General features: G+C 68.3%; 120 protein-coding genes, 5 pseudogenes and 2 riboswitches (2 of these 127 cut by a window edge). Of the genes and pseudogenes, 68 read left to right on the forward strand and 57 right to left on the reverse strand.

The annotated features are described in order from the left end of the window. From rpsK to rplQ, 4 genes are all read left to right on the forward strand, one after another. Positions 1-374 carry the 3' portion of a 30S ribosomal protein S11 gene (rpsK, locus tag FHU39_RS21445; RefSeq protein WP_183322780.1) on the forward strand. The gene continues 31 nt to the left of window position 1, outside the view, so only the last 374 of its 405 coding nucleotides appear in the window; the start codon falls outside the window, past its left edge; its stop codon occupies positions 372-374. A 32-nt stretch (positions 375-406) separates the two neighbouring features. Continuing rightward, positions 407-1015: a 30S ribosomal protein S4 gene (gene rpsD, locus FHU39_RS21450; RefSeq protein WP_183322781.1), complete on the forward strand. Its 609-nt coding sequence runs from the start codon at positions 407-409 to the stop codon at positions 1013-1015. 142 nt (positions 1016-1157) lie between these two features. After that, positions 1158-2177: a DNA-directed RNA polymerase subunit alpha gene (locus FHU39_RS21455; protein WP_183322782.1), complete on the forward strand. Its 1020-nt coding sequence runs from the start codon at positions 1158-1160 to the stop codon at positions 2175-2177. Between the two features lie 67 nt (positions 2178-2244). Continuing rightward, positions 2245-3012, forward strand: coding sequence for a 50S ribosomal protein L17, sunset domain variant (gene rplQ / locus FHU39_RS21460; RefSeq protein ID WP_183322783.1), 768 nt, complete (start codon positions 2245-2247; stop codon positions 3010-3012). A gap of 499 nt (positions 3013-3511) precedes the next feature. Here rplQ and FHU39_RS21465 read toward each other — a convergent pair whose 3' ends face one another. Further along, positions 3512-4672: an MFS transporter gene (locus FHU39_RS21465; RefSeq protein WP_343066054.1), complete on the reverse strand. Its 1161-nt coding sequence runs from the start codon at positions 4670-4672 to the stop codon at positions 3512-3514. 82 nt (positions 4673-4754) lie between these two features. Between FHU39_RS21465 and FHU39_RS21470 the strand changes: the two genes are divergently transcribed. Next, positions 4755-5591, forward strand: a complete 837-nt coding sequence (locus FHU39_RS21470) for a tRNA pseudouridine synthase A (protein ID WP_183322785.1) — start codon at positions 4755-4757, stop codon at positions 5589-5591. Positions 5592-5744: 153 nt separating this feature from the next. Here FHU39_RS21470 and FHU39_RS21475 read toward each other — a convergent pair whose 3' ends face one another. Further along, positions 5745-6722, reverse strand: coding sequence for an alpha/beta hydrolase (locus FHU39_RS21475; protein ID WP_183322786.1), 978 nt, complete (start codon positions 6720-6722; stop codon positions 5745-5747). A 127-nt stretch (positions 6723-6849) separates the two neighbouring features. Between FHU39_RS21475 and FHU39_RS21480 the strand changes: the two genes are divergently transcribed. After that, entirely contained in the window at positions 6850-8220 is a 1371-nt protein-coding gene (locus tag FHU39_RS21480; protein ID WP_221185794.1) for a WS/DGAT/MGAT family O-acyltransferase, read from the forward strand. Positions 8221-8251: 31 nt separating this feature from the next. Then, a complete protein-coding gene (locus tag FHU39_RS21485; protein ID WP_183322788.1) occupies positions 8252-8767 on the forward strand; it encodes an NUDIX hydrolase in 516 nt (171 codons plus the stop codon). Here the strand turns inward: FHU39_RS21485 and FHU39_RS21490 are convergent. The 3 genes from FHU39_RS21490 to FHU39_RS21500 are packed head-to-tail and all read right to left on the reverse strand — an operon-like array spanning position 8739 to position 11024. Next, entirely contained in the window at positions 8739-9611 is an 873-nt protein-coding gene (locus FHU39_RS21490; RefSeq protein WP_183322789.1) for a 5-oxoprolinase subunit C family protein, read from the reverse strand. The genes FHU39_RS21485 and FHU39_RS21490 overlap by 29 nt on opposite strands. Further along, on the reverse strand, positions 9608-10267 hold the full coding sequence (locus tag FHU39_RS21495) for a 5-oxoprolinase subunit B family protein (protein WP_221185795.1): 660 nt from the start codon (positions 10265-10267) through the stop codon (positions 9608-9610). The genes FHU39_RS21490 and FHU39_RS21495 overlap by 4 nt, the downstream gene beginning before the upstream one ends. Continuing rightward, on the reverse strand, positions 10260-11024 hold the full coding sequence (locus tag FHU39_RS21500; protein WP_183322790.1) for a 5-oxoprolinase subunit PxpA: 765 nt from the start codon (positions 11022-11024) through the stop codon (positions 10260-10262). The genes FHU39_RS21495 and FHU39_RS21500 overlap by 8 nt, the downstream gene beginning before the upstream one ends. 129 nt (positions 11025-11153) lie before the next feature. Here FHU39_RS21500 and FHU39_RS21505 point away from each other — a divergent pair, with 129 nt between their 5' ends. Next, entirely contained in the window at positions 11154-12854 is a 1701-nt protein-coding gene (locus tag FHU39_RS21505; protein ID WP_343066077.1) for an ABC-F family ATP-binding cassette domain-containing protein, read from the forward strand. 51 nt (positions 12855-12905) lie between these two features. Beyond that, on the forward strand, positions 12906-13427 hold the full coding sequence (locus FHU39_RS21510) for a cupin domain-containing protein (protein WP_183322792.1): 522 nt from the start codon (positions 12906-12908) through the stop codon (positions 13425-13427). Between the two features lie 12 nt (positions 13428-13439). Here FHU39_RS21510 and FHU39_RS21515 read toward each other — a convergent pair whose 3' ends face one another. Beyond that, entirely contained in the window at positions 13440-14003 is a 564-nt protein-coding gene (locus FHU39_RS21515) for a winged helix-turn-helix domain-containing protein (protein ID WP_183322793.1), read from the reverse strand. 216 nt (positions 14004-14219) lie between these two features. Here FHU39_RS21515 and rplM point away from each other — a divergent pair, with 216 nt between their 5' ends. The 3 genes from rplM (at position 14220) to glmM (ending at position 16983) form a co-directional block, all read left to right on the forward strand. Next, a complete protein-coding gene (gene rplM / locus FHU39_RS21520) occupies positions 14220-14669 on the forward strand; it encodes a 50S ribosomal protein L13 (RefSeq protein WP_183322794.1) in 450 nt (149 codons plus the stop codon). Between the two features lie 32 nt (positions 14670-14701). After that, the gene (rpsI, locus tag FHU39_RS21525) at positions 14702-15205 is read left to right on the forward strand and encodes a 30S ribosomal protein S9 (RefSeq protein ID WP_123271387.1); all 504 of its coding nucleotides are present in this window, start codon (positions 14702-14704) and stop codon (positions 15203-15205) included. 422 nt (positions 15206-15627) lie between these two features. After that, entirely contained in the window at positions 15628-16983 is a 1356-nt protein-coding gene (glmM, locus tag FHU39_RS21530; protein WP_183322795.1) for a phosphoglucosamine mutase, read from the forward strand. 81 nt (positions 16984-17064) lie between these two features. On the opposite strand, the gene FHU39_RS21535 is transcribed toward glmM, so the two are convergent. Then, entirely contained in the window at positions 17065-17607 is a 543-nt protein-coding gene (locus tag FHU39_RS21535) for an NAD(P)H-dependent oxidoreductase (protein WP_183322796.1), read from the reverse strand. Between the two features lie 110 nt (positions 17608-17717). On the opposite strand from FHU39_RS21535, the gene FHU39_RS21540 reads away from it, so the two are divergent. Then, complete coding sequence (locus tag FHU39_RS21540) at positions 17718-18317, forward strand: TetR/AcrR family transcriptional regulator (protein ID WP_183322797.1); 600 nt, start codon at positions 17718-17720, stop codon at positions 18315-18317. Between the two features lie 31 nt (positions 18318-18348). Here the strand turns inward: FHU39_RS21540 and FHU39_RS21545 are convergent, their stop codons facing one another. The 6 genes and pseudogenes from FHU39_RS21545 to FHU39_RS21565 form a co-directional block, all read right to left on the reverse strand. Beyond that, positions 18349-18843 (reverse strand): flavin reductase family protein, encoded by a 495-nt coding sequence (locus FHU39_RS21545; protein WP_183322798.1) that lies wholly within the window; start codon positions 18841-18843, stop codon positions 18349-18351. Beyond that, entirely contained in the window at positions 18840-19973 is a 1134-nt protein-coding gene (locus FHU39_RS21550; RefSeq protein ID WP_183322799.1) for an LLM class flavin-dependent oxidoreductase, read from the reverse strand. The genes FHU39_RS21545 and FHU39_RS21550 overlap by 4 nt, the downstream gene beginning before the upstream one ends. Next, positions 19970-20845, reverse strand: a complete 876-nt coding sequence (locus tag FHU39_RS25135; protein ID WP_425484810.1) for an LLM class flavin-dependent oxidoreductase — start codon at positions 20843-20845, stop codon at positions 19970-19972. The genes FHU39_RS21550 and FHU39_RS25135 overlap by 4 nt, the downstream gene beginning before the upstream one ends. 47 nt (positions 20846-20892) lie before the next feature. Next, positions 20893-21342, reverse strand: a pseudogene (locus FHU39_RS25140) (LLM class flavin-dependent oxidoreductase); the annotation flags it as partial. Between the two features lie 19 nt (positions 21343-21361). Further along, entirely contained in the window at positions 21362-22540 is a 1179-nt protein-coding gene (locus FHU39_RS21560) for an LLM class flavin-dependent oxidoreductase (protein ID WP_221185797.1), read from the reverse strand. 69 nt (positions 22541-22609) lie between these two features. Beyond that, positions 22610-22720: riboswitch (SAM riboswitch) on the reverse strand. 105 nt (positions 22721-22825) lie between these two features. Beyond that, positions 22826-23314 carry an Rrf2 family transcriptional regulator gene (locus FHU39_RS21565; protein ID WP_221185798.1) on the reverse strand — a complete coding sequence of 163 codons (489 nt, stop codon included), beginning with the start codon at positions 23312-23314 and terminating at the stop codon, positions 22826-22828. Positions 23315-23418: 104 nt separating this feature from the next. Then, positions 23419-23536: riboswitch (SAM riboswitch) on the forward strand. Positions 23537-23631: 95 nt separating this feature from the next. On the opposite strand from FHU39_RS21565, the gene FHU39_RS21570 reads away from it, so the two are divergent. The 6 genes from FHU39_RS21570 to FHU39_RS21595 all read left to right on the forward strand — a co-directional run bounded on the left by FHU39_RS21570 (position 23632) and on the right by FHU39_RS21595 (position 28937). Then, positions 23632-24618 carry an amino acid ABC transporter permease gene (locus tag FHU39_RS21570; RefSeq protein ID WP_183322801.1) on the forward strand — a complete coding sequence of 329 codons (987 nt, stop codon included), beginning with the start codon at positions 23632-23634 and terminating at the stop codon, positions 24616-24618. Then, positions 24615-25391 carry an amino acid ABC transporter ATP-binding protein gene (locus FHU39_RS21575; RefSeq protein WP_183322802.1) on the forward strand — a complete coding sequence of 259 codons (777 nt, stop codon included), beginning with the start codon at positions 24615-24617 and terminating at the stop codon, positions 25389-25391. The genes FHU39_RS21570 and FHU39_RS21575 overlap by 4 nt, the downstream gene beginning before the upstream one ends. 24 nt (positions 25392-25415) lie before the next feature. Next, positions 25416-26390, forward strand: coding sequence for a transporter substrate-binding domain-containing protein (locus FHU39_RS21580; protein WP_183322803.1), 975 nt, complete (start codon positions 25416-25418; stop codon positions 26388-26390). Between the two features lie 19 nt (positions 26391-26409). After that, a complete protein-coding gene (locus FHU39_RS21585) occupies positions 26410-27258 on the forward strand; it encodes a DUF1684 domain-containing protein (protein ID WP_183322804.1) in 849 nt (282 codons plus the stop codon). Continuing rightward, complete coding sequence (locus FHU39_RS21590; RefSeq protein ID WP_183322805.1) at positions 27255-28367, forward strand: LLM class flavin-dependent oxidoreductase; 1113 nt, start codon at positions 27255-27257, stop codon at positions 28365-28367. Before FHU39_RS21585 ends, FHU39_RS21590 begins: the two co-directional genes overlap by 4 nt. A gap of 144 nt (positions 28368-28511) precedes the next feature. Continuing rightward, the gene (locus FHU39_RS21595; protein WP_183322806.1) at positions 28512-28937 is read left to right on the forward strand and encodes an organic hydroperoxide resistance protein; all 426 of its coding nucleotides are present in this window, start codon (positions 28512-28514) and stop codon (positions 28935-28937) included. 144 nt (positions 28938-29081) lie between these two features. Here the strand turns inward: FHU39_RS21595 and FHU39_RS21600 are convergent, their stop codons facing one another. The 3 genes and pseudogenes from FHU39_RS21600 to FHU39_RS21610 all read right to left on the reverse strand — a co-directional run bounded on the left by FHU39_RS21600 (position 29082) and on the right by FHU39_RS21610 (position 32227). Next, a complete protein-coding gene (locus FHU39_RS21600) occupies positions 29082-29906 on the reverse strand; it encodes an MOSC domain-containing protein (RefSeq protein WP_246336821.1) in 825 nt (274 codons plus the stop codon). 1 nt (position 29907) lies between these two features. Next, entirely contained in the window at positions 29908-30552 is a 645-nt protein-coding gene (locus tag FHU39_RS21605; RefSeq protein ID WP_343066058.1) for a carbonic anhydrase, read from the reverse strand. Beyond that, a pseudogene (locus tag FHU39_RS21610) lies at positions 30549-32227 on the reverse strand (fumarate hydratase). The gene FHU39_RS21605 and the pseudogene FHU39_RS21610 overlap by 4 nt, the downstream one beginning before the upstream one ends. Positions 32228-32438: 211 nt before the next feature. Here FHU39_RS21610 and FHU39_RS21615 point away from each other — a divergent pair. The 6 genes from FHU39_RS21615 to FHU39_RS21640 all read left to right on the forward strand — a co-directional run bounded on the left by FHU39_RS21615 (position 32439) and on the right by FHU39_RS21640 (position 39269). Then, positions 32439-33782 (forward strand): extracellular solute-binding protein, encoded by a 1344-nt coding sequence (locus FHU39_RS21615; RefSeq protein WP_183322808.1) that lies wholly within the window; start codon positions 32439-32441, stop codon positions 33780-33782. Then, positions 33779-34735 carry a carbohydrate ABC transporter permease gene (locus FHU39_RS21620; protein WP_183322809.1) on the forward strand — a complete coding sequence of 319 codons (957 nt, stop codon included), beginning with the start codon at positions 33779-33781 and terminating at the stop codon, positions 34733-34735. Before FHU39_RS21615 ends, FHU39_RS21620 begins: the two co-directional genes overlap by 4 nt. A gap of 15 nt (positions 34736-34750) precedes the next feature. Next, complete coding sequence (locus tag FHU39_RS21625; RefSeq protein WP_183322953.1) at positions 34751-35599, forward strand: carbohydrate ABC transporter permease; 849 nt, start codon at positions 34751-34753, stop codon at positions 35597-35599. A gap of 22 nt (positions 35600-35621) precedes the next feature. Next, positions 35622-36884 (forward strand): ABC transporter ATP-binding protein, encoded by a 1263-nt coding sequence (locus tag FHU39_RS21630; protein ID WP_183322810.1) that lies wholly within the window; start codon positions 35622-35624, stop codon positions 36882-36884. Between the two features lie 318 nt (positions 36885-37202). Beyond that, positions 37203-38438 (forward strand): IS110 family RNA-guided transposase, encoded by a 1236-nt coding sequence (locus tag FHU39_RS21635; RefSeq protein ID WP_183319556.1) that lies wholly within the window; start codon positions 37203-37205, stop codon positions 38436-38438. 132 nt (positions 38439-38570) lie between these two features. Next, positions 38571-39269, forward strand: coding sequence for an SDR family oxidoreductase (locus tag FHU39_RS21640; RefSeq protein WP_183322811.1), 699 nt, complete (start codon positions 38571-38573; stop codon positions 39267-39269). Positions 39270-39274: 5 nt separating this feature from the next. On the opposite strand, the gene FHU39_RS21645 is transcribed toward FHU39_RS21640, so the two are convergent. Together FHU39_RS21645 and glpX are read right to left on the reverse strand one after the other, a co-directional pair. After that, positions 39275-40192: a carbohydrate kinase family protein gene (locus tag FHU39_RS21645; protein WP_183322812.1), complete on the reverse strand. Its 918-nt coding sequence runs from the start codon at positions 40190-40192 to the stop codon at positions 39275-39277. Positions 40193-40212: 20 nt separating this feature from the next. Further along, positions 40213-41220, reverse strand: a complete 1008-nt coding sequence (gene glpX, locus FHU39_RS21650) for a class II fructose-bisphosphatase (protein WP_183322813.1) — start codon at positions 41218-41220, stop codon at positions 40213-40215. A gap of 107 nt (positions 41221-41327) precedes the next feature. On the opposite strand from glpX, the gene FHU39_RS21655 reads away from it, so the two are divergent. After that, positions 41328-41963: a DUF4245 family protein gene (locus FHU39_RS21655; protein WP_183322814.1), complete on the forward strand. Its 636-nt coding sequence runs from the start codon at positions 41328-41330 to the stop codon at positions 41961-41963. On the opposite strand, the gene FHU39_RS21660 is transcribed toward FHU39_RS21655, so the two are convergent. After that, the gene (locus FHU39_RS21660) at positions 41960-42205 is read right to left on the reverse strand and encodes an exodeoxyribonuclease VII small subunit (protein WP_183322815.1); all 246 of its coding nucleotides are present in this window, start codon (positions 42203-42205) and stop codon (positions 41960-41962) included. The two genes, FHU39_RS21655 and FHU39_RS21660, sit on opposite strands and share 4 nt — an antisense overlap. A 20-nt stretch (positions 42206-42225) precedes the next feature. Beyond that, positions 42226-43455, reverse strand: coding sequence for an exodeoxyribonuclease VII large subunit (xseA, locus tag FHU39_RS21665; RefSeq protein ID WP_183322816.1), 1230 nt, complete (start codon positions 43453-43455; stop codon positions 42226-42228). Between the two features lie 54 nt (positions 43456-43509). Between xseA and FHU39_RS21670 the strand changes: the two genes are divergently transcribed. Next, on the forward strand, positions 43510-44766 hold the full coding sequence (locus tag FHU39_RS21670; protein WP_183322817.1) for an alpha/beta fold hydrolase: 1257 nt from the start codon (positions 43510-43512) through the stop codon (positions 44764-44766). A gap of 51 nt (positions 44767-44817) precedes the next feature. After that, on the forward strand, positions 44818-45870 hold the full coding sequence (locus tag FHU39_RS21675; RefSeq protein ID WP_183322818.1) for a 4-hydroxy-3-methylbut-2-enyl diphosphate reductase: 1053 nt from the start codon (positions 44818-44820) through the stop codon (positions 45868-45870). Between the two features lie 5 nt (positions 45871-45875). Here the strand turns inward: FHU39_RS21675 and FHU39_RS21680 are convergent, their stop codons facing one another. Together FHU39_RS21680 and FHU39_RS21685 are read right to left on the reverse strand one after the other, a co-directional pair. Then, complete coding sequence (locus FHU39_RS21680; RefSeq protein ID WP_183322819.1) at positions 45876-47078, reverse strand: DNA recombination protein RmuC; 1203 nt, start codon at positions 47076-47078, stop codon at positions 45876-45878. A gap of 48 nt (positions 47079-47126) precedes the next feature. Continuing rightward, a complete protein-coding gene (locus FHU39_RS21685; protein WP_183322820.1) occupies positions 47127-47906 on the reverse strand; it encodes an alpha/beta hydrolase in 780 nt (259 codons plus the stop codon). An 80-nt stretch (positions 47907-47986) separates the two neighbouring features. Between FHU39_RS21685 and FHU39_RS21690 the strand changes: the two genes are divergently transcribed. The 12 genes and pseudogenes from FHU39_RS21690 to FHU39_RS21745 all read left to right on the forward strand — a co-directional run bounded on the left by FHU39_RS21690 (position 47987) and on the right by FHU39_RS21745 (position 53563). Beyond that, positions 47987-48592 (forward strand): TetR family transcriptional regulator, encoded by a 606-nt coding sequence (locus tag FHU39_RS21690; RefSeq protein ID WP_221185799.1) that lies wholly within the window; start codon positions 47987-47989, stop codon positions 48590-48592. Positions 48593-48604: 12 nt separating this feature from the next. Next, positions 48605-49678 (forward strand): redox-regulated ATPase YchF, encoded by a 1074-nt coding sequence (gene ychF, locus FHU39_RS21695; RefSeq protein ID WP_183322821.1) that lies wholly within the window; start codon positions 48605-48607, stop codon positions 49676-49678. Between the two features lie 33 nt (positions 49679-49711). Then, positions 49712-49993, forward strand: a complete 282-nt coding sequence (locus FHU39_RS21700) for a type II toxin-antitoxin system RelE/ParE family toxin (RefSeq protein ID WP_183322822.1) — start codon at positions 49712-49714, stop codon at positions 49991-49993. A gap of 8 nt (positions 49994-50001) precedes the next feature. Beyond that, entirely contained in the window at positions 50002-50301 is a 300-nt protein-coding gene (locus FHU39_RS21705) for a HigA family addiction module antitoxin (protein WP_183322823.1), read from the forward strand. After that, entirely contained in the window at positions 50298-50687 is a 390-nt protein-coding gene (locus tag FHU39_RS21710; protein WP_183322824.1) for a VOC family protein, read from the forward strand. The genes FHU39_RS21705 and FHU39_RS21710 overlap by 4 nt, the downstream gene beginning before the upstream one ends. A gap of 456 nt (positions 50688-51143) precedes the next feature. Further along, positions 51144-51416: pseudogene (locus FHU39_RS24465) on the forward strand (Abi family protein); the annotation flags it as partial. Positions 51417-51688: 272 nt separating this feature from the next. Continuing rightward, positions 51689-51931 (forward strand): type II toxin-antitoxin system Phd/YefM family antitoxin, encoded by a 243-nt coding sequence (locus FHU39_RS21720; RefSeq protein ID WP_183322825.1) that lies wholly within the window; start codon positions 51689-51691, stop codon positions 51929-51931. Then, positions 51928-52185, forward strand: coding sequence for a type II toxin-antitoxin system RelE/ParE family toxin (locus tag FHU39_RS21725; protein WP_183322826.1), 258 nt, complete (start codon positions 51928-51930; stop codon positions 52183-52185). Before FHU39_RS21720 ends, FHU39_RS21725 begins: the two co-directional genes overlap by 4 nt. An 85-nt stretch (positions 52186-52270) precedes the next feature. Then, positions 52271-52552 (forward strand): type II toxin-antitoxin system RelE/ParE family toxin, encoded by a 282-nt coding sequence (locus FHU39_RS21730; protein ID WP_183322827.1) that lies wholly within the window; start codon positions 52271-52273, stop codon positions 52550-52552. Beyond that, positions 52527-52848: pseudogene (locus FHU39_RS21735) on the forward strand (HigA family addiction module antitoxin). The gene FHU39_RS21730 and the pseudogene FHU39_RS21735 overlap by 26 nt, the downstream one beginning before the upstream one ends. Before the next feature lie 62 nt (positions 52849-52910). After that, a complete protein-coding gene (locus FHU39_RS21740) occupies positions 52911-53150 on the forward strand; it encodes a type II toxin-antitoxin system Phd/YefM family antitoxin (protein WP_183322828.1) in 240 nt (79 codons plus the stop codon). Continuing rightward, positions 53147-53563, forward strand: coding sequence for a PIN domain-containing protein (locus tag FHU39_RS21745; RefSeq protein WP_183322829.1), 417 nt, complete (start codon positions 53147-53149; stop codon positions 53561-53563). Before FHU39_RS21740 ends, FHU39_RS21745 begins: the two co-directional genes overlap by 4 nt. 84 nt (positions 53564-53647) lie before the next feature. On the opposite strand, the gene FHU39_RS21750 is transcribed toward FHU39_RS21745, so the two are convergent. Both FHU39_RS21750 and arfB read right to left on the reverse strand, forming a co-directional pair. Continuing rightward, a complete protein-coding gene (locus FHU39_RS21750; protein WP_183322830.1) occupies positions 53648-54241 on the reverse strand; it encodes a cysteine hydrolase family protein in 594 nt (197 codons plus the stop codon). Positions 54242-54359: 118 nt separating this feature from the next. Then, positions 54360-54800 (reverse strand): alternative ribosome rescue aminoacyl-tRNA hydrolase ArfB, encoded by a 441-nt coding sequence (gene arfB, locus FHU39_RS21755; RefSeq protein WP_183322831.1) that lies wholly within the window; start codon positions 54798-54800, stop codon positions 54360-54362. A gap of 161 nt (positions 54801-54961) precedes the next feature. Between arfB and FHU39_RS21760 the strand changes: the two genes are divergently transcribed. Continuing rightward, entirely contained in the window at positions 54962-55606 is a 645-nt protein-coding gene (locus FHU39_RS21760; RefSeq protein WP_183322832.1) for a dihydrofolate reductase family protein, read from the forward strand. Between the two features lie 50 nt (positions 55607-55656). Then, positions 55657-56031: a hypothetical protein gene (locus FHU39_RS21765; RefSeq protein WP_183322833.1), complete on the forward strand. Its 375-nt coding sequence runs from the start codon at positions 55657-55659 to the stop codon at positions 56029-56031. Positions 56032-56132: 101 nt separating this feature from the next. Here the strand turns inward: FHU39_RS21765 and FHU39_RS21770 are convergent, their stop codons facing one another. Next, positions 56133-56594, reverse strand: a complete 462-nt coding sequence (locus FHU39_RS21770) for a MarR family winged helix-turn-helix transcriptional regulator (RefSeq protein WP_183322834.1) — start codon at positions 56592-56594, stop codon at positions 56133-56135. A 55-nt stretch (positions 56595-56649) separates the two neighbouring features. Here FHU39_RS21770 and FHU39_RS21775 point away from each other — a divergent pair, with 55 nt between their 5' ends. After that, positions 56650-57573, forward strand: a complete 924-nt coding sequence (locus tag FHU39_RS21775) for a DMT family transporter (RefSeq protein ID WP_183322835.1) — start codon at positions 56650-56652, stop codon at positions 57571-57573. Here FHU39_RS21775 and FHU39_RS21780 read toward each other — a convergent pair whose 3' ends face one another. The 4 genes from FHU39_RS21780 to FHU39_RS21795 all read right to left on the reverse strand — a co-directional run bounded on the left by FHU39_RS21780 (position 57574) and on the right by FHU39_RS21795 (position 60300). After that, positions 57574-58533 (reverse strand): EamA family transporter, encoded by a 960-nt coding sequence (locus FHU39_RS21780; RefSeq protein WP_183322836.1) that lies wholly within the window; start codon positions 58531-58533, stop codon positions 57574-57576. Continuing rightward, on the reverse strand, positions 58530-59105 hold the full coding sequence (locus tag FHU39_RS21785) for a TetR/AcrR family transcriptional regulator (protein ID WP_183322837.1): 576 nt from the start codon (positions 59103-59105) through the stop codon (positions 58530-58532). Before FHU39_RS21785 ends, FHU39_RS21780 begins: the two co-directional genes overlap by 4 nt. 63 nt (positions 59106-59168) lie before the next feature. Then, positions 59169-59585 (reverse strand): VOC family protein, encoded by a 417-nt coding sequence (locus tag FHU39_RS21790; protein ID WP_183322838.1) that lies wholly within the window; start codon positions 59583-59585, stop codon positions 59169-59171. A gap of 7 nt (positions 59586-59592) precedes the next feature. Continuing rightward, positions 59593-60300, reverse strand: a complete 708-nt coding sequence (locus FHU39_RS21795; RefSeq protein ID WP_221185801.1) for a TetR/AcrR family transcriptional regulator — start codon at positions 60298-60300, stop codon at positions 59593-59595. Between the two features lie 108 nt (positions 60301-60408). Between FHU39_RS21795 and FHU39_RS21800 the strand changes: the two genes are divergently transcribed. The 3 genes and pseudogenes from FHU39_RS21800 to FHU39_RS21805 all read left to right on the forward strand — a co-directional run bounded on the left by FHU39_RS21800 (position 60409) and on the right by FHU39_RS21805 (position 61967). After that, on the forward strand, positions 60409-61287 hold the full coding sequence (locus tag FHU39_RS21800; RefSeq protein WP_183322840.1) for an aldo/keto reductase: 879 nt from the start codon (positions 60409-60411) through the stop codon (positions 61285-61287). Positions 61288-61417: 130 nt separating this feature from the next. Further along, positions 61418-61477, forward strand: a pseudogene (locus FHU39_RS25270) (hypothetical protein); the annotation flags it as partial. Positions 61478-61487: 10 nt separating this feature from the next. After that, a complete protein-coding gene (locus tag FHU39_RS21805; protein ID WP_221185802.1) occupies positions 61488-61967 on the forward strand; it encodes a zinc-binding dehydrogenase in 480 nt (159 codons plus the stop codon). Positions 61968-62000: 33 nt separating this feature from the next. Here FHU39_RS21805 and FHU39_RS21810 read toward each other — a convergent pair whose 3' ends face one another. Both FHU39_RS21810 and FHU39_RS21815 read right to left on the reverse strand, forming a co-directional pair. Beyond that, a complete protein-coding gene (locus tag FHU39_RS21810) occupies positions 62001-62582 on the reverse strand; it encodes a nitroreductase family protein (protein ID WP_343066061.1) in 582 nt (193 codons plus the stop codon). Continuing rightward, a complete protein-coding gene (locus tag FHU39_RS21815; RefSeq protein ID WP_343066062.1) occupies positions 62579-63265 on the reverse strand; it encodes a class I SAM-dependent methyltransferase in 687 nt (228 codons plus the stop codon). The genes FHU39_RS21810 and FHU39_RS21815 overlap by 4 nt, the downstream gene beginning before the upstream one ends. A 126-nt stretch (positions 63266-63391) precedes the next feature. Between FHU39_RS21815 and FHU39_RS21820 the strand changes: the two genes are divergently transcribed. Beyond that, positions 63392-63754 carry a DoxX family membrane protein gene (locus tag FHU39_RS21820; RefSeq protein ID WP_183322843.1) on the forward strand — a complete coding sequence of 121 codons (363 nt, stop codon included), beginning with the start codon at positions 63392-63394 and terminating at the stop codon, positions 63752-63754. Positions 63755-63878: 124 nt separating this feature from the next. Here the strand turns inward: FHU39_RS21820 and FHU39_RS21825 are convergent, their stop codons facing one another. Further along, the gene (locus tag FHU39_RS21825; RefSeq protein ID WP_246336823.1) at positions 63879-64376 is read right to left on the reverse strand and encodes a MaoC/PaaZ C-terminal domain-containing protein; all 498 of its coding nucleotides are present in this window, start codon (positions 64374-64376) and stop codon (positions 63879-63881) included. Between the two features lie 80 nt (positions 64377-64456). On the opposite strand from FHU39_RS21825, the gene FHU39_RS21830 reads away from it, so the two are divergent. Both FHU39_RS21830 and FHU39_RS21835 read left to right on the forward strand, forming a co-directional pair. Beyond that, positions 64457-64930 carry a GNAT family N-acetyltransferase gene (locus FHU39_RS21830; RefSeq protein ID WP_183322844.1) on the forward strand — a complete coding sequence of 158 codons (474 nt, stop codon included), beginning with the start codon at positions 64457-64459 and terminating at the stop codon, positions 64928-64930. Between the two features lie 117 nt (positions 64931-65047). Beyond that, positions 65048-65959 carry an IS982 family transposase gene (locus tag FHU39_RS21835; RefSeq protein WP_183320450.1) on the forward strand — a complete coding sequence of 304 codons (912 nt, stop codon included), beginning with the start codon at positions 65048-65050 and terminating at the stop codon, positions 65957-65959. 17 nt (positions 65960-65976) lie between these two features. Here the strand turns inward: FHU39_RS21835 and FHU39_RS21840 are convergent, their stop codons facing one another. The 4 genes from FHU39_RS21840 to FHU39_RS21855 form a co-directional block, all read right to left on the reverse strand. Beyond that, entirely contained in the window at positions 65977-66690 is a 714-nt protein-coding gene (locus FHU39_RS21840; protein WP_183322845.1) for a hypothetical protein, read from the reverse strand. Continuing rightward, on the reverse strand, positions 66687-67646 hold the full coding sequence (locus FHU39_RS21845; RefSeq protein ID WP_183322846.1) for a hypothetical protein: 960 nt from the start codon (positions 67644-67646) through the stop codon (positions 66687-66689). Before FHU39_RS21845 ends, FHU39_RS21840 begins: the two co-directional genes overlap by 4 nt. A 118-nt stretch (positions 67647-67764) precedes the next feature. Then, positions 67765-68259 carry an NUDIX hydrolase gene (locus FHU39_RS21850; protein ID WP_183322847.1) on the reverse strand — a complete coding sequence of 165 codons (495 nt, stop codon included), beginning with the start codon at positions 68257-68259 and terminating at the stop codon, positions 67765-67767. An 86-nt stretch (positions 68260-68345) separates the two neighbouring features. Next, positions 68346-68879 (reverse strand): hypothetical protein, encoded by a 534-nt coding sequence (locus FHU39_RS21855; protein ID WP_183322848.1) that lies wholly within the window; start codon positions 68877-68879, stop codon positions 68346-68348. 92 nt (positions 68880-68971) lie between these two features. On the opposite strand from FHU39_RS21855, the gene FHU39_RS21860 reads away from it, so the two are divergent. Then, positions 68972-69856, forward strand: a complete 885-nt coding sequence (locus tag FHU39_RS21860; RefSeq protein WP_183322849.1) for a heavy metal-binding domain-containing protein — start codon at positions 68972-68974, stop codon at positions 69854-69856. A 32-nt stretch (positions 69857-69888) separates the two neighbouring features. Continuing rightward, the gene (locus FHU39_RS21865; protein WP_183322850.1) at positions 69889-70362 is read left to right on the forward strand and encodes a hypothetical protein; all 474 of its coding nucleotides are present in this window, start codon (positions 69889-69891) and stop codon (positions 70360-70362) included. A 15-nt stretch (positions 70363-70377) separates the two neighbouring features. Here FHU39_RS21865 and FHU39_RS21870 read toward each other — a convergent pair whose 3' ends face one another. Both FHU39_RS21870 and FHU39_RS21875 read right to left on the reverse strand, forming a co-directional pair. Then, positions 70378-70887 (reverse strand): hemerythrin domain-containing protein, encoded by a 510-nt coding sequence (locus tag FHU39_RS21870; RefSeq protein ID WP_183322851.1) that lies wholly within the window; start codon positions 70885-70887, stop codon positions 70378-70380. A 27-nt stretch (positions 70888-70914) separates the two neighbouring features. Next, positions 70915-71385, reverse strand: coding sequence for a hypothetical protein (locus FHU39_RS21875; RefSeq protein WP_183322852.1), 471 nt, complete (start codon positions 71383-71385; stop codon positions 70915-70917). A gap of 846 nt (positions 71386-72231) precedes the next feature. On the opposite strand from FHU39_RS21875, the gene FHU39_RS21880 reads away from it, so the two are divergent. Then, complete coding sequence (locus tag FHU39_RS21880) at positions 72232-73626, forward strand: DUF222 domain-containing protein (protein ID WP_183322853.1); 1395 nt, start codon at positions 72232-72234, stop codon at positions 73624-73626. A gap of 573 nt (positions 73627-74199) precedes the next feature. Here the strand turns inward: FHU39_RS21880 and FHU39_RS21885 are convergent. Next, the gene (locus FHU39_RS21885) at positions 74200-74685 is read right to left on the reverse strand and encodes a hypothetical protein (RefSeq protein WP_183322854.1); all 486 of its coding nucleotides are present in this window, start codon (positions 74683-74685) and stop codon (positions 74200-74202) included. Positions 74686-74763: 78 nt separating this feature from the next. Then, positions 74764-75723, reverse strand: a complete 960-nt coding sequence (locus FHU39_RS21890; protein WP_183322855.1) for a ribokinase — start codon at positions 75721-75723, stop codon at positions 74764-74766. 90 nt (positions 75724-75813) lie between these two features. On the opposite strand from FHU39_RS21890, the gene FHU39_RS21895 reads away from it, so the two are divergent. Beyond that, positions 75814-76683, forward strand: coding sequence for an oxidoreductase (locus FHU39_RS21895; protein WP_183322856.1), 870 nt, complete (start codon positions 75814-75816; stop codon positions 76681-76683). Positions 76684-76693: 10 nt separating this feature from the next. Here FHU39_RS21895 and FHU39_RS21900 read toward each other — a convergent pair whose 3' ends face one another. From FHU39_RS21900 to FHU39_RS21910, 3 genes are read right to left on the reverse strand one after another with little or no spacing between them, the layout of a single operon-like run. Further along, positions 76694-77206, reverse strand: coding sequence for a GNAT family N-acetyltransferase (locus FHU39_RS21900; protein ID WP_183322857.1), 513 nt, complete (start codon positions 77204-77206; stop codon positions 76694-76696). Then, positions 77206-77694, reverse strand: coding sequence for a glutathione peroxidase (locus tag FHU39_RS21905; protein ID WP_183322858.1), 489 nt, complete (start codon positions 77692-77694; stop codon positions 77206-77208). Before FHU39_RS21905 ends, FHU39_RS21900 begins: the two co-directional genes overlap by 1 nt. Beyond that, positions 77691-79091, reverse strand: coding sequence for an MFS transporter (locus FHU39_RS21910; protein ID WP_221185803.1), 1401 nt, complete (start codon positions 79089-79091; stop codon positions 77691-77693). The genes FHU39_RS21905 and FHU39_RS21910 overlap by 4 nt, the downstream gene beginning before the upstream one ends. A 276-nt stretch (positions 79092-79367) precedes the next feature. On the opposite strand from FHU39_RS21910, the gene FHU39_RS21915 reads away from it, so the two are divergent. After that, positions 79368-80363, forward strand: a complete 996-nt coding sequence (locus tag FHU39_RS21915; RefSeq protein ID WP_183322859.1) for an Lrp/AsnC family transcriptional regulator — start codon at positions 79368-79370, stop codon at positions 80361-80363. A gap of 6 nt (positions 80364-80369) precedes the next feature. On the opposite strand, the gene FHU39_RS21920 is transcribed toward FHU39_RS21915, so the two are convergent. From FHU39_RS21920 to FHU39_RS21935, 4 genes are read right to left on the reverse strand one after another with little or no spacing between them, the layout of a single operon-like run. Beyond that, complete coding sequence (locus FHU39_RS21920) at positions 80370-81086, reverse strand: VIT1/CCC1 transporter family protein (RefSeq protein ID WP_183322860.1); 717 nt, start codon at positions 81084-81086, stop codon at positions 80370-80372. Further along, positions 81083-81388 (reverse strand): 4a-hydroxytetrahydrobiopterin dehydratase, encoded by a 306-nt coding sequence (locus FHU39_RS21925; protein WP_183322861.1) that lies wholly within the window; start codon positions 81386-81388, stop codon positions 81083-81085. Before FHU39_RS21925 ends, FHU39_RS21920 begins: the two co-directional genes overlap by 4 nt. 40 nt (positions 81389-81428) lie before the next feature. Continuing rightward, positions 81429-82073 (reverse strand): response regulator, encoded by a 645-nt coding sequence (locus FHU39_RS21930; RefSeq protein ID WP_183322862.1) that lies wholly within the window; start codon positions 82071-82073, stop codon positions 81429-81431. Next, positions 82064-83287: a sensor histidine kinase gene (locus FHU39_RS21935; RefSeq protein ID WP_221185804.1), complete on the reverse strand. Its 1224-nt coding sequence runs from the start codon at positions 83285-83287 to the stop codon at positions 82064-82066. Before FHU39_RS21935 ends, FHU39_RS21930 begins: the two co-directional genes overlap by 10 nt. Positions 83288-83482: 195 nt before the next feature. On the opposite strand from FHU39_RS21935, the gene FHU39_RS21940 reads away from it, so the two are divergent. After that, entirely contained in the window at positions 83483-85648 is a 2166-nt protein-coding gene (locus tag FHU39_RS21940) for an MMPL family transporter (protein WP_183322864.1), read from the forward strand. Between the two features lie 163 nt (positions 85649-85811). On the opposite strand, the gene FHU39_RS21945 is transcribed toward FHU39_RS21940, so the two are convergent. The 6 genes from FHU39_RS21945 to soxR form a co-directional block, all read right to left on the reverse strand. After that, positions 85812-86978, reverse strand: coding sequence for an ABC transporter ATP-binding protein (locus tag FHU39_RS21945; protein ID WP_343066065.1), 1167 nt, complete (start codon positions 86976-86978; stop codon positions 85812-85814). After that, positions 86975-88003, reverse strand: a complete 1029-nt coding sequence (locus FHU39_RS21950) for an ABC transporter ATP-binding protein (protein WP_183322865.1) — start codon at positions 88001-88003, stop codon at positions 86975-86977. Before FHU39_RS21950 ends, FHU39_RS21945 begins: the two co-directional genes overlap by 4 nt. Positions 88004-88008: 5 nt before the next feature. Then, positions 88009-88977: an ABC transporter permease gene (locus FHU39_RS21955; protein ID WP_183322866.1), complete on the reverse strand. Its 969-nt coding sequence runs from the start codon at positions 88975-88977 to the stop codon at positions 88009-88011. A gap of 5 nt (positions 88978-88982) precedes the next feature. Beyond that, on the reverse strand, positions 88983-89993 hold the full coding sequence (locus FHU39_RS21960) for an ABC transporter permease subunit (protein ID WP_183322867.1): 1011 nt from the start codon (positions 89991-89993) through the stop codon (positions 88983-88985). A 75-nt stretch (positions 89994-90068) separates the two neighbouring features. Continuing rightward, positions 90069-91739, reverse strand: a complete 1671-nt coding sequence (locus FHU39_RS21965; protein ID WP_183322868.1) for an ABC transporter substrate-binding protein — start codon at positions 91737-91739, stop codon at positions 90069-90071. Between the two features lie 114 nt (positions 91740-91853). Continuing rightward, positions 91854-92327, reverse strand: coding sequence for a redox-sensitive transcriptional activator SoxR (gene soxR, locus FHU39_RS21970; protein WP_183322869.1), 474 nt, complete (start codon positions 92325-92327; stop codon positions 91854-91856). Positions 92328-92550: 223 nt separating this feature from the next. Between soxR and FHU39_RS21975 the strand changes: the two genes are divergently transcribed. The 7 genes from FHU39_RS21975 to FHU39_RS22005 all read left to right on the forward strand — a co-directional run bounded on the left by FHU39_RS21975 (position 92551) and on the right by FHU39_RS22005 (position 100666). Continuing rightward, on the forward strand, positions 92551-93276 hold the full coding sequence (locus FHU39_RS21975; RefSeq protein WP_183322870.1) for an SDR family NAD(P)-dependent oxidoreductase: 726 nt from the start codon (positions 92551-92553) through the stop codon (positions 93274-93276). Next, positions 93273-94328, forward strand: a complete 1056-nt coding sequence (locus FHU39_RS21980; RefSeq protein ID WP_183322871.1) for an S-adenosylmethionine:tRNA ribosyltransferase-isomerase — start codon at positions 93273-93275, stop codon at positions 94326-94328. The genes FHU39_RS21975 and FHU39_RS21980 overlap by 4 nt, the downstream gene beginning before the upstream one ends. 169 nt (positions 94329-94497) lie before the next feature. Further along, entirely contained in the window at positions 94498-96399 is a 1902-nt protein-coding gene (gene typA, locus FHU39_RS21985) for a translational GTPase TypA (protein ID WP_183322872.1), read from the forward strand. A gap of 2 nt (positions 96400-96401) precedes the next feature. After that, positions 96402-97268, forward strand: a complete 867-nt coding sequence (gene mshB / locus FHU39_RS21990; RefSeq protein ID WP_183322873.1) for an N-acetyl-1-D-myo-inositol-2-amino-2-deoxy-alpha-D-glucopyranoside deacetylase — start codon at positions 96402-96404, stop codon at positions 97266-97268. Then, a complete protein-coding gene (locus tag FHU39_RS21995) occupies positions 97265-97786 on the forward strand; it encodes a flavin reductase family protein (protein WP_246336825.1) in 522 nt (173 codons plus the stop codon). Before mshB ends, FHU39_RS21995 begins: the two co-directional genes overlap by 4 nt. Beyond that, positions 97783-99525 (forward strand): VanW family protein, encoded by a 1743-nt coding sequence (locus FHU39_RS22000; RefSeq protein WP_183322874.1) that lies wholly within the window; start codon positions 97783-97785, stop codon positions 99523-99525. Before FHU39_RS21995 ends, FHU39_RS22000 begins: the two co-directional genes overlap by 4 nt. 178 nt (positions 99526-99703) lie before the next feature. After that, the gene (locus tag FHU39_RS22005) at positions 99704-100666 is read left to right on the forward strand and encodes a hypothetical protein (protein ID WP_183322875.1); all 963 of its coding nucleotides are present in this window, start codon (positions 99704-99706) and stop codon (positions 100664-100666) included. Positions 100667-100758: 92 nt separating this feature from the next. Here the strand turns inward: FHU39_RS22005 and FHU39_RS25145 are convergent, their stop codons facing one another. Together FHU39_RS25145 and FHU39_RS22015 are read right to left on the reverse strand one after the other, a co-directional pair. Then, the gene (locus FHU39_RS25145; protein WP_183322876.1) at positions 100759-101568 is read right to left on the reverse strand and encodes a GNAT family N-acetyltransferase; all 810 of its coding nucleotides are present in this window, start codon (positions 101566-101568) and stop codon (positions 100759-100761) included. After that, on the reverse strand, positions 101565-101852 hold the full coding sequence (locus FHU39_RS22015; protein ID WP_246336826.1) for a putative acetyltransferase: 288 nt from the start codon (positions 101850-101852) through the stop codon (positions 101565-101567). Before FHU39_RS22015 ends, FHU39_RS25145 begins: the two co-directional genes overlap by 4 nt. A gap of 76 nt (positions 101853-101928) precedes the next feature. Here FHU39_RS22015 and fdxA point away from each other — a divergent pair, with 76 nt between their 5' ends. From fdxA to FHU39_RS22030, 3 genes are all read left to right on the forward strand, one after another. Beyond that, the gene (gene fdxA, locus FHU39_RS22020) at positions 101929-102258 is read left to right on the forward strand and encodes a ferredoxin (protein ID WP_183322877.1); all 330 of its coding nucleotides are present in this window, start codon (positions 101929-101931) and stop codon (positions 102256-102258) included. Positions 102259-102279: 21 nt separating this feature from the next. Then, on the forward strand, positions 102280-103386 hold the full coding sequence (dapC, locus tag FHU39_RS22025; RefSeq protein ID WP_183322878.1) for a succinyldiaminopimelate transaminase: 1107 nt from the start codon (positions 102280-102282) through the stop codon (positions 103384-103386). 99 nt (positions 103387-103485) lie between these two features. Continuing rightward, entirely contained in the window at positions 103486-104778 is a 1293-nt protein-coding gene (locus tag FHU39_RS22030; protein WP_183322879.1) for a citrate synthase, read from the forward strand. 76 nt (positions 104779-104854) lie between these two features. Here the strand turns inward: FHU39_RS22030 and FHU39_RS22035 are convergent, their stop codons facing one another. Continuing rightward, positions 104855-105949: a hypothetical protein gene (locus tag FHU39_RS22035; protein ID WP_183322880.1), complete on the reverse strand. Its 1095-nt coding sequence runs from the start codon at positions 105947-105949 to the stop codon at positions 104855-104857. A gap of 36 nt (positions 105950-105985) precedes the next feature. After that, positions 105986-106924, reverse strand: coding sequence for a 2,3,4,5-tetrahydropyridine-2,6-dicarboxylate N-succinyltransferase (gene dapD / locus FHU39_RS22040; protein WP_183322881.1), 939 nt, complete (start codon positions 106922-106924; stop codon positions 105986-105988). Between the two features lie 76 nt (positions 106925-107000). On the opposite strand from dapD, the gene dapE reads away from it, so the two are divergent. The 3 genes from dapE to FHU39_RS22055 form a co-directional block, all read left to right on the forward strand. Then, positions 107001-108086, forward strand: coding sequence for a succinyl-diaminopimelate desuccinylase (gene dapE / locus FHU39_RS22045; protein WP_425484823.1), 1086 nt, complete (start codon positions 107001-107003; stop codon positions 108084-108086). Between the two features lie 99 nt (positions 108087-108185). Next, positions 108186-108941, forward strand: coding sequence for an LOG family protein (locus FHU39_RS22050; protein ID WP_343066066.1), 756 nt, complete (start codon positions 108186-108188; stop codon positions 108939-108941). A gap of 492 nt (positions 108942-109433) precedes the next feature. Then, positions 109434-109506 carry the start of a DivIVA domain-containing protein gene (locus FHU39_RS22055; RefSeq protein WP_183322883.1) on the forward strand. It continues 233 nt past the right edge of the window, so 73 of the gene's 306 nt are visible here — the first part of the coding sequence; it begins with the start codon at positions 109434-109436; the stop codon falls past the right edge of the window.

Raw genomic sequence — 109506 nt, forward strand, 5'->3', positions numbered from 1 at the left:
CCAAGAAGGTGCGCCGCAAGGAGAAGAAGAACGTCGCTGCGGGCCACGCCTACATCCGCAGCACCTTCAACAACACGATCGTCTCGATCACCGACCCGACCGGTGCGGTGATCTCGTGGGCGTCCGCCGGCCAGGTCGGCTTCAAGGGCTCGCGCAAGTCGACCCCGTATGCCGCGCAGATGGCCGCCGAGGCCGCCGCGCGTCGTGCGATGGACCACGGCATGCGCAAGGTCGACGTCTTCGTCAAGGGTCCGGGTTCGGGCCGCGAGACCGCCATCCGTTCGTTGGCCGCTGCCGGCCTGGAGGTCGGCACCATCGCCGACGTCACCCCGCAGCCGCACAACGGTGTCCGCCAGCCCAAGCGTCGTAGCTGAGCGACCAAGACCTTCTGAAGGAGATTTGACTCATGGCCCGTTACACCGGCCCGATCACCAAGAAGTCGCGTCGTCTCAAGACCGACCTCGTCGGTGGCGACAAGAACTTCGAGATGCGCCCCTTCCCGCCCGGCCAGCACGGCCGCGGCCGGGTGCAGGAGAAGGAATACCTCACCCAGCTGCAGGAGAAGCAGAAGGCTCGCTTCACCTACGGCGTCATGGAGAAGCAGTTCGTCCGCTACTACAAGGAAGCCGCGCGTCGTCCCGGCAAGACCGGCGAGAACCTGCTGGTCATCCTCGAGACGCGGCTGGACAGCGTCGTCTACCGCGCCGGCCTGGCCCGCACCCGCCGTGCGGCCCGCCAGATGGTGACCCACGGTCACTTCGAGGTCAACGGCAAGCGCGTCGACGTCCCGTCATACCGGGTCGAGCAGTACGACATCATCACCGTCCGCCAGCAGTCCCGGGAGAAGTTCCCGGTGCAGCTGGCCCGCGAGACCTTCGGTGACCGGCAGCCGCCGGCCTGGATGCACGTCGTCCCCGGCACGCTGCAGATCCTGATCCACTCGCTGCCGACGCGTGAGCAGATCGACATCGCGCTCACCGAGCAGCTCATCGTGGAGCTCTACTCCAAGAACTGAGCCACCTCGCCGACCGAGCAGCTCCTGGCTGCTCGGTCGGCGCTGTCGGCATACAACTCAATAACGCCAGGCGAATACAGAGTCGCCTGGCGGATTCACAGGGCCTCATATAGCGGTGGTCCTGAGGAAAGGAAAACAACCAGTGCTTATCGCACAGCGCCCCTCCCTGAGCGAAGAGGTCGTCTCCGACAACCGCTCGCGTTTCGTCATCGAGCCGCTGGAGCCGGGCTTCGGCTACACGCTCGGCAACTCCCTGCGCCGCACCCTGCTGTCCAGCATCCCGGGTGCCGCCGTGACCAGCCTGCGCATCGACGGTGTGCAGCACGAGTTCTCCACGATCCCCGGGGTCAAGGAGGACGTCACCGAGATCATCCTGAACGTCAAGGGCCTGGTCGTCTCCTCCGAGCACGACGAGCCGGTCGTCATGTACCTGCGCAAGCAGGGCCCGGGTGAGGTCACCGCCGCCGACATCGCGCCGCCGGCCGGTGTCGAGGTGCACAACCCCGAACTGCACATCGCGACGCTCAACGACAAGGGCAAGATCGAGATGGAGCTGACCGTCGAGCGCGGCCGCGGCTACGTCTCGGCGCAGCAGAACAAGTCCGCCGACCACGAGATCGGCCGCATCCCGGTCGACTCGATCTACTCACCCGTGCTCGCCGTGACCTACAAGGTCGAGGCGACCCGTGTCGAGCAGCGCACCGACTTCGACAAGCTGATCGTCGACGTGGAGACCAAGAACGCCATCGCCCCCCGCGACGCCATGGCCTCCGCCGGCAAGACCCTGGTCGAGCTGTTCGGCCTGGCCCGTGAGCTCAACGTCGAGGCCGAGGGCATCGACATGGGCCCGAGCCCGACCGACGCCGCCCTGGCGGCCGACCTCGCCCTGCCGATCGAGGACCTGGACCTGACCGTCCGCTCCTACAACTGCCTCAAGCGCGAGGGCATCCACACCGTGGGCGAGCTCGTCGGGCGCAGCGAGGCCGACCTGCTGGACATCCGCAACTTCGGTGCGAAGTCCATCGACGAGGTCAAGGACAAGCTGGTCGAGATGGGCCTGCAGCTCAAGGACAGCCCTCCCGGGTTCGACGCGAGCGCCATTGCGGACCGTTACGACGACGAGGACGGCGACGGCAGCTTCGCCGAAGACGAGCAGTACTGAGCACAGCCACTGAGATAGCTCCAGTCGCGTTGCAGGACAACGCGATTCGACATACCAAGGAGAAGTAATGCCTACCCCAACAAAGGGTCCCCGTCTCGGTGGCGGCCCCGCGCACGAGCGGCTGATCCTGGCCAACCTGGCGCAGGCACTGTTCGAGCACGACCGGATCACCACGACCGAGGCCAAGGCCAAGCGGCTGCGTCCGCTCGCCGAGCGGCTGGTCACCTTCGCCAAGCGCGGTGACCTGCACGCTCGTCGCCGGGTGATGACCGTCGTCCGCGACAAGGGTGTCGTGCACCGTCTCTTCACCGAGATCGCGCCCGACATGGCCGACCGGCAGGGTGGCTACACGCGCATCACCAAGATCGGTCCCCGCAAGGGTGACAACGCGCCGATGGCCGTGATCGAGCTCGTCCGCGAGCCGGTCAACGCCAAGCCGAAGCGCGCCGTCGTCGCCGAGGCCGAGGCCGCCACCCAGCGTGCGGCCAAGGACGAGGCAGCTGCCGAGGCTCCGGCCGAGCTGGCCGAAGGCGCCGAGCTGGCCGAAGGCGACGAGGTTGCCGAGGGCAAGTACGGCCCCGAGTCGGCAGCCCCGCTCGAGGACGGTGCGTCGCCCGACGCCGAGAAGTTCACCGTCAAGGGCAACGAGGACTCGATGAAGTACCACGTGGCAGGTTCGCGCTGGTACGACTCGACCGTCGCCGAGGTCTGGTTCACCACCGCCGAGGCTGCCGCTGCGGCGGGCTTCGAGCCGGCCGGTGGCGAGGCCGCGCAGGCGGGCGACGCCGACGAGGCGGACGACGCCGAGGAGTCCGAGGGCTCGTCGGAGGAGTGACCGCTCGTCGCGAGTGACGGCTCATCCGTCCGTTGACGGTGAGATCTCGCCGTCAACGGGTGGTAGACCGTCACTCACGGGACATCCGAAGGGCCCGGATCCGCAGTACGCGGATCCGGGCCTTCTGTCTGCCTGGATTCGCGGCGCGTGGGGCGAGGCCGGCGGCCTGTGGCGCGCCGGAGTCTCCCCAGTGTCGGGGTATGAGCGGGTATGCCGGTCCGGGGCGTGCCGGGGTCGCCCCTGGGGAGACGTATGAGCGGGTGTGCCGGTCCGGGGCGTGCCGGGGTCGCCCCTGGGGAGACGTATGAGCGGGTATGCCGGTCCGGGGCGTGCCGGGGTCGCCCCTGGGGAGACGTATGAGCGGGTGTGCCGGTCCGAGGCGTGCCGGGGTCGCCCCTGGGGAGACGTATGAGCGGGTGTGCCGGTCCGGGGCGTGCCGGGGTCGCCCCTGGGGAGACGTATGAGCGGGTATGCCGGTCCGAGCCGCCCCGAACGACGGTCAGGCAGCCGCTGCCAGGCGTTGCTTGCCGAACGCTGCCGCCAGCGGCACCAGCGCAATGACCAGGAGGATCGGCACGGCATACCCGATGCGCAGGGAACCGGTCCCGATCGCGCCGGTGAGGACCGACCCGACGAGTGCGCCGACATAGTTGAACTGGTTGAACCGTGCGATGACCGCGTCGGTGCGGGCGATCGTCAGCTCCGGATCGAGCGTGCCGCCGGCTCGTGCCAGGGTCGCGGCTGCGGAGTAGGACAGCGGCGCGACGACCGCGATGCCGCCGCCGAGGACGAGGAAGCCGAGCACGCCGACCGGCCAGTTCGGCGCGCAGACCACGATCAGCAGCCCCACGATCGCGATGACCGCGCCACCGCGCAGCAGCCGCGTGGCACCCAGCGAGTCGGTCAGCCGGTCGCCGGCGATGCGGGCGCCCAGCGATGCGACCAGGTAGGGGAGCGTCGCCAGCGCGACCAGGCCGCTGGGCGCCTGCAGGGTGTCGTCGAAGTACACCGAACCCCAGGTGGTGGACGCGGTGTCCACGGTGTAAAAGATGACGCACGCCGCTCCCACGACCAGGATCGGCCGCCACGGGATGCCTTCCGCGGCCTCCGGGGACGGAGCGCTGCCGGAGCCGGGCAGGAAGCGTGCGAACGCCACGAGCAGCGGGAGCAGCGCCATACCGCTGGACAGCGCCGCGATGGACGCGTGCGGCAGCGCCAGGGTGATCAGGGTGCCGGCGATGCCGCCGGCGGTCCACGCGCCGTGGAAGGAGGGCAGCACCGTGCGGCGCACCTGATGCTCGAGTGACACCGCCTGCATGTTGGTGGTCGCGTCCACCATGCCGAGCACCAGCCCGTAGATGGCGAGACCGGCGATGAGCACAGGTGTGCCCGGAGCGTTGCCGCTGACCAGGAGCGCGACGACCATCCCGAGCAGACCGGCGCGCAGGACGACGGCGCTGCCACGGCGGGGTGCCACCTTCTCGGCGAGCAGGGAACCGCCGCCCGCGAGCAGCACGATCATCAGCATGAGCAGCGTCAGACCCAATTGCGAGATGTTCCAGTGGTCTTCGAACTTCGGCAACCGCGTCGTCAGCGACAGGAAGACGCAACCCTGGGCGAAGTAGGCTGCGGCGATCGCGGCGCGCGGCGAGTAGCTCACGCTCGGCATACTTGCACGTCGGCGGGTCGCGTGGGGGAGAAATTGGACGATTGACCATGTTCGTGGTCGATAGGCTGCGAACATGCGGCTGCGGATCGACTTCGGGTATGACGGCACCGACTTCTCCGGCTGGGCCGCGCAGCCGGGCCGCCGGACGGTCGAGCAGGCGCTGTCCGAGGGACTGGGGACCATCCTGCGGTGTTCACCCCCGAAGCTCACGGTGGCCGGCCGTACCGACGCCGGGGTCCATGCGCGTGGCGCGGTCTGCCACGTCGACGTCGACGAGGCGTTGTATGCCGCCCTGCCCGGTCGCTCGGCACGTGCACCCGAGGAGGCCGCGCTGACCAGGCTCGGTGGCGTGCTGCCCGGTGACGTGGTGGTGCACGCGGTCACGCCCGCGGCACCCGGCTTCGACGCGCGGTTCTCCGCCGTCTCCCGCCGGTACAGCTACCGGTTGCTCGACCATCCCGCCGCCGCCGACCCGACGAGGCGGCGCGACACGGTCGTCGTGCGTGGCCCGCTGGATGTCGGGGCGATGGACGGTGCGGCACGGAAACTGCTGGGGCTGAAGGATTTTGCGGCATTCTGCAAGAAGCGCGAGGGGGCGACGACGGTCCGCACGCTGCTGGACTACGGCTGGCACCGCGGCGACGACGGGGTGCTGGTCGGCACCGTGCTGGCGGACGCGTTCTGCCACTCGATGGTGCGCTCCCTCGTCGGTGCAGTCGTGCCGGTGGGTCTGGGAAGGCACGGCGTCGACTGGCCGCTGGAGGTGCTGACGGCCCGACGGCGGGACCCGGGCGTCACGGTGATGCCGCCGCACGGGCTGTGCCTGGAGGAGGTCACCTACCCGCCGGACGAGGAACTCGCGGCGCGGGCCGACGAGTCCCGCGCGGTTCGCCGGCTTCCCGAGCCCTAGGGCCGACCGGCCTTCCCAACTGCGCCGAGAGGCCCACAAACACATCGAGAGGCTCAGGAACCGGGCGATTTCGGGCCGATTCGAGGCCCTGTTGCTGGGCCTGTCGGTCGTATGTGGGTCTGTCGGTGTGTGGGGCGTGTGCGATGCCGGGCGTCAGGGGAGGTTGCGGCGGACGAAGCGGCCGAGTTCGCGCATGGCTTCGGATGCCTCCGGCAGCCAGGACGCGGCGGCTTGGAAGACGTGCACCTGGCCGCGCCAGATCTGCAGCTGCGCGGGAACCCGCGCGGCGGCCAGCCGGTCGATCATCTCCTCGGCGTCGGGGCGAAGGATCTCCCGAGAGCCCATCTGGATCAGCACCGGCGGGAGGCCGTGCAAGTCGGCGTCGATGGGGGAGACGCGTGGTCCTTGCAGCTCGTGCTCGCGATCGACGCGTTCGACGAGGCGCTGCAGCGCCATACAAGTGCGGACCGAGAAGAGGTCGCACTTGTCCGAGTGCGGACTCCCGGCCTTGCGCTCCACGCCGAGATCGAGCAGCGGCGACAGGGTCGCGATGGACGCCGGAGTCGGCAGACCGTCGTCACGGATCGCGAGCGCCGTTGCGAACGCGAGGAATCCGCCGGCCGAATCGCCGACGATGCTGATCCGATCGGCCGGGTGCCCCTGGTCCAGCAACCAGCGGTAGCCGGACAGACAATCACCGACCATCTCGTCGAGGCTGACGTGCGGGAGCATCCGGAAGCCGACGTTGAGGAGCGGCTGTCGCGCGACCCGGGAGGTGTATGCCGCGAGCCGGCGGTGCGACGCCAGCCCGCAGACGATGAACGCGCCGCCGTGCAGATAGAGGACGGCGCCGTCGTCGAGCGATCGTGGCGCGCGGATGAGCTCGGCGTCGCATGCGCCCAGTTGGACCGAGGCGACCGTGGTGCCGTCGGGCACCGCGAGCCTGTCCGCCGCGAGGTCGACGACACCGGACAGGTAGGAGAGCGCGGGGACGTAGCTCCACGCGTTCAGCGCCGGTTTGGCGACCGCGTGCAGCGTCCCGGCGAGAGCGGCCGAGCGCCGGCTGGTGCGTGCGAACTTCACCCGGAGCGCGCCCGGTTCACGAAGGTCGTGGCGCATCGCGGCCGTCATACGATCCCCTCCGTTCGACGCTCGACGGTCCACCAGGTGAAGCGGACCTGCCCAGCGCCCTACCCTAGGCCTACGCTGACGTAACTTCTGTGATTCCGACCGGAGAGGCGGCTGATCGATGCCGGGTATGGGTCCTGTCGACTCGGGCTTTCTGCTGATCGAGTCGCGCGAGCATCCGATGCATGTCGGTGGCCTGCAGCTGTTCACCGTGCCGGACGGGGAGTCGCCGTCCTGGGTGCGCGAGCAGTTGAGCGTCGACGCGGACCGGATCAGCCCACGCTTCCGGCTCAAGCCCCAGGACCCGGTCGGGCTGTTGGGCAACTTCCGCTGGTCGGTCGATCAGCACCTCGACCTCGACCATCACGTGCGACGGTCGGCGGTCCCCGGCCCGCACCGGTTGCGCGAACTGTTCGAACTGGCGTCACGGTGGCAGGGCTCGTTGCTCGACCGGCACCGCCCGTTGTGGGAGGTGCATGTCGTCGAGGGACTCGAGGACGGCCGCGTGGCGGTCTTCTCCAAGATCCACCACGCACTCGTCGACGGGGTGTCGGCGCTGCACCTGATGCAGCAGGCGTGCAGCCCGGACCCGGACGCGACGGACTGTATGCCGCCCTACGCGCTCCCCGGGACGACGGTCCGTGCGGCGCAGGAGCAGCGCACCGGGCACGTGCTCGCGAACCCGGCGTCCGTGATGCGCAGTGGACTCGGGCTTGCCGGTGAGCTCGCGAGCCTCGGGCCGAACTCGTTGAAGATCGCGTACCGGTCGTTGCGCAACACCGGACTGACGACACCGTTCGACGCACCGCGCACCATTCTCAACGGCCGGATCGGCGGCGCGCGGCGATTCGTCGCCCAGTCCTTCGACATCGAGCGCTTCCGGCAGGTGGCGAAGGCCTGTGACGTCTCGTTCAACGACGTCGTGCTGGCCGTGTGCGGTGGCGCCCTGCGCAGGTACCTCGGCGAACTCGACGAGCTGCCGGACCGGTCCCTGACGGCGATGTGCCCGGTCAACCTGCGCGACGAGTCCAGCTCCGTCGGCGGCAACGAGATCGGCGCGATGATCTCGACCCTCAGCACGCATGTCGTCGACCCGATCGAGCGGCTCGAGGACATCCACGAGTCGACGACCGCGGCGAAGGGCACCATGCGCGAGCTGTCGCCGCTGCAGTTGTTGCTGCTGTCCGGCTATCACATCGCCGGTCTCGGGCTGTCGATGCTGCCGACCTACAACCTGGGTGGCAGGCCGCCGTTCAACGTCATCATCTCCAATGTTCCGGGACCACGGAAACAGTTGTATTTCAACGGTGCTCACCTGGAAGGCACCTATCCCGCATCCATCCCGGTCGACGGTATGGCGATGAACATCACCCTCGTCACCTATGACGACCAGGTCGACTTCGGCATCACCGCCTGCCGGCGCAGCGCTCCCTCGGTGCAGCGGATGGTGCACCATCTGGAGGACGCACTCGCCGAACTGACGGCGGCTGCGGGCGTCTGACCGGAGCCCGCACCCGTGCGATGCTGACACCATGACGAATCCCACCGACGGCGACCCGCTGCCCGCCCGTGGCACGATCCTGCATCGCGACACCGCCCGCGTCATACCCGTGCGGCGCACCGACGGCCGGAGCCTGTTGCTGCACGGGTGGGACCCGGACCGCGTGGACCAGCCGTTCTGGTTCACGATCGGCGGCGCGGTCGAGCCCGGCGAGGATCTGCGTACCGCGGCAACCCGCGAGCTCCTCGAGGAGGTCGGCCTGCCGGCATCGAGCGAGGACCTGCTCGGACCGTTGTGCGCCAATGAGATCCGCTTCGACTGGGCCGGGCGTCACATCGTGCAGCAGCAGACGTTCTTCGCGCTCGAGGTCGACGACTTCGTCGTCAGCTTCGACGGGCAGGACGGGCTCGAAGCGGGCACCATCGATCAGCACGGGTGGTTCACGCACGAGGAACTCGTCGCCTCCGGGGCCACCTTTCCCGAGGTACTCGAGGCGGTGATGCTGGCTTCGGACGCGCTCAGTAGCCCGGCGTCGGACGCAGGCTGAACCGGACGCGCTTGCCCGGGGCGCACTGAGCCAGCACGCCGAGGTCCGGCAGGTCGACGACGCCGACGACCGGGTAGCCACCGGTGGTCGGGTGGTCGGCGAGGAAGACGATGAGCTCGCCACTAGGTGACGCCTGCACCGCGCCGAGCGGCAGGGCCTCGCTCGATGCGTCGGCGTCCGTCGCGTGAAGCGTGAAACCGTTGAGGCGCAGACCGATCCGGTCGCTGTCGGCCGAGATCGTCCCGGTCGTCGTGGTGAGTGCCCGCCGGTCGGCGGCGCTCAGCAGATCGGGGCGTGGGCCGGGGGTGAGGTGCAGTGTCACGTCACCCGGAGGTTGTATGGCGGGGAGCACGGCTGCGACCAACGGCCTGCCGGCGCGCTGCGCGCCGACCTGGATGCGGTCGCCCGCGCGGACCGGGTCCGGGCCGATGCCGCTCGAAGTGTCACGGCTCCAGGATCCGCCGAATTCGCCTGCGGGAGTAAGGCCGTCACGGACGGTGAGGTACGAGCGCAGCCCGTGCTCGGATCGGCCGAGAGCCAGGACAGCGCCGCGGCGGAGCAGCACCGGTGTGCCGAACGGTACGGCGCGGTCGTCGATCGTCAGTGGGCACCATGCTCCGGTCACGGCGACGAGGACGTCGTGATCCGGGCGGACTGCCAGCCCGCCGAACAGCATTTCCAGCCCAGGAGCCCCGATCGTGTTGCCCAGCAGGCGATTTCCCTGCACGAGCGAGGTCCGGTCCAATGCGCCCGAGAGCGTGATGCCTTCGCCGGCGCGACCGGGGCGCCCCAGGTCCTGCACCAGGCACAGGGGGCCCGGGCGAAGCACTTCCAGGCAACTCATCGGGTGGGTCCTCGCACGGCCCGGAACTGCACCTGGCCGCCTGCGGCGAGCGTCGCGCCGTCCCCGGCGACGTCGAACATGACGTGGTCGGTCCGTCCGAGCAGCTGCCAACCCCCCGGGGAGGACCGCGGATAGATGCCGCAATAGAGACCGGCCAGGCCGACTGCCCCGCCCGGGATGGCGCTGCGCGGCGAGTCCAGCCGCGGCACCGGTCGTCGGTGATCGGCCCGGGTCAGGTAACCGAATCCTGGCATGAATCCGAGAAACTCGACGATCCACGGTGATGAGGTGTGCCAGTCGATCAGTGCGTCGGTGGACATCCCGAAGCTGACTGCGACGTCGCTGAGATCCGGCCCGTCATACCGGACGTCGACGGACACCACCCTCACTCGGCCGGGATCGTCCTGGTTCAGTGCGCCGAGGTCGAGATCACGCAGCGTGCGCACCGTCCGAGACAGGCGCGCGTGTGCGTCCGTGTCGTCGATGGTCGGGTCGGACACATCGAGCAGGATCGTCGACTCGGCGGGCACCACGTCGATCCCGCCCAGATCCTGTTCGCCGAGCCACCGGGTGAGCGCCCGACGCGAGGCCGGGTCGGGAAGTTCGACCAGGACTGCGCGTGGCCCGTAGGGCAGCAGCCGGATGCCGTCATCCATGACCGACGAACGGCGTCAGGTCGAAGCCGGCGGCGACGAGGGCCTCTCGCACGCTCCCGGCCATGGCCACCGCTCCGGGTGAATCACCGTGCACGCACAGGGATTCGGCGGTCAGGGACACGACGGAACCGTCGACGGCGACGACTTCCCCGTCGCGGGCCATCCGCACCGCGCGAGCAGCGACCACTGCCGCGTCGTCGAGGACGGCACCGGCCTGCGAGCGCGGCATCAACGTCCCTTCGGGGGTGTAGGCACGATCGGCGAACGCTTCGGGGACGGTGCGGAGTCCGGCACCGGCGGCTGCCGCGAGAAGTGCGGATCCGGGCAGGCCGAGCACCGGCAACTCGGCGCGCGTGGCAGCGACGGCACGGATCACGGCGGCCGCCTGCTGCTCGTGGTGCACGACTGCGTTGTAGAGGGCGCCGTGCGGTTTGACATAGCTGATCCCGCTGCCGACGCTGCGGGCGATGCCGTCCAGGGCGCCGATCTGGTAGAGGACGTCGGCGTACAGGTCCTCGGCGGAGACGTCGACGAACCGGCGCCCGAAGCCGGCGAGGTCCCGGTAGGAGACCTGGGCGCCGATGCGGACACCGTGCGCGGCTGCGGCGGCACAGGTGCGCACCAGGGTCGACGGGTCACCGGCGTGGAACCCGCAGGCGACGTTGGCCGAGGTGACCAGGGGCAGCAGCGCTTCGTCGTCGCCGAGGCGCCAGCGACCGAAGGACTCACCCAGGTCGGCGTTCAGGTCGATCTCCACGTCCCCAGGCTACGAGGTGGGGCGCGGACGGCGGATCAACCCAGCGGCGTGGTCGCGACGAAACCCTTGGGTAGAGCCCCGTCGAAACCAGATGACGCAGCCGGGGCGGGTACGTGATGCTTGATGCTCGTGGGTCATATCGATGTGAACGGCGTGCACTACTTCCTCCCCGACGGGCGACCGCTCCTCGGCGGGGTCAGCCTGCGCGTGGGCGAGGGCGCCAAGGTGGCGCTCGTCGGCCCGAACGGCACGGGGAAGACGACGCTGTTGCGCATCATCGCCGGTGAGCTGGACGCGCACGAGGGTGCGATCACCCGCTCCGGGGGCCTGGCGGTCATGCCGCAGTTCGTCGGCCGCGTCCGGCCGGAGGGTGAGGAGTTCTCCGTGCGCGACCTGTTGCTGACCGTCGCGCCCGAGCCGATCCGCAAGGCCGCGAACGCCGTCGACGACTCCGAGGTCGCGATCATGGAGCGGGACGACGAGCCCGCCCAGCTCGCCTACGCCCAGGCGCTCGCGGACTGGGCGGAGATCGGCGGCTACGAGTGGGAGACGCTCTGGGACGTCTGCACCGTCGCCGCGATAGGCATTCCGTACGATCGGGCCCAGTTCCGCGACGTGTCAACGCTTTCCGGGGGTGAGCAGAAGCGCATCGTGCTGGAGGCCCTGCTCCGCGGGCCCGAGGAGGTGCTGCTGCTCGACGAGCCGGACAACTCCCTGGACGTGCCCACCAAGCGCTGGCTCGAGGAGCAGATCGTGACCTCGCCGAAGACCGTGCTCTTCATCAGCCACGACCGGGAGATGCTTGCGAACGTCGCCACCCGGATCGCCACCTTGGAGCCTGCCGCAGCCGGTGCGAACGCCTGGATTCATCCTGGCAACTTCACCACGTACCACCAGGCGCGCATCGACCGGATCAACAAGCTGGCGGAGATGCGCCGGCGCTGGGACGAGGAGCACGCGAAGCTCAAGCAACTCGTGCAGATGTACAAGGTGAAGGCGGCATACAACTCCGACATGGCGGCGCGATACCGCGCAGCCCAGACCCGGCTGGCGAGGTTCGAGGAGGCCGGTCCGCCGGAGGTGGTGCCGTTCGAGCAGCACGTGAGCATGCGACTGGCCGGTGGCCGCACCGCCAAACGTGCGGTCATCTGCGAGGGCCTGGAGCTCACCGGGTTGATGCAGCCTTTCGACCTGGAGGTCTGGTATGGCGAGCGCGTCGCGGTGCTCGGTTCCAACGGATCGGGCAAATCGCATTTCCTGCGCCTGCTCGCGCGGGGCGGCAGCGACCCAGACGTGGAGCACCAGCCGGTGGTCGACGATCCGCCGAAACCGGTGCAGCACACCGGGACTGCGCGTCTCGGCTCACGCGTCCGGCCCGGCTGGTTCGCGCAGTCCGCGCAAGCGGGCAGCACCGGTGCCTGGGACAAGCGGACGCTGCTGGAGATCCTGCACCGCGGCGACGAGCATCGCGACGGGATGGGCCGTGAGCAGGCGTCCCGGGCGCTGGACCGTTACGAGTTGGCCCGAGCCGCGGAGCAGACGTTCGGCTCGCTGTCGGGTGGGCAGCAGGCGCGCTTCCAGATCCTGCTGCTCGAACTGTCCGGTGCGACGCTGCTGTTGCTCGACGAACCGACCGACAACCTCGACCTGCATTCGGCGGAGGCGTTGGAGGCCGGACTCGACTCCTTCAACGGGACGGTGGTCGCGGTGACGCACGACCGTTGGTTCGCAAGGGGATTCGACCGATTCCTGGTGTTCGGCGCCGACGGCAGGGTGCGGGAGGCTCGAGAGCCGGTGTGGGACGAGCAGCGTGTCGATCGGGTGCGGTGACGAGCGGCCCCGTCATACCGTGGACCGGAGTCGTCATACCGAAGGAGTGCCATGCCCGCTGAACACGTGCCCGCCGGTGGCGATGACGGTGATTTCATCAGGACACCCAGCGGTGCCTTGGTGCCGGCGGTCCTCGACCCGTTCCACGTCGCGCTGCGGCACGTTGCACCGTCGGGACTGATCGGCGACACGGGGCAGACGAAGGGCATGCGGCGCCTGGAGGCGATCAGCGGCAAGACCGTCGGCGCCCGGAACCTGTGGATGGGTGAGACGCACGTGCCGGCGTCGACCGCGTCCGCGAATCACCATCACGGTGCGTCCGAGACCGCGATCTACGTCGTCTCCGGCCGTCCGCGGTTCGTCTTTCTCGACGTCGAGGGCGACGAGCCGCGCGAGCAGGTCATCGAGGCCGGACCGGGCGACTACGTCTTCGTCCCGCCGTACGTGCCGCACCGGGAGGAGAACCCCGATCCCGACTCCGAGGCCGTCGTGGTGATCGCGCGCACCACGCAGGAGGCGATCGTGGTCAACTTCGACGACCTGGACTGGTCGCAGGTGCAGATCCCGCACTGAGAGCGGCTGCTGTCAGCGGGTCGGCGGCGGGTCGATGGGCAGCAGTGCGGTGTATGCCGCCACGCGTCGCGCGCCCGGCGATCCGGCTCCCGCCCGGCGGTAACGCTCCAGCACCTCGGCCAGCTCGGCGGCCAGCGCGGTCAGCTGCTCCGTCGTGACGAGGACCGCGTGATCGGTGAGGCCGCAGTCGGCGCGCCATACCTCCGGCCAGGCGGATTGTGCGTCCACCCAGGTGCCCGCGCGCTCGGCGAAGTGCTCGACGTAGTCGTGCTGCAGCCACTGGGCTGCGGCCAGGTCGTCCGCGTCGAGCAGATCCGGCTCGTCCGCCCGGTCGGTGGGCTCGAGCGCGGCCCAGACCCGGCGTTTGCCGGTGCCGGTGCCGGTGTCGTCGATCAGTCCCGCTTCCGCGAGTCGGCGCAGGTGGTAGCTGGTGGCGCCGGTGTTGGTGTCGAGGGCTGCGGCGAGCTCGGTGGCGGTGGCGCTGCCGTGCACGCGCAGCTGGGCCAGCAGGCGTGAGCGCAGCGGGTGGGCGAGTGCGCGCAGCCGGCGCGAGGACTCGGTGGAGCGTGACGACATACATGCACAATAGTTGTGCACACTTTCGCTGTAAACCGCCGGTCAGGGTTCGTCATACAGCCGAAATTCCCTGGTACGTCGACGGATCGCGCCGATTTGGGCTGCCGCTCGTCGGCCCGTAAAATTGACTCTCGTTGTGCTTCGTGCGCAACCGCCTCAACGTTGGGCGGCCCACCGGTCGCCTTCAGCTCACGAACGACAAGAAAAGGCAGACTCGTGCGTACCTTCACGCCCAAGCCGGCGCAGGTCCAGCAGGACCGCGTGTGGCACGTCATCGACGCGACCGACGTCGTCCTCGGCCGCCTGGCCTCCCAGGCTGCCATCCTGCTGCGCGGCAAGCACAAGCCGACCTTCGCCCCGAACGTCGACACCGGTGACTTCGTCATCATCGTCAACGCCGACAAGGTCGCGCTGACCGGCGCCAAGCTGGAGAAGAAGAAGGCCTACCGGCACTCGGGCTTCCCGGGCGGTCTGAAGGCCACCTCCTACACCGACCTGATGGCCAAGGACCCGACCAAGGCCGTCGAGAAGGCGATCCGCGGCATGCTCCCGCACAACTCCCTCGCCCGCCAGCAGCTCTCCAAGCTGAAGGTCTACGCCGGCCCGGAGCACCCGCACGCGGCGCAGCAGCCCAAGCCGTTCGAGATCACCCAGGTCGCGCAGTAAGCGCCCGCCGGACTTCCGAGGAGAAAGAAAAGATGACCGACCAGACCCAGGTCGACGTCCTGGAGGACGACGAGCCGCAGCTGACCAGCTACACCTCCGAGTCGAGCACCGCGCCGACCGGCGAGCCCGCCGCCCGCCCGAGCGCCTCCGCGCCCGGCGCCGGCACCGGCCGCCGCAAGCAGGCCATCGCCCGCGTGCGCATCGTGCCCGGCACCGGTGAGTGGAAGATCAACGGCCGCACCCTGGAGGAGTACTTCCCCAACAAGGTGCACCAGCAGATCGTCAACGAGCCGCTGAAGGTCCTCGAGCTCGACGGCGCGTATGACGTGCTCGTCCGCGTCCACGGTGGTGGCCCCTCCGGCCAGGCCGGCGCGGTGCGCCTCGGCGTCGCCCGTTCGCTGAACGGTGTGGACCCGGAGCTCAACCGCCCCGCGCTGAAGAAGGCAGGCTTCCTGACCCGCGACGCTCGCGTCCCGGAGCGCAAGAAGGCCGGTCTGAAGAAGGCCCGCAAGGCGCCGCAGTACAGCAAGCGCTGATCTGCGCCGTACGAAGGACGCCCTCGTCCCGGGTTCGCCCGGTGGCGGGGGCGTTCCCGCGTCCCGAAGTGCCGACGGTCGGTGGGTGGGGACGGGGTGCGGCGGATATGGCGTCCCGAAGTGCCGACGGTCGGTGGGTGGGGACGGGGTGCGGCGGGTATGGCGTCCCGAAGTGCCGACGGTCGGTGGGTGGGGACCGGGTGCGGCGGGTCCCGCGTCCCGAAGTGCCGACGGTCGCGCGAACGGGACGTGAAAAGCGGCGGGAAACCCAGCTCGCTGACCTATCCTGGGACGGATATCGCGGACCTGCGACCTGCGCGCGATTCACGCGCGTTGCCGGTGGTCGCTTACCCTGCTGTGGGCCGTTCTGCGGCCAGCGGCGTGCGCGCACGCCGACCACGACGAGAAATTTGAGGTGATCCATGGGGCGCTTGTTCGGCACCGACGGTGTGCGCGGGCTCGCCAATCGGGACATCACGGCGGAGCTCGCCCTCGACCTGTCGGTCGCTGCGGCGCGGGTGCTGGCCGAGGAGGGCGAGTTCGCCGGACACCGGCCCACCGCCGTCGTCGGACGAGACCCGCGGGCCTCCGGTGAGTTCCTGGCGGCGGCGACCATCGCCGGGCTCGCGTCCGCCGGCGTCGACGTCTGGGACGCCGGCGTCCTGCCGACTCCGGCCATCGCGTTCCTGACCGCTGCGGCCGGTGCCGATCTCGGCGCGGTGCTGTCGGCGTCGCACAACCCGATGCCTGACAACGGCATCAAGTTCTTCTCCCGGGGCGGGCACAAGCTGCCCGACGCCACCGAGGACGCGATCGAGGAGCACCTGCGGGGTGACTGGGAGCGGCCCACCGGCGCCGCAGTCGGTCGGGTGAAGCGTTACGACGAGGGTCCCGAGCGCTACATCGAGCACCTGCTCGGCGCGATTCCGCACCGGCTGGACGGTCTGCACATCGTGCTGGACACCGCCGACGGCGCGGCGAGCGCGATCGCCCCGCAGGCGTTCGAGCGGGCCGGCGCGAGGGTCACCGTGATCGCGGCCGAACCGGACGGCCTGAACATCAACGACGGCGTGGGCTCCACCCACCTGGAGGGCCTGTGCACCCTGGTGCCGCAGGTCGGCGCCGACTTCGGGCTCGCCTTCGACGGCGACGCCGACCGCTGCCTGGCGGTCGACGCGACCGGCACGCCGGTCGACGGGGACCAGATCATGGCGATCCTGGCGATCGACCTGCACCAGCGCGGCGCGCTGGCCGGCGACACGCTCGTGGCCACCGTCATGAGCAACGAGGGCCTGCTGCAGGCGATGGCTCGCGAGGGCATCACCGTCAAGCGCACCGATGTCGGCGACCGCTACGTGCTGGAGGAGATGCGCCGCGGCGGTTTCGCGCTCGGTGGCGAACAGTCCGGTCACGTGATCATGCTGGAGCACGGCACCACCGGCGACGGCGTGCTGACCGGCCTGATGCTGGCGGCCCGTGCCGCGAGCACGGGCAAGCCGCTCGCCGAGCTCGCCGGCTGTATGGCGCGCCTGCCGCAGTGCCTGCTCAACGTGCCCGGCGTGGACAAGCACGCGGTCGACGACCACCCGGTGGTGCAGTCGGCGGTCGCGGACGCCGAGCGCGACCTGGGTGGGCTCGGCCGGGTGCTGCTGCGCAAGTCCGGCACCGAACCGGTGGTACGGGTCATGGTCGAGGCCGCCTCCGCCGAACACGCCCAGCAGATCGCCCAGCATCTGGCCGACGTGGTCGCCAGCGAGCTCGCGTTGACGCCGGCCTGAGCGGACGCGCGAGCGTCGTACGTACGACGAAGGGGTGTGGAGCACGTGCTCCACACCCCTTCGTCGTGGGGGTACGGGACCTCAGGCGGCCTGGGAGGTCGCGGCGGCCGCCGCGAGCGCGCCGAGGGTGTCGCGCAGCTTCGTGCCGATCGGCTCGTGCGTCGCGATGTCGACGTCGGCCAGATCACCCAGTGCGAAGGTCGCGGCCGCGTCCCGCAGCGGCGTGGCGCCGGCGATCGTCACCGCCAGGTGCGCGTGCTCGACCACCGTCGAGGTGTTCGCCGCCGCGGATGACACGGCGACCGGCTTCCCGTTGAGCGAGGACTGACCGTAGGGGCGGGAGGCCCAGTCGATCGCGTTCTTCAGGACCGCGCTCAGCGTGCCGTTGTTGGCCGGGGCGAGCAGGAGCGCGGCATCGGCGGCGCCGAGCTGGGTGCGCAGCCGCTCGACCGGCTCCGGCGCGGGTGAGACGTCGATGTCCTGGTTGTAGAGGGGGAGTGTGTCGAGGTAGTCGATGATCTCGACCGTGGTGCCCTCGGGGGCGACGCGGGCCGCGACGTCCGCGAGCTGGCGGTGGACGGAGGCGGCGCGGGGGCTGCCGATCAGAACGGCGAGCGTGGTCATGTGGAGGGCCTTTCGAAGTAGTGGTGTCGATCTCGCTTGACTAAACGGACCATAGTCCGCTTTTCTTCCATTGGGCAAGCCGAGGACCTCGTAGATGGGAGAATGTGGTGATGAACACACGTCGTGAACTGCCCGTTGCGGGTCCGCCCGCGCGGGTACGCCGCGACGCGGTCGCCAATGCCGACCGGATCCTGTGTGCGGCGCGACGGGTCGTCGACCGTGACGGGGTCGAGAGCCTCACCATGGATCGGCTGGCGGCCGAGGCCGGGGTCGGCAAGGGCACGGTCTTCCGCGCCTTCGGAAATCGGGCCGGGCTGTTCGCCGCGCTCACCGACGATTCGGAGCGACGCTTCCAGGCGGCATACCTCTCCGGCCCGCCACCGCTCGGGCCGGGCGCTCCGCCGCTCGACCGGCTCGTGGCGTATGGCGCGGCGCGTCTTCGCGTGTATGCCGAGCAGGGCAGCCTGCTGCTGGCGACCGCACAGACACCGATCGACAAGTTCGACGTGCCGGCCCGCAAGGTGTCGGCGATGCACGTCCGGATGTTGTTGCGGCAGTGTGGGGTCGGCGCGAATCTCGAGCTGCTGACCGAGACGCTCCTCGCCCCGCTCGACCCCGAACTCGTCCATCACCTGACCACCAACCGGGGTCTGGACGAGAGCGACCTCGTCGCCGGATGGGAGGCGCTGGTCCGGTCCGTGGCCGGCTGACCGAGCCGACCACGCAGCGTCGCGACGCATCTCAGCTCGCGAGCCGGTGGAAGCCGCTGCCGTGGAAGATCAGCGGCGCCTGTGACTCGTCCCGGTCCAGGTCGTGCACGGCAAGGATCACGATGTCGTGATCGCCCGCACGCACGGTGTCCTCGACCGTGGTCTCCAGCCATGCGCTTGCGCCGTCGAGGAAGACGGCGCCTCGCGCGGTCGCCCGCCAGGCCAGGTTCGCGAACCGGTCCGTGCCGCGTGCGGCCAGCGCCTGACCGGCGTGCTGCTGGGCCGCCGACAGCACACTGATGCCCAGGTGTGTGGCGAGCCGCAGCGTCGGCCAGGTCGTCGAGGAGTGCGCCAGGCACACCGAGACGAGAGCGGGTTCGAGGGAGACGGACGTGAAGGTGCTGGCCGCCATGCCCTCGGGGCGTCCGTCGATCAGCGCAGCGAGCGCCGTGACACCGCTCGGGTGCGCGGCGAACACGTGCCGCAGGTGCCCGGTGTCGGCCACCGGCCGGGTGATCACGCTCATCGTTGCTGCCACTCCTTCGCCAGCAGTTGGAACGACCGCACGCGGTCGTCGTGGTCGTGTGTGATGGTGGTGACGAGCAGTTCGTCGGCGTCGGTGGTCTGCTGCAGCACCTGGAGTTTGTCGGCGACCTCGGCGGCCGTGCCGACGAACTGCGTGGTGATGCGGTCCACGACCAGGTCGTTGTCCGACGCCGACCACGGCAGCGCGCGTGCCTTATCCGGCGTCGGGAAGGGTATGGCGCCCGCCCCGGTCCGGATGCTGCGCACCCATGGCCCGTAACCGGTCGCGAGTTCCCTTGCGACATCGGTGGTTTCGGCCACCACGACGTCCGCCGACACGATGACGTGCGGGCGGGCAAGGGACGCACTCGGCCGGAACTGCTCGCGGTAGGCCGTCACTGCGTCCACCACGTGGGCCGGCGCCACGTGGTAGTTGGCGCCGAAGCGCAGCCCGTGCTCCGCGGCGAGCCGGGCGCTGTCGCCGGCGCTGCTGCCGTGGATCCAGACCTGGAGGTCGCTGTCCTCGCCGGTGGCGACATGTGCCTGCTCGCCGTTGGGGTGCCGGTAAGTGCTCTCCAGCAGCGCGAGCAGGTCGGCCACCTGCTCGTCGTACGGCTGGGGAGTGTGGTCGGGACCGCCCAGCAACTCCCGCTGGAGCGCGAACCGTGGCGAACCGACCAGCTGCGCGACGGGGAACGGCGGGGGCAGGACGAGTCCGCCCGGCAGCACCTGCGTGCGGGTGCGGGCGGGTGCACCGTCCGCCGGTGGCCGTCCTCCCGAGCGTCCCAGGCCGAGGTCGATCCGGCCCGGGTGCGCGGCGTCGAGCAGGCCGAACTCCTCGACGGTCGACAACGCACTGCGGTGACCCATCTGGACCGCGGCGGCGCCGACCCGGATCTCGTTCGTCGCCGCAGCAGCGAGTGCGATGGTCAGCGCGGGCGACACACCGACGACCCCAGGATTCAGGTGGTGTTCGGCGAACCAGTAACGCGCGTAACCGAACTCCTCGGCGCGTCGCGCCAGGTCCACGCTGTTGTGCAGCGCCTCGCGGGCGGTCGACCCGGACGAGACGTGGACCAGGTCGAGCACGGACAGCGGGACGGCCCGGCTGTTGCGCGCGGCGCCGGTCATGATGCGACCTCGTGTGCGCTCGCGGCCTCGCGCAGGGCCGGGAGGCCGAGGTTCCCCCGCAGGGTCGAGGCGTCATACGACGTGCGGTAGACGCCCAGCTCCTGCAGCAGCGGAACCACCCGGTCGACGAACGGGTCGAGCCCGCCCGGAGTCAGGTGCGGCACCAGGATGAACCCGTCGCAGGCGTCGTTCTGCACGAAGTGGTTCAGTTCGGTCGCGATGCTCAGTGGGGAGCCGATGAAGCTCTGCCGACCCGTCACCTCGATGACCAGTTCGCGGATGGACAGCTTCCCGGCGGACGCACGGTCTCGCCATTCCGCGGCGGTGGCGAGCACGTCCTCGTGTCGACGCACGCTCGCTCGCCCCTGGGCGAGGGTGTTCTCGCCCGGTGCCGGATCGATGTCGGGCAGAGGACCGTCGGGGTCGTACGCCGACAGGTCCCGGTTCCACAGCTGCTCCAGGACGTTGATGGCGGTCTGGCCGCTGACCTGCTGGCGTCGTATGACGTGTGCCAGCTCCTGTGCTTCGTGGTCGCTGTCGCCGACGACGAAAGTCGCGCCGGGGAGGATGAGCAGGTCGTCGTCGCCGCGTCCGTACTTCGGCAGGCGACGCTTGACGTCGGCGTAGAACTCCTGGCCCGCGTCAAAGGTGCTGTGCCTGCTGAAGATCGCGTCGGCCTGCGCCGCCGAGAACTCGCGACCTTCCTCGGAGTCGCCCGCCTGGAAGATGACCGGTCGGCCCTGCGGGGAGCGGGGCCGTTGAAGCGACCGGCGATGTCGAAGTGCCGATCGGAGTAGGTGTAGCTGCCCGCGGCGGGGTCGGTGATGAACCGGCCGGATGCGGGGTCCGTCGCCAGATCGTCGGCGGTCCACGAGTCCCACAGCTCCCGTGCGGCGGCGAGGAAGGATGACGCTCGCGTGTAGCGGTCCTGCTTGGCGAGGAAGCCACCGCGGCGGAAGTTCTCTCCGGTGAAGGCGTCCCACGACGTGACGACGTTCCATCCTGCGCGCCCGTCGGACAAGTGGTCCAGGCTCGCGAACTCCCGTGCCACCTCATAGGGTTCGTTGAAGGTCGAGTTGATCGTGCCGACGACCCCGAGGTGCTCGGTCACGGCCGCGATCGCGGCCAGGATCGCGAACGTGTCGGGCCGGCCGACCACGTCGAGGTCGTAGATCCGGCCACGCTGTTCGCGCAACCTCAGACCCTCCGCGAGGAAGAGGAAGTCGAATCTGCCGCGTTCGGCACTCTGCGCGAACTGGCGGAACGATTCGAACTCGATGTGGCTGCCGGCCGCCGGATCGCTCCAGACGGTCGTGTTGTTGACACCGGGGAAGTGGGCGCCGAGATGAACCTGCTTGCGATTGCTCATGATGTGTGGCTCCGTTCGTTCACGCGGCCGCGTAGCGATTTGCCGGTCGTGGGAGCCCGAAATGCTCCCGGAGGGTGGTGGTCGTGTAGCGCGGCCGGAACGCAGTGCGCCGTTGCAGGCTCGGCACCAGTTCCCGGGTGATGCGCTCCAGATCCCGCCCCAGCACGCCGGGGCGCAGGCGGAAACCGTCCAGGCCGGCTGCGGACCACTCAAGGAGCAAATCGGCGAGGTCTTCGCTCGTGCCGACGAACACCGCTGCATCGCTTGCGAACTCAGCACCGGCGAGGTCGTCCAGGGAGTTCTTCCGCTCGGTGGCAGCAGCGGTGGACGCCTCGAGGAAGACCACCAGGTCGGCGAGAACGCGGACCTGTGACGCCTCACGCCCGGCCGCGGTCGTCTGCTGCCTGACCTGGGTTGCGATATCTGCCGCGTGCCGGGAGTCGCGTGGCGTCGTCAGTGCGAGGTCGGCGGCCGCCCCGGCGAGTGCGTAGCCGCGCTCGTCGTGTGCCAGCAGCACGACCGGTGGTTGCCCCTGCGGTGGCCGCGGAGTGATCGAGGGGCCGCGGACGGAGAAGTTCGGGCTTTCGAAATCTATGTAGTGCAAGCGCTCCCGGTCGACGAAGCGACCGGTCGCGGTGTCCCGGATCTCGGCATCGTCCTCCCAGCTGTCCCAGAGTCGCCGTACGACCTCGACGTAGTCGCCGACCTCGCCGAATGCCTCGGCGACAGCGGCCTCGGATGAGCTGCCGTCCAGGACCGGTGCGGTCCGCCGCCCGATGTTGGCGAACTCGCGAGGGTCCCCGCTGGTCCGGACCCGGAGCCCGGCGCGGCCGGTGCTGACGTAGTCGAGTGTGGCGATCGACTTGGAGATGTGGAACGGCTCCGTGTGCGGCGCGATCGCGGTCGGCACCAGGCCGATCCGGTCTGTGACGGGTGCAACCCGCGCTGCGATCAGCGCCGAGTCGAGGTTTCCGTGCACCACGTCGGGTGCTTCACCGTCGACGGCGCGGGTGGCCGCGAAACGGTCGTCGATGGAGACGAAGTCGAGCAACCCGCGCTCGGCCTCCTGCACGAGACCCACCCAGTAGTCCGGACGGAAGAGTCGAGCCGGATCCGCGTCGGGCGTTCGCCAGGCGGCGGGATGCCAGCCCGCCCCGTCGAGAGCGACTGCGAGATGGATCGGATAGTCGTTGGACATCAGCATCACCTTCGTTTCAGATGCGGAGTCGCGAAGTGGTCTCTACCGAAGTCCGGCGGAGTGGACCGGGATTCGCGCTTGCGGCACCGGGCGGCGCCGCCAGGTCATCACCTGGAGCACCCCGCCGCGGTGGAGGGTTGCCGGACAGCCAGCCAGGGCTTGACGCTGTCTCTCGTGACCTGCTGTGAGCCTAACGTGACCCGCGAGCTCTGTCTAATCCATAGCGGTTAAGTAGGATTTAAATCACGTTCGGACCGGATGGGATTCGTCCTGTGTGGAGCTCGCTCAGCGAGGCAGCCAGGCGTCATCGGCGTTTGCGAACCGCCGGACCCGGGCCGGAAATCTGCCCGCGAGCAACTGCGCGAGGCTCACGGTGTCGAGGACGACGCGCATGCTGGAGCGCAGACTGACCCACAGCTCGGGCACATGCGTTGCGGTGCCTTCGTATTCGAGTTCGTGCGGCCGAACGCCGTGTACCTCGGCCAACGGTCCGTCGACGCTGCGAATGATCTCGCCGACGAAGATCTGCGTCGGATCTCGGGTGAGGGTGTAGCCGCCGGCGCAGCCGCGCTGTGTCTGGACGATACCGCTGCGGCGCAGCTGGCTCAGGATCGCCTCGACGAACTTGCGCGGCATGTCCTGGTCGGACACGATCCGGTCGATCGTCATCAGCTGGGGGTAGGTGGCGGCAAGTTCGAGGGCGCTGCGGACCGCGTAGTCGCTGCGTGCGGTGATCTGCACCGACGTCACCTCCTCGGCTCGTTTGGCCCCCACGATAACCGGCGTCGTTCCGTGTGGTCGGGCGCTATATCCCATCAGATGGATAGAGGATCACCAAAAGTTGCCTTAATAAAAATGAGAAGTTATGTTTCTGCTCAGGTGATGAGCGGCAGCGTCAAGCCCTGGCTGGCTGTCCGGCAACCCTCCATCCGCGGCGGGGTGCTCCAGGTGACCACCCGATGGGACTGCGGCCCGCGGCTCCCATAAGCGCGACGGTGCACGGCCGGGAACGGATGGGAGCTGCGGCTCCTCCGGTGTCCGGCGACCATCACGCGACACCCGAGAACGACGAGAGCGTGAGGAAATTCGGAATGGCACAGGTCCTTGCCGACCAGTGGTTGGCACCTCCCGATGCGCAGCGAGCGGACGCCGCCGACCCGATTGCGGCAGACAGCCGGCTGGTGGCCAGACGTCGTCCCGGCCGGTGGGTGGTGGCGGTCGTAGCGATCGTCCTGTTCGCCATGCTGGTCAACACCGTGATCACCAACCCGCGTTTCGAGTGGGATGTTGTCGGTGACTACTTCACGAGTACGGCGATCCTGCGTGGGCTCGTGCTGACGCTCTGGCTCACCGGTGCGGTGATGGTCAGTGGGTACCTGCTGGGTATCGCCCTCGCCGCGCTCCGCCTGTCGGACAACCATGTATTACGCACCGCCTCCTTCGGGTTCGTCTGGTTCGTGCGTTCGGTCCCGCCCCTGGTCCAGTTGCTCTTCTGGTTCGAGATCGCGTCCCTCTACCCGCGACTGTCCTTCGGGATCCCCTTCGGCCCCGAATTCGTCTCGTTCCAGACGGCCCACCTGTTCTCGGCGTTGGCCGCGGCATACGTCGCGCTGACGATCGACGCGGCGGCGTTCGCCTCCGAGATCGTGCGCGGTGGGCTGCTTTCGGTCGATGCCGGCCAGACCGAGGCAGCGCATTCGATCGGTCTGTCCAAGTGGCGCACTTTCCGCCGGGTCGTGCTGCCGCAGGCGATGCCCTCCATCATTCCCGCGTCCGGGAACATGCTCATCGGAATGCTGAAGGCCACGTCGCTGGTGAGCGTGATCGCGGTGCAGGACCTACTCGGCACCACCGAGTTGATCTACAACGACAACTTCAAGGTGATTCCTCTCCTCCTCGTCGCAACGATTTGGTATCTCGTGCTGACCACGGTGCTGTCCATCGGTCAGTTCCTGCTCGAGCGACACTTCGCGCGCGGGAAGCGCGGTGCGACGGGCACTCGATCGTGGGGCCAGCACTGGCTGCAGTCCCTTCCTCTGCTGAGCTACCGGCGCACCGGCAAGGGAGCCTCGTCATGACGACCACGACAACTCAGAGCGTGGATGTACGGATACGTAATCTGCACAAGGCATTCGGGGGCCGGGAGGTTCTCTCGGGCATCGACCTCGACATACCTGCCGGGAGCGTCACCGCGATCATCGGGCCGTCCGGATCGGGCAAGTCGACGTTGCTGCGGTGCATCAACCACCTCGAACGCCCGGACGCCGGTTATGTGCAGGTCGGCGGCGAGATCATCGGCTACCGACCGGAGGGTGGCAAGCTGCGCGAACGCAGCTCGCGTGACGTGGCCCGGCAACGCGCATCCATCGGAATGGTCTTCCAGCAGTTCAACCTCTTCGGCCACCGGACGGCGGCCCAGAACATCGCCGAAGGCCAACTCGCGGCCGGCGTCGGATCGGCGGCCGCCCGTCGACGCTCGGCCGAGCTGCTCGCCCGTGTCGGCCTCGCCGGCCGCGAGGGTGCCTACCCGAGCGAGCTTTCCGGCGGACAGCAACAGCGCGTGGCGATCGCGCGGGCGCTCGCTCGCGACCCACGGCTGATCCTGTTCGACGAACCGACCAGCGCACTGGACCCGGAACTCGTGGGCGAAGTGCTCGCTGTCGTGAAGCAGCTCGCGACCACGGGAATCACGATGGCAATCGTCACGCACGAGATCGGCTTCGCCCGTGAGGTCGCAGATCAACTTGTCTTCCTCGACGGGGGACAGATCGTGGCACAGGGTCCACCCACCGAAGTCCTGGACCACACAGACAACGAACGAGCCCGCGCCTTCCTCGCCGCGGTGCTCTGACAGCACTCACCCACGGAGAACGACATGAACACGCACAGCAAGTACCGATCAGCAACCCGGGTCCGACGCGGGCTCAGCGCCTTTGCCGTTGTCGGCGTCACCGCGAGCCTCGCCGCGTGCGGCTCGTCCTCGAGCGGGGGATCGTCGCCGGCCACAGCAGCCGGTGGCGGCAAGGACGTCGCCGCCGCCGCGGACTACGCCGCCAAGATCACCGTCGATCCTGCTGCCCGGAAGTTGTTGCCCAAGGACGTCGTCAAGAGCGGAAAGCTGACCTTGGGGACCACCCAGGTCACCGGGACCTCCGGTCTCCCGCACGCCGGGATCGTCGATGGCAAGGAGGTCGGGCTGGATCTCGACATCCGCGCCGCACTCGCCAAGAAGCTCGGGATCACCTGGCAGGTCGAGACGGGCACCTTCCAGACGATCATCCCGGGTGTCCAGAGCGGCAAATACCAAGTCGGGCAAGGCAATTTCGGCGTGACCAAGGAGCGCGAGAAGGTCGTCGACTTCGCGACCTACCTGAACGACGGCCAAGCCTTCATCGGCAGCAAGAGCGTCAAGATCAACAAGGTGAAGACCCTGCTCGACGTGTGCGGTCTGAAGGTCGCCACCACCAGCGGCACGACCTTCCAGAAACTGCTGACCGACTTCGCGCCGCAGTGCGCCGCCGCTGGGAAGAAGCCGTACCAGGTCCAGTACTTCTCGGACACCGCGCCCATCTACCTCGGCCTGCAGAACGGCAAGGTGGACGTCTTCTTCGGACCCACCCTCAGCCAGAAGGTGGTCGTCCAGAAGATCCCGGGCACCAAGTACCTCGGCCAGGTCGCCCAGACACCCGTGGGCTTCGTGACGGCCCGCAAGTCGCCGATCGCGCCGGCAATCACGGCGGCCATCAACGACCTCATCAAGGACGGCACCTACGCCAAGATCTTCGCGAAGTGGAAGGTCGGCTCATCCGTCATCACCAAGTCACAGCTCAACCCCACACCAACGTTCTGATCACGGGAGGACACGGATCATGACCACAGATCAACACGCCGGCAACGTGGACGCCGTTGACTACGAAAGTGATTGGCAGCGCTGGCACAAGGAGCGCGATGCGGCGCTGGCCAGCCCGCACGGCTTCCTCGCGGTGACAGCGCTGCACTTCCTCAACGCCGAGCCGACCCGGTTCCCCGTGGTCCCGGGAGTATGGGTCAGCGACGCCCGTGGACTACGTGTCGAGATCGCCCCGGACGAGACGCTGGAGCTGGACGGGCAACCGCTGGTCGGCGAACACGACTTCGGCATCATCGCCGAACGTGACGGGGTGACCGTCAGCAGCGGGGACCTCGAGATCGAGGTCGCCAAGCGCGGCGGTTTCGACATTCTGCGGCCACGCGACCCGGCGAATCCGCGGCGTACCTCGTTCCGGCGCACGCCGGCCTATCCGGCGGACCCGGCGTGGGTGCTGGACGGCTTCTTCTCCCCGTTCGTCGAGCCGCGCCCGACCACGGTCGGGGCCGCCGTCGAGGGCCTGGAGCACGTGTATGACGCGGTCGGCGAGGTCACCTTCGTCCACCGCGGCAGGGATCTGCGGCTGGTGGCTTTTCCCGGGCACACCGAGCAGCAGCTGCAGGTGCTGTTCACCGACGAGACGGCCGGGGTGACCACTCATCCGGCAGTCCGGTCGCTGGTGCTGGATGTCACCGACGCCGGTGGAGCGGTCCGTCTCGACTTCAACCGGGCGGTCAACCTGCCGTGCGCCTATACGCCGTACGCAACCTGCCCGCTGGCGCCGCTGGAGAACAGGTTGCCCATCGCGGTCACCGCGGGTGAGCTGGATCCCTCGCTCGACGAGGCGCGAATCGAGCAGCTCGCCGGATGAAGGTCATCGCCATCTCGCTGATCGTGCATGCGCCCGATCCGGTGACGGGAGAGCAGGTTTCGACGCATCAACGGTTCGCCCAGGTGGTTCGGGCCGCCGAGTTCTCCGAACTCATCGGCCTGGACGGCTTTGGTGTCGGCGAGCGGCACGAGCGACCGTTCATCTCCTCGGCACCGACCGTGGTGCTGTCGCACCTGGCGGCCCGTACCAAGCGGCTGCGACTGTTCACCGCGGTGACGACACTCAGCCTGCTCGACCCGGTCCGCGCCTACGAGGACTACGCGACGCTGGACCACCTGTCCGAAGGTCGGCTCGAGCTGATCATCGGCAAGGGGAACGGAAGTGCTCAACGGGACCTGTTCGCCGTCACCGAGGACGACCAGTGGGATCGCAATGCCGAGTCGTACGAGGTGTTCCGGTCACTCTGGCGGCAGGACAAGGTCACGGCCGACACGCGTTTCCGGCCCGCGTTGCGCGACGCCGAGGTCTGGCCACGGCCCTTCCAGCAGCCCGTCCGGGTGTGGCACGGGAGTGCGACGAGTCGGGCATCGGTCGATCTGGCGGCACGGTACGGCGAGCCGCTCTTCTCGGCGAACGTCACCAACCCGATCGAGCCGTATGCCGAACTCATCGATCACTACCGTGAACGGTGGGCCCACTACGGCCACGATCCGGCGGCGCTCACCGTGGTCGCGGGCAGTGCCGGGCTGTCGGTCTCGTCGACCTCCCAACGGGCACGCAGCAGATTCGCGCCGGCGTTCGCCGGGTACCTCGCCGCGCAACGCCGGTTGGGGGTCGAGCCCGTCTTCGCCACGATCGACGACTACATCGAGCGGAGCTCGGCGTTGATCGGTAGCCCGGCTCAGGTGCTGGACAAGATCCAGCGCTACCACGAACGGTTCGGGCACACGGTCCTGCACGTCGGCGCCGATGCACAGGGCATCTCCGAGGCCGCGCACCGCGAGAGCCTCGAGCTGTTCGCGGAAGCGGTTCTTCCGGCGCTGCGGACCGACATACCGGATCCTCCGGTGTGGGGTCCCGGGGAGCTCGTCGACGACGGCATCAGGGGTGGCGCGCCGGCGGGGGAGACGTTCCTCGCGACCGGCTGATCGCCGTCCGGGGGCGAGCCGTGGGGGGAGCGGCTCGGCCCCGGCGGCACCGTCGTACTGTGAGGGTTACGTGACCGCTGTCGCCCAACGGGCCGACGCGGTCGCCAGCACCCTTGCGATCCCGAATCGAGAAAGGCAACCACGATGACCGACACAATCACCGACGCTCTCTACACCTCGGAGGCCACGTCGAAGGGCGGCCGCGAAGGCACGGTCAAGAGTTCGGACGGCGTCATCGACCTGCCGCTCGGCAAGCCGGGCAGCCAGGCGAACCCGAAGGCCAACCCCGAGACCCTGTTCGCCGCCGGCTACTCGGCGTGCTTCGGTGGGGCGCTCGCCGTCGTGGCCGGCAAGGAGGGCCTCGACGTCAGCGAGTCGACCGTGACGGCCGACGTGACACTGGGCACCAACGACGGCGGCTTCCTCATCGCGGCGAAGCTGACCGCGAAGATCCCGGGAGTCGACGCCGCCAAGGCACAGGAGCTTGCCGACGCCGCCCACCAGGTCTGCCCCTACTCCAAGGCGACCCGCGGCAACATCGACGTCACCATCGTCGGCGAGCCCGCCTGACGGCTCTCCCGGTCGGGTCCCCGGACCCGCTGCCTCACTGCCGAGAGGCCCACACAACACCGAGAGGCCCAGAAATCAGCCCGCTGATACGGGTGATTTGCTGGGCCTCTCGGCGCGTTCTGAGCCTGTCGGCGGGATGGGGGGTCAGCGTGTGGTCGCGTGGACCGGGTCGCCGACGCGGATCTCACCCTCGGTGTCGGGGATCAGGTGGTGGCAGAACCACGTCTTGCCGTCCCACTTGCGGTGCTTGCTCAGCGTCCGGATCGGTTCCTTGTTGCGCCGGGTCAGGTCGGTCGGGTCCACCAGCGTCATGGCGCAGCGGTCCACCGGCTTGGCCGCACGCAGGCGCACGCCCCCGATCCGCACCGACCTCCAGTCGTCCTCGGCGAAGGGCGCATCACCGTCGATGACGATGTTCGGCCGGAACCGGTCGATCTCCACGGCTTCGCCGCCGGCCTCCTCGATCCACTCGTTGAGCTGCCGCAGCGAGGCCAGCGACGCGATCGTGACCGGGTAGCCGTCCTGGAACGCCGCATGATCGGTCGGTTCGGAGAACTCCGGATTGAGGATGCGCTCGGCCGGATGCGCGCACCACACCAGCCGCAGGCCGGGGCGGCCGGTCACCCGCTCCAGCCACTGCGTCGCCTCCGGCTCCGTCGCCTGCACCGTCATCGGTGGCCGGGTGAACATCGTGGCCTTGACCTCGCCGCCACTCGCCACCACGGTGTATGACGGCACGCCTGGCGCGCTCAACTGCACTGAGGCGCCGGTGCCAGCGCAGCCGGCCACGGGTGTCGCGCGCACGCCGAACAACCCCGGAAGCTCGCGGGCGCTGACCATTGCACCCTCGTCGTCGACAACCATCCACTCGCGGTCGCCACGCAACCCGGCGAAGCCGACATGCACGCTCGTAACCGGTGTGATGGCAGTGCTTTTCACCGGGTGAATGCGCAACGACACCACCTGCATGTCAGCCGTCCGACGCAGCCTGCACGGCCGGGGTCGCCGTGATCACCGACGCCTTGCCGTCGCTGAGCGCGTAGGTCGCGCCGACGATGCCGAGGTCGCCGCGCTCGACGGCGTCGTGGACGATCCGGGAACGCTCGACCAGCAGGTCTGCGGTGGCCCGCACGTGCCGGGCGCCGACGTCCGCCGGCGTGCAGGTGCCCGCCGCCTGCGCGGCCGCGACGCTCGGCAACACCTCGACCGCGATGTCGCGGATGTAGCCCGGTGGCATGCTGCCGGACTCGGCGGCGTCGATGGCCGCCGCGACGGCACCGCACGACTCGTGCCCGAGGATCACGATGAGCGGCACCTCGAGCAACTCGACGCCGAACTCGATCGAGCCCAGCACGGCGTCGCCGATGATGTGGCCCGCCGTGCGCACGACGAAGATGTCGCCGAGGCCCTGGTCGAAGATGATCTCGGACGCGACCCGGCTGTCGCCGCACCCGAACAGCACCGCGGTCGGGTTCTGGCCGCGCGCCAGCACATGGCGGCGTTCGAGGTCCTGGTTCGGGTGCAGTGCGGTGCCGGCGACGAAGCGTTCGTTGCCCTCGACCAACCGGTCCCATGCCTGCTGCGGCGTGATGCGCGCGCCCGCTGCGGCGCTCACAGCCCGGGCCTGGTGCTGATCGTGAAGGCGGTGGGTTTCGCGGTCGCGGCGAAGAAGTCGTCGCCCTTGTCGTCGACGACGATGAAGGCGGGGAAGTCCTCGACCTCGATCTTCCAGATCGCCTCCATACCCAGCTCCGGGTACTCGAGGACCTCGACGTGCTTGATGCAGTCGTTGGCGAGCCGGGCGGCCGGGCCGCCGATCGACCCGAGGTAGAAACCGCCGTGCGCCTCGCAGGCGTCGGTCACCTGCTTACTGCGGTTGCCCTTGGCGAGCATCACATCGAACCGCCGGCCGCCTGGAACTGCTCGACATACGAGTCCATCCGGCCCGCGGTGGTCGGCCCGAACGAACCCGACGCATAACCCTCGGGCGTCTTGGCCGGCCCGGCGTAGTAGACCGCATGGTCCTTGAGGTACTGCGGCATCTCCTCACCGGCATCGAGCCGTTCCTTGATCTTCGCGTGCGCGATGTCGCGGGCGACCACGAGCGGCCCGGTGAGCGAGAGCCGTGTCTTGACAGGGTGTTTGGTGAGTTCGGCGCGAATGTCGTCCATCGGCCGGTTGAGGTCGATCTCGACCACGTCCGTGGCGCTCAGGTCCTCGTCCGTGGTGTCCGGCAGGAACCGGGCCGGGTCGGTCTCCAACTGTTCGATGAAGACGCCGTCCGCGGTGATCTTGCCCAGGCACTGCCGGTCGGCCGAGCAGCTGACCGCGATCGCGACGGGCAGCGATGCGCCGTGCCGGGGGAGGCGCACGACGCGCACGTCGTGGCAGAAGTACTTGCCGCCGAACTGCGCGCCGATGCCGAAGTTGCGGGTCAGCTCCAGCACCCGCTCCTCGAGCTCGATGTCGCGGAATCCGTGAGCGGTGGCGGCGTCACCCGAGGTCGGCAACTCGTCGAGATACTTCGCGCTGGCGTATTTTGCTGTCTTCAAAGCGAACTCGGCACTCGTCCCGCCGATCACGATCGCCAGGTGGTATGGCGGGCAGGCCGCGGTGCCCAGGGTTCGCAGCTTCTCGTCGAGGAACCTCATCATCGAGTCGGGGTTCAGGATCGCCTTCGTCTCCTGGTAGAGGAAGGACTTGTTCGCCGAACCGCCGCCCTTGGCCATGAAGAGGAACTTGTAGGTCGCCTCGTGACCGGGCGCCGTGTCGGCGTAGAGCTCGATCTGGGCGGGCAGGTTGGAGCCGGTGTTCTTCTCCTCCCAGGTCGTGATCGGCGCCATCTGCGAGTAGCGCAGATTGAGTCGGGTGTAGGCGTCGTACACGCCGCGCGCGAGCGACTCCTCGTCCGGTGCCCCACCACCGACGAGGACCTGGGACCCTTTCTTGCCCATGACGATCGCGGTGCCGGTGTCCTGGCACATCGGCAACACCCCGGCGGCTGCGATGCCGGCGTTCTTCAGCAGGTCGAGTGCCACGAACTTGTCGTTGTTGCTGGCCTGGTCGTCGTCCAGGATCTTGCGCAGGAACGCCAGGTGGGCCGGGCGCAGGTAGTGGGCGATGTCGTGCATCGCCGTCTCGGTCAGCAGCCGCAGGGCCTCGGGGTCGACCTCGAGGAAGGTCCGCCCACCCGGACCCTCGACGGTGCGCACACCCCCGTCGGACAACTTGCGGTACGTGGTGCGGTCGTCGCCTATCGGCAACAGGTCTTCATAGGCGAACTCGGCCATGACGTCGGGCGGTCTCCTTGCCTGGGATGGGGTTTTCAGCGTAGCGCCGCCGTCGTGTCGTCATACACGCACGGGCAAAGCTCCTGCACGCGGGCAGGTCCCGGACCGGCAACCTTTGACAATTGTCCGGCGTGACCACGAGACAACGCGCCCGAACTGGTGTAGACACCAGAGACGTGTAACTGCTCGAACCCCCGATGGAGCGATGCATATGAAACGTCTCAGGCCACCTCGCCGTGGCATAGCACTGGCAGCAGCGATGCTGATGGCGACGACCGGGCTGGCCGCGTGCGGCGGCAGCAACAGCGGCTCGGGCACCGTGCACCTCACTTGGTACATCAACCCGGACGTTGGTAACGCCGACGCGAGCAAGGGCGGTCAGGCCACCCTCGCCAAGGAGTGCTCGGACGCATCCAACGGCAAATACCAGATCAAGGTGCAGCTGCTGCCCAACTCCGCCAGCGACCAGCGCATCCAGCTGTTGCGTCGCCTCGCCGGCGGTGACAAGACGATGGATCTGATGAGCGTCGACCCGGCGTTCGTCAGCGAGTTCGCCGCGGCGGGCTACTTCGCACCGGTGCCACAGAACATGGTGGCGACGTTCAAACAGGACCGGGTGCAGTCCTCGATCGACGCGTCGACGTATGACGGGAAGCTGATGTCGGTGCCGTTCTGGGCCAACACGCAGCTGCTCTGGTACAAGAAGTCGATCGCCAAGAGCGCCGGGCTCGACATGAGCAAGCCGGTGACCTGGGACCAGCTGATCAAGGCGGCGCAGAAGACCAAGACCCAGATCGGCGTGCAGGCGGCGCTCTACGAGGGTTACTCGGTCTGGATCAACGCGCTGGTCACCGGTGCCGGCGGCAAGATCGTGGACAACCCGAACGCGACGTACGAGAACCTCAAGATGGGTCTCAACACCGCCGCCGGCAAGGACGCGGCACGCATCATCCACGAGGTGTCGTCGACCGGGGTCGGTGGACCCGCGATGGGCAGTTCGACCGAGACGGAGTCGCTGAACCTCTTCATCAGCAAGAAGGGTGCCTTCCTGGTCAACTGGCCCTACACCTACGGCGCCTACACGGGTAAGGACAAGTCGGACGTCGCGGCCACGATGTATCCCGAGACGGTCGCCGGGAAGGCCTCCCGCCCGCCGTACGGCGGCATCCAGTTGGCGGTCGGCAAGGACAGCCAGCACTCGACGCTCGCGTATCAGGCGGCGGCGTGCATCACCAACGAGAAACACCAGGCGCAGTACATGATCGCGTCCGGCAATCCGGCGAGCCGCAAGGCCGTGTTCAGCGACTCGACGACCACCTTCACACCACCGGGCGGAAAGCCGACAACGGTCCTGCAAGCATTCCCGAACGGCATCGCGGCCAAGATCCGCGAGTCCCTGGACGCTGCGGCGGCCCGCCCGCTGACTCCCTACTGGGGTGACATCTCGACGGCGCTGCAGCAGAAGTTCAGCCCGCCGAACGCGGTCAACCAGAACACGCCCTCGAAGGCGCAGAGTTTCATCCTGAACGTTCTGAAGGGGAAGGCGCTGCTATGAGCACTGTCGCTGAAACCACCAAGGGCGAGCTCACCGCGGACGAACAGGCGCACCTGTCCGACCGTGCCAAGGGCGAACGCCGACTCGGTTGGCGGCTCGCCGGCCCGGCGTTCATCGTGATGCTGCTCGTCACGCTCTACCCGATCGGCTACGCGGTCTACCTGTCGTTGTTCAACTACCGGTTGACCGATCCGGCGGGCAAGAAACTGGTGTGGTTGCAGAACTACATCACCGCGTTGACCGACTCGCTCTTCTGGCAGGCGTTCGTCACGACCCTGGTGATCGTGATCGTGACGCTGATCATCGAGTTGGTCCTCGGTATGGCGATCGCCATGGTCATGAACAAGGTGGTCTGGCCGCGGCGCACCCTGCGCACGGTCGTGCTGATCCCCTACGCGATCGTGACCGTGGTGTCGGCGTTCTCGTGGAAGTATGCCGCGCAGATCGACACCGGTTTCTTCAACCACTGGCTGCACACGCTGACGTTCGGCGGGTTCAGCGAGAGCTACAACTGGTTCGGCGGTCGCTGGTCGTCACTGACGATCATCTGCTTGTCGGAGATCTGGAAGACCACGCCGTTCATGTCGCTGCTGCTGCTCGCCGGGCTGGCACAGGTCGACTCGGCGCAGGAGGAGGCCGCCAAGGTCGACGGTGCCACCTGGTGGCAGCGGCTGACCAAGGTGATCCTGCCGAACATGAAGGCAGCCCTGATGGTGGCGCTGCTGTTCCGCACCCTCGACGCCGTGCGCATCTACGACAACCCGTACGTCATGACCGGCGGCGCGAACAAGACCGAGACGTTGTCGATGCTGGTCGGCACGGAGACGGTCAGTCGGGTGGAGATCGGCATGGGCTCGGCCCTGGCCGTGATCCTCTTCGTGATCGTCCTGATCATCGCGTTCATCTTCGTCAAATTGTTCAAGGTCGATCTCACGACGAGTGGAAGGAGTTGAGCCGTGGAGACCAACATGAGCAACAGGGCCAAGAACGGCCTCGGCGTTGTTTCGATCGTCATCATGATCTGGACGCTCATCCCGCTGCTCTGGATCGTCGCAACCTCGCTGAAGGGCACCGCCGCGCTCGGTGACTCGAGCCAGAACGTGCTGGGCAACTTCTGGCCGAAGCACATCAGCTGGGACAACTACAAGCTGATCTTCTCCGGTGGCGCGTCCGATCTGTTCGTGCCTGCGCTGTGGCACTCGATCATCGTCTGTGTGGTGTCGACGGTCATCAGCGTCGTGCTCGCGACGTTCTGCGCCTACGCGATCTCGCGGCTGGACTTCCCGGGCAAGAAGCTCATCCTGACGACGTCGCTCGCGGTGTCGTTCTTCCCGGTCATCGCGATGGTGACGCCGCTGTTCAACCTGTGGCGGCAGATCGGGCTGTTCGACACCCTTCCGGGGTTGATCATTCCCTACCTGACGCTGACGCTGCCGTTGTCGATCTGGACGCTGTCCGCGTTCTTCCAGCAGATCCCGTGGGAGATGGAGCAGGCCGCACAGGTGGACGGTGCCTCCAGCTGGCAGGCGTTCGTGAAGGTCATCGCGCCGCTCGCGGCACCCGGTGTCTTCACCACGGCGATCATCGCGTTCTTCACCGCGTGGAACGACTTCGTCTTCTCGTCGAACCTCACGGCACAGCACGCGCAGACCGTCCCCGCCGCGTTGAGCTTCTTCACCGGGGCCAGCCAGTTCGTCCAGCCGACCGGCGCCATCTGTGCGGCAGCGGTCGTCGTCACCATTCCCGTCGTGATCCTCGTACTGTTCTTCCAGAAGAGGATCGTTGCCGGACTCACCTCTGGCGCCGTCAAGGGCTGACGCCCTTGTAAAGGAGAGATCAATGTCGAGCATCGAACTCAACCACATTGTCAAGAAGTACGGTGACGGCTTCCCGGCCGTCAACGACGTCAACCTGGACATCAAGGACGGCGAATTCGTCATCCTGGTGGGCCCGTCCGGTTGTGGTAAGTCCACGCTGCTGCGGATGGTCGTGGGGCTGGAGGACATCACGTCCGGCGACCTGGAGATCGACGGCAAGCGGGTCAACGACCTGGCCCCGCGCGACCGCAACCTCGCGATGGTGTTCCAGAACTACGCGCTCTACCCGCACCTGACCGTCTACGAGAACATCGCGTTCCCGCTGCGGTTGCAGAAGGGCAAGCACAGCGACGCCGAGATCGACCAGAAGGTGCGCCAGGCGTCGTCGATGCTGGAGCTCGACGAGCACCTGGAGCGCAAACCGGGCAACCTGTCCGGTGGTCAGCGGCAGCGGGTCGCGATGGGTCGGGCGATCGTCCGGGAGGCCGACGCGTTCCTGTTCGACGAGCCGTTGTCCAACCTGGACGCGAAGTTGCGCGGCCAGATGCGCACGGAGATCGCCCGGATGCAGCGTCGTCTCGGGATCACCACGATCTACGTCACCCACGACCAGACCGAGGCGATGACCCTCGGCGACCGGGTCTGCGTGCTCAAACGTGGTGTGCTGCAACAGGTTGCGTCTCCGCGGGAGCTCTACGAACAGCCGGTCAACCTGTTCGTGGCCGGCTTCATCGGCTCCCCGCCGATGAACTTCCTGCCGGCCCGGGTGGAGGGCAACACGTTGAAGCTGCCGTTCGTCGACGTGCCGGTCGACGGCGAGCTCGCCGAGAAGGTCAAGGGCAAGGACGTCGTCATCGTCGGCCTTCGCCCCGAGCACCTGAAGGACACGACCGTCGAGTCGGGGCCGGAGCACTCGGTGAAGTTCAACGCCGTGGTCGACCAGACCGAATGGCTGGGCAACGAGCAGTACGCCTACATTCCCTACGAGGCGGACGGTGCGGTCCGGGAGCAACTCGAGGAACTCGACCGCGACCTGGATGGTGAGGGTCTGCGCACCCAGATGATCGTCAACCTCGACCCGCGCTCGCGGGTGCTCGAGGGGGACGAGGCGCAGCTGGCCTTCAACCCGGCCGTCATGCACGTCTTCGACCCGCACACGGGCGACAACCTCACCCGTGACGAGGAGAAGGCGGCGGAGATCGCGGCCGACTCGGAGAAGATGCGCAAGGCGGCCCTGGAGCGGGCCCGCAAGCGCGACGCGGCGGACACCGAGAAGTCCGCCTGACCGACAGGCCCAGCAAACACCGAGCTTGCCGGGCCGCTTCGCTTGGCCCACCGTGGGTGGGGAAGATTTCTGGTGGTGGTGGCTGGCTGTTCGTGGGCTGTTGGCGGGACACTGGTGGAGTGTGTTGCGGTTAGACGCCGTTCCTCTCTAGCGCCATGGTGAGCCTGGCACCGAGCATGGTGGCGGAGGGCTCCACGGGAACCGTGGATTGTTGCTACGAGCACGCGTTACAGACTTCATTTCTTTCCTGCCCTCCCCGCAACACGCACCCGACCCCGGTCCTGGGGCCGGGCCGGCGGCGGTCTGAAGGAGGCCGTGATGGAAGTAGTACACGCCCGGTGTGCCGGGATCGATATCGCAAAAAAGGGCGCGAAAGTCTGTGTCCGGGTACAAGGCACTCGCCGCCGCAAGACCGGGTATGAGGTCACGGACTGGGGTTCGATGACTGATGACATCCTCGGGTTACGCCAGTACTTGATCGATCAGCAGGTGACCGGGGTGTTGATGGAATCGACCAGTGACTACTGGAAACCGTTCTACTACCTGCTCGAGGACGCCGGGTTCGAACTGATCTTGGCCAATGCCCGGCACGTGAAGAACATCCCCGGCCGCAAGAGCGACGTCAATGACGCGACCTGGCTGTCGGACTTGTGCGCACACCGGCTGGTGCGATCCAGCTTCGTGCCGCCGGCACCGATCCGGGCGTTGCGGGATCTGACCCGTTCCCGGGAGGTGATCACCCACGAACGGACCCGCAAGATCGCCCGGCTGGAAAAGCAGTTGGAGGACGCCGGGATCAAACTGTCCTCGGTGGCCTCCAACCTGAGCGGGGTGTCCTGTCACGACATGCTGACCGCGATGGTCGCCGGGCAACGCGACCCGATCGCCCTGTCGGAGTTGGCCCGCGGCAGCATGCGCAACAAGCGCCCGGACCTGCAACGAGCCCTGACCGGCCGGTTCACTGAGCATCACGCGTTCTTGGTGCGGATGTCCCTGGAACGCATCGCCCAGGACGACGCAGCGATCGCCGCGTTGACCCAGCGGATCGAGGCACAGATCGAACCCTTTCGCTCCTTCCGGGACTTGATCTGCGCGATCCCGGGAATCAGTACCACCGTCGCGGACGTGATCATCGCCGAGACCGGCGCGGACATGAGCGTGTTTCCCACCGCCGGGCACCTGGCCGCGTGGGCCGGGGTCGCGCCCGGGCAAAACGAGTCCGCCGGACGCACGGGATCGACCACGGCCCGTCCCGGGGACTCCCACCTCAAAGGCGCCCTGGGCATCGCGGCCATGTCGGTTTCCCGCACCAGAAACACGCGCCTGGGCGCCCGGTATCACCGCATCGCTGCCCGCCGCGGCAAACTCAAAGCCATCGTCGCGATCGAACGCACCCTGCTGTCCATCGTTTGGGCCATGGGCCACACCGGCCAGCCCTACCAGGAACCCGGCGCTGACTACTACACCCGGCTACGCCCGGACCGCACGAAAACACGTGCCCTGAAAATGCTCCGCGACCTCGGCTACACCGTCACCCTCACACCCGCAGCCTGACAACCCAGGACACAACGCCACGCACCTATCTTCGTTACAGAGGCTCAGTGGTTTCCGGGTAACGAACCCGGAACGACTGGGCCTCTCAGTGTGTTCTGGGCCTGTCGGTGTGGGGGCGCCTAGGGTGGGGCCATGAGCGCAGCGAACCGGCCCACCGTCCTCGTCACCGGCGCCACCCGTGGCATCGGGCGTGCGGTTGCCGACCTGCTCGCACCGGATCACGACCTCATCGTCGGCGGCAGGTCGGCGGCGGAGGTGTCCGCGGTCTGCGGCCGATTGCCGTCGGCGCGTCCCTTCGTCGCCGACCTCGCCGACGAGGACGCGGTCGGTGGGGCGGTCGAAGAGCTCGGTGGGCTGGACCGGTTGGACGGGCTGGTGCACTCGGCCGGCGTGCTGGGCAGCGGTGCGCTCACCGACCTGCGCCGGGCCGGCTGGCGGCAGACCCTGGAGACCAACGTGGTGGCGGTGGCGGACCTGACCCGGTTGCTGCTGCAGCCGCTCGTCGCGGCGCAGGGCACCGTCGTGGTCGTCAACTCCGGCTCCGGGCTGCGTGCCCACGGCCCGGGCGGCGCCTACTCAGCATCGAAGTTCGCGGTGCGGGCGGTCGCGGACTCGATGCGCGAGGAACTGCGCCCGCGGGGCGTGCGTGTGTCGACCGTCTACCCCGGTCGTACCGCCACCGACATGCAGCGTGAGTTGCGGTCGTTCGAGTGTGGTGAGTATGACGAGGCGCGCTACCTACGGCCCGAAACCGTCGCGAGCGCAGTGCGATTCGTGCTCTCGGCGCCCCAGGAGGCCTGCGTGGAGGATCTATCGATCCGTCCTCGCTGACACGATCAGCCCAGCTCGGTCCTGGTCGGGGGGTTGGCGCCCGCCCGGCTGACGGTGATCGCGGAGGCGGCGATGGCGCGGTCGACCGCAGGGCGCAGCTCGGCCAGTCCGGCACGCCGCAGCCGGTCGCGTGCCTCGACCGAGCCGAGCAGGCCCGCGTCGAGCAGCGCGGACAACAGCCCCGACTGGAACGAGTCCCCGGCGCCGACGGTGTCGACCACCGAAACGCTTCTGCCGGGGACTGTCGCGGTCTCACCGGTCGACGTGACGTGCATCAGGGCGCCGTCGCCGCCACGCGTCACCACCACCAGGGATGCGCCGAGCTGACCCCACAACGCCAGGATCTCCGCCGGGTCGACCGCGCCGCCGTAGAGCCAGGCGACGTCCTCGTCGCTGGCCTTCACGACGTCGGCACAGCCGATCAGCTGCTCCAGGTGCGCCCGCGCGTCCCGCGCCTCGCCGATGAGCGAGGGACGCGGGTTCGGGTCGAACGACACGGTCGCGTGGCGCCGAGCCAGGAGCATGGCGTCGGCCACCTTCGTCGCACCCGGCTGCAGCGCTGACGCGATGGAGCCGGTGTGGAAGTGCCCGACGTCGGTCGGCAGCGGATACGGTACGTCCCAGGTCAGGTCGAATTCGTAGGTGGCCGAACCGTTTCCGTCCAGGGTCGCACGTGCCGTCGGGGTGCGGGGCGCCGTCGTACTGCCGTCGACCAGCGGAACACCGTCGGCCGCGAGCTGCCGTCTGATGAGTTCGCCGTGTGCGTCGTCCGCGAGGTATGCCGCCAGCCGGACCGGGTGATCCAGCCGGGCCAGCCCGATCGCGACGTTCAACGGGCTGCCACCGACGTGCTCCGTGGCCGGACCGTCGACGGGCTGGACGATGTCGATGAGTGCTTCGCCGACCACCAGGGTGTCGACCATCGGATGGGTTCCCTTCACTCTCAGCCGTCGAGCAACCCGCCGGCGAGCTGCTGCAGCTTCGCCATCGGGTGCACGGCCTCGATGGAGCGGATGGTGCCGCTCTTGGACCGCATGACCAGCGAGTGGGTGGTGCAGCCGCCGCCGCGGTAGCGGACACCGCGCAGCAGTTCGCCGTCGGTGATGCCGGTGGCCACGAAGAAGCAGTTGTCGCTGCGGACCAACTCGTCGGTGGTCAGCACGGCCTCCAGGTCGTGCCCGGCATCGATGGCGCGCTGCCGCTCGTCGTCGTCCTTGGGCCACAGCCGGCCCTGCAGCACGCCGCCGATGCACTTCATCGCGCAGGCGCTGATGATCCCCTCCGGGGTGCCGCCGATGCCGAGCAGCAGGTCGATGCCGGTGTCCGGGCGGGCCGCCATGATCGAGCCCGCGACGTCGCCGTCGGAGACGTAACGGATGCGGGCCCCCGCGTTGCGGATCTCCTCCGCCAACGCCACGTGCCGCGGCCGGTCCAGCAACACCACGGTGACGTCGGAGGCGCTGCCGTGCTTCGCCTTCGCGACCCGCCGGATGTTCTCGGCGACGGGCAGGCGGATGTCGACCACGTCGGCCGCCTCCGGCCCGGTGGCCAGTTTGTCCATGTAGAAGACCGCGCTGGGGTCGTACATCGAGCCGCGTTCGCTGACCGCCATGACCGACACGGCGTTCGTCATACCCTTCGCGGTCAGCGTGGTGCCGTCGATCGGGTCCACGGCGACATCGACGTCCGGTCCGGTGCCGTCACCGACGCGCTCGCCGTTGAACAGCATCGGCGCCTCGTCCTTCTCACCCTCGCCGATGACGACGACGCCGTTCATCGAGACGGAGGCGACCAGGTGCCGCATCGCGGCGACGGCAGCACCGTCGGCGGCGTTCTTGTCCCCGCGGCCGACCCAGCGACCGCCGGCCATCGCCGCCGCCTCGGTCACACGGACCAGTTCGAGCGCAAGGTTACGGTCCGGGGCTTCCGGGGTGACGCTGTCGGACGGCATGGGATCTCCTCGGAGAGGTCTCGGAGTGGCTGCGGCAACGACTCTATCGGTCCCGGGCAGCAGCCCGGGGCACGACCGGGCATCGCCGGTTTGGGACCATGGTGCGTGTGAGTACGGGAACACCCACCGACCGGCCGAGCCCGCCCCCCGCACCGGGCGCGGACCAGCCGCCCACGCGGCGACGCGGCCTGGGATCAGTGCGCAGCATGGTCATCTCGACGGTGATCGTCGTGCTCGCGGTGATCGGCTGGTGGGCGTTCGTGCCGCGGTCCGACCAGCCCGCCGCCCCGGTCGCCGACATCGCCGGTATCGCTCGGGAGGTCGGGATCGCGCAGCACTGGGACCCGGCGGTCGCCGACGGGCTGCCCAAGGGTTGGCAACCGGTCAACGTCCGCCTCGTGACGGCAGAGCACCTGCCGCCGACCTGGCAGGCGGGGTATGACGTGTCCGGCGGGAAGTACATCCGGGTGCTGCAGACCGAGGACACCAGCGACGACTGGGTGAACACCCAGACCGGCGACGGAGCCGCCCAGGGCACCGTCACGATCGACGGCGTGAAGTGGGCCAAGACCGAACGCAGCGATGGCGGGGAGCGCAGCCTGGTGCGGTCGACTCCGCTCGGCGGTCTCGCGACGGTCGTCGACGGCACCGGGGACTGGTCGCAGCTGACGCGTTTCGCGAAGGCGCTCAAGCCGCTCAGCAGGAGTTCGCTCGCGACCAAGGGACCGACCGCAGCCGGTTAGTCGCCGTCCGCGGCCCCGGCCGTCATGGCATCGATCTTCTGCTGGGCCCCGTCCAGCCAGCGCTCGCAGTGTGCGGCGAGCGTCTCACCGCGCTCCCAGAGCCGCATCGACTCCTCGAGCGTCTCGGTGCCGCTCTCCAGACGCGCCACGATCGCCGCGAGCTCGTCGCGTGCCTCCTCGTAGCCGAGCTCGGCCACATCGGCATTCGTCGTGGCGTCGTCGGGTGCGTCCTTCTTCGGCATACCCGCAGTCAATCACGTCGTCAGGACACCGGCGTGACCGCGAAGTCGCCGGATGCGACCGTCACCCGCAGCAGTTCGTCGGGTTCCACGGTCGCGACATCGGTCACCACCTGGCCGTCGGTGTGCCGCACCACGGCGTACCCACGCTCCAGCGTCTGCAGCGGGGACAGCGCGCGCAGCTGGCCACGCAGGTGCGCGATCTGGTCGTGCGCCCGCTCCAGCCGGTGGCCCACCCGCGATCGCGAGCGGTCCCTTAGCGCCTCCACGGTCGCGCGTCGGGTGGCGACCATCGTCTCCGGTGCCACCAGCACCGGCCGGCTGCGCAGCTGCTCCAGATGCCGGCGTTCGACGATGAGCCGGCGGTGCAGGGCGCCGGCGCCGCGCGCCCGCGACTCGGCCAGCCCGTCCAGCTCGTCGGCCAGATCCGGCACGATCCGCTTCGCGGCGTCGGTCGGGGTCGAGGCACGGACGTCGGCGACGAAGTCGAGCAGCGGGGTGTCCTCATCGTGTCCGATCGCGCTCACGACCGGTGTGCGGGCGGCGGCGACGGCCCGCACGAGGGCTTCGTTGCTGAACGGCAACAGGTCCTCGAAGCCACCCCCGCCGCGGGTGATGACGATGACGTCGACGTGGGCGACCGCGTCGAGTTCGGCGAGCGCGGCGGTGACCTGCGGGACCGTGTCGGGACCCTGGACCGCGACCTGCCGGATCTCGAACCGGGTTGCGGGCCAACGGCGTCTGGCGTTCTCGACGACATCCTTCTCGGCAGCGCTGGCGCGCCCGCAGATCAGCCCGATCGTGCGCGGCAAGAACGGCAGTGGCTTCTTGCGGGACGGTTCGAAGAGGCCCTCGCTGCGCAGCAGCTGCTTGAGGTGCTCCAACCGGGCGAGCAGCTCCCCGACCCCGACCGGCCGCATCTGCCGGGCCTCCAGGTGCAACGTGCCGCGCTTGGTCCAGAACCGCGGCTTGGCGTGCACCACGACCCGCGCGCCCTGCTGCAGCCCCGGTCCCATCGCGTCGAGCGTGTTGACGTGCACCGTGACCGACAGGGACATGTCGACCTCGGGGTCGCGCAGCGTGACGTAGGCCGTCGGCGCCCCGGGTCGCCGGTTGAGCTGCACGATCTGCCCCTCGACCCACAGCGGCGACATCTTGTCGACGTAGTCGCTGATCTTCACCGAGAGGGTGCGCACCGGCCACGGTTTCTCCGCGGTGGTGTCGGCGGCCCTTTCGGGCAGTGGGTTGGTCATCTGGTCACTGTAGATGGTGAGTGCGTCGCGCCTGGTCGAACTAGCCTGAGGTGTATGACGATCCGCATCCCCGGTCTTGCACTGACCGACCACACGCTGCCGGTGCCGCTGGACCACACCGACCCGGGCGGCGCGACGATCGAGGTGTTCGCCCGTGAGGCGGTGGCGGTCGACAAGGTCGGTGAGGATCTGCCCTGGCTGGTCTACCTGGAGGGTGGGCCCGGCGGGGAGAGCCCGCGGCCGATGAAGGCCGAGGGCTGGCTCGGGCACGTCACCAGGACGCATCGGGTGCTGTTGCTGGACCAGCGCGGGTGCGGTCGGTCGACTCCCGTGACCACGCGTTCGACCGCGGGGATGACCGGTGCGGAGATCGCGGAACACCTGCGGCACTTCCGGGCCGACAGCATCGTGGCAGACGCCGAGATCTTCCGGACGCAGGTCGCGGGCGGCACGCCATGGACGACGCTCGGCCAGAGTTACGGCGGTTTCATCACGCTGACCTACTTGTCGCAGGCACCCGAAGGGCTCGCCGGCTGCATGGTCACCGGCGGGCTGGCCGGTCTCGAGGCGACCGCCGAGGACGTCTATGCGCGCACCTTCCCGCGGATCGCGCGCAAGAACGCCGCCTATTACGAGCGGTACCCGGAGGACGTGGCCGCGGTGCGGCGCATTGCGGACCACCTCACGGCGCACGAGGTGGTGCTGCCGGACGGTTCGCGGCTGACGCCGGAGCGGTTCCGGCTGATCGGGAGCACCTTCGGGATGAGCTACGGCTTCGAGCACGTGCACTGGCTGCTGGAGACCGCCTGGGACGGGGACCAGCTCGCCGATCGCTTCCGGGAGTCGGTGATGGTCGAGACGTCATACGTCAACGGGCCGATCTACGCCGTGCAGGAGTATTGCTACGGCGCCCCGGGGAAGCCAACCGGCTGGGCGGCGGACCGGGAGATCGAGCGGCGGCCGGAGTTCGCGGTGGATGCCGGGCGGCTGTTGTTCACCGGGGAGACGATGTTCCGCTGGATGTTCGACCAGATCCCGCTGCTGCGGCCCTTCGCGGAGGCGGCCGACATCCTGGCCGCGGTCGACGACTGGCCCGCCCTCTACGACCTCGACCGGTTGGCGGACAACACCGTCCCGGTCGTGGCTGCGGTCTACTTCGACGACATGTATGTCGACGCCGACCTCTCGCTGGACACCGCCCGACGGGTCGGCAACGTGCGGCCGTGGGTGACCAACGAGTACGAGCACGACGGCCTGCGCACCGGTGCCGTCATCGAACGGCTGACCGACATGCTGGCGGGCAAGGTCTGACCCGCAACCGCCCTGTCGGGCCGATCTCCGGAAGGCACTTAGCATGGGGGTATGACTTCGCCCGTGCCGACCGACATCGACCAAGCCGTCGCCGACCAGCACAAGCGCGTGTTGCTGGCGGCTCCGCGCGGTTACTGCGCCGGTGTCGACCGTGCCGTGGTGACGGTGCAGAAGGCCCTCGACCTCTACGGGCCGCCCGTCTACGTGCGCAAGCAGATCGTCCACAACAAGCACGTCGTGGCGACCTTGGAGAAGCGTGGTGCGATCTTCGTCGACGAGACCGACGAGGTGCCCGAGGGCGCGACCGTGATCTTCTCGGCGCACGGCATCGCCCCGGTGGTGCGGGACCAGGCCAGGGCGCTGTCGCTGCGGACCATCGACGCCACCTGTCCGCTGGTGACCAAGGTGCACCGGGAGGCGCGCCGGTTCGCCTCGGACGACTACGACATCCTGCTCATCGGGCACGCCGGCCACGAGGAGGTCGTGGGCACCTCGGGTGAGGCACCGGACAACATCGTGCTGGTCGAGTCGCCCGAGCACGCCGACACCGTCGAGGTGCGCAACCCCGAGAAGTTGGTCTGGTTGTCGCAGACGACGCTGTCGGTCGACGAGACGATGGAGACGGTCCGCCGGCTGAAGCAGCGCTTCCCGAAGTTGCAGGACCCGCCGTCCGACGACATCTGCTACGCCACCCAGAACCGCCAGCTCGCGGTCAAGCAGATGGCGCCGCGCACCGATCTGATGATCGTGGTCGGCAGCCGCAACTCGTCCAACTCGGTGCGGTTGGTCGAGGTCGCCGTGGAGCACGGCGCCCGCGACGGGCACCTGGTTGATTACGCCGACGAGATCGACGAGGCGTGGCTGGCCGGCGTGACCACCGTGGGTGTGACCTCGGGGGCCTCGGTGCCGGAGATCCTGGTGCGTGACGTGCTCGACTTCCTCGCCGAGCGCGGGTATGCCGACGTCGAGGCGATCACGGCGGCGGAGGAGAGCCTCCTCTTCGCGCTGCCCAAGGAGTTGCGGCGCGACCTCAAGGCCGCCGGTATCAGCGACCAGATGAAGCACGACGCCGGATCCCTCAGCGACGCCGAATCGCTGCGCTGATCCGCTCAGCCGGCGTCGGGCACGTCGGCGTCGCCCGGTCGCGTGGCCGGGTCCCGGAAGTCAAGCGTCGGGCGAGCCACGTCCTCGTCCAGCGCGTCGATCAGCTCGTGTGCGGTGAGTGGGCGGGCTGGTGTCTCGACCGCGCGCAGCCGCTCCGGCGGGGCGTCCTGCGCCAGACCCAGGGCGTGCATCTGCCGCGCCGTCACCAGGACACGCGACTCGAGAGTGCCGATCATCGCGTTGTAGGCCTCCACCGACCGGGTCAGCGACTGCCCGACCTTGGCGGTGTGCCGCCCCATGGTGCCGAGCCGGTCGTAGAGCGTCTGGCCGAGGGCGAGCAGCTCGCGCGCGCCGCGCGCGAGGCTGTCCTGTTGCCAGGCGGCGGCGCTGGTGCGCAGTAGTGCCAGCAGGGTGCTCGGTGAGGCGGGCACGACCTTGCGGCTCATCGCCCGGTCGAGCAGCGATGGGTCCTGCCGCAGCGCGGCGGCAAGCATGGCGTCGGCAGGGACGAAGCAGACCACGAGCTGCGGGGACTGCTCGAACGCGCTCCAGTAGGCCTTGGCGGCCAGGGCGTCCACGTGCCGGACCAGTGCCTTCGCATGCTGATCGAGCAGCCGGTCACGATCGACGGGGGTGAGGTGGTCGGCCTGCGCGTCGAGGAAGGCGCGCGTCGGTGCCTTGCTGTCGATCACCAGCACCCGGCCGGCGGGCAGCCGGACGACCACGTCGGGGCGGATGGTCGCGTCGTGCCGGCTGACGGCAGTGACCTGCTCCTCGAAGTCGCAGTGCGCGAGCATCCCGGAGTGCTCCAGGACGCGCCGGAGCTGCACCTCGCCCCAGGTGCCGCCGGTCGACGTGGCACGCAGCGCCCCTGACAGCTGCGTCGTCTCCTGGTGCAGCGCCCCGGCGACCCGGCCCACCTCGGCGAGTCGCGCCCCCAGCTCACCGAACTGCTCGACCCGGTCGCGCTCCAGCGTCGCGACCTGCTTCTCGACACGCCCGAGGGTCGCACTCAGCGGCGCGAGGACCGCCGCGGTCTGCTGGTCGTCGGCCACGGCGGACTCCAGGTCGATGACGCGCTCGCGCAACAGGTCACGCTCGGTGCCCAGGGCAGCGCGGCGGGCGGCATACGTCTGACGCAGCAGCGCCCAGGTGACACCGGCGGCGAGCAGTGCGCCGGCGACGAGGCCGATCACGAATCCGGTCATGGGTGCAGCCAAGCAGGAGGTGCCGACAACCATCGGCAACCGGCCCGATCAGGCGAGCGTCTGCCGCAGCCAGTCGTCGATGGATGACGCGGCGCGCTCCCACCGGGCGTCGAGCATGACGTCGTGCGGCAGGCCGTCCCAGAGCACCGGGGTGACGGCGTACCGGCCGGCGGTGAGCGCCACGTCGTGCGGCGTGGCGGTCCGATCCTGCGAGCCGCCGGCCACCAGCAACGGCGTGCCGACCCGCCGGGTGCGCACCGGTCGGGTCACCGTGTCGATGACCGCCCGAAAGCTCTCGTCGGTCAGCCGTGCGGCCCAGGTCTCGACGTCGCAGGCGGGCGCGTCCGCCGAGAAGAACCAGTAGCGCGTGGCCCGCGGTGTGGCGAACAACGGCAGCAGGCGAAGCGTCGCGAACGCCCGCGCGGCTGCGGCCGGGCTGTGTCGTATGACGCGCAGCGTCAGCCGCATCCCGCCGCTCGGCGGAGTGGAGCCGACGAGCACCGCTGCCGGCACGTCGTGCCGCTCCAGGTAACGCTGGACCACGAACCCGCCCAGTGAATGACCAACCAGGACAGGAGGTTCCGGCAGCGAACCGACTACCTCGCCGAGGTCGTCGAGGTAGTCCTGGATGCTCGCCCACAGCACCGAGCGGTCCGCGGGACTGGCGCCGTGGCCGCGCAGGTCGAGTGCCACCGCGTGCCAGCCGCGATCGGCGAACCAGGGCAAGAAGTGTTCATCCCATGCCCACGCGCCGTGCATGGCGCCGTGGACGAAGAGGATCGACGGCCGGCCGGGGGATCGGGTGCCCCGTTCAATGGTGGCGATCATCGCGCACCTCCAGTTATTTGACAGGAGTAAAATAACGTACATGCACCCACTTCGCCAGGGTCCCAACTAGGTTGTGAGCCGTGCCGAACCGCCGTCGCATGAGCCCGGAGCAGCGCCGGGCGCAGTTGCTGGACGCCGGGGAGGCGATCTTCGGGCAGGGCGATTTCGAAGAGCTGACGATGGAGGAGATCGCACGTCACGCCGGAGTGACCAGGGCGTTGCTCTACCACTACTTCCCGTCCAAGGCCGACTTCTTCGCGGCGATCTGGCGGCGTGCCCACGAGAAGCTGGATGAGGCACCGGACCCCACCGAGACGGGGACAGTGCGCACCTGGGTGGCCGGGCGGCTGGCGGCATACCTGCGCTTCTATGGCGAGCACGCGCACCTGGTCCTCATCGCCAACCGCAGCTCGGTCGCCGCGGATCCGGCTGTCCGCGAGCCGGTTTCGGCACATTTCCGGGCGTTGGGCGGGACCGTGCTGGACGCCGCCGGGTGCACGGGGGAGTCCCGTCCGGTCGCCGAGGCCGCGTTCGAGGGCTGGATCGCCTTCGTGCGGGTGACCAGCCTCGCCGCGCTCGTCGACGAGCGGATCAGCCCCGCGCAGAACGTCGCGCTGTGTCTCGCGGCACTCGACGCCACGGTGGGCAGGTATGCCGATCTCGGCGCGAGCCCGCAGCCGCACTAGACTCCTGAACCCGTGGCACTCACCATCGGAATCGTCGGACTTCCCAACGTCGGCAAGTCGACCATGTTCAACGCACTGACCAAGAACAACGTGCTCGCCGCGAACTACCCGTTCGCGACCATCGAGCCGAACGTCGGGGTGGTGCCGCTGCCGGACGAACGTCTGGACAGGCTCGCCGCACTCTTCAAGTCCGACAAGACCGTGCCCGCGACCGTCTCCTTCGTGGACATTGCCGGCATCGTGCGCGGCGCCTCCGAGGGGGAGGGGCTGGGCAACAAGTTCCTGGCGAACATCCGCGAGGCGGACGCGATCTGCCAGGTCATCCGGGTCTTCGAGGACGACGACGTCGCGCACGTCGACGGCAAGGTGTCGCCCGAGTCCGATATGGAGACGATCAACACCGAACTGATCCTTGCCGACCTGCAGACCCTGGAGAAGGCGCTGCCGCGTCTCGACAAGGAGGTCAAGGGAAAGAAGACCGACAAGTCGGTGCTCGACGCGGCCAAGGAGGCACAGGGGATCCTTGAAGCCGGGGACACGCTCTTCGCCAAGGGCTTCGACGTCGCGCCGATCCGCGAACTGGGTCTGCTCACCGGTAAGCCGTTCCTCTACGTCTTCAACGTCGACGAGGACCAGCTGACCGACACCGAGTTGCAGGCATCGCTGCAGAAGTTGGTCGAACCCGCGGAGGCGATCTTCTTCAACGCCAAGCTGGAAATGGACCTCACCGAGATGTCGGACGGGGACGCCCTGGAGATGCTGCAGGGCTTCGGCGCCACCGAGTCAGGTCTGAACCAGCTGGCGCACAAGGGTTTTCGCACCCTCGGGTTGCAGACCTACCTCACGGCGGGCCCGAAGGAGTCGCGGGCGTGGACCATCCATCGAGGGTGGACGGCGCCGCAGGCCGCCGGCGTCATACACACCGACTTCCAGAAGGGCTTCATCAAGGCGGAAGTCATCTCGTATGACGACCTCATCGAGCTCGGCTCCGTCGCGGAGGCCCGCGCCCACGGCAAGGCGCGTATGGAGGGCAAGGACTACGTGATGGCCGACGGCGACGTGGTGGAATTCCGATTTAACGTCTAGCGTTAATGACGTCAGGCGTTATATGCTGCTCCTGTGATCAGATCGTTCGCTGACCGTGATACCGAGAAGGTCTGGCGTCGCGAACCGGCGAAACGATTGGATCCACGGATCCACAAGGCTGCTAACCGCAAGCTGCATCTGCTCGACGCTGCAACGACGTTGGACGCTCTGAGGGTGCCGCCCGGGAATCGTCTTGAGGCGCTCAAGGGCGATCGGCTGGGCCAGCACAGCATCCGGATCAACGACCAGTGGCGGATCTGCTTCCGCTGGACCGATGCCGGTGCCGAGGACGTGCAGATCGTGGACTACCGCTAGGAGGAGAGATGGCTGAGAAGTTGTACCCGCCGATCCATCCCGGTGAGGTCCTGATGGAGGACTTCATCGAGGGCTTCGGGATCACGCAGAACAAGCTCGCTGTGTCGATCGGTGTGCCGCCGCGGCGGATCAACGAGATCGTGCACGGCAAGCGTGCGATCACGGCGGACACCGCGTTGCGGCTGGGTCGCTACTTCGGGATCGAACCGCAGTTCTGGCTCAACCTGCAGACCCGTTACGACCTGGAGCTCGCGGAGGATCGCGTGGCCGAGCAGATCGACGCGATCGATCCTCTGAAGTCTGCATGATTCGCGTCCACACCATCACGATCGAGGCGCGGGACGTGGCGTTGGTTGGCCGCTTCTGGCGCGACTTCCTGCGATACAAAGTCAGCCCCAATCACAGTGACTCTGTGCTGCTGTGTGGAGACGGTCCGTCGTTGCTTATCCAACCGATGGGAAGCACCGCTGTTGTGGGGCGGCTACACCTCGATCTGCGCCCCGACGACGCGGGAGCCGAGGTATCGCGCGCCCTCAGCCTCGGCGCACGCCGGATGGATGTGGCCCAGGCAGGGCAGGAGGGGTGGACGGTCATGTGCGACCCGGAAGGCAATGTGTTCTGTGTGCTCCAGGGAGCCCACGAGTTCGAGGCCATTTTGGCTGCTGATCCCGGTAGTTGTACGGCGATCGACTGACGAATCGAAGGGGCGACCGCGGCGCTGTTGGTCGCGCATCAGGCGAGAGGTTGCTCGATGCCGCAACTCGGTGGAATGGAGGTTCGCGTTCTAACGTCTGCCGGCAACGAGGCACGTGTGGCCCGAGACGATGGCCGCCACTTCGCTCTCGTCGGATGGTGTCTGTCGGCCGCGTCGGCTGTTGTGGAATACAATCGACCCGCCCCTCAAGCCTCTCGAAGAAGCTCAAATGGGAGGGGCCTCTTTCTTTCCGGGGTGCCGTTTGAAGCCGAGTCTCTCCTGGGATGAGCAGACCGGCCTCATGGTCAGGGGGGCCTCGCCGTTGCCGACGAGCTTGCATGCGCCGGTTTCCTTGCCGCCACGAATTACTACCGGTTCTCAGGCTATGCACGCTAGTTCCAGAAGGCTCTCCACCTCGGCGACGACGACTTCAGTCCGGGCGTCACCTTCGACGAGATCCGCGCCGTCTACGACGCTGACGCGGCGCTGCGCATTGCGCTCGTCCGGCCGCTCGCGCAGGTCGAGCTCATGCTCCGCTCGCACGTCGCCCGCGTCATCGCCGACGAGCGCGGCGCCTACGGCCGGTATCTCGAGGAGAGCTTCTACATCGACGTCGGTGACCGTGAGCCGACCGTCGAGTCATGCCTGCGCGACATCGATCGCAACAAGGACCGCCACATCCTCCGGTACCGAGAGTCCGGTGTCGACCGCGCCGACTACAGCAAGCTCCCGGTGTGGTCAGCCGTCGAAGCCTGGTCGTTCGGCACGCTGTCGAAGGCCATCGAGCGAGGCGCGGGCGGCAACCTCGCCGACTTCGTCGCGACGAGCACCGGAATCGCCAAAGCCGGCTTCGCCTACCGAGAGTGCGGGCCCTGGTCGATCTCCGGAACCGGTGCGCCCTCCAAGAGGAGCTCGGCTAGAGGTCTGCCGTCGAGTCTCGGGCAGCGTCGGTCCCGGCATCGATTTCCCCGAGAATGTACATTTTGGGGTACTCTTGAGTCATGGAGATCACCGCAACCAAGGCGCGCGACCAGCTCGGTCGGCTCATCGACCGAGCGCACACCGAGCCCGTGTACCTCACCCGCCACGATCGGCGGGTGGGCGCGATCGTGGATGCCGACACCCTCGATCGGCTGATGGAGGCGGCCGAGGAGCTAGAGGACATCGCGGCCTACGACGCGGCGAAGGCCGAAGGCGGAGAGAGCGTCACGCTCGATGAGCTCCGTCGCGAGCTCGGTTTGTGACCTACACGGTTCGAATCGCGTCTGCCGCGCGTCGTCAGATCCGTAAGCTCCCGCGTGATGGCCAGGAGCGAGTCGCCGCCGTACTCGTCCTGCTGGCTGACGAGCCTCGACCGCCAGCGTCGAAGAAGCTCACTGGCCGTGACGCGTGGCGGGTTCGCACGGGGAACTGGCGGGTCATCTACGAGGTCCATGACGACGAACTCGTTGTCATGGTCGTCGCGGCAGGGAACAGGCGTGACGTCTACCGGCGATGACGCAGATGGTCCTACGTGACGAAACCCGGTGGAGTTCCGGTTTAACGTCCAGCGTTAATGACGGATGTCGTTATGTATTTGTCCCGTGATCAGATCGTTCGACAGTAAGGACACCGAGCGCACCTGGCATGAGCAGTACGTCAAGCGCGTCGACCGTACGGTGCAGCGATCGGCCTTGCGGAAGCTCGGGCTGGTTCATGCGGCGAAGGATGTCGAGGACCTCAGGATTCCTCCTGGGAACCGGCTGGAACGGTTGGTCGGCGATCGCCGTGGGCAGCACAGCATCCGTGTGAACGCGCAGTGGCCCACCTGCTTCGTCTGGAGTGATGGAGGTGCAGACAATGTCGAACTCGTCGACTACCACTGAGACCGATCTGATCGAGCCGATCCACCCGGGAGAGATCCTGATGGAGGACTTCATCGAGGGTTTCGGAATCACGCAGAACAAACTCGCAGTGTCGATCGGCGTGCCGCCGAGGCGCATCAACGAGATCGTGCACGGCAAGCGCGGCATCACTGCTGATACGGCGATCCGCCTGGCGCGCTACTTCGGCACGTCCGAGGAGTTCTGGATGAACCTGCAGTTCGAACTACGAGCTGCGCCTTGAGCGGCGCGCGCTGCGTGACAAGGTCCAGGCGATTAGGCCGCTGAAGACCGGATGACCGTGCTGGTGGCTGTGGGTCGCCGCTGCTCGGCGTAACGACAAGCTGCGGAGGTGATGGCGATGGCGACAATGACCGCGCGCGAGTTCAACCGTGATGTCAGCGCCGCAAAACGCGAGGCCAACAGTGGGCCCGTCGTGATCACCGATCGCGGTGAGCCGGCCTACGTTCTTCTGTCGATTTACGAGTACCACCGGATGGGCGAGAGGGGTGCATCGCTCGTCGACCGTCTGAGCATGGACGATGACCTCGACATCGAGTTCGAGCCCGCCCGCATCGAGCTTGCGGTCCCCGAGTTGTGAGCTATCTGCTCGACACCAACGTAGTCAGCGAGCTCCGCAAGCCGGAGCGCAGGGCAGACTCCGGTGTGCGAGCCTGGGTCGCTGCGCGGGCGGCGTCGGATCTCTACCTCTCGGCAATCACTGTGCTGGAAGTAGAGGGAGGGATTGGGCGGCTGTCCAGACGTGATCCGGCTCAGGCGGAGCGACTGCGGGCCTGGCTCGATGGCGAACTGCTCGATGCCGTCGCACGCCGGATCCTGGCCGTAGACGTACCAGTCGCGCGTTGTGCGGCGCGGCTCCAGGTCCCCGATCCCAGACCGGAGCGCGACGCCCTGATCGCGGCCACGGCCGCCGTCCACGGTCTGACCGTGGTCACGCGCAACGTCAAGGACTTCGGCTGCCTCGATGTGGCGGTCGTCGACCCGTGGGGTTGAGTCCGGGCTGCGCGCACGCTGTCGGTTGAGGACGCTGCGGTCATGACGACCGTTCTGGCGGGCAGCTCGCCGGCTGGATGTCTGTCAGTCGGGGACGGACGCGACGTCGGGGGCGATGACGGCAAAGAGGTCGCCGATCCCGGCAAGACTGGCCTGCTTGAGAGCGTCCGGAGCCACTCCGCCGAGGTCGGGAAGATTCCGTGTCGCCGTAGCGCTGGCGACGACGGTCGGCGCGTAACCGTGGCTGAAAGCGCCGTCGGCCGTGGAGCGGACGCACATGTGTGCCATGAATCCGGTGAGAATCACGTTCTGCCGCCCGAGGGCGCGGAGCTGTGTGTCCAGGTCGGTCGCGACGAACGAATTCGGGTAGTTCTTGACGACCACGGGCTCGCCGGCGCGAGGGGCGACGCGGTCGACGATCTGCCCGATCTCGGCGCGTACGTCGTAGGGAGTACCCTCGCCCGCGTCGTGCATGATGTGCACCACCGGAGTGCCGGCAGTTCGAGCGCGGTCGAGCAGTTCGGCCGCGGCGTCGATCGCCGGCTGCACACCGTCGAGTTCGAGCAGCCCGCGGGTGTAGGTGTTCTGTATGTCGATCATCACCAGCGTCGAGTCGCTGAGCGACGACGGTGTGTCGGGGAGCCCGGTGAGCTGTCGCAGCGTGATGGCCTCGGTCATGTCGGGTCCTCTCGTTCGTCGCGGGCACCGTGCCCACAAGCTGCGCGAAATGTAGCTGTTGGCACGTTGCGTGGTGGTTGCAGTCGGCCCGGAGACATCCGCCCAGCGCTCGCGGTCGTCAGTCAGGGTGCGGTGGCCTGCGATTCTGCTTGACCTCGGAACGCTCCCGCTTTGCTTCCAGTCGGCGACGCTGTGAGCCGGGGGTGCGCCGGGTCGGCCGACGAACCGGCGCGGGCATGACTGCGTTGCGAAGCAGTGTGGCGAGTCGCTCCCTCGCAGCGGCGCGGTTGCGTCGTTGGGAACGGTGCTCGGCCGCGCTGATGGTCAGGATCGTGCCCGACAGTCGCGGGGCGAGTCGCTCGAGCGCGAGTTCGCGCTGAGTCTCGGTCAGTGCCGTGGTGCTCCCGACGTCGAGGCTGAGCTGCACACGGGAGTCCGCAGTGTTGACGCCCTGGCCGCCCGGTCCGGAGGCGTGCGAGAACTGCTCGAGGAGCTCGCCGGCGGGAACGATGAGTCCCCGCGGTGCGCCCGGTCCCGGTGGTATGTGCAGGTCGTCCACAGCGATCAGTCTGCCGGGATGCCCTCGGCCGTCCAATCGATGGAGCCACCTCATGCTCATGTGACGCACCGAGGGCGTGGTGTGAGTGCACCGTCCAGGGAGCGGCCTGAATCCCGCTACGGTGCAGGTGATCTCGTTTGCCATCACTCTTGGAGGCCGCCATGCCCCGCACCCGGGTTCACAACCTGTTCGTCTCGTCCGACGGATTCGCGGCGGGCGACCGGGTGACGATGGAACACCCGATCGGAGGAGCGGAGGCGCTCTTCGGCAAGTTCGACGGCCGGGTCATTCACGGAGTCCACGGCATCGACGAACCCGTGACCGTGGATCGCGCGCTGTTCAGCATGTGGGGCCAGGGGGTGGGCGCGGAGATCATGGGCCGCCGCAAGTACGGACCGCAGACCGGCGAATGGCCGGACGACGGATGGCAGGGCTGGTGGGGAGACACACCGCCGTTCGGTACTCCCGTCTTCATCCTCACCCATCACCCGCGGGAGAGCATCGAGTTCGCCAACGGCACCAGCTTCCACTTCGTGGACGCCTCGCCCGAGGATGCGCTTCGTCTCGCGCAGGAGGCGGCCGGTGGGCTGGACGTCCGGATCGGTGGTGGCCCGTCGACCGTCGGCGAGTTCCTGCGGGCCGACCTCGTCGACTTCCTGCATCTGGCGATCGTCCCGATCGTGCTCGGGACCGGTGTCCGGATCTGGGATCACCTGGCGGGTCTGGAGGACCGGTTCACCGTCGAGTCGATCGGCACGTCGAGCGGGCTGACCCATCAGCTGTGGAACCGGCATCACGCGCAGTAGTCGGACGCCGCGCCCAGCACCGGTCGAGGACCGCGGATACCGTTGCGGTCATGGCAGTGCGGCGGCTCGGCGACGGTTACGAACCCCACGTCGACGAGGAGGACGGAGAGCTCACCTACTCGGTCCCGGTTGACGCGGGGATCACGTCGGCGAGCTTCTCGTTCCGGATCACGCAGTCCGACCTCGAGGTGCTGCGCACCGACGCATACCGTCGCGCGGCGCTGGAGGTGATCGGCCACGCGGTGCTGCAGCGATCGATGGACCCGGAGCGCGCGCCGGTCTCGCAAGAGCAGTTCTCGGGCCTCGTCGCGACCCTGCTGCACGGCGCGCCGGGCGAACTCGAAGCGGCGATCGACCGCGCCGGCGTCGAGCACCACATGGTGACGCGCCTGTACATCGACCAAGTGCTGCAACGGCGAGAGTGACCGCAGCGGGAGTGGCGACAGCGGCCACGTTCCGAACTGCGGTGACGGCTGCGGATCGGGGGCCTGTCGGCGGAAGTGTTTGCAGATGGGCTCGGGTGTTCTCAGCGTGCCGACCGGCCGCCCGAACGAACGCTCCGACTCAGTGACTTCAACCGTGAGTCGTGCTCCGCCGCCGTCAAGGCGTCGGCAAGCGCTTGTTCGAAGGCGGGAGCCGCCGCCTGGTAGGACTGGCTCCCGTCGTCGGTGATGACGACGTAGACCCCGCGGCGGTCGTCGCCGCAGCTCTCCCGGCGGGCCAGTCCGGCCGACTCGAGGCGGTCCACCAGTCGGCTCACCGAGCTCTGATTCAGGGACAGCGCGTCGGCCAGGTCCAGCAGTCGGACTTCGTGCTCGGGTGCGTGGGCGAGCATGGCGAGTGCCCGGAAGTCCGACCCGGCCAGACCGAGGCGTCGCAGTGCCTTGTTGGTCGTCTGCTCGATGGCCGTGTGCAGCGCGATCAGGTCGTTCCAGCCCTGCACGGCCGGTGAGGGGGCCGACGCGGATCTCTTCTGTCGCGGGGTCATGTCTTCATGGTACATGCGTTGACGCACAGTGCATGCACATGCATATAATTTGGAAATGACTTCGACCTCAGTGGATCCCGGCGGTTCGGCAGTACGGTTCGTCATCCAGGCGGCGATCTGGGGTTCGAGGTTCACGCTCATCTCGGTGGCTGTGCGGGCGGTCAGCCCCAGCCTCGTCGTGCTGTCACGGTTGGCACTGGCGGCCACCGTGCTTCTCGCGTTGGCCGGGTGGCGGCATGCGGCGCTCGTTCGGGGCCGGTCGCTCTGGCTGCACACCGCGGTGGCTGCGGCTCTGGGCAACGTTGTTCCCTATGTGTTCCTGACGTACGGAGAGCGCACCACGGCGGCGGGCACGGCGGGTGTTCTGATCGGCGCCACCCCGTTGCTGACCCTCGCACTCGGGGTCGTCGCAGTGCGGGATACGCCGCCCTCGGTGCATACGTTCGTCGGATTCGGCACGGCCTTCGCCGGACTGGTCCTGGTGATCGGTCCGCACGGCGGTGGTTGGGCACCATCTCCCGGGATGCTGCTGTGCCTCGGCGCCGCCGTGAGCTACGCGGCCGGGTACGTCTACGTCCGTCGATTCCTGACCCGGCCGGGTACCTCCGCGCTCGGTGCGGCGGCCTCCCAGCTGGTCGCGGCTCTCGCGCTGCAAGCAATACTCACGCCGGTGTTGGGGTGGCACATCGGAGTCGTTCACCCCGATGCGGCGATGGCGTTGGTGCTGCTCGGTTTGCTCGGAACCGGTTACGCGACTGTGTTGTACTTCCGGTTGATAGCGGACCTCGGGGCGGCTCGAGCGGCCGCGGTCGACTACCTCGTCCCGGTGTTCGCGGTCCTGTTCGGCGTGCTGGTCAGCGGAGAACACCTGGGCGCCTCGGTGATCGCCGGCGCCGTGTTGATCCTGTCCGGTATGGCGATCGGCGAGGGCCGCGTGTCGTTCCGGCGGTTCGCCGGAGGGCGATGCGTCGATCTCTGATCACCAGGTCCCCTGGACGGCCGGCTCCCGCGGCGCAACGGCTCCTTCCCGTGGCGCTTGGGGTTGGGGTGCGGTGTTGGCCGGTGCAAGGGCGAGGATCAGCAGCGCGAGACCGATGACGCACAGTCCGATCCAGCCGAGGGGAGTGAGGCGTTCGCCGACGATCAGAACGGCCAGGATGGTCGCGACGGCCGGCTCCATGAGCGTGACGGTGGTCGCCGTGCTCGCCGAGACCTTCGCCAGTCCGAAGCCGAACACCAAGTAGCCGAGGAACATCGTCACCAGCGCCATGTATGCCGCCACGGCGAAGTTCTGCGTGGACGTGAGCAGGGGTGCGCCGGTCACCAACAGGACGGGGACGAGCAGTGCGCCGCCGATGCCGAAGACCGACCCCATTGCCGCGGACCGCTCGACACCCGAGTCGATGAGGCGGTGCGCCGACCACGAATACGTCGCGTATGCCGCAGCGGCGACCAGGCCGAGCAGGACGCCGGCGAGAGTCGACGCGATGTTCGCGGCGGGGCCGTCGAGCTTCGACTCGCACAGGGCGGCGCTTCCCGCCACCCCGAGCCCGGCGGCCAGCATCCACCAGCGGCTCAGCGGCGACCTGTCGACGAGCCGCTCCAACAATCCGGCCGCCAGTGGTGCCGACGCGAGGGTGATCACCGACCCGACGGCGACGCCGGCGAGGTGCATCGAGCTGTAGAACGCCAGCGGATAGACGCCGACCGCCACCCCGCCGATCAGTACGGTGCGCAAGCGGGTGCGCAGGACGGTGCCGGCCCGACGTAGTGCCGGGAGGGCGATGGCTGCTTGCAGCAGACCGCCGATGCCGAGCGCGGCTGCGCCGATCGCCAACGGGCCGACGCCCGATGCAAAGGTCGCGGCAGTGCCGGTCGTGCCCCACACCAGCGATGCCAGGCCGATCGTCGCGATCCCCCAGGTCCGGTCGCGGTTCATGCGGCGTCCAGCATCGCGGCCGCCATCCGGCGTGCGGTCACGAGTCGGTCCGGTCGACCCTCCAGACCCGCCCGGCTCATCGCGCCTTCCAGGAGGAACGAGAGGTGCTCCGCCATACCCGCAGGGTCTGCGACTCCCGCTGTCTCGAGGTCCGCCACGAGGATCTGCTCGACCTGCTCCTTGTGCCGGCGCACTGCGTCGCGGCCGGAATCGCCGGCGGGCAACTCCGCGGCCGCATTGAGCAGGCCGCAACCGCGGAAACCGTGCTCGTACGCCAGGGAAGCATGGTCGAGATAGGCGTCGAAGACCGCGAGCACACGCTCGATCGGGGATCGTGCGGTCGCTGTGCGCTGGTCATACAGCGCCAGCCACTCCTGGTGCCGTGCCTCGATGTATGCCTCGACCAGCTCCGCCTTGGAGGCGAAGTTGTTGTAGAGGCTCATCTTCGCGACGCCGGCCTCCGCAGTGACGGCGTCGATTCCCGTCGCCGACATGCCGTGCGCGTAGAACAAGCGCGACGCCGCCTCGAGGATGCGTTCACGAGCGGGTGCTGCGCCCGGGTGACGTGCCATGTGATGTCTCCTGCCGTATTAGGTAGACCAGTCTACCTAATACGGGACGCCGTGTCGAACGGCTCACGGCGGAGGCGAGTTCGGATCGGTCAGCTCCACCGTCAGTCGGTTCGGATCTTGCACGACGAAGGACCAGTAGCCGACCCAGAACGGTTCGGGTCGAAGGGTTTTGACTCCTGCCGCGCGGAGTCGGGCAACGGCGTCCCGGAACGCCGCAGGCGGAAGAGCGATGGAGACCGACCTGACCGGCCGGGTGGCCGGTGCATCCGGTAGCTGGCCATCGGCCCAGCCCGGCTGGTGCGCCCAATCGTCCGGCTGCTCGACGGAGTCGACCCGGTGGAAGGTCAGCTGTACGCAGTCATGGACGAACGCGATGTCGTCAGCCGTGTCCCACACCTGTTCCAGGCCGACCAGCTCGCCATAGAAGTGCCGCGTTGCGGCGATGTCGGTGCTGTACTCGTAGCTGAACCACGTTGCCACGTTCTACCTACCCTTCGTGCGAGGAACCGACGTTGTGGTCAGGCCGCGCCGGCTGCAGCAGCGCATGCGTCTCGGCGGTCGTGAGCGCCGGGATCGGCAGCGGGGAACGGTGGCCGTCCGTGCGGAGTCCGTCGAGGGCGATCCACAGATATCGGCGGTACAGCTGCCCTGCATCGTCGCGTTCGTCGAGTGGGGGTCCGTCCTGGGCGACACCCGCCACCGCACTGAAGGCGATCTGCAGGAAGATCAGGTCCGTTCCGGTGACGTCGTCCCGAAGGGCCCCTGCCTCCCGTGCACGATCTGCCACCAGGTTGACCAACGGCGCGATCCGGTCCCGGGTCTCGTCATACTGCGCGGCGCGCCCGTATCGGCCCGCGAAGATCTGCGCCATACCTCGGTCTCGTGCCTGGAGAGCGAGAGATCGCTCGAGATACAGGACGAGCCCGTCCCAGGGGTCCGGCTCGGCGAGTGCCGCGTGCAGGATCCGCTCGACCTCATCGTTCTGGCGCTCGAGGATCGCGTCGATGAGCTCCTGCTTGTTCGCGAAGCGTCGGTAGGCGGTGCCCACGCCGACGCCGGCATGGTGGGCGACGTCATTGAGCGTCACGCCCAGGCCGTTCCGGGCGAGCAGCTCGCGCCCGGCCGTCAGGAGTCGCTCGCGATTGAGGGCGGCGTCCTTGCGCAGCGTCTGGTCGGTCGCGCGCGTCGGCGTCATGGGCGCCATCGTACACAAAGCGGATAGGCGTTATCCGAATTCGTGTTAGAGTGAGGTATACGGATACAAAATATCCGGTTATCGCGTATCTCCCGAAGGAGGCACTGAATGGCCAACGAACAACCGCACTTCACCCTCAACAACGGTGTCGAGCTTCCGCAGCTCGGCTTCGGCGTCTACCAGACGCCGCCCGACGAGACCGCGGAGGCGGTGCAGACGGCGTTCAAGGCCGGCTACCGCCACATCGACACAGCCGCGGCATACGGCAACGAGAAGGGTGTCGGCGAGGCACTGAGACGATCTGGTCTCGACCGGTCCGAGGTCTTCATCGAGACCAAGGTCTGGGTCGTCGACTACGGCTACGAGCAGACGCTGCACGCCTTCGAGAAGGGCTCCGCGAAGCTGGGGATCGACCAGATCGACCTGCTGATCCTGCACCAGGCGTACCCGAAGGCGTTCGGCAGGACGATCCAGGCGTACAAGGCACTGGAGACCCTCCTCGTCGACGGCAAGGTCCGTGCCATCGGGGTGAGCAACTTCCTGCCCGAGCGATTGGAGCGGCTCCTGAACGAGACCGACGTCGTGCCGGCCGTCAACCAGATCGAGGTGCACCCCTACACCCAGCAGCGGGAGCTGCAGGCGTTCGACCGTGAGCACGGCATTCTCACCCAGGCGTGGTCGCCCATCGGCGGCCTGCGCACCTACGGCAACGGCGACACTCCGCTGAGCGACCCGACCATCGCGAAGATCGCACGGGCACACGGGAAGACGCCCGCGCAGGTCATGCTCCGCTGGCATCTCCAGGAGGGCCGCCAGGTCATCCCGAAGTCGGTGCGACCGACACGCATCGCGGAGAACTTCGACGTCTTCGACTTCGAGCTCACCCCGGATGAGGTTGCCGGCATCGATGCGCTGGAGCAGGGTATGACGATGGTTCCGGACCAACTCGACTTCGATGCGTTCCGCATCGAGATCCCCGAGGCATGACACCGTGCGTGCACTGGTAACCGGCCGCGGACCGGAGTGGAGCCTGGCCGACCTGCCGGTCCCGGAGCCAGGCCCCGGTCAGGTCCTGATCCGCAATCACGCAGCGGCGACCAACAACGCCGACCTGCCCATGCTCGCCGAGGCCGATCCCACGGACGGCGGCACCGGCTCCGAGTTCGTCGCGGGGTTCGAGTACGCCGGTGAGATCGCCGCCGTCGGCGACGGGGCGGGCGACTGGCGATCCGGTGATGGGCACCTTCCCCTCCGCGTTCGCCGAGTACCTGGTCTCCGACCACCGATTCGTCCTGCCCCGCGAAGGACTCGCGCCGGAGATCGCCTGCGCTCTCCCGACGGCACTGCTCACCGAGTTCGGCGCGCTCCGGGCGGCAGCCTTCGAGCCGGGGCACACCGTGCTCGTCACCGGTGCGAGCACCGGCATCGGCATGATCGGCGTTCAGGTCGCCAAGGCGCTGGACGCCGCGCGGATCATCGCGACCACGCGGACCGCCGCCAAGAAGGACCTGATCCTGGGCCTCGGTGCCGACGTGCTGCCTGCGGTCGCCCGCGGCGACATCGCGCCGGTCATCGACTCGACCATGGACGTCGCGGACTGTGCGCGGGCCGCAGACCGGCTGCGGTCGGGTCAGGCGATCGGCAAGATCGTGCTCGTGTTCGGATGACGGATTCACCGGACTCTGCCGGCCCCAGGGGCGTCAGGGTGCTGAGGACGCCGGCCAGATGATCTGGTCGGCGCCGGCTCGGTCGCGGCTGGTGCCCGGCGACGTCACGTCCCCCGGTGCGTGGGCTGCCACACCGAAGGCGGTGGTCGTGGTGACCTCCCAGTGGGGAGGGACGTCGAATTCACGCGCGATACCCGCACGGTCGAAGGCCCGGAACTGGTGGGCGTCCAGCCCGATCGACAACCCCTGGATCGTCATGTGTGCGACGGCCTGCCCCAGGTCGTATCGCGCGAACTCGGAGTACTCCCAGTCGCACGTCTCGTCGACGAGCACGCGCGCGAGGTTGACGACGAGGAGGGAGGCGTCGGGTGCCCATCGCGCGGAACTGCGTGCCAGGTGCTTGACGAGCCGACGGTGTATGGCGTCGTCGCGCCGGGCGACGATGAAGCTCCATGGCTGAGAGTTGCCCGCCGAAGGAGCCTTGCGCACTGCGTCGATCAGGGTGCCGAGTTGGGCGGGGGTGACCACCGCAACGGGGTCGAAGCTGACCGGGCTGAACCGGTTCGCCAGTGCGGGGTGGAGCTCCGGTCGGGCAGTGGGTTGGCAGGCGGTCACTCGACTGAGGATAGGGACGCGCCGGGCGGCTTGGTCCATGCGATGGTGTGCCGGAAGCCCAGGTGACGCTGCATGGCCGCACCGGGAAGGACGTGCTCGACCGCGGCTCGGAGCTGAGCGAATGTCAGCGTCGGGTCCCGGACCGGGAACGGCGCCGCCGCGTCCGATGTCTGTTCGGCCGGCCAGGGGTGTCGGACGTAGCCGATGATCGGGTTGGTCGCCATCGACGCCAGGTCCCAGGCGTGGTCGGCGACGGAGTCCGGCCTGGCCAGGCCGACGCAGAGGAACCGTCCACCCGGGTTCAGGATCCGGCGGACCTGCTCGAGTGCCGGCTCGAGGTCGAGATGATGCAGGACCGCGATCATGGTGACCAGGTCGGCCCCTGGTGGCACGGCATCGAGGGTCAGCGACTCCACCGTGACGTTCGACAGGCCGGCACAGCGGGCCGCGCTCACGCGACGCATGTCGGCATCGACGTCGATGCCGCGGATCAGGTCGAAGTGCTGCGCAAGGAGGGCCAGGAGTTCGCCACGGCCACAACCGACGTCCAGCGCCGTGCCGCGCCGGGCGGGCAATCGTGTGGTGATCCACGGGTGGAATGCGTCGTTGTGGCTCCAGGGGTGTCGGTCGTTCACCCGCTGCAAGGCATCGATCAGGCGCCTGCCCAGGGTGGTTCGTGACACTCCTCGAATATCCACGGCGCCAGTGTTACATCCCCGATCGCTTCCGCGTCCGTCGCTCGGCGCGCAGCGGACGCTAGGCTCGTCGGGCGATCGATCGTTGTCCGACACACCCGAAAGAGCATCTCCATGAGAATCCTGCATGTCCTCGGCCGCGCTGCCTTCGGAGCGCCGTTCGTCATCCTCGGACTCGATGCGGCGAAGGAGCCGGGGGCTCGGGTGAAAGCGGTTGAAGCGCTAGGGATTCCGCAACCGGAGCTCGTGGTCCGCGCCAACGGCGCCGCGATGGTCGCAGGCGGGGCGGCACTCGCGGCCGGCGTGCTTCCGCGCGCCGCCGCGGCGGGTCTGGCACTGTCACTCATCCCCACCACGCAGGCCGGCCACTCCTACTGGCGGGAGACGGACCCGGTGGTCCGCGGCCAGCAGCGCATCCACTTCCTGAAGAACGTCGGTCTGGTCGGCGCGTTGCTCGCCTACGCCGCCAAGGGCTGACCCGCTCCGGGTCGCGCAGCTCCGACGTTCCCGGCGGCGCTTCGCGCCGTGCCCGGTGGTTGAATGCCGTTGAGCCCTCGGGTCTCCCGTCCCTGACCTGGTGGGATGCAATCCCGGTCGTGATCTATGCGCGCGGTTGACGTGCGGTGGCCCCGGTGGGGCGCCGGGCGACCATCAACCCGATGCTGCCGCGCTGCACGACGGTGCCGCCCTGGTTCGAGAGGACGAAGTCCCGCTCCAGGATTCCGGCCTTGCCGTTGCTGGTGGCGCGGACTCCGGTGATGTGGACGGTGCACCGGACCGTGTCGCCGGCGACGATCGGGTGCTCGAACCGCCAACCGTCGATCCCCAGCAGCGCGATGGAGCACTGCTCGAAAATGCCCAGGCGGGAGGCCAATCCGAGCGCCACCGAAAATCCGAGTGCGCCGTGTGCGATCGGGCCGCCGAATCGCCCGGCGGCACTGTGCACGGCGTCGGTGTGCACCGGGTTGGTGTCCCAGCTCCAGCCGGCGAAGGTGACGATGTCCGCCTCGGTGATGGTGCGGCCCTGAGTCTGAAAGACCTGTCCGGCGGCGAAATCCTCGAAGTACCAGTCGGCAGGTGATCCCATGTGCTCGGTCATGGCTCGATCATGACGTGCGACAGCCCTCCGTGGAAGTAGGCGGTGTCCCGACCCTCGGGAGTGGTGGAACACTCGAGCAGGTGGACATCTCCATCGCGGGTCACGATGATCTTCGGGCGCTCGCCGGACTGCTCTGGTTGCATGCGTCACCGGAGGAACAGGCGGCGCAGCCGCTGGAAGCATTCACGGACGACCTTGCGATGTGGTGGTCGGACCACGCCGACTCGCATCACGCATTCGTTGCCTGGACCGCCGGTCGGGAGCCGATCGGGATGGCATGGCTCGCGCTGCTGCCTCGGGTGCCGCGGCCCGGCACTGCGGTGCGTCAATCTGCCGACATACAAAGTGTTTTCGTCATGCCCGAGCATCGAGGTGCAGGGACCGGGTCCGCTCTTGTGCGCACTGCCACTTCCCACGCCTTCGCGGCGGGGGCGACGCGGGTGACCGTGCGTTCCGGCCGTCGCGCGGTTCCGGTCTACCGACGTCTCGGCTTCGAGGCCTCGGACCGGCTGCTGCAGCGATCGGCTGACGACGGCCCTGTGGCCGGGTGGTGAACCTAGATGAGTAATTCCTGGCTGTGGCTGGTGTTTTCGGTGTGGCGTGTGATGTTTCGGGTGGAGGGTGCCCAGACTCGGCGTTGCGTAAACCAACACCGAACCTGGAGGTTCGCCGTGGACGCCGATCTGGACACCCTCGCAACCGCACTCTATGCGCGCGTTGACGATCTCTTCAAAGACGCGCCCGATCGGCTTCCGGCACGGCCCCGCACAGGGTTCCCGGTGCACCTGACGGATGCCGAGCTGGTGACGTTGTCGGTGATGCAAGCACTGCTGGGTTTCACCAGTGAAGCACGCTGGCTGCGGTTCGCCACCACCCACTTGCGGCACCTGTTCCCCTACCTGCCGTTACAGCCGGGGTACAACAAGCGGCTGCGCAAGCTGAGCGCCACCATCGGGTGGCTGATCCGCGTCCTGGGCCGCGACACCAGCATCTGGTCTGATGACGTATGGGTGGTTGACTCCACCCCGGTGGAATGTGGCCGGTCCCGGGAGACCGCCAAACGGTCCGACCTGGCCGGATTCGCCGAATACGGTTACTGTGCAAGCCATTCCAGGTTCTTCTGGGGTTTGCGGTTGCATCTGCTGGCCACCGTACATGGCCTGCCGATCGGGTTCGCCTTGACCGGCGCCAAAGCCGACGAACGCCACGCTTTGCAGGGCATCCTGGCAGACCCTGCCCTGGCCGACCTGGCGGTCGGAAACACCGTGATCGGGGACAAGAACTACTTCGGCGCCGACTTCGAAGACCACTTGACCCGGGCCGGGATCGAACTGCTCAGGCCGGCCCGCAAGGGAGAACCCGACCGCCCCGGCAGCCAATTCTTCAAACCGTTACGTCAAGTCATCGAGTCCATCTTCGACACCCTCAAAGGCCAACTCAACCTGGAAGACCACGGCGCACGCTCCACCAGCGGCGTCATCGTCCGCATCTGGCAACGCCTCCTGGCCATGACCGCAGCCATCTGGCACAACGACCGCATCGGCGCACCAGTCCTACGCTCCCTAACCGCATACGACCACTGACCCCGGGAATTACTCATCTAGTTGGCCTTGGCCAGCTTGCGGAGGAGGTCACGCCACTCGTCGTTGTCCATGTGGGCAGGGACCAGGCTGGCCGGGTCGTCGGGGGACCGGGTGAAGACGTGGCAGCGGTCGTCGTCCTGCGCGAGCACCACATCGGTGGTGTCGCGGTTGTCGGCCTGGTCCCAACGGCTCACGCTCACCAGCGCCGTCTTGGGGCTCGCCGCCAGGATCGACGTCGCGTCGGCGTCCTTCGGGCCGCGATCCCCGGACGGCAGCCGGTCCCACAGCCGATCGAACGCGTTGTCGGTCTTGCGGAGCGAGTAGAAGTGGATGCCGAGCGCATCGATCAGCACTTCGAGCGTCACGTTCTCCGGCTGTGGCATCAAGATGAACCGCCAGGGGTGGTCGGGTTCGGAGCCGGTCACCCGGGCATCGAGGATGACACGTGAACGGTGCTGGAAGACGGTGGCGATGCCCAAGTCACCGCGGATCTGCAACTCGTCCGAGCCGTCTTCGGTCGTGATGAGGTTGCGCGCCGCGAGGGAGCGCACCGCTTCCCCCACCACGGGTGCGGACGGCTCCGCCTCGAGCAGATGAGCGATGCCACCGACCGCGAAGACCTCGGCGATGGTGTATCCGCCGAGCGGTACCGGGCCGGTCTCGACCAGGTGCACCAGAGCGTCCAGGGACTCCTGCGGGATGGTCGCCTTGCCGGCTGGGGCGGTGGTCATGCGGTCTCCTCGTTCTTGGTGAATCGGCGTACTGCGCAGGTGATTTCGTGGTCCTTGCCGCGGATCGTCGCGGTGGTGGTCTGATCGGCATCCGGCAGCGTCCAGCCCGGACTCGAGCTGCGGGCGTCCTCCAGAGCCGCGTGCGCTGCGGTGCGCGGCGCGGCATGGACATAGACGTCGGCAGAGCCGAACAGGCCGCGCCCGTTGCGTCCCTCCCGATGGAACACCAGCTCTGCAAACGTGTTCCGTCTGTCCGGTGGTGGGAACAACTTGGCCAGCTCCGGAGACGCCGACGTGGTGTCGTCCTGATCCTCGATGCGTTCCAGGGTGCTGGTCAGCTCATGTGCGGCGTCGGCCGGCACCTGCACCGTCGCAAACATGGCGGGTGCCAGGTACACCGGGCGGCGCTCGGTCTGCTTGGACAGTCCCCAGGGGCCGACATTGCTCTTGGTGATCCGGTAGACGACGTAGTCGCACAGGTGGCGAATGTCGTTCATCGTCGGCAGGTGGAACCCGGGACCCATCGCCGCAGGCGTCTTCTCCAGCTGCACCCACGTGCCGGTGAGCGTTCGGCCGTGCAGCTTCTCGCGGACGAGCGGACCCTTGAGTCCCAGGTCGGGGTAGCGGTGCTTGTCGACGTTCGGGTGGTGGCTCGACAATCGCTCGTGCGTCTTGGGGAAACGCCAGCGCGTGTAGAGCTCCGGATCGTCGACGAGAACGTGTCCGCCCCAGAGGACCTCCCGCAACTGGGGCACGTCCAGGCCGTGACGTTCGAGGTCGGCGATGATGGTCGCCTCCGGTCGGGTGAGTCGCCGTGCCGCGAGCTTCAGCCCGGTCCGGAAGACGCCCACCCGGGACGTGATGTCGACCAGGAGCCGGACGCGCTTGCGCACCTCTTCGGCGGCAGCTCCGCTGAGGACCGGCGCCGTGGTTTCCGCAGGATGCTGATCGGTCATGCCAGCACCGTATCCCCCGGATCTGCGTCGACGCTGTCGGTCACCGGGGTACGGGGGTGGAACGACGCCTCACGGCATACCCCGTCGTGACCGCTCGATTGCCGTGTCGGGGTCTCCGTCAGCGCGGGCGCGCCGCGGCGCCGAAGAGGATCGGGCCCGGATCGGCCAGCGCCAACGCCAGCTGTTTCTCGAATCGCGGTAGCAGCGGCGGCAACTCGTCGAGACCGAACCACTGCACCTCGCTGGACTCCTCGTCACCGACCGTGGCCTCGCCGGACACCCAGCGGCATCGGAAGGCGTGATCGAGGTACTGGCAGCGATCGCCGTTGTCGTAGGCGATCGGGCGGAGGGCAGTGACCGCGAGCAGCCGCTCGACCTCGATCTCGACGCACGCCTCTTCGCGCGCCTCGCGCTGTGCCGTGACGTCCGGCTCCTCACCGGGGTCGCAGATGCCGGTCACCGGGGTCCATCGCCCGTTGTCCGAGCGTCGCACGAGCAGGACCTGCGGGCCGTCGGACCCGTTGCGCAGGATGTACGCCGATGCGCCTGGCATCCAGAGCAGGTCGGTGCCGATCTTCGCGCGGAGGTCGGCGACATACTCGGGGATCGGCATGGCCCGAGTGTAAGGAGCGGCGGTGCGATCCTCGGACGCGCCTCGCGAGGTAGGCGCCGTACCGGTCGAGCACGGGCGGTCGGCTCTCAGCGGGGGTTTTGCTCCCGCGGGGGCCATGCGCTGGTGCCCGGAGGTGGCGGAAACGGCATGCTCTGCGGCGGGTATGGCGGCCGTTGGGCGGCGGCGCGGCGCTCGCCGGCGACGCGCACGACCGTCAGGGTGAAGGCGGCGATCAGGAGCACCACGGCGGCACCGGCGGACCACCAGGCGAGGCTGCTGGATGCGTCGACACTGATGACCGTCAGCGTCGTCAGGATGCTCTGGGTGCTGTCCGGAGCGTCGCCCGAGTCGGGCACCGCCAGCCCGACCACGAATCCCGCGACCCCTGCACACGCAACGACCAGTGCTTCGAGAGCGGCGAATCGTCGCGGTCGGACCGGACTGCAGACGACGGCTATCGCGATGGGTCCCGCGAGGATGACGACGGCGGGCACGACGATCACCGGGTAGAAGATCACGCCCCAACCGGCCGCACCGAAGAACATGCGCCCCCACGAGATCCAGCCGCAGAGGAGCAGCGCCACCGGCCCGAAGGCCCACCACGTCAGCTTCCCCACCATGTGGCGCAGGATAGCCCGCCGCCGCCCGGCGTTCAGCTGGTTCCCAGGGTTGCGTCAGAAGCTGCAGCATTGGCTCAGTCGAGGGGATCGGTATGGCGTTCGGGAAGAAGGACAACGACCAACAGGTGGCAGCACCGCCGGTCGCGGGTGCAGCGGCGCCGCAGGCGAGTGTCGCCAGCGGGATTCCCGCCGCTGCGATGGAGCGCGTGCAGCGGTTGGCCGCCCGGGAGCAGCAGGACAAGTCGGCGTTCACCTCGGACCTGTCGGTCAGCGAATTCCTGCTGGTCCACAAGCTCGGGTTCGACGCGGTCGGATACGTGATGGGTACGTCGATCTATCACATCGGGTTCCAGGCGCAGCGGTGGGGACAATCGATGGAGCTGGAGGTCCTGTCCTCTGCGATGTATCACGCTCGGTCGCTCGCGGTGGAGCGGATGCGCAGCGAGGCTCACGCACTCGGCGCTGACGGCATCGTCGGGGTGAAGTTGCAGATCCAGCGATATGCCTGGCAACAGGGCGAATTGGAATTCATCGCGCAAGGGACGGCGATTCGGGCGCGGCAACCGAATGCGTCATACAAGCTGCAGGACGGCGGTCCGTTCACCTCCGATCTGTCCGGGCAGGACTTCTACACGCTCGTGCGGGCTGGCCACTTCCCGCGTGCGTTCGTGTTCGGTGCGTGCGTCTATCACGTTGCGCACCAAGGTATCCGGCAGAGCATGAAGATGGCCGGGCGCAACATGGAGATGCCGCAATTCACCGAGGCGGCATACACCGCACGGGAATTGGCGATGACGCGGATGGAGAACGAGGCCAACCGATTCGGGGCTGACGGGATCGTCGGCGTGCGTACCGATGTCAGCGCGCACATCTGGGGTGAGCACGCCTCCGAGTTCCTCGCGATCGGCACCGGGGTGGTGAGCTCGCCGGAGAGTGGTATGCCGGAACCCACGCTGACACTGGGGCTCGACAACTGATGTTCGGTCGGAAGAAGCAGCGACCACCGCTGATGCCACCACCACCGGAATACGGCCCGTCGGTGCCGAAACCGTTCTCCGAGTTGATTCCTCAGGGCCAGGAGAGCGCGCTCGCCCGGCTGGCGCGGACCTCCCGGATCCCGGACGACGCTCGAAACCTCGTCTACACGCTCGACACGGAGACGACGCAAACCCTGCAGTATCTGGCGCAGGATCCCGCCGCGGTGCGTGACAGTTACGAGATCGAGCAGATCCGTGACGAGCACGCCCCTGCGGTCGTGCAGAGTTACGTCGCCGTTCCGGGTGCGGCAGGCGCGGTCCTTCCCGACGGGCGCACGCTGAGCCAGGTACTGGTCGCGAACCTCAGCACGCTGCTGGAGGCGACGCGGGAGATCCGCCGGCGCGCGACCGAGCGGGGGGAGCAGCAGATGCAGGTCAACGACGTGTTCCTGCGTGACAAGTTCGCTCCGGGTGACGGGTCGCTTCGCTTGCCGGGCGCGGACTGACGATCGCACGCGCCGTCAGGCGGTGGCCTTCTCGCAACTCCAACCTTCAGGGGTGGTCCCTGAGTAGAGGAAATCCGCGAGATCGTCGTGCGACGCCTCGTCCAGGTCGAGGTCCGCCCTCGGATAGAGGATCGGCTCCTCCTTGGTGTTGTGTTCGTCCAGCAGAGCGAGCAACTGTCGACATTGGTCGAGCAGCGTCTTCGGCGCCGCGTCGTTGCTCGCGGTGTCACCGAGCGCCGTGTCGATGCCGGCCATGGCGTCCCAGAGTGTTCCGTGCTCGCGCAACATCACCATGACCGGCATCATCAGCCCGGCGGCACGCAGCGGTGGGAAGAGGATGGTTTCCTCGAGGTAGATGTGTCGTCGGAGCGCGTCCATGGCGCGCGTGAGCGGCTCCGCGCGCACCTCGCCGGCGTCCGCGGCGGACACGAACTCCTCGATCCCGGCGTCGATCTCGCGGTGTTCACGCGTGAGTGCGGCTTCCAGGGTGTCGGCGCTCGAAGCGTCGGCCGGCTCGTTCGTCATGGTGATCTCCTTCGGGATGGGCGGCAGTCAGCCGGCCATGAAACAGCCGAGCACGACGAGGATCAGGCTGAGCACACCGAGCGCCGCCCGCAGGATGGATGCCGAACGTTGACCACGGCGGATGGCGTCGACGTCCGCGGGGTTCTGGTCGCTGTCCAGGGCACTGCGACGCAGCCGAGTCATCCGGCGGGCCTGTTGCACCGCGTAGGCGAGCAGCACGACCAGGGCGATGGCGACGACGAGGCAGGTGATGGCGGCGCCGTCCCAGGCGTGTGAGCTGGCGACGACTGCACCGCTGATGAGGGCGATCCCCAGCGCGGGTGTGCCGATGCGCAGGTAGGTGCGTCCGAGCGACCGGAAGAACGCCACCCGTGCCGCCGGCTCCATGGTCGCAGTCGCGGTGCGTGCGACGACGCCGATCGCGACGTAGCCACCCACCCACACGCAGGTACTCAGCACCAGGACCGTCACCAGCAGCCCGTGACCGAAGCTCGACATGGTTTTCACCATAAGGCATTGTGAAAACTAGTGGATGCCCGACCGGTCGCCCAGACCCCGCTGTGCCGGCCGATTGGCCCCCGGCCATGCCACGCTGGCTGAACAGGCGAGCCGGTCATTTTGCGCTGGCCGAGTAGCCGATCCGACGCGCTGGCCGAGTTGCCCCCGCGGTGGCCGAGTAGGCGAGCCCGCAAGGGCGAGCCGTATCGAGGTCCGCGTCACCCCGCGCCGGCCGAGGTGCCGCCACGCTGGCCGAGTTGCCCCCCGCGCTGGCCGAGTAGGCGAGCGCGCCATGGCGCGCTGGCCGAGCAGCCGTATGCCGCGCCGGCCGAGTAGCCGTGGGGGAGCGCAGCGGAGGAACGGCGTGTCGAGGTCCGCGTCACCCCGCGCTGGCCGAGTATGTCGAGGCCGCGATATTGCGCTGGCGAGCAGCCGTATGCCGCGCCGGCGAGTAGCTGACCCGACGCGCTGCCAAGTAGCCGATCCCACGCGTTGGCCGAGTAGGCGAGCCGGCTATTTTGCGCTGGCCGAGTAGCCGTGGGGGAGCGCAGCGGAGGAACGGCGTATCGAGGTCCGCGCACAGTTTTCGGCGTACTTCCGATACGTTTTGGGTCAAGCGTATCGGAGAAATGTTCGCATAACCTCTGTACTTCCTGAACGCCACCCGATAGAATCATGACAACGAAACCACCCAGGGGACAGGGGGATCCGACCATCATGGCCATCGACTCACCCCTGCGCATCCCCGACCAACCGGTACCAGTGGAACCGGATACGACTTGCTGGGACGGGCCCGATCCCGCCCGGCGGCCGGAGCCGGGTTTGGGACCCCGCCTCCTGGACCAGGTGACCGCGACCGTCCAAGCGTTGGATGAGTTGCCGGGTGTGTTGGAGCAACTCGGGGACGACCAGGAGGCCGACCTCGTCGGGGTCCTGTTACGGCTGCAGGAGCGCGCGGCGCAGGTCGCGACGGTGGCGACCGCGAACGCTTTGGACCGGGGCGTGTTGTTGACCTCGAACGCGGCGAATGCCACCCAGTGGGTCACCGGGTGCGCAGCACGGGCGGGGACCAGTATCGAACCGTCGGCGGCGACCACCATCAGTGTGGTGGCGCAGGCGTGCCGGGACCGGCGCAACCATGTGATCGCGTCCGCGGTCCGCGACGGGTCCTGCACCCTGGCCACCGCCCGGACCGCGTTACGGCAAACCGCGAAAGTCGCCGAAGTGTTACCGACCGCGGCCCGCGAAGACATCCAGGCGTGGTTCCTGCAACTGGACCCGGGGTTGGGGTCCCGGGGCGTGACGGAACTGACGAGGCGGATCATCGCCAAGTATGCCGCGGACAAACTGTCGGCCGAGGATGCGCACCTGGAGAAGGTCGAATCATTGACGTGGCGGACGCTGCCGACCGGGATGATCCGGTTGATCGCCGACCTGTGCCCTGCCAACGCCGCCATCCTGAAGCAGGCGGTCACTGCGTTATCCGCCCCACGCCCGGCCCATGAGGACGGCGCACCGGCCGGCAGCGCCAGCACCAGCACCGGCGCCAGCGACGACGAGGGCGACGCCGGTGAGACCAGTGACGGCGACGCGGCCCGTCGCGACGGTGACGTGGCCGGTCACGGGGTGGCGGGTGCGGCGTTCGGGCTCCACGAACAGCAGCAGCGCCCGGAGACGGTGCGTGATGAGCGGACCCCGGGGAAGCGCCGGGTGGACGCGCTCATGGACCTGGTGTCCGCGGGCGCGAAAGTCGCCTCCGGGGACGGGATGGGCATCGGGGCCGGTGCCACCGTGCTGGTGACGATGGACCTGCACCGGTTGTTGGGTGACTTGGATGGTGCGGTCACCATCGGCGGGGAGATCCTGGACGCGGGGACCGCCCGGAGGTTGGCGTGTGATGCGGACCTGATCCCGATGGTGCTTGGCGGCAAGAGTCAGCCTCTGGACGTGGGGCGTGAGAAACGGTTGGTGACCAAGGGGATGCGGGCCGCCGTGGTCTACCGGGACAAAGGATGCACGTTCCCTGGCTGTGACCGACCTCCGGGTTTCTGCGAAGTGCACCATGTGCTGCCCTGGTGGGCAGGCGGCAGCACCGCGTTGGACAATTCTGCGATGCTGTGTCGCCGACATCACCAGATCGTGCACCGGCACGGGTACACCGCCACCGTCACCAGTGACGGGGTGCACTGGGACCTGACCGAAGGCGCCATGCCCGGCTGGCGTGCCGACAAGGTCGCCTGACCACCAGACCGTGCGGGACCTCGATGCGGGCTCGTTCCTCGCCCTTACTCGGCCACCGCGAAAATCAACGCCGCTGGAATGGCCGGTGCTGAAATGGGTTGCGCGGGGCGATGACTCGGCCACCGCGGCGTGTGCGGGACCTCGATGCGGGCTCGTTCCTCGCCCTTACTCGGCCACCGCTGAAAGACCGGTGCTGAAATCACCGCCGCTGAAATAGGTTGCGCGGGGCGATGACTCGGCCACCGCGGGTGTGCGCGGGGACCTCGATGCGGGCTCGTTCCTCGCCCTTACTCGGCCACCGCTGAAATCAACGCCGCTGAAATGGCCGGTGCTGAATTGGGCTGCGCGGTGTGATGACTCGGCCACCGCGGGGTGCGGGACCTCGATCACGGTCTCGCCTAACGGCTCGACCTACTCGGCCACCGCGGCGGGCCTCGCGCTTACCCGGCCACCGCGGGACTGGCCGGGCGCTGACATGGCCGGTGCTGAAATGGGTTGCGCGGGGTGATGACTCGGCCACCGCGGAAATTGGCTGCGCGGGGTGATGACTCGGCCGCCGCGGCGGTCATTGGGTCAGCGCGGGCCCGCTGCTCGGTCGGTGCGGGGCGGGGTGGCCGGATCGGCATCCCAGTTGCGTGCCCAGCGCACGACCCCGCGCACCGTCGTGTCCTCGTCCTCGGCCAGGTCGGCGAGGAGCTCGGGGGTGACCGCCGGGTTCGCGGCAACCCACCCGCGAACGTCCGCGACGGGGTCCTTCGCCAACTCACGCAACAGCCGCTGGCTCGCCAACGGCTGACGCGCGACGCACTGCCGGACGGTCGGGTCGCTGTCCCTGGCGAGAAGTTCGAGGACATCCACGGGGCAGTGCTGGTTGAGCGCCGCGCTCTGTCGGATCGACGGATCAGTGTTGCGGGCGAGCGCACGCAGCCGTCGCAGTTTGCTCTCCGTCGCAGGCGGACTGGGATGCTGGGCCCTGATCTCCTCGGGCGTCAACCGTTCCTCACCGGACTCGCGTAGCGCCGCACGCTGGGCGGCATTGAGGAAGGTCACGCAGGACATCGCAGTCTCCTTGACGTCGGGCTTCACACTGTATGACGTCACGTGCGACCCGTGGAAGTGTCCCCACCCGAAGACCGGCTATTCCACTGAAATCGTTGTGGCGCAAGGGGTCTGGCCGACCAGGGCGCTCAGCCGAGCGAATTCGTCATACCCGCCCTGTGCCGTCGCGTGACTCACCGAGACCGAGCCTGCCGTCACGGCGTACCGCAGTGCGTCGGCCGACGAATCACCAGCCGCCAGACGGGCAGCGAAGACACCGCAGAAGGCATCGCCGGCGCCGGTCGTGTCGACCACGGCAGAAGCCGGGGGAGTCCCGATCCGCGAGGTCTCATCAGCAGTACACAGGAGCGCACCTCGGCTCCCGAGCGTGGTCACAACCGTTCCGACGCCATGCGAGATGAGCAGGCGCGCCGCGGAACTCAGTGAATCGACATCCTCGGCGTCGAGTCGTCGGGCGCCGCACACCTCAGCCAATTCGTGCTCGTTGACGATGAGCACGTCGCACCGCCGCAGCAGGTCGTCATCGAGTGGCTGCGACGGTGCGGCGTTGAGCACGAAGAGACCTTCGGCCGCAGCCGCGGCGGCATGCACGACAGCCAGAGGGATCTCCAACTGGCAGAGCACGACTGCTGCTGGCGGAGGCTTCGAAAATCCCTGGGGCCAGGCATGGTTGGCTCCGGGAACGACCAGGATCATGTTCTCCCCGGTGGCGACGGTGATCCACGCCGTTCCGGTGGGTGCGTCATCGGTGCTGCAGACCCACGACGTGTCGACTCCGGCCTCCGTCAGTGCATGCCGGGCAGCTTCTCCTTCGTCGTCGGCGCCGACCATGCCGATCATCGCCACGTCAGCTCCCGAGCACGCGGCTGCCACAGCCTGGTTGGCGCCTTTACCGCCGATGGACGAGGACAGTGAGCGGGCGGACAGCGTCTCACCCGGGCCGGGGAAGCGGTCGACCGTCAGCGAGCGATCGATGTTGATCGAACCGACGACGACGAGGCCGCGCGGGCGCTGCGCTGGCTGCTCGGCAAGGTTCATCTCGTCGCCCGTCTGCGGTCCGGTGGATTCGCCACCAAGGTTATCGGCTCCGCGTGAGTCTCCCGGCCCGCAATGTGCTGAGGTGGAGGTATGACGACAGACAGCTTCTCCCTGGCAGGTCATTCCGTGCGACGCATGGGATTCGGTGCGATGCAGCTCCCTGGCACCGGTGTGATGGGTCCGCCGCGAGATCACGACGAGGCGATCGCCGTGCTGCGCCGGGCTGTCGAGTTGGGCATCAATCACATTGACACCGCTCAGTTCTACGGGCCGGACGTTGCCAACGAGCTGATCCGGGAGGCGCTGCATCCGTATGCCGACGACCTGGTGCTGGTGTCCAAGATCGGTGCCCGCCGGGACGCGGACGGCGGCTGGTTGCCGGCGCAGCAGCCTGGCCACCTCAAGGACCAGGTCGCACAGAATCTCCGGACGCTCGGCGTCGACCGGTTGCCGGTGGTCAACCTCCGGGTGATGCCGCGGGAGGAGATCGGAGACGCCGACTACTGCCCATTGGAGGACCAGTTGGCGGCGATGCACGAGCTGGTCTCCGGCGGCATGCTCGAGGCGTTCGGGGTCAGCAACGTGTCGACGGAGCAGGCACGGTCGGCACTGGAGGCCGGCGCGGTGTGCGTGCAGAACGCGTACAACCTGCTGCACCGGGACGACGAGTCCACGCTGCACCTGTGCGCGAACCGCGGCGTCGCCTACGTGCCCTTCTTCCCACTGGGTTCGGCCTTCCCAGGGATGCCGAAGGTGACCGAGTCGGAGGTGGTGCAGCAGGTTGCCGGGCGGCTCGGCGCGACCGCGGCGCAGGTCGGACTGGCCTGGCTGCTGCACCACTCGGACGACATCCTGCTGATCCCCGGCACCTCCTCGCTCCAGCACCTGGAGGAGAACGCCGCTGCGGCATCGATCACGTTGTCCGACACCGACATTGCGGAGTTGGAGGGCGCTGCCTGAGCCCAGCCGATCAGAGCTCGCGCCGGAACAGCCGCATCGTGGCAGGCGAACCGTCCGGGTGCGTATCGGTCACCGACACGAACTCTCGCACGAAGCCGAAGCCGGCTCTCTCAGCAACACGGAGAGAGCCGGCGTTGCCGGGTTCGATACGTAGCACGGCTCGTGGCCCGATGCCGTGTTCCTGGATGTACCCGCACATCAACTCGACCGCTTCGGTCGCCACACCCTTGCGGCGTGCCCACGGATGGGTCGCGTAACTGATGTTCACGTCGCCCGGGTCGGTCCCGTCGGTGATGTCCGGGTTGCACTCGACGTACCCGGCGAGGCGACCGTCGAGACACACTCCGAACCCGCGTTTACCCTGCCCCGCAACCGCATTCGCCGCCAGCTGCCGAAAATGCCGGCGCGCGGAGTCCACGGTGCCCGCTTCACCGGTCAGCCACCGCACAGCCTCCGCGTCCTCCCCGGCGTTGTGCGCCTCGATGTCCGACTCGACGAGCGGCCGCAGGGTGACCTCGGCCATCAGCTCAGCGTGGACTCGATCGCCGCAACCACACGCGGGTCGTCAGGTGTGACCTGCGGGCTGAAGCGCTGCACGACAGCTCCGTCGGCACCGATGACGAACTTCTCGAAGTTCCACTGGACGTCACCGTCGTTGCCGTCCTGGTCGGTGGCCTTCGTGAGCTCCTGATAGACGGCGTGGCGGCCGTCGCCGTTCACATCGATCTTCTCGGTCAATGGGAAGGTGACGCCGTAGGTCGCGCTGCAGAACTCCTGGATCTCGTCGGCGGAGCCGGGCTCCTGGCCGCCGAACTGGTTGCATGGGAAACCCACGACGGTGAATCCTCTGGATTCGTAGTCCTTCTGGAGAGTCTCCAGCGCGGTGTACTGCGGTGTCAGCCCGCACTTGCTGGCCACGTTGACCAACAGGGCGGGGCGACCCTGGGTGATGTCGGCCAGTGTGCCGGTCGAGCCGTCGAGGCGGGCGATGTGTGCGTCAAGGATCATCATACAGCGACTGTATGACGAGGCGCCGTCCCGTCAGCACCCGCCGGCGCCTGCCGCTTGCCCGGACGGATCAACAACCCTGCCACGAGCCCGCCCACGATGCCGAGGATGCCTGCGACGAGCGCCGCCAGGCGCAGCCCGTCAACTGCGGAGAGCTGCACGAGGTGATCGGCCGCGGGCCGCACACTTGCTGGCACGTGTGCCAGGACGGCGTGAGCTTGTCCACCGGCGATCGCAGCGGCTGTCTCGGAGGGGTGTGGCGCTCCGGTCCCGACCACCACGGTCTTGATGCGAGCGGCGAAAATCGTTCCGAGAGCTGCGATCCCGAGGGCGAAGCCGAGCTGCCGCGCGGTGTTCACGGCACCGGCCGCCATGCCGCCCCGATGTGCGGACACGGCCGCCATCGCGGTCGAGCTGAGGGTCGGTGCGGAGAGGCCGACACCGACGCCGCACACGATCAAACCGGGAACCAGGGCGGTCCAGGTCGCGCTCGCTCCGGATAGCCGCCACGCCACGAGCAGCCCGCCGACGCCGGTGAGTCCGATGCCGAGCCCGACAGCCAGCCAGTTCCGTCCGTCGTGCGTGAGTCGGCCGACACTCGCGCTGGTCACGAACGACGCGACGGCCAGCGGCAGTGTCGCGAGACCGGCCTGCGCCGGCGACATACCCCGCACCGACTGCAGCCAGATCGACGCGTAGGTCAGATAGGCGAAGGCCGCTGCGGACAGGATGAATCCGGCGATCAGGGCACCGGCGAAGGGTCCGCTGCGCAGCAGCGACAGGTCGAACATCGGGTGATCGGTGCGCGACTGGGCGACGATGAACCCGGTGAGCATGACGATCGACAACGCGAACGAGATCAGCACCGTTGCCTCGCCCCAGCCGTGCTCGTTCGCCCGGATCAACCCGTAGGTCAGCGCCGCTGCGAAGACGGTGAATGTCGAGATGCCGACGAGGTCGAGCGGTGAGCGATGGCGCTGGCTCTCCGAGAGCACGACGAAGCACAGCACGATCGCGGCGATCGCGAAAGGCAGGTTGACGAAGAAGATCCAACGCCAGGACAGGTGCTCGGTCAGCAGGCCACCGGCGATCGGCCCGATCGCCGCAGCCGCACCCGAGACGGCTCCCCAGATGCCGTAGGCCGTGCCCCGGTCGCGTCCGGTGTAGCTGCGATTGAGCAGGGCGAAGGTCGTCGCGAACATCGCAGCACCACCGAGACCCTGTATGCCGCGCGCGACGACCAGCACGGCGGGGCTTCCGGCGGATCCGCAGACGGCGGAAGCCAATGCGAACAGCGAGAGCCCCGCGACATACGCCGATCGGTGCCCGAGCCGGTCGGCGAGCGACCCGATCCCGAGCAGGAAGCGGCGAGCACGAGTGCGTAGCTGTCGACGACCCACTGCAACGAGCTGAAGTCGGTTCGCAGATTGACTGCCATGTCGGGTAACGCGACGTTGACGATGGTCACGTCGACGAGAAGCATCAGTGTCCCGATGCAGATGGTGAGCAGTGGTAGCCATTTGCGCATGAGATGTCACCCCTTCGGTGATCGACCTGGTTGTCGATGTGATGACGTGCACGTGGCCGGGGGATCGACAGCCCGAACCGGCGATAGCAACTGTGCCGGGCGGTGTATCAGGGTGCCAGCCAGGACCCATCAGGCGTAGATTTCCTCCATGGCGAAGGAGATTGCGAACGGATCCGTCATTCGGAACGAGCTGGACCTGCGGATCGCCCACTGTCTGCAGGTCGCGCCGCGCGCGGCGTTCTCGGTGATCGCCTCGGTGCTCGGTGTCTCGGAGCAGACGGTCGCTCGCCGTTATCGCAGGATGCGCAGTGCAGGAGCGGTGCGCGTTGTCGGGTTCATCGACCCGGGCCCCACCGGCAGGCAGAACTGGATGTTGCGGCTGTTCTGCCGGCCCGATACCTCGGTGGGGATCGGCCGGGCGCTGGCCCGCCGTGACGATGTTCAGTGGGTCGCGGTCATGAGTGGCGGCACCGAGGTCGACTGTGTGTTGCGTCCGCGCAGCAGTGATGCCCAGGACCAGCTGTTGTTGCGCCAGCTGCCGAAAACAGTTCAGATCACGAGCATCGAGGCGGCGATGGTGCTGCACGTCTACCGTGGCTCCACGAACAGCGACTGGCGTATCGGACCGGAGTTCCTCACCGCTGCGCAGGAGCAGCTGCTGACCGACGGCACGCCGGCGATCACCGGCAGAACGGTGGAGCTCAGCCCGCGGGACGAACCACTGATCGGACTGCTGATGCGGGAGGGACGGGCGACGTACGCGGAACTCCGGGCGGCTTCCGACGGGATGACCGAGGCGCAGGTGCGCCGTCGCGTGACCGAGCTACGGGAGGCAGGACTGCTCCACTTCGACGTCGACATGGACGACGGATTCACCGGCCAGACACTGTATGCACGCGTGCTCGTGACGGTTGCACCGTCGCACCTGGACCCGGTCGGCCGGGCGCTCGGGCAGCATCCCGACGTCCGGTTCTGCGGCGCCACGACGGGGCCCGCGAGCATCACCGCGAGTGTCGCCTTCGAAGACGTCGACGGGCTCTACCGATTCATCTCGCAGGACGTGGGTCGGCTGGACGGTGTCGCGCACACGCAAGTGATCCCGCTCGACCGCACGCTCAAACGCGCCGGGGCTGTCCTGCCCTGACCCCGATCAGACCGCCGTGCCGACGAGCGTGCCGACGCCGTACGTGATGGCCATCGCGAGCATGCCGCCGAGCACGTTGCGTATGACGGCCGGCCGGGCTGGTGCCTCACCGAGACGCGCGCTGACCGCGCCCGTGACGATCAGTGCGATCGCGACGGCGACGAAACAGATCGGCACCCGCAGCCCCGGGGCGGGCAGCAGGATCGCGACGAGTGGGATCAGGGCACCGACGGTGAAGGACAGGAACGACGCGCCCGCGGCTTCCCAGGGGTTGGTGAGTTCGTCGGGATCGATGCCGAGCTCGACCTCTGCGTGTGCGGCCAAAGCGTCGTGCTCGGTGAGCTCCCGCGCCACCTGGGCCGCGAGCTCCCGGCGCAGCCCTTTCGACTGGTAGATCTGGGTGAGTTCCTCCAGCTCCTCCTCGGGGAGTTCGCGCAGCTCGTGCTTCTCCTTGCGGATCATTGCGCGTTCGCTGTCCCGCTGTGTGCTGACCGAGACGTATTCGCCTGCAGCCATTGACAATGCGCCGGCGACCAGGCCGGCGACACCAGCAATGAGGATCTGCGTCCGGTTGGTGGTCGCGCCGGCGACACCAGCCACGATGCCTGCGACGCTGACGATCCCGTCGTTGGCTCCGAGCACTCCCGCGCGCAGCCAGTTCAAGCGGCTGGAGAGCGCTTCGTCCTGTTGCTCGCCCTCGTGCGGCTCGATCGACGACGTCACCGACTGACCTGTGCGCCGGTCTGCTCCGCAGCTTCCGCGATCCGATGCGCCAGTTCGATGTCGAGCTGGGTGAGACCGCCCTCGCTGTGTGTCGACAGCGCCCACCGGACGGTGGTGTAGGAGATTTCGATGTCCGGGTGGTGATTCATCTGGTCGGCGTCCGCGGCGACCAGCCGGACGAATTCGATCCCCTCGGCGAACGTCGGGGCCTGGTAGGTGGATCGGATGACATCACCGTCGCGGGACCAACCGTCCAACGCCTCCAACTGTCGACCGATCTCCTCATCAGTCAGGAGTCTCATCGGCTCGCCTCCTCGTAGTCGGGTGCCGTCCACTACTCACTCAATCGTTGAGATATGCCAATACTGCCAGCACCCGCCGGTTGTCGTCCGCCGACACCGGCAGGTCGAGCTTGCTGAAGATCGCATTCGTGTGCTTACTGATCGCCTTCTCCGTGACGAAGAGACTCGCCGCGATCGCCGCATTGGAGCAGCCCTCGGCCATCAGCCCGAGCACCTCCCGCTCGCGGTCGGTCAGCCGGTCCATCCGACTGCCCTGTGGTCGTCGCGCGATGAGGTGCCGGACGACCTCGGGGTCGAGCACGGTGCCCCCGTCCGCCACCTGATGCACTGCCTGGACGAAGGCGCCGACGTCGGACACCCGGTCCTTGAGGAGGTAGCCGACGCCGCCCGCGCCATCCTCGAGCAGCTCTCGGGCGTAAAGGTTCTCGACATACTGTGACAACACCAGGACAGGGAACGCGGGACGCTCACGACGCGCCTCGATGGCGACGCGAAGTCCCTCGTCGGTGAGGGTTGGCGGCATCCGCACGTCGACGATCGCGATGTCCGGGGCATGCTCACGCAGCGCCTTGACCAGGCTCGGCGCGTTGTCCGCGGTTGCGACGACCTCGACGTCGTGCGCCCGCAGGATGCGCTCCAGCCCGTCGCGCAGCAGCGCGTGGTCCTCGCCGATCACTACCCGCACGGAACCTCCATGGTCACGATCGTCGGCCCACCGGTCGGGCTCGACACGTCCATCGTGCCGTCGAAGACCGCCAGCCGTCCCGCGACCCCGCGCAGACCGCTGCCGGCCGGGTCCGCGCCACCCACGCCGTTGTCGCCGACCTCGATGTGAATCCTGTCGTCGTGCACCACGAGGCTGACCCAGCCACTCGTCGCACGGGAGTGCTTGCCCATGTTGGCCAGGCACTCCGCGACGCCGAAGTAGATCGCCGACTCCAACGGAGCGCTGACCGCGGGCGGCCGCAGATCGAGCTCGAAGTCGATCGGCAGATCGACCGCCACAGCCCGTATGGCGTCCGCGAGTCCACGATCCGCAAGGACCGGCGGATGGATGCCGCGGACGACCGAGCGGATGTCCTGCAGCGCGTCACCGGAGTTGTCACGCGCCTCCACCAACAGTTCCCGGGCCGCCTCCGGGTCCTTCTCGATGAGTTCCGCGGCCAGGCCGAGATTCATGCCCAGCGCGACCAGCCGGGCCTGCGCGCCGTCGTGCAGGTCGCGCTCGATGCGCCGCAGCTCCGCTGCCGCGGCGTCGGCCCCCTGCGCGCGGGAGGTCGTCACCTCCCGTACCCGACGGGCCAGCACGGCCTGCCGCGACAGGCCCAGCAGGAACGCGTCGAGCCCGAACCGCCACCGAGCGATCGGCTGGACGGTGAACCACCACACGAGGGCACCCACGACCGCCCCGGCCGCCGAGGTCGCAACCGCCTGACCGGTCGTCGTGATGTGCATGCCGTACGGGTCGTCGAAGACGTCGGGCAGCCCCTTCCAGAGCCCGAACCACACGATCGACCACAACGGGTAGAGGAACAACGCGAGGCTGAGGACGGACAGCGTGAAACCGACGGTGATCGAGGAAAGCTCCCACAACAGGTCCCGCCAGCGTGCCGGGTCCTTCGCCCATCGCTGGACGCGCGCGATCGGCCCCAGCCCTTGCGTGCCCAGGTAGTCCTGGACGATGGGTCGTTGCAGGATCTCCTGCGCCATACTCCGCTGCCCGGTCGCGAGGAGACGGGTCGCCGGGACCACCACCAGCAGCAGGAGCACGCCGATACCGAGCGGGGTCAGGGCGGTTCCCACGACACCGAGCACGAACAAAGCGACGGTCGGGCCGAAGAGGAGCACTGCGACGGCATGCGCCAGCATGATCTGCGGTCGGCCGGCGATGGGTTGCATGACCCCATCCTGACGCGTCGCGGCGCGCATCGCAGTCGTGGCAATCCCACTGTGGGTGGTGGCTAGCCCCACCCCAAGTGTGGTGGTGCCGCCACAGACTTCTGCGGTGTTCGCGACGAGGGTGGAACACGGTCGGGGATCCGCCCGATCCGGTGTCCACTGTGGAAGGGAGTCGCCAGCGTGAAAAGGGTTGGCATGACACTGAAAGTTGCCCGTTGGAGCGTACGCCACCCGTGGCGTGCGATCGGTACCTGGCTGCTGTTGGTGGTCGCCGCAGTGGCGTGCGGTGCGGCCATCACCATGCACACGACGACCGACGCCGACTACCGGGTGGGCCAGTCCGGTGTCGCCGCGCAACAGATCGAAGCGGCCGGTCTGGAGCTGCCGGACAGCGAGTTCGTCGTGCTGTCGGCCACGGCCGGCGGACCGGTCGGCCCGTCGGCGCGTGCGGCCGCCGGACGGATCGCGACCGACGTGCGCGGCGATGCGCGCGTGGAGCGGGTGGCCGCACCGGCCGTGTCACCGGACAAGAAGCTGATGATCGTTGCGATCACGATGAAACCCGTTGCCGATGGCGGTGATCCGGACATCAGCGCGATCACCCGCACCGTGCACGATGCACAGCCCAGGGCGCCCGGAGTGCGGATCGTGCAGACCGGCGACACCTCGATGAACGACGCGATCAACACCCGGGTCGGCAACGACCTCGGCTCGGCAGAGTCCAAGAGTCTGCCGATCACGATCGTGCTCATGCTGATCGTCTTCGCCGCGTTGATCGCGGCCGGCATACCGGTGCTCCTGGCGATCGCGAGCGTCTTCGCCACGATGGGCCTGATGGGTCCGGTGTCGTTGCTGCTCCCGATGGAGGACACCGTGACGAGCGTCATCCTGCTGATCGGCATGGCGGTCGGGGTGGACTACTCGCTGTTCTACCTGAAGCGCGAGCGCCAGGAGCGACACCGCGGCGCGAACGCCGTTGACGCAGTGGAGATCGCAGCCGCCACCTCCGGCCACTCGATCGTCGTGTCCGGTATTGCCGTGATCGTCAGCATGGGTGGCCTGTACACCCTCGGAGACGTGACCTTCGCATCGATCGCGACCGGCTCGCTGGTGGTCGTTGCCTTCGCCGTCTTCGGCTCGCTGACCGTGTTGCCGGCACTGCTGACCGTGCTCGGTCCGAAGGTGGACCGCCCGCGCATCCCGGGCCTGTGGCGCCTGGCCGCCCGGATGCAACCGGGGGCGATCAGCAAACGGCTGCTCGCGCCGGTCCTGCGGCGTCCGGTCGTCGCCCTGGCTGCCGGGTTGGTGGTGCTGGGTGCGCTGGCGTTGCCGGCGATCGGGATGAAGCAGCAGACAAGCAGTCTGGACTCCCTCCCGCAGGACATTCCGGCAGTGCGCGCGATGCAGGAGATCGGTCACGCGTTCCCCGGCGACGGACCGACCGCATCGGTCGTGCTGCAGGGTGCGAACCCCGATGAGGTGCAGAGCGAAGCGAAAGTCGTTGCGAGCAGGGCGATCGCGACCGGGGACTGGAAGTCGGTGTCCGATCCGGTCCGGGTCTCGGCCGACGGGCACACCGCTGTGCTCACCCTCGGCAGCAAGGCGGGGGAGGGTTCCTTCGCCGCGGGTGACGCGGTGCGCGCGTTGCGCGCCGAGGTGATCCCGTCGGCGGTGTCCTCCTCCCACGTCACCTGGGCCGTCGGCGGTGGAGTCGCCGAGAGCTACGACCAGATGAAGCATCAGTCCGACGGTCTGCCGAGGGTGTTGTTCGTCGTACTGGGGCTGACCCTGGTGATGATGACGGTGACCTTCCGCAGCATCGTGGTCGCACTGCTGACGACCGGTCTCAATCTGTTGTCCGTGGGCGCGGCGTTCGGGGTGCTGACCACGGTCTTCCAGCACAGCTGGGCCGAGTCGATGCTGCACTTCCACTCGACCGGAGGAGTGATCTCGTGGATCCCGATCTTCCTGTTCGCGGTGCTGGTGGGGTTGTCGATGGACTACCACGTCTTCGTGCTGAGCCGGGTCAAAGAGCGGTATGACGAAGGCCTCCCACCGAAGCTGGCGGTGCGTCAGGGCGTCCAGGAGACGGCGGGTGTGGTGACCAGTGCCGCAGTCGTGATGGTGTCGGTGTTCGCGCTCTTCGCCACGCTCTCGATGGTCGAGATGAAGGAGATCGGGGTCGGTCTCTCCGTCGCGATCGCGTTGGACGCCACCGTTGTCCGGCTGGTGCTGCTGCCGTCCGCGCTCGCACTGCTCGGGAAGTGGGCGTGGTGGCCGTCGCGCCGACGTCCTCGCGCGGACGCACTTCCGGTCCGGCCGTCGCCATACAGCACCGATCAGCCGGTCGGTACTCACTGACCGGTCGGCCCCGCCTCCCTGACCGGTCGGCCCCGCCTCCCTGACCGACACCACTTCCCACCGAAAGGCTCAGCAACCACCGAGAGGCTCAGCAATTCGGGCACGAAACGCCCTGAACTACTGAGCCTCTGGAACGTTGCTGAGCCTGTCGGTGAGGGGGCGGTCACTGGGTGGAGAACGGCTGGCCGCCACCCTCCTGGAGGTTCACGTCGGGCAGGTCCTCGAGGGCGGCGGGGTCGACCGCCGTCGCGGTGACCTCGTGCCGCTGGATCTGACCGGACTGGATCTGCTCGGCGTAGTGGCAGGCCACGCGGTGCGACGTCGGCACCCCGTCGATCTGTACGACCCGCAACTGCGGTCGCTCGGTGTCGCAGCGCTCCTCCTGACGCCACGGGCAGCGGGTGTGGAAGCGGCACCCGCTGGGCGGGTTGGCGGGCGACGGCAGGTCACCGGCCAGCAGGATCTGCTCCCGGCGGTCCTCGACCAGGGGGTCCGGGATCGGCACCGCAGACATCAGCGCGCGCGTGTAGGGGTGCAACGGTGTCTTGTACAGCTCGTCCGAATCCGCTTCTTCGACAAGGGAGCCGAGGTACATGACACCGACCCGGTCGCTGATGTGCCGAACCACTGCGAGGTCGTGGGCGATCACCAGGTAGGTCAGGCCGAACTGCTCCTGCACGTCCTCCAACAGGTTGATCACCTGCGCCTGGACGGACACGTCCAGCGCGCTGACCGGCTCGTCCGCGACGATCAGTTGCGGGTCCACCGACAGTGCCCGCGCAATGCCGATCCGCTGGCGCTGGCCCCCGGAGAACTCGTGCGGGTATTTGCGCAGCGCGGCAGCCGGCAGCCCCACGGCGGACAGGAGCTCGCGCAGGCGGGCACCGGCCGCCTCCTTGTCCTTGGTGAGGCCGTGTGCGTGCATCCCTTCGAGCAGCAGTGACTCGACGGTCTGCCGTGGGTCGAGGCTCGACAGCGGGTCCTGGAAGACCATCTGCATGTCCTGGCGTTTGCGCCGCAACGCATCGCCGCGCAGCGTGGCGAGATCGGTGCCGTCGAAGGTCACCGTCCCATTGGTGGGCTCCTCGAGCCGCAGCAGCGCCCGGCCGAACGTTGATTTCCCGCAACCGGATTCGCCAACAAGACCATAGGTCTCGCCCTTGTGGATCTGCAGCGTCATACCGTCGACGGCATAGACGTAACCCACCGTCTTGTCGAAGATCACGCCGCGCCTGATCGGGAAGTGCACCTCGACGTCCCGCGCGTCCAGCAGCACCTCGTGCTGCCCACCGGACGGCTGCTTGTCCAGGGTGAACGTCTGCTCGCTCACGCCGATCCCCTCGTTCCTTCGTCGGTGGGCCAGGGGTTGTGGCACCGCAGGGCGTGCTCCTCCATCGCCAGGGGATCCTGCTCCAGAGCGGGAGATTCGGTGCGGCACACCTCGATGGCGCGGGAGCAGCGCGGCGCGAAGGCACACCCGGACGACCACGGGATGTTGTCGGCCACCGATCCCGGGATGGCCGCGAGCTGCTCGTTCCGCGCGCCATCCAGCCGGGGGATGGAGCCGAGCAGACCGTTGGTGTACGGGTGTCGCGGCGTGGCGAAAATCTCGTGCCGCGAAGCAGTTTCGACGATGCGCCCGCCATACAGCACGTTGACCTCGTCACACAGGCCGGCCACCACGCCGAGGTCGTGGGTGATCATGATCAGCGCAGTGCCCGAGTCGATCACCAGCTCCTTGAGCAGGTTGAGGATCTGCGCCTGGATGGTCACGTCGAGCGCGGTCGTCGGCTCGTCGGCGATGAGCAGCCGCGGTTTGCACGCCAACGCCATCGCGATCAGCGCGCGCTGCCGCATCCCGCCGGACAGCTGGTGCGGGTACTCCTTCAGCCGGCGGGTCGGGTCGGGTATGCCGACGCGATCGAGCAGATCACGCGATTCAGCAAGAGCCGCAGCCTTTTTCATCCCTCGGTGCCGTTGCAGCACTTCCGCGACCTGGATGCCGATGGAGACGACCGGATTGAGCGACGACAGGGGGTCCTGGAAGATCATCGCGACGTCCCGGCCACGCCGGTCGCGCATCTCACGATCGTCCAGGGTCAGCAGGTCGGTGCCGTCATACACGGCAGACCCGGCGACCTTGTTGCCGCGTTTGGGCAACAGACCCATGATCGCCAGGGACGTCACCGACTTGCCGCAGCCGGACTCGCCGACCAAACCGACCGTCTGGCCCGGCCGGACATCGAAGGACACCCCGTCGACCGCTCGGAAGGGTTTCTGCCCCTTGGTGCCGAACTCGACGACCAGGTCCCGCACCGACAACAACGTGTCGGTCTTCGTTGGTGCAGTGGTCATTCCGGTCACCTCCGGTTCCGGGGATCGAGGGCTTCGCGCAACGACTCACCCATCAGCGTGAAGCCGAACGCCACGACGACGATGCACCCGGCCGGCCAGAACGCCACGTGCGGTGAGATGTCGAACAACTGCTGTGCCTTTCCGAGCATCTGGCCCCACTCCGCGGAGGAGTCGTCCGGGTTGCCCAGGCCGAGGAAGCTCAGCGCTGCCGCCTCGATGATCGCGGTCGCAAGCACCAGGGTCGCCTGCACGAGCACCGGGCCGAGCGAGTTGGGCAGCATGTGCCGGAAGGTGATCGCGATCGGTTTCACGCCGAGCGCCCGCGCGGCGAGCACATGGTCGCTCGCCCGTTGGGTGAGCATCGAGCCACGTAACAGCCGGGCGAAGATCGGCACTTGAACGATCGAGATCGCAATGATCAGGGTCCACTGCGACGGCTTGCCGAAGAGCGTGGCGACCGCCAGGGCGAGCACCAGGGACGGCAGCGAGAGCATCACGTCGACGATGCGCATCACGACCGAGTCGACCCACCCGCCCATCGACCCGGCGATGGTGCCGAGCACCAGTCCGCCGAAGAGACCGGCGAGTGTCGCCAGGACACCGACGATGAGGGTCTGCCGGGAGCCGAGGATCAGCCGGGACAGGAAGTCGCGCCCCTGATCGTCGCCGCCCAGCGGAAAGCCCTTCTGGGACGGGGGGATCGGGGTGTCCGGGGTGACCTGGTCGATCAGGTACTTCGTGGTGCCGTTGTGCGGTGCGAGCAGCGGCGCGAAGAGCGCGACCAGCACGAACAGGATCGTGATCGCCGCACCGACGAGGAAGACCGGGTTGCGCCGCAGCCGCAGCCAGGCGCTGCCGATCAGGCTCAGCCCGCCGGACTCGCTGACCTGACCGGCGTCCGGGATGTCACCATCGCCCGGGTGGCCGCCGACCAATGCGTCGATGCGGTCCTTCTTGCGTTGCATGGGATTCATCGGTTTCACCTCGTCCGGATCCGGGGATCGATGATCGCGTACGCGACGTCGACCAGCAGGTTGACCAGGACATAACCGATCGCCGCCATGGTGATCAGCACTTGTAGTACCGAATAGTCGCGCTGGCTGAAGGCCTGCGCAAGAGCGTCGCCGAGGCCCGGATAGGCGAAGACGGTCTCCGTCAGCACCGCACCGGTGAGCAGACCACCCACTTGCAGACCGATGGTCGTCACGACCGGCAGGAGCGCGTTACGCAACACGTGCCGGCCGCGAATGATCCGTGCCGACAAGCCTTTCGACTCGGCGGTGCGGACGTAGTCCTCGTTCAACACTTCCAGCACCGACGCGCGGGTGATACGGAAGACCACCGCGAACGGGATCGACGCCAGCGCGATCGCCGGCAGCACGAGGTGCTTGATCGCGTCCCACGAGGCGTCATACTCCCGGGTCAGCAACCCGTCGAGGACGTAGAAGTTCGTGATGCGAGTGGCGTCCAGGTCCGGGCTCTGGCGACCGGCCACGGGGAGCCAGTGCAACTCGACGGCGAAGACGTACTTCAGCACGAAGGCCAGGAAGAAGACCGGGACGGCGACACCGACCAGCGACAGCACGACCGATCCGGTGTCGAGCAGACCGCCGTGCCGCTTGGCGGCGAAGTAGCCGAGCGGGATGGCCGTGGCGAGCGCGATGATGATCGCGAAGATCGACAGCTCCACGGTCGCCGGGAGCCGCTGCAGGAACAGGTCCATCGCGTCCGTCCCGGCCTGCACCTGCGTGGAGGTGCCGAAGTTGCCGTGCAGAGCGTTGCTGAGGAAGTGCCAGTACTGCACGGGCAGCGGCTGGTCGAGGCCGAGCGTCTTGCTGAGCGCCGCCCGGGTGGCGGGCGTCGCGCGCTCGCCGAGCAGCGAGTCGACCGGACCGCCGGGCAGCGACCGCAACCACGCGAACAGCAGCACGGACACGATGAACATGACGAGGACCGCCTGCAGCAGGCGTCGGACGATGAATCGCAGCACGAGAGGTTTGCTCCTACCGAGGTGAACGCCGGTGACCGGCGCCGCGCGGACACGCGGCGCCGGTCGGGGGTGCTACTACTTGCTGACCTTCGCCGTCCACAGGTGCTCGTCGGTCAACGGGCTCGGCACGACCCCGGTGACCTTCTTGCTGAACACGATCGCGGGCGGGGAGCTCGAGATCGGCAGACCCGGGAGGTACTGCTCCATGATCTTCTTGTTCAGCTGCTCGTATGCCGTGGCGCGTTGCGACTCGTCCACGATCGAGTCATCGTCCTGCAGCGCCTTGTGGAACGCCGCGCCCCACGGGTAGGCGCCGACGGTCATCTGGCCCTTCGGGTCGCTGAAGAAGTTGCCGAGGAAGTTGTCCGGCGTGTTGTAGTCACCGGTCCAACCCATCAGGTATGCCGCGGCGTTGCCGTTCTGGGTTCCGGTGACGTAGCCGCCGGCCCAGGGCATCGGCTTGGGCGTCACCTTGACGCCCACCGCTTCCCAGTCGGACTTGATCGCGTTGAAGATCTTGTCCGGCGCCGGCATGTAGGGACGGCTGACCTCGGTGGGGTACCAGAAGGTGATCTTCAGGTTGCTCTTGCCGGCGGCCTTGAGCAGCGACTTGGCCTTGGCGGGGTCGTACTTGTACGGCGTCAGCGACTTGTTGAAGCCTGCGACCGTGCTCGGGATGAACTGCGTGGCCACGTTGGCGCCGGTCGGCAACTGCGACTTGACCAACTGGTCGCGGTTGATCGCGTAATAGAGCGCCTGGCGCACCCGCAGGTCCTTCAGGTCCGGGTCGACCTTGGCGTTCAGCCCGAGGTAGAGGATGTTGAACGCCGGGCGGATCTCCAGGTTGTCGTCCTTCTTCAGCGACGGCCAGTCGACCGGGTTGGGCAGGTCGTAGCCGTCGATCTGACCCGATGCCAGCGCCTGCTTGCGGGCCGTCTCGTCGGGGATGATCGAGAAGACGATCTTCTTGACGGTGGCCTTGTCGCTGCCGGCGTAGTCGTCGTTGCGGACCAGGGTGACGGTCTTGTTGGTCTTGTCGTAGGACTGGAACTTCATCGGGCCGGTGCCGACCGGGTGCGCGTTGGCGTAGGCCGGGTAGACGAAGCCTTGTCCCTGTGCCTTGATGCCGTTGGCGTCATACTTGTCCATCGCCGTGGGCGACTGCATCGAGAAGGACGGCAGACCGAGCAGCGCCGGGAACTTCGAGGTCGGGCGGGAGATCTTGATCTGCACGGTGGCGGCGTTCTTGGCGACGCAGCCCTGGTAGAGCTCGCCGTCCGCTCCGTTGTAGCCGCCCATGTTGGCCAGCCAGTATTCGGAGGCGGTCTGACCGGCCTTGTTCTGGCTGTCCATCCGCTTGAAGTTCTTGCACACGGCGTCGGCGTTGAACGGCGTGCCGTCGGTGAACTTCACACCGGTCTTCAGCTTGAAGGTCCAGGTCTTGCCGTCCTTCGACGGTGACCAGCTGGTTGCCAGCCGTGGTGCGACCTCGGCCGTGCCGGGCTTGAAGCCGACCAGACCCTCGAAGATCTCCCGGCTGACCCGGAAGGTCTCGCCGTCGCTGGCGTAGAAGGGATCGAGCGTTGCGGGGGCGCCGGCGGCGCCGAAGTTGAGCGTGGCGTTGGTGTCGCTCTTGCCATTACCGGTGCTCTTGTTGTCATCGCGCTTGGAACTGGCGCACGAGGTCAGTGCGAGTGCCGAGGCGGCCAACAGCGCGACGGTAGCTGCTGTTTTGGTGACGGGCATGGGGTGAAACCCTTCTTGTGACGAAAAGGTTCTGCGAACGTTACTCAGTCCGCGGGCCTCCTGCGTGCTTTCGACGCGCACTGTCACCATCTCGCAATGTGACACGGTTTCGCCTCAGGCGGGTTTGTGCGGGCGGCGCAGCAGGGGAGGCAGGTATGCCGCTCCCGGCGCACCCTGGTCATCGGCCGCGGCGTCATACGGATTGGAGATCGCGCAGCGCTTCAGCGACAGGCAACCGCAGCCGATGCACGAGTCGAGCCCGTCGCGCAGCTTCTCCAGCGCGGCGATCTGCTCGTCCAGCCGACCGCGCCAGTGCGTGGTGATCCGTTGCCAGTCAGCCTTGGTGGGCGTGCGGTTCTCCGGCAGGCGAGCGAGCTCGTCGCGGATCTCGTCCAGGGTCAGGCCGACGTTGGCGGCGGCCCGGATGAAGGCGAGCCGGCGCAGCACGCTGCGCTCGAAACGACGCTGCCCGCCGGAGTTGCGGTGCGCATGGATCAGTCCCTGCGACTCGTAGTAGCGCAGCGCGGAGGCGGCGAAACCACTGCGCTTGGCGACGACTCCGACGGGGAGCAGGTCGTGGGTGTCCATCTGTGCGGTGCCCCTTCTCGACGATGCGCGGCGGCCCTCCCGCCACCGACCCCTCCGCCGACAGGACACGAACGCGCCGAGCGGACACGAAAATCCGGCCGAAATCGCCGTTCGTTCGTGTCCTGTGGGTGCGGATGTTGTCCTCTCGGCGGTTGGGGGTTGACTTTAAGTTAACTTCAACTTGAAGGATGGCAGGTATCGGACCGGAGAACAAGGAGATTCGATGTCTGACACGAAAGTCGCACTGGTGACCGGAGGATCGTCGGGGCTCGGCCGGGAGCTGGTCGCCGCACTCGCGGGGGAGGGCTGGCTGGTGATCACCGACGGTCGCCGCCAGACCGAACTGACCGAAGCAACAAAGGATTTCGCGGGGGTCACGGCGATCCCCGGCGACGTCACGGACTTCGCGCACCGGGACGCGCTGGTGGCAGCGGTCCGCGCCGCCGGCCGCCTCGACCTGTTGGCCAACAACGCCAGCACGCTCGGCCCCACACCGCTGCTGCCGCTGGCGCAGCGGACCGTCGAGGACCTGCCGGAGGTATGGCGCACGAACGTCGGCGCACCCTTCGCGCTCGCCGTCGAGTTGCTGCCCGAGCTGCTCGCCGACGACGGGGTGCTGCTGTCCGTCTCGTCCGACGCCGCCGTCGAGCACTACGAGGGCTGGGGACTGTATGGCGCAGCCAAGGCCGCACTGGACCACCTGACGCTGACCCTCGCGGCGGAGAACCCCGCGCTGCACGCGTACGCGGTCGACCCGGGGGACATGCGCACGCCGATGCACCGGGCCGCGTTCCCGGGAGAGGACATCTCCGACCGCCCCGAACCGGCCACGGTGATCCCGCGGTTGCGGCACGTGTGGACGCGGCGGCCGCCGTCGGGGCGCTACCGGGCCGCCGACCTGCCGGCCGTCGAGACGACCGTCGACAACACGACCGGAGCGCACGCATGACCGCCCTCGCGGTGCAGCCCTGCACGTCCTTCGACGCGCCGGAGGAGCGCACCGCGCCGGCGCCCGCCGAGGCGCGCGGCATCCCGCGGGACGGTGTCCGGTTGCTCGTCGGTACCCGCGACGGCATCGAGCACACGACCTTCCGGCACCTGCCGGAACACCTCAACGCCGGTGACCTCGTGGTCGTCAACAACTCCGCGACCATGCCCTGGCAGGTGGACGCGACCCTCGCCGGGCGCGGGCCGGTCGTGCTGCACGCCGCCACCGCCCTCGATGGGGGCAGCTGGGTCGTGGAGATCCGCTCCTCGCCGGACGCGAGCCGGGCCCTGCTGGACGCGCGACCCGGCGACCATCTGGAGGTCGGCGCGCTCGTGGTGACGCTGCAGGCGCCATACCCCTTCGCCTCGTCGCCGACGGGCGACGGCAACCGGCTGTGGCGGGCCGAGGTCGACGGCGATCTCGCCGCCTACCTGCACACTCACGGGCGACCCATCAGCTACGGGTACCTGGACCGCCGCTACCCGCTCGAGGACTACCAGTCGGTCTTCGCGACCGTCCCGGGCAGTGCCGAGATGCCTTCCGCGGGAAGGCCGTTCACCCCCGAAGTGGTCACCCGGCTGGTTGCGGCGGGTGTCGGTGTCGCACCGATCACGCTGCACACCGGGGTGTCGTCCCAGGAAGCCGGCGAGGGCCCGCAGGCCGAGCGTTTCGAGGTCCCCGACGCCACCGCCCGCCAGGTGAACGCCACCCGCTGCGCGGGTGGCCGGATCGTCGCGGTCGGCACGACGGTCACCCGCGCGCTGGAGTCCGCCGTCACCAGCGACGGTTTCGTCGTCGGGACGTCCGGCTGGACCGAGCGGGTCGTCACCCGGGCGGAGCCACCGCAGGTGGTGGACGGGCTGATCACCGGCTGGCACGACCCGCACGCGTCCCACCTGCTGCTCGTCGAGGCGGTCGCAGGGGAGGAGCTGACGCAGGCGGCATACGACGCGGCGGTGCGGGAGGGTTACCGGTGGCACGAGTTCGGCGACTCGGGGCTGTTGCTGCCATGAGTGAGCGACCGACCGCACCGGCGGATCACGGACCCGACGTGGGAGGGACCCGCCGGGGCCGGGCCGTGGTCAGGAGCACACCGATTTCCTGAGACACTGGTAGCTATCCCATACGCGTAGAAAGGACGAAGCCTGCCCGGCACACCCCGACGGCAGCTTTGACAACTCCATGGCCATGAAGTCCCGCAGCGACGTCCGCAACGTCGCCATCGTTGCCCACGTCGACCACGGCAAGACCACCCTCGTCGACAAGATGCTCTGGCAGACGGGTGCCTTCGGCGAACGCCAGACGGTCGAGACGACCGGCGAGCGGGTCATGGACACCGGTGACCTGGAGCGCGAGAAGGGCATCACGATCCTCGCCAAGAACACCGCGATCTCGTATGACGGGCCGTCCGCCGACGGTCAGCCGATCACCATCAACATCATCGACACCCCCGGCCACGCCGACTTCGGCGGCGAGGTCGAGCGCGGCCTGTCCATGGTCGACGGCGTCGTGCTGCTGGTCGACGCGAGCGAGGGTCCGCTGCCGCAGACCCGGTTCGTGCTCCGCAAGGCGCTCGCGGCCCGGATGCCGGTCATCCTGTGCATCAACAAGGTCGACCGGCCCGACTCCCGCATCGCGGAGGTCGAGGAGGAGACCTACGAGCTGTTCATGGACCTGCTCGAGGACGCCGACGCCGACGCCGACCAGCTCGACTTCCCGGTGGTCTACGCATCCGCCAAGGCGGGTGTCGCCTCCACGACCCGCCCGGCCGACGGCGAACTGCCCGAGGGCAGCGACCTGGAGCCGTTGTTCAAGACGATCCTGGACACGATTCCGGCACCGGAGTATGACGACGAGGCGCCGCTGCAGGCGCACGTCACCAACCTGGACTCCAGCAACTTCCTGGGCCGCCTCGCGCTGCTGCGCGTGCGCAACGGTCAGATCAAGAAGGGCCAGCAGGTCGCCTGGTGCCGGCACGACGGGTCGCAGCGGACCGTGAAGGTGACCGAGCTGCTGATGACCCGCGGGCTGGAGCGCGAGCCGGCCGAGTCGGCCGGCCCGGGCGACATCATTGCGGTCGCCGGCATCCCGGAGATCACCATCGGCGAGACGCTCGCCGACGTGGACAACCCGATCCCGTTGCCGCTCATCACTGTTGACGAGCCCGCGATCTCGATGACGATCGGCACCAACACCTCCCCGATGGCCGGAAAGGTCCGCGGAGCGAAGGTCACCGCACGTCTGGTCAAGGACCGCCTCGACCGCGAGCTGATCGGCAACGTGTCGTTGCGGGTGCTGCCCACCGAGCGTCCGGACGCCTGGGAGGTGCAGGGGCGTGGCGAGCTGGCGCTGGCGATCCTCGTCGAGCAGATGCGCCGTGAGGGTTACGAGCTGACCGTCGGCAAGCCGCAGGTCGTCACCAAGGAGATCGACGGCAAGCTGCACGAGCCGGTCGAGCACCTCACCATCGACACGCCGGAGGAGTACCTCGGCACGATCACCCAGATCATGGCTGCCCGCAAGGCGCGGATGGAGCAGATGACCAACCACGGAACCGGTTGGGTCCGCATGGAATTCGTCGTTCCGTCGCGCGGCCTCATCGGCTTCCGCACCGAGTTCCTCACCGAGACCCGCGGCACCGGCATCGCCAACCACGTCTTCTCCGGTTACGAGCCGTGGCACGGCACGATCACGACCCGCCAGTCGGGATCGCTGGTCTCGGACCGGTCGGGAGCCGTGACGTCATACGCCATGGTCAACCTGCAGGAGCGCGGCGTGCTCTTCGTCGAGCCGACCACCGAGGTCTACGAGGGCATGATCGTCGGCGAGAACTCACGCGCCGACGACATGGACGTCAACATCACCAAGGAGAAGAAGCTCACCAACGTGCGCGCCTCCAGCGCGGACAACTTCGAGAAGATCTTCCCGCCCCGCAAACTGTCCCTGGAGCAGAGCCTGGAGTTCTGCCGCGAGGACGAATGTGTCGAGGTGACACCGGAAGACGTGCGGATCCGCAAGGTTGTCCTGGACGCGGGCGAGCGGGCTCGTACGGCGGCACGTGCCCGGAGTGCTGCGAAGAAGTAGTCATGCGCCTGGTTTTCGTGCACGCCCACCCGGACGACGAGTCGTTGTGGACCGGTCTCGCGATCGCGCACCACGCTGCTCGCGGCGATGACGTGCACGTGCTGACCTGCACCCTCGGCGAGGAGGGTGAGGTCATCCCGGAGGACCTGCGCCACCTCGAGCTGCCCGCCGGCCGGCCCCGCGACGCCCGCACACCCGACCTGCTGGCCGACGTCCGGCGGGACGAACTGCACTCTGCGGTCAAGGAGCTCGGGGTCAGTTCGGTCACCGTCCTGGCAGACGGGCGCTATCGGGATTCGGGTATGGCGGGCACGCCGTCGGCGGCGCACCCGCGCGCGTTCACCGGGGCGGCAACGGCGCAGAGCAGCCAGGACGTCGCGGCCTACCTGCGCGAACTGCGCCCGGACGTCGTCGTCACGTATGACGCCCACGGCGGTTACGGCCACCCCGATCACATCCGCACCCATGAGGCGACCCGGGCGGCGGTGGCGGGCCTCGCGCAGTCGCCGGCCTTCTACACCGTTGTCAGCCCGCGCAGTTGGGTGGTGGAGGACCGCGGGTGGTTGTCGCAGCACGCGACGGCACCCGGGGTCGTCGTGCCCGCTCCGGAGGATGCCTTCCTGCCGAGCGTGGTCGACGACGCGCTGGTCACCCACACCGTGATCGACGAGGAGGCACTCGTGGCACAGACGGCCGCGCTGCGGCGGCACCGCACCCAGGTCACCGTCTTCGACGGCTACTACACGCTGTCCAACGACGTCGCGACCCGGCTGGCGGCCCGCGAGGCGTTCGTGCGGCTGGACCCGGTGACCGGCGCGTCCTTGCCGGTGGTGACCGAGGGCCTGCGGCATACCGGGCTGATGGCATGAGCGAGCAGGAAGCCAACGACCCTTCGTGGGGTGAGGTGGATCCGGACGCTTACCGGCAGGTGATGGGGCGCTTCGCGACCGGCGTCTCGATCATCTCCACCCGCATCGGCGACATCGACCACGCGATGACCGCCAACGCGCTGATGTCGGTGTCCCTGGAGCCGCTGCTGATGGTGATCAGCGTGGAGCGCGAGGCGCGATTCCACGACGCGGTCCTCGATGCCGGGGCCTGGGGCGTGAGCCTGCTGCCGGAGTCGGAGCGCAAGACCGCGGCCTGGCTGGCCACGCGCGGTCGACCGTTGCACGGGCAACTCGACCGGGTTCCGTTCCACCGCGGCGAGCGCACCGGTATGGCGTTGCTGGACGACGCGCTGGGCACCCTGGAATGTCGCACCTACGACACGGTCCCGGCCGGTGATCACACGCTGGTGATCGGCAACGTAGTCTCGGTCTCGATCGCAGATAGACCGGGGGACGCCCTGATCTATTACCGGGGCGCATTTGGAGTACAACGTTGAGCACAGACGCATCGGGTGGGGACCGCGACAGTAGCGGTGCGGACGACAACCACAGACGAAGGAGCAGGCTGCGCAAGGGCCTGCTGATCGGTGTCCCGGCGGCTGTCGTCGTGCTCGCCGGCGGGTATGTCGCGCTCGCCGCGTCGCAGTCCGGCAAGATCCAGCGCGGGACGACGGTCGCCGGCCGCCACATCGGCGGCATGAGTGTGTCCGACGCGAAGGCGGAGGTCTCGGCGGCAGCCGCGCAGCAGGTCAAGACGCCGGTGCAGCTGGTCGTCGGTGGCACGACGCTGAAGCTCGACCCGGCGAAGTCCGGGCTCTCGATGAGCTCCGCCGGGGTGCTCGACGGTCTCAGCGGTTTCTCCCTCAACCCGTCGACGGTGTGGCACCGGCTCACCGGTGACGGCCCGCACCGCACGCTGACCCCGAAGGTCGACCGGGACGCCCTGCAGAAGGCGGTGGCCGCCGCCTCGGACGAGCTGGAAGGCGCGCCGAAGAACGGCACGGTGAAGTTCGTCGACGGGAAGGTCGTGACCACCAAGTCGACCCCGGGCGACGGGGTCGACACCAAGTCCATCAGTCAGAAGATCGCCGCCGGCTGGCCGCACTCCACGAAGTTCGCCGCCACCCTGACGCATCAGCCCGCGGCGTTGACCGATGACGAGATCCAGCGCTACGTCAAGGATTTCGCCGACCCCGCGATGTCGGCGCCGGTCACCGTCAAGGTCGGGGGGAAGACGGCCGAGCTCGAGGTGAGCGACATCTCCGACATCCTGAGCACCACCTTCGACGGTGCGAAGCTCGCCCCGAAGGTCGACCAGGACGCGTTGGCCACGCTGCTCGACAAGCAGGCGAGCAAACTCACCACCCCCGCGGTCGACGCCAAATTGAGCTACCGGGGCGGCAAGCGCACGATCACTCCCGCCAAGGACGGCACCGGACCGGACACCAAGGGCGCGGGGAAGCTGCTCGTCGCGGCCCTGACGGCGCCGGACCGGACGATGTCGCTGCCGACCAAGCCGGTCGAGCCGACCGTCACGGCAGCCGACCTGAAGAAGACGAAGATCGGCAGCCAGATGATCTCGGAGTTCGTGTCGGTCTTCCCGACCGGCGCCGAGAACGCCGCACGCACCCACAACATCAGCGTCGGTCTGGCCAAGCTCAACGGCATCGTCGTGCAGCCGGGTGAGACGTTCTCACTGCTGAACACGCTGCGCCCGTTCGACGCAGCACACGGCTACGTCGACGCGCCGGTGCTGGTCGGCGGCAGGGACGTCCCGGGTATGGGCGGCGGCATCTCCCAGGTCTCCACGACCCTCTACAACGCGACCTTCTTCGCTGGGGTGAAGCTGGTGGAGCACACCGCGCACGCCTACTGGATCCCGCGCTACCCGATGGGCCGCGAGGCCACCATGTGGGATCCCACCATCGACAACAAGTGGACCAACGACACCGGCCACCCGATCCGGATCCAGGCCGGCATCGAGGGCAACGCGTCCGTCATACGACTGTACGGCGTGAAGACCTTCACCGTCAGCTCGACGACCAGCAACAAGTTCGACATCGTCGCGCCCGGGCCGGCCAAGCACCTCTCCGGACCTTCGTGCATCGCGCAAGGTCCGGAGGACGGCTTCAGCGTGACGGTGACGCGGGTCGTGAAGAACCTGGCGGGCAAGGTGGTCAAGAACGAGAGCCTGACGACCCGTTACCAGCCCGCGGACCCCGTCATCTGCAACTGACGCCCGGCCCGATGGGCTGCCGCGGGGCGCGCCGCCTCGCCATACCGGGCCCGACCCTGACGGTCGGCTTCACGGCTGACGGTCGAATTCGGCCGTCAACGGTGAATCGGGCCGTCAGACTCGTGGCGCACCTGTGGACAACCGCTGGACGTACCGCGCGAACTGCGACCATGCACCGATGGGACCCCAACCGCTCCGCACGCACGAGGTCCAGAGTCTCGGCCGACTGCGGCAGGCCGGCATCGTCCCCTGGGCAGCCGTCGCCCGCGGCACCGGCCAGTGGATGCGCATCCGCCGCGGCGAATACCTCGACAAAGGACGCTGGCACACACTGACGCCGCTCGACCGCCATCGGGCACTGGTCGTTGCCACGGTGCGACGCATGCGTGATCCCCTGCCGATGCTGTCGCACTTCGCGGCCGCTGCACTGTGGGGTATGCCGATCATCGGCTCCTGGCCCGACCGCGTGGACGTGATGCTCGACGCAAGCGCCGCGGGCTCCAGCACGTTGGTTCGCCGGCACCGGGTGTCCGGACTTCCCGAGCCGTCGCTCCTCGGAGAGTTTCCGGTGACCTCGCCGGCCAGAACGGTGATCGACCTGGCCCGGTCCACGACGTTGGCGTGCGCGCTCAGCGCCGCCGACTGGACGCTGCGCAACAGCCTGTGCACCTACGCCGACCTGGACGAGGAGCTGCTCGCGATTCCGGGGCGCGGACCGGGCAGGCGCGGCGCTCATGCCGTGTGGCTGCTGGCCGATCCTCGCGCGGAGTCGCCGGGAGAATCGCTGAGCCGCGCGCGGATGTACGAATCAGGGTTCCCGCAGCCCGACCTGCAAGTGCCGCTGGAAGACGCACAGGGCTGGTTCGGACGCGCCGATTTCGGGTGGCCCGGCAGGATCGGCGAATTCGACGGACTGCGCAAGTACCGCGCAACCGGAGACGCCGGCGACACTGCGAGCGAGGAGATCGTCATACGGGAGAAGCTTCGCGAGGACAGGGCGCGCCGGGCGGGAACTGCCGTCGCCCGCTGGGTCTGGACCGATGCTCTGCACGGATCCGGCCTCGTGCGGGCGCTGGTCGCAGTGGGTGTGTCTCCCGGTGACAAGACGGAGTGGCTGCGGCGCACGCCCGCCGAGTGGTGAGTCTGACGCTCGGATTCACCGTTGACGGCCGAATTCGACCGTCAACGGTGAATCCGGCCGTCAGGGTGACCTCGGGAGCGCGGATCCGACCGTCAGACTTCAGGGGTCGCGTAATGGTAGGCGTGGTGCACCACCCACCCCAGTGACCCGTAGAGACCGACCGCGGCGGCATTGTCCGCCGCAACTTGCAGGTATTGCAACGGTATTCGCCGCTCTCCCGCGACACGTGCTGCTTCGGTCATCAGCGCGGTCGCGATGCCGGACCGACGCGCAACAGGGTCGGTGTGCACGTCGAAGATGCCGCTCCAGCCGTCGTGGAAGGCCAGCCGGGCGTGTCCGGCCGGCCGATCGTTCAGGTATGCCGTCAGGTATGCCGCCTCCGGCACGCGCGCGAGCACCTGCACCAGGGTCTCCCGGTGCTCCAGGGCGCGCGGCGACGCCGACACCCACCAGCCGTCGGTCGGCGCCCCGGTGACGGTGAGCCGCACGGCGCCCGGACGCGGATCGTCACCCGGCGGGGGAGCGGTCACCGGCGGATGGGCCGCCGCTGGGACGAGGGACGGCTTCGTCATCACGAGAGTGCGGGTGAAGAAGCGCCAATCATGTTGTGCCAGAACGGCCCCCAGCTCCGTGTCCTGCGGGTCGCCGTCGGTCGGATGTGGCAGCTGGATGAGTGCGGGTTGGCGACGCTCGCCGTACCAAGCACTCAGCCGGTCGATCGCGTCCGACCGGTGCATGCCCGGATCGCCAACCGGCAGAGCAGAATTCGCGCGACCGGTGTAGCCGTTGGCGGATCGCAGCAGCCAGTCGCCGAGCCGGAGCGATTCGAGCGGCGGCATGCCCGCCGTCATCAGTACCTGCAGCGCACCTGCCCCGATCGAGGAGGCGTCGGGCGCCGTCACCGGCCGAAAGGTGGGTCGGCCGGCGGGCGGCGGGGTCTGCGGACGGGCGGAGGCGGCACGCTCTTGGCCAGCACGATGCGTGCCCGGGGCACCGTGACCTCGCCGCGGCGGCCGCGCACGACGACCGTCGTGTCGTCGATCGACACCACGTCGCCGATCACATCCGTGTGATGTGGGCCACCCGGCTCGAGCTCGGGGTCGGGCAGTCGCACGCGCAGGACGACCCGCGTGCCGACGGTCGCGATCGAGGTGAGGCGGGACTCACTGACTGGCTTCCAGGGCACGACGGCATACTAGATGCGGATACAGACCCGCCGGCCGCGCAGTCGCGGCCGGGCACCAGTGGAGGAACATTTCGAGATGACCTACGTCATTGCACAGCCGTGCGTCGATGTGAAGGACCGCGCATGCGTCGAGGAGTGCCCCGTCGACTGCATCTACGAAGGCAAGCGCAGCCTCTACATCCAGCCCGACGAGTGTGTCGACTGCGGAGCGTGCGAGCCGGTCTGCCCGGTCGAGGCCATCTACTACGAGGACGACACCCCGGAGCAGTGGGCCGACTACTACAAGGCCAACGTGGAGTTCTTCGACGAGATCGGCAGCCCCGGTGGCGCCGCGAAGCTCGGCGTGCTCGACTTCGACCACCCGCTGATCGCCGCACTGCCCCCGCAGAACACGGAAGCGGAGTGACCCGCACGGGTCCCGTCAACCATGCCCGTCGCTGACCTCCCGGACTTCCCCTGGGACACCCTCGCCGGCGCCAAGGCGCAGGCGGCCGCCCACCCCGACGGCATCGTCGACCTGTCGGTCGGCACCCCCGTCGATCCCACCCCGCAGGTGCTGCAGGACGCGCTCGTCGGCGCGGCCAACGCGCCCGGTTACCCGCAGGTGTGGGGCACGCCCGACCTGCGTGAGGCGATCGCGGCCTGGTTCCAGCGGCGGCGCAACGCCGCCGGCGTCGACCCGGACGGGGTGATGCCGGTCGTCGGCAGCAAGGAGTTGGTGGCCTGGCTGCCGACCCTGCTCGGTCTCGGTCCCGGTGACACGGTTGGCTTCCCCGAGCTGGCCTACCCGACGTATGACGTGGGCGCGCGCCTCGCGGGCGCGACGCCGAAGCCGGCCGCGAGCCTGCTGCAGTACGGCCCCGTCGCCCCGAAGCTGCTGTGGATCAACAGCCCGGCGAACCCGCACGGGCAGGTGCTGCCGGTCGACCATCTGGCCAAGGTGGTGGCGTGGGCGCGCCAGCGTGGCGTCATCGTGGCCAGCGACGAGTGCTACGCGGAGCTGGACTGGCGCGAGGAGCCGGACGGGTTGAGCACCCCGAGCATCCTGGACGACCGGGTGTGTGGCGGAGATCACGAAGGGCTGCTGGCGGTCTACTCGCTGTCCAAACAGAGCAACCTGGCCGGTTACCGCGCCGCGTTCGTCGCCGGCGACACCGCCCTCGTGCAGCGCCTGGTCCAGGTGCGCAAGCACGCCGGGATGATCGTGCCCTGGCCGACCCAGCGGGTGCTGAAGGCGGCCGTGCAGGACGACGCGCACGTCGCCGCCCAGAAGAAGGTGTATGCCGTGCGCCGCGAAGAGTTGAAAACCGCTCTCGTGGCTGCAGGTTGGCAGATCGACCACTCCGACGCCGGACTCTACTTCTGGGTAACCCAGGGGAAACCGTGCCGGGAGTCGGTCGACGACCTGGCCGCACTCGGCATACTTGCAGCACCCGGTGATTTCTACGGTGCGGCCGGTGCCCAGCACGTCCGGATCGCACTCACGGCGACCGACGAACGAATTTCCGCAGCCGCGAAGAGATTGAATTCTTGACGCGGGGTCCCTCGTGGGCCGGAGAACTTGCTGAGGTACGGTCGATTTCGCTGACTTCCCCGGCACTGTCGCCGGTTCACGCAAGAGGACGGAAAGCACATGACTGACCAGGCACCTGCCACGTTCCAGGCAGGGGACAAGACCCTCGAGTTCGGGGTCATCCCCGCGACCGAGGGCAACGACGGCTACGACATCTCGAAGCTGCTCAGCGAGACCGGCAACGTCACCCTCGACGTCGGCTTCGTCAACACTGCCTCATGCAAGTCGGCAATCACCTACATCGACGGCGGTGCCGGCATCCTGCGCTACCGCGGGTACCCGATCGACCAATTGGCGGAGAACTCGACGTTCATCGAGGTCTCCTACCTGCTGATCTACGGTGAGCTGCCGAGCAAGACCGAGCTGGAGACCTTCACCGAGCGCCTGCGCCGGCACACCATGCTGCACGAGGACCTGAAGGACCTGCTGGCGGCGTTCCCGCGGGACGCGCACCCGATGTCGGTGCTGTCCGCTGCGGTGTCCGCGCTCGGCACCTTCTACCAGGACTCGCTGTCCATCAGCGACCGCGACCAGGTGGAGCTGTCCACCATCCGGCTGCTGGCCAAGCTGCCGACCATCGCGGCATACGCACACAAGAAGAGCCAGGGCCAGCCGACCCTCTACCCGGACAACAAGCTGGGGCTGGTGGAGAACTTCCTGCGGATGACCTTCGGCTTCCCGGCCGAGGACTACGAGGTCGACCCGGTGGTCGCCCGCGCGCTGGACCAGCTGTTCATCCTGCACGCCGACCACGAGCAGAACTGTTCGACCTCGACCGTGCGCCTCGTCGGCTCGGGGCAGGCCAACCTGTTCGGCTCCATCTCGGCCGGTATCCACGCCCTGTCCGGCCCGCTGCACGGTGGCGCCAACTCGGCGGTGCTGGAGATGCTGGCGCAGATCCACACCAGCGGCGACGACGTCGACACCTTCGTGAAGAAGGTGAAGAACAAGGAGGACGGCGTCAAGCTGATGGGCTTCGGCCACCGGGTCTACAAGAACTACGACCCGCGCGCCGCCATCGTCAAGAAGTCCGCCGACGCCGTGCTGAAGGCGATGGGTGTCAACGACCCGCTGCTGGACATCGCGATGCGTCTGGAGCAGGTCGCGCTGACCGACGACTACTTCGTCGAGCGCAAGCTCTACCCGAACGTCGACTTCTACACCGGCCTGATCTACAAGGCGATGGGCTTCCCGACCGACATGTTCACGGTGCTCTTCGCCATCGGCCGGTTGCCGGGCTGGATCGCCCAGTGGCGCGAGATGATCGAGGACCCGGCGACCAAGATCGGCCGCCCGCGGCAGATCTACGTCGGTGCGACCGAGCGCGACTACGTCCCCACGGACAACCGTTGATCGCGGCCTGACCGCAGTCACCGCGGAAGCGCCGGCCCGAGTGATCGGGCCGGCGCTTTCGTATGTCGCGAGGGCGCTACTTGCCGGTCTCCACGTCGATCCGCACCAGCGTCGAGCTCCCGGTGGGCTGCTTCGCCGGGTGCCACGCCCAGCCGTCCCGGCCGCGGTGCCGCTCCCAGGACCGGTTGCCGACCGTGACGGCGGTGATGTTGTCGTCCTCGGCATGTGCGATGGCCCAGGACGCGATCGCGTACGCGCCGTTGACCGACTTCGCCCGATAGGTGACGTCGCCGGTGCCCGCCTGTGCGGGGAGACCGCTCTCGTCGGCCAGCTGACCGACGATCTGCGCCGGTGAACCGTTCGCCTTCGCGGGGTCCAGGCGGCAGCCGATGCCTTCGTGCGCGGTGCCGGTCATCACCGAGGTGATGACCTCGCCCTGGGTCTCGTGGTCGGCATACGCGTCCGGGAAGCCGCTGCGCTGCACCTCCTGCGCCGCCTCGCCGATCGGCATCGACTCCCAGCCGGGCACCTTCAGCAGCGCGTTGTAGAACGAGCCGCTGGAATAGATCGGGTCCTGGATCTGGTCGGTGGTGCCCCAGCCCTGGCTGGCGCGCTGCTGGAACAGACCGAGCGAGTCGAGGTCGCCATACGCCAGGTTGCGCAGTTTCGACTCCTGTATGGCGGTGGTGGTCGCCACCACCGCCGCCCGCGTCGGCACACCCTTCTTGTAGACGCCGACCGCCACGATGGTCGACGCGGACCGGGCCTGGCCGGGGTCCCACTTGTAGTTGTAGCCGTTCGCGACGAACTGGCACGACGGGGAGCCCCAGTTGTCCAGCAGCTGCTGGTAGGCGAGGTAACCGCCGCCGGCGACGGCTGCGACGATCGCGATCGGCAGCAGACAGCCGAGCGTGCGACGGATCGGGCCGCGCGGCCGGTGGTCCTCGTCGAAGAAGTCGTCGCCGAACCACTCCGGGTCGTCCTCCGGCACGTGGTCCAGGCCGTCCGCCGGGCCTTGGTCGAACTCCTCGGGGTCGTGCGCGAGCCGCTCGCCGTGGTGGACGTAGCGCGCCGGCCGGGCGTCGTCGTCGCCGAAGTCGGCCGTCCCGCCGTACAACCGATGGATCTCGCGGTCACTGCGGCTGTTGTCGCGGTTGCGGCGGAAGGGCATCGGGGTCGGGTTCGCAGCTTCTCGTGGTCGGGGTGGTCAGTTGGCGTGCAGGGCGTCGTTGAGCGTGATGCCGTGGCCCTTGCGGGGGCGGCACTCCACGACACCGGTGGTGGAGTTGCGGATGAACAACAGGCCGTCCTGCCCGGACAACTCCCGGGCCTTCACGACCGTTCCATCGGGCAGGGTGACCTTGGTGCCCGCGGTCACGTAGAGACCCGCCTCGACCACGCAGTCGTCCCCGAGGGCGATGCCGACGCCGGCCTCCGCACCGATCAGGCAGCGCTGGCCGATCGAGACCCGCTCGGTGCCGCCGCCGGACAGGGTGCCCATGATCGAGGCGCCGCCGCCGATGTCGGAGCCGTCGCCGACGACGACGCCCTGCACGATGCGGCCCTCCACCATGGAGGTGCCGAGGGTGCCGGCGTTGAAGTTGCAGAAACCCTCGTGCATGACCGTCGTGCCCGCGGCGAGGTGCGCGCCGAGGCGCACCCGGTCGGCGTCGGCGATGCGCACCCCGGACGGCACGACGTAGTCGGTCATCCGCGGGAACTTGTCGATGCCGAAGACCTGCACCGGGCCGTCCTGCCGCAACCGCAGCCGCACCCGCTCGAAGCCGTCGACGGCGCACGGGCCGAGGTTGGTCCACACGATGTTCTGCAGCACGCCGAACAGGCCGTCCAGGTTGACCGTGTTGGGCCGGACCAGCCGGTGGCTCAGCAGGTGCAGCCGGAGGTAGGCGTCGGGCACGTCGGCAGGTGGCGCGTCCAGGTCGATCGCGACCTGCACGACGCGGGTGCGCACCTCGCGGGCCGGGTAGACACGGGCGAGTGCTGCGAGGGAGGCCGGCTCGGCATACGGGTCCGCAGCCGGCGCCTCACCCAATTGCGGCTCGGGGAACCAGGTGTCGAGCAGAACGCCCTCGTCGGTCTCGGTGGCAAGGCCGTAACCCCAGGCGGAACGGGGGGAGTCAGTCATGGCCCCAAGATTATGTGACGGAGGGGTGCGCGCCGCGGACGTGTCCAGTGAGACGCGTCGCATCCCGCGCCGGTCGATGCGGGAGGATGCCGGTATGGCGCAACTGGACCTGACTCGCGACGTCGTCGACCTCACCGCTGACCTGTGCGACATCGAGTCGGTCAGCCACGGCGAGCAGGAGCTGGCCGACGCCGTCGAGGCCGCGTTGCGGGCCCTGCCGCAGCTGCGGGTCGACCGCGACGGCAACACGATCGTCGCGCGGACCGACCTCGGACGGGCCGAGCGCGTCGTGCTCGCCGGTCACCTCGACACGGTGCCGCTCACCGACCCGCCGAACCTGCCGACCCGGCGCATCGACGACCTGCTCGTCGGGCGCGGCACGACCGACATGAAGGGCGGCGTCGCGGTGCAGCTGGCGCTCGCCGCGACCGTCGCCGAGCCGACCCGGGACATCACGTTCGTCTTCTACGACTGCGAGGAGATCGACGAGGAGTTCAACGGGCTGCGGCGTATCGTCGCGCAGCATCCGGAGTGGCTGGCCGCCGACTTCGCGGTGCTGCTGGAGCCGACGAACGGCGGCATCGAGGGCGGCTGCAAGGGCACGTTGCGGGTGGACATCGCCACCAAGGGGATCAGCGCCCACTCGGCGCGCCCCTGGAACGGTCACAACGCCATCCACGACGCGGGGCCGGTGCTCGACAAGCTCGCGGCATACCAGCCGGAGACGGTGACGGTGGACGGGCTGGACTACCACGAGGCGCTCAACGCGGTCGGTATCAGCGGCGGCATCGCGGGCAACGTCATCCCGGACCGCTGCGTGGTGACCGTCAACTACCGTTTCGCCCCGAACAAGACCGGCCAGGAGGCGTACGCCCATGTCTGCTCGCTGTTCAGCGGGTATGACGTGAGCCTCGGCGACTGCGCGGACGGCGCCCGGCCCGGCCTGGACACCGCCGCCGCACAGTCGTTCGTGACCGCGCTGGGTCTGCCGGTGACCGCCAAGGAGGGCTGGACCGACGTGGCGCGGTTCTCCGCCCTGGGGGTCCCGGCGGTCAACTTCGGGCCGGGCGACCCCAACCTGGCGCACACCGACGACGAGCGGTGCCCGGTGCAGCAGATCACCGACTCCTACGACGCGCTGCGCCGCTGGCTGACCGCGTAGCGCCGGACCGGGACGCTCCTCGGTATGCCCGGCGCGTGGCATACGCCGCGACCGGCATACCCGCAGGCCCCGCGAGGGGCACATGAGAGATTGGGCCCCGTGACCAAGGAACCCGAGGCATATCAGAAGGGCGCGACCACCCTGCGCCGCGGCCACGTCCCGTCGACGACCACCGACCAGCGCCTGCTCGACCAGTCCCAGGACTCGGGGTGGGTGCACACCGACCCGTGGCGGGTGATGCGGATCCAGGCGGAGTTCGTCGAGGGGTTCGGCACCCTCGCCGAGCTGGGCCCGGCGGTGAGCGTCTTCGGTTCGGCCCGGCTGAAGCCCGGCAGCGACTTCTACGCCAAGGGCGTCGAACTCGGCCGCCTGCTCACGGATGCGGGCTACGCGGTGATCACCGGGGGCGGGCCGGGCGCCATGGAAGCGGCCAACAAGGGTGCCTACGAAGCGGGCGGCACCAGCGTCGGGCTGGGCATCGAGCTGCCGTTCGAGTCCGGGCTGAACCCGTACGTCGATCTCGGCGTCAACTTCCGGTACTTCTTCGCCCGCAAGACGATGTTCGTGAAGTACGCCCAGGGGTATGTCGTGCTGCCCGGCGGCTTCGGCACGCTCGACGAGCTGTTCGAGGCGGTGACGCTGGCGCAGACGCAGAAGATCACCAGCTTCCCGATCGTGCTGCTCGGCACGAAGTTCTGGGCGCCGTTGCTCGGCTTCATCCACGACACGCTGTATACCGAGGGCATGATCGCCGAGAAGGACCTGCACCGGTTGCGGGTCGTCGACGAGCCGGCCGAAGCGGTGGCCATCATCGCCTCCGACGGCGACAACCTCGGAGCCAGCCGGCCGGAGTGATTCGGGGTGTGGTCGGTGTGGCGTCCCGAAGTGCCGACGGTCGGTGGGTGGGGATGGTGCGCGGCCGGTGTGGCGTCCCGAAGTGCCGACGGTCGGTGGGTGGGGATGGTGCGCGGCCGGTGTGGCGTCCCGTAGTGCCGACGGTCGGTGGGTGGGGATGGTGCGCGGCCGGTGTGGCGTCCCGAAGTGCCGACGGTCGGTGGGTGGGGACGGGGTGTGGCCGGTGTGGCGTCCCGAAGTGCCGACGGTCGGTGGGTGGGGACGGGGTGCGGCCGGTGTGGCGTCCCGAAGTGCCGACGGTCGGTGGGTGGGGATGGTGCGCGGCCGGTGTGGCGTCCCGAAGTGCCGACGGTCGGTGGGCGGGGACGGGGTGTGGCCGGTGTGGCGTCCCGAAGTGCCGACGGTCGGTGGGTGGGGACGGGGTGTGGCCGGTGTGGCGTCCCGAAGTGCCGACGGTCGGTGGGTGGGGACGGTGCGGGTTAGTCTGACTGCGTGCTCGTCTTCCTCATTGCGCTGCTCGTGGTCGTCATCGGCCTGGTGGTCTTCGCCGTCCTCGGCCATTTCG

Source organism: Flexivirga oryzae, assembly GCF_014190805.1.
GTDB lineage: Bacteria > Actinomycetota > Actinomycetes > Actinomycetales > Dermatophilaceae > Flexivirga > Flexivirga oryzae.

Bases quoted from the DNA above. Each gene is read 5' to 3' on its own strand.
- rpsD (WP_183322781.1), top strand. From the start codon at position 407: ATGGCCCGTTACACCGGCCCGATCACCAAGAAGTCGCGTCGTCTCAAG.
- rplQ (WP_183322783.1), top strand. From the start codon at position 2,245: ATGCCTACCCCAACAAAGGGTCCCCGTCTCGGTGGCGGCCCCGCGCAC.
- FHU39_RS21470 (WP_183322785.1), top strand. From the start codon at position 4,755: ATGCGGCTGCGGATCGACTTCGGGTATGACGGCACCGACTTCTCCGGC.
- FHU39_RS21475 (WP_183322786.1), bottom strand. From the start codon at position 6,722: ATGACGGCCGCGATGCGCCACGACCTTCGTGAACCGGGCGCGCTCCGG.
- FHU39_RS21480 (WP_221185794.1), top strand. From the start codon at position 6,850: ATGGGTCCTGTCGACTCGGGCTTTCTGCTGATCGAGTCGCGCGAGCAT.
- FHU39_RS21485 (WP_183322788.1), top strand. From the start codon at position 8,252: ATGACGAATCCCACCGACGGCGACCCGCTGCCCGCCCGTGGCACGATC.
- FHU39_RS21490 (WP_183322789.1), bottom strand. From the start codon at position 9,611: ATGAGTTGCCTGGAAGTGCTTCGCCCGGGCCCCCTGTGCCTGGTGCAG.
- FHU39_RS21495 (WP_221185795.1), bottom strand. From the start codon at position 10,267: ATGGATGACGGCATCCGGCTGCTGCCCTACGGGCCACGCGCAGTCCTG.
- FHU39_RS21510 (WP_183322792.1), top strand. From the start codon at position 12,906: ATGCCCGCTGAACACGTGCCCGCCGGTGGCGATGACGGTGATTTCATC.
- FHU39_RS21515 (WP_183322793.1), bottom strand. From the start codon at position 14,003: ATGTCGTCACGCTCCACCGAGTCCTCGCGCCGGCTGCGCGCACTCGCC.
- rpsI (WP_123271387.1), top strand. From the start codon at position 14,702: ATGACCGACCAGACCCAGGTCGACGTCCTGGAGGACGACGAGCCGCAG.
- glmM (WP_183322795.1), top strand. From the start codon at position 15,628: ATGGGGCGCTTGTTCGGCACCGACGGTGTGCGCGGGCTCGCCAATCGG.
- FHU39_RS21535 (WP_183322796.1), bottom strand. From the start codon at position 17,607: ATGACCACGCTCGCCGTTCTGATCGGCAGCCCCCGCGCCGCCTCCGTC.
- FHU39_RS21540 (WP_183322797.1), top strand. From the start codon at position 17,718: ATGAACACACGTCGTGAACTGCCCGTTGCGGGTCCGCCCGCGCGGGTA.
- FHU39_RS21545 (WP_183322798.1), bottom strand. From the start codon at position 18,843: ATGAGCGTGATCACCCGGCCGGTGGCCGACACCGGGCACCTGCGGCAC.
- FHU39_RS21550 (WP_183322799.1), bottom strand. From the start codon at position 19,973: ATGACCGGCGCCGCGCGCAACAGCCGGGCCGTCCCGCTGTCCGTGCTC.
- FHU39_RS21560 (WP_221185797.1), bottom strand. From the start codon at position 22,540: ATGTCCAACGACTATCCGATCCATCTCGCAGTCGCTCTCGACGGGGCG.
- FHU39_RS21570 (WP_183322801.1), top strand. From the start codon at position 23,632: ATGGCACAGGTCCTTGCCGACCAGTGGTTGGCACCTCCCGATGCGCAG.
- FHU39_RS21575 (WP_183322802.1), top strand. From the start codon at position 24,615: ATGACGACCACGACAACTCAGAGCGTGGATGTACGGATACGTAATCTG.
- FHU39_RS21580 (WP_183322803.1), top strand. From the start codon at position 25,416: ATGAACACGCACAGCAAGTACCGATCAGCAACCCGGGTCCGACGCGGG.
- FHU39_RS21585 (WP_183322804.1), top strand. From the start codon at position 26,410: ATGACCACAGATCAACACGCCGGCAACGTGGACGCCGTTGACTACGAA.
- FHU39_RS21590 (WP_183322805.1), top strand. From the start codon at position 27,255: ATGAAGGTCATCGCCATCTCGCTGATCGTGCATGCGCCCGATCCGGTG.
- FHU39_RS21595 (WP_183322806.1), top strand. From the start codon at position 28,512: ATGACCGACACAATCACCGACGCTCTCTACACCTCGGAGGCCACGTCG.
- FHU39_RS21600 (WP_246336821.1), bottom strand. From the start codon at position 29,906: ATGCAGGTGGTGTCGTTGCGCATTCACCCGGTGAAAAGCACTGCCATC.
- FHU39_RS21615 (WP_183322808.1), top strand. From the start codon at position 32,439: ATGAAACGTCTCAGGCCACCTCGCCGTGGCATAGCACTGGCAGCAGCG.
- FHU39_RS21620 (WP_183322809.1), top strand. From the start codon at position 33,779: ATGAGCACTGTCGCTGAAACCACCAAGGGCGAGCTCACCGCGGACGAA.
- FHU39_RS21625 (WP_183322953.1), top strand. From the start codon at position 34,751: ATGAGCAACAGGGCCAAGAACGGCCTCGGCGTTGTTTCGATCGTCATC.
- FHU39_RS21630 (WP_183322810.1), top strand. From the start codon at position 35,622: ATGTCGAGCATCGAACTCAACCACATTGTCAAGAAGTACGGTGACGGC.
- FHU39_RS21635 (WP_183319556.1), top strand. From the start codon at position 37,203: ATGGAAGTAGTACACGCCCGGTGTGCCGGGATCGATATCGCAAAAAAG.
- FHU39_RS21640 (WP_183322811.1), top strand. From the start codon at position 38,571: ATGAGCGCAGCGAACCGGCCCACCGTCCTCGTCACCGGCGCCACCCGT.
- FHU39_RS21645 (WP_183322812.1), bottom strand. From the start codon at position 40,192: ATGGTCGACACCCTGGTGGTCGGCGAAGCACTCATCGACATCGTCCAG.
- glpX (WP_183322813.1), bottom strand. From the start codon at position 41,220: ATGCCGTCCGACAGCGTCACCCCGGAAGCCCCGGACCGTAACCTTGCG.
- FHU39_RS21660 (WP_183322815.1), bottom strand. From the start codon at position 42,205: ATGCCGAAGAAGGACGCACCCGACGACGCCACGACGAATGCCGATGTG.
- xseA (WP_183322816.1), bottom strand. From the start codon at position 43,455: ATGACCAACCCACTGCCCGAAAGGGCCGCCGACACCACCGCGGAGAAA.
- FHU39_RS21670 (WP_183322817.1), top strand. From the start codon at position 43,510: ATGACGATCCGCATCCCCGGTCTTGCACTGACCGACCACACGCTGCCG.
- FHU39_RS21675 (WP_183322818.1), top strand. From the start codon at position 44,818: ATGACTTCGCCCGTGCCGACCGACATCGACCAAGCCGTCGCCGACCAG.
- FHU39_RS21680 (WP_183322819.1), bottom strand. From the start codon at position 47,078: ATGACCGGATTCGTGATCGGCCTCGTCGCCGGCGCACTGCTCGCCGCC.
- FHU39_RS21685 (WP_183322820.1), bottom strand. From the start codon at position 47,906: ATGATCGCCACCATTGAACGGGGCACCCGATCCCCCGGCCGGCCGTCG.
- FHU39_RS21705 (WP_183322823.1), top strand. From the start codon at position 50,002: ATGGCTGAGAAGTTGTACCCGCCGATCCATCCCGGTGAGGTCCTGATG.
- FHU39_RS21710 (WP_183322824.1), top strand. From the start codon at position 50,298: ATGATTCGCGTCCACACCATCACGATCGAGGCGCGGGACGTGGCGTTG.
- FHU39_RS21720 (WP_183322825.1), top strand. From the start codon at position 51,689: ATGGAGATCACCGCAACCAAGGCGCGCGACCAGCTCGGTCGGCTCATC.
- FHU39_RS21740 (WP_183322828.1), top strand. From the start codon at position 52,911: ATGGCGACAATGACCGCGCGCGAGTTCAACCGTGATGTCAGCGCCGCA.
- FHU39_RS21750 (WP_183322830.1), bottom strand. From the start codon at position 54,241: ATGACCGAGGCCATCACGCTGCGACAGCTCACCGGGCTCCCCGACACA.
- FHU39_RS21760 (WP_183322832.1), top strand. From the start codon at position 54,962: ATGCCCCGCACCCGGGTTCACAACCTGTTCGTCTCGTCCGACGGATTC.
- FHU39_RS21765 (WP_183322833.1), top strand. From the start codon at position 55,657: ATGGCAGTGCGGCGGCTCGGCGACGGTTACGAACCCCACGTCGACGAG.
- FHU39_RS21770 (WP_183322834.1), bottom strand. From the start codon at position 56,594: ATGACCCCGCGACAGAAGAGATCCGCGTCGGCCCCCTCACCGGCCGTG.
- FHU39_RS21775 (WP_183322835.1), top strand. From the start codon at position 56,650: ATGACTTCGACCTCAGTGGATCCCGGCGGTTCGGCAGTACGGTTCGTC.
- FHU39_RS21780 (WP_183322836.1), bottom strand. From the start codon at position 58,533: ATGAACCGCGACCGGACCTGGGGGATCGCGACGATCGGCCTGGCATCG.
- FHU39_RS21785 (WP_183322837.1), bottom strand. From the start codon at position 59,105: ATGGCACGTCACCCGGGCGCAGCACCCGCTCGTGAACGCATCCTCGAG.
- FHU39_RS21795 (WP_221185801.1), bottom strand. From the start codon at position 60,300: ATGACGCCGACGCGCGCGACCGACCAGACGCTGCGCAAGGACGCCGCC.
- FHU39_RS21800 (WP_183322840.1), top strand. From the start codon at position 60,409: ATGGCCAACGAACAACCGCACTTCACCCTCAACAACGGTGTCGAGCTT.
- FHU39_RS21820 (WP_183322843.1), top strand. From the start codon at position 63,392: ATGAGAATCCTGCATGTCCTCGGCCGCGCTGCCTTCGGAGCGCCGTTC.
- FHU39_RS21825 (WP_246336823.1), bottom strand. From the start codon at position 64,376: ATGACCGAGCACATGGGATCACCTGCCGACTGGTACTTCGAGGATTTC.
- FHU39_RS21840 (WP_183322845.1), bottom strand. From the start codon at position 66,690: ATGACCACCGCCCCAGCCGGCAAGGCGACCATCCCGCAGGAGTCCCTG.
- FHU39_RS21845 (WP_183322846.1), bottom strand. From the start codon at position 67,646: ATGACCGATCAGCATCCTGCGGAAACCACGGCGCCGGTCCTCAGCGGA.
- FHU39_RS21850 (WP_183322847.1), bottom strand. From the start codon at position 68,259: ATGCCGATCCCCGAGTATGTCGCCGACCTCCGCGCGAAGATCGGCACC.
- FHU39_RS21855 (WP_183322848.1), bottom strand. From the start codon at position 68,879: ATGGTGGGGAAGCTGACGTGGTGGGCCTTCGGGCCGGTGGCGCTGCTC.
- FHU39_RS21860 (WP_183322849.1), top strand. From the start codon at position 68,972: ATGGCGTTCGGGAAGAAGGACAACGACCAACAGGTGGCAGCACCGCCG.
- FHU39_RS21865 (WP_183322850.1), top strand. From the start codon at position 69,889: ATGCCACCACCACCGGAATACGGCCCGTCGGTGCCGAAACCGTTCTCC.
- FHU39_RS21870 (WP_183322851.1), bottom strand. From the start codon at position 70,887: ATGACGAACGAGCCGGCCGACGCTTCGAGCGCCGACACCCTGGAAGCC.
- FHU39_RS21875 (WP_183322852.1), bottom strand. From the start codon at position 71,385: ATGTCGAGCTTCGGTCACGGGCTGCTGGTGACGGTCCTGGTGCTGAGT.
- FHU39_RS21885 (WP_183322854.1), bottom strand. From the start codon at position 74,685: ATGTCCTGCGTGACCTTCCTCAATGCCGCCCAGCGTGCGGCGCTACGC.
- FHU39_RS21890 (WP_183322855.1), bottom strand. From the start codon at position 75,723: ATGAACCTTGCCGAGCAGCCAGCGCAGCGCCCGCGCGGCCTCGTCGTC.
- FHU39_RS21895 (WP_183322856.1), top strand. From the start codon at position 75,814: ATGACGACAGACAGCTTCTCCCTGGCAGGTCATTCCGTGCGACGCATG.
- FHU39_RS21900 (WP_183322857.1), bottom strand. From the start codon at position 77,206: ATGGCCGAGGTCACCCTGCGGCCGCTCGTCGAGTCGGACATCGAGGCG.
- FHU39_RS21905 (WP_183322858.1), bottom strand. From the start codon at position 77,694: ATGATGATCCTTGACGCACACATCGCCCGCCTCGACGGCTCGACCGGC.
- FHU39_RS21915 (WP_183322859.1), top strand. From the start codon at position 79,368: ATGGCGAAGGAGATTGCGAACGGATCCGTCATTCGGAACGAGCTGGAC.
- FHU39_RS21925 (WP_183322861.1), bottom strand. From the start codon at position 81,388: ATGAGACTCCTGACTGATGAGGAGATCGGTCGACAGTTGGAGGCGTTG.
- FHU39_RS21935 (WP_221185804.1), bottom strand. From the start codon at position 83,287: ATGCAACCCATCGCCGGCCGACCGCAGATCATGCTGGCGCATGCCGTC.
- FHU39_RS21940 (WP_183322864.1), top strand. From the start codon at position 83,483: ATGACACTGAAAGTTGCCCGTTGGAGCGTACGCCACCCGTGGCGTGCG.
- FHU39_RS21950 (WP_183322865.1), bottom strand. From the start codon at position 88,003: ATGACCACTGCACCAACGAAGACCGACACGTTGTTGTCGGTGCGGGAC.
- FHU39_RS21955 (WP_183322866.1), bottom strand. From the start codon at position 88,977: ATGAATCCCATGCAACGCAAGAAGGACCGCATCGACGCATTGGTCGGC.
- FHU39_RS21965 (WP_183322868.1), bottom strand. From the start codon at position 91,739: ATGCCCGTCACCAAAACAGCAGCTACCGTCGCGCTGTTGGCCGCCTCG.
- soxR (WP_183322869.1), bottom strand. From the start codon at position 92,327: ATGGACACCCACGACCTGCTCCCCGTCGGAGTCGTCGCCAAGCGCAGT.
- FHU39_RS21975 (WP_183322870.1), top strand. From the start codon at position 92,551: ATGTCTGACACGAAAGTCGCACTGGTGACCGGAGGATCGTCGGGGCTC.
- FHU39_RS21980 (WP_183322871.1), top strand. From the start codon at position 93,273: ATGACCGCCCTCGCGGTGCAGCCCTGCACGTCCTTCGACGCGCCGGAG.
- typA (WP_183322872.1), top strand. From the start codon at position 94,498: ATGGCCATGAAGTCCCGCAGCGACGTCCGCAACGTCGCCATCGTTGCC.
- mshB (WP_183322873.1), top strand. From the start codon at position 96,402: ATGCGCCTGGTTTTCGTGCACGCCCACCCGGACGACGAGTCGTTGTGG.
- FHU39_RS21995 (WP_246336825.1), top strand. From the start codon at position 97,265: ATGAGCGAGCAGGAAGCCAACGACCCTTCGTGGGGTGAGGTGGATCCG.
- FHU39_RS22005 (WP_183322875.1), top strand. From the start codon at position 99,704: ATGGGACCCCAACCGCTCCGCACGCACGAGGTCCAGAGTCTCGGCCGA.
- fdxA (WP_183322877.1), top strand. From the start codon at position 101,929: ATGACCTACGTCATTGCACAGCCGTGCGTCGATGTGAAGGACCGCGCA.
- dapC (WP_183322878.1), top strand. From the start codon at position 102,280: ATGCCCGTCGCTGACCTCCCGGACTTCCCCTGGGACACCCTCGCCGGC.
- FHU39_RS22030 (WP_183322879.1), top strand. From the start codon at position 103,486: ATGACTGACCAGGCACCTGCCACGTTCCAGGCAGGGGACAAGACCCTC.
- FHU39_RS22035 (WP_183322880.1), bottom strand. From the start codon at position 105,949: ATGCCCTTCCGCCGCAACCGCGACAACAGCCGCAGTGACCGCGAGATC.
- dapD (WP_183322881.1), bottom strand. From the start codon at position 106,924: ATGACTGACTCCCCCCGTTCCGCCTGGGGTTACGGCCTTGCCACCGAG.
- dapE (WP_425484823.1), top strand. From the start codon at position 107,001: ATGCGGGAGGATGCCGGTATGGCGCAACTGGACCTGACTCGCGACGTC.